The following is a 115,343-nucleotide window of genomic DNA, read 5'->3' as shown; positions in this document are numbered from 1 at the left end:
TAACGAACAAGAATATCTAAATGCACTTGCTCAAATTTTAGGTAACCCTGTTACTAAAAAAACATTTTGTAGCTTAGATATTATGAATGATTCAGATTTAAAAAAAGCCTTCTACGCTAAATTAGATATAAAGGATGAGGCGCGGGAGCAGGAGCCAGATCCTGGGTCAAAGAATGAAAGAGTTTCATTAGCTAAGTTTTACAAGCAAGAAGAATTAGTAGGTTCACGTAACAGTATTATTCCTCTACAAGAAGAATTAAGTATGCATTTGAATCTATGTTTTAATACGTTGCAAAAGAAAGCAAAGGGACATGAAATTAGGCTTGAGGATTATGAATATGTTTTGTCTGAGGTGATTGCTAAAATTAATACTCGTGTTTTGGAAGCTTTTAAAACAGCTTATGAAAATACAAAGCCGCCTTACAAACTTAATTCGCCAGATGGAAATGATGAGTTTTTTAGTAATTTAAATAAAAGATTAGATAAGGAGCGCTTAAATCTAGCTCAAGAAGCCCGGGCGTTGTTAGCCGAGAAATTAAAATCTCGGCTTAAGTTATTTGATAAACTAAACGCTTTTCAGAAAGCTTTAGAGTCTCTTACTGACCATGACTTTACGAGTACTCCGGCAACGGAGTGTGACTATTTACATACTGATATTCAAAATGAAACAGTAGCTAGAATTAATGCTACTGGACACACTGCGCATGATAAGAAGACTGGCCCAGCTAATCAGGCTTTGCGCTTAATTAATCGTAATCATCTTAGCTCGGCTGAAAATGGAGATACGCCAATTGTTACACCTTATTTTAGTTTTACCCAAGAAGCACGCGTACCTTCTCTGGCTGTATTTAGTGAAGAACGCACCACGGCAATTAATGATGTAAAGAGCAAGTTAAGACATGGTTATCAGTTATTAACCGCTAAAAATCCACAAATTAATGGGCCTATTATTTATAATCTTCTAACTTCTTTATATACAGAAGCTTATGATAAAACCATTGAAAGTAATAATAAACAAAGACAAAGTGCTGAGTATATTTTACTAGGTGCCCATGGCTTTAATCGAGAGCAAATTTTAGCAGGTAGACCAGAACAATTAGTTTATGTCCAAAATATTCCAGTAAATCAGCATACCAGAAAACTTGATTATCATGATTCTGATGATGTGACTGCAGAAGCAGCACTTATGACGGATTTATCTTTATTAACGACTTTTAACCAATATAGTGCTTTATTTCCCTTAGAAGTAGCTATGGAAATAAGTGAGTTTTGTGAAAGCGCACAAGCATCCTATGTTCGATTTTTATCTAAAAATAAAGAAGGCTATTTTAAAGATTCTATTGAAGGTAAGAATTTAATAAAGCAACTTGATAACAAGAAAGCTTTTTGGGCCATGTTTGTCAAATTGCAGCCTGCCGACTTAAGCATGGAAAGTCTAGCACTACATACGTTATTTAAACTAATGATTTCAAATGATTACCATGATCCACAATTTGGTATGTTGGCTCAAACGCTTTCTGTTTTTCTGGAACCTATCTCGGAAGCAGGTTGTAAGAGTGCTAATGAGCGTTATCAAGGCGTATCTGGCCGCGTGGATATATTAAAAAGTACTAGCGAAAAGAAAGAGCTTAATCTTGATCAACAAGCTTTACAAAATTCTTTACGAGCTTATGCTTCAAGTCAAGCAACAGCAAGTGACGTCCAGAAACATTTAGATATTGTTTATAATAAATATAATTTATATGGTGTGGCTAAATCATTAGGTTTTGAAGATCAAGGGGCTGCAGCAAAAGTTAAAGCGGCCAGAAATCGATTTTTCGATAAAGGTTATATTTTTGATCCATTCGATACAAATGTTGCAGAAACTGCCTATTTGACTCGACTACAACAAGGTTGTGCAGGAGATATGCAGTCACATAAGGCTAAGTTAGCGGAAAAGTTTAGAAGTTTATTTGCATCAGAAGAGCTTGCTAGCAGACCTATTTTCAATTAAAATCTTTTGATTAAAAGCCTTTCCGGTCCAGGGAAAGGCTTTTGTAAAACTAGATTAATATCTTTTTTATTCAGAATAGTCTTTCTTACTGCGGCTACCTCCTTTCTTATCTGTTTGACTTAAACTTTTGTGGCCGCGTGATTGCGTTGAGTGACGATGATCCGCTTGCTGACCACCCCTTTTTCCAGCTGCACTTAAAGATTCATGTCCGCGAGTTTCAGCTGCTTTTTTACCGCCCTGAGTTGTTCCAGTCATATTAATTCTCCTTAAGTTTTACTAATTAAAATTCACCTGATGTCAAAATTATTTTGACATTTATTGCAAACATCAATTGTTAATAATTAACTTAACATAAATGACATGTATGTCAACACCTTAATTAAATTTTTTAATTAACGGTGGCAAAAAATAAAAGACATATTATGTATTATAAATGGTGATAAGTTTTTGACAGGGCTTAAATAATAGAGCTAGTTGTAATAAATCAGGATAAGCGAGCTTTTAATGGCGTAAACTTAAGTTTTTCCTTCTCCCAGTACCGGGAGAAGGTGCTCACAGAACGGATGAGGGTAGATAAAAAGGCAAAACCTTATTAGATCATCCCTCATCCGGTGCTTTGCACCACCTTCTCCCCGCAGGGGAGAAGGGAAAACTTGTTCTGACAGCTAGGCCTAAGATCTAATCTACATAAAACTTAAGTTGCCGCCATTAGGTGTTCTCTTACAGCTATTTAGATTTTAAAATAATCTCTGCATTAAAGAGGTTTAATTCGAGTCGTCGTTACATTTTCAGGTCTCTCGTCAACCACTGTTACGTAATGATAGGGCGGTGGCGTTACCACAACTTCTCGATAATCAATGACTTCTGAATTATAGAAACCACAGGCAGTGAGAAAAATTATTGGCAGTAGAGCTATCCATTTCATGGGGTTATCTCCATTAATTCCTTTTATAAATTGTAGTTTAGCTGGAGTATGTCAGCAATGAGTATTTCGCTTGTAAGAAGATATAATTTCCTTTTCTGTAATCGCAAATGTTAAATTTACTTGTCAGGGCTAAACTCCATTCACTATACTGGCAACCCGAGCTAGCTAATAATAGTAATTCATTTAAATTATGGTAAAACAGGTATAGCTATTATCTATAGTAATCGTTCACAAAGTATTTTCGAAACAGCGTGAATGTTTAATGGTGTTAACTTAAGAATTAGTCATTTCCGTGCAGGCAGGAATCTATCTTACTACTTGCATTAGGCCTACATAAAATTGATTCAGGCCTATGCGAGAATAACAGAGATGTTCTTAGTAGACGCCATTAGGTGAGCATTACCATTTATTAGCTTAAGGACGTAAAAGATTGATTTTTTCAAAACTGATTTATGTACACAAAGTTTTTTAACCAAGTGTAGGAAAATAACTAAGGAATTTTTTGGAAAAATTAAACTACAGGGTGTAAACATGTTAGATAGAGCAAGTGTAGTTAATGAGCAGTTTATTCAACGTGTTAAGGAAGGCAGTTTTCCTAGTGCAAAAAGTAAAACTACGCTGCTTGCAGCAGGCCTAGATAAAAAAATAGCTGTTGACTTATTTGATTCACAAATTAAATCACGTTTATTAGATATCATCGCTCGTGAACTTAAAGAAAAAGGTTTATCTTTTTATACTATTGGCAGCAGTGGCCATGAAGGAAATGCAGCAGTTGCTTATGCTTTCCGCCATACGGATATGGCTTTCTTGCATTATCGCAGTGGTGCTTTTTATCTCCAGCGTGCCAAGCAGCTTGCTAGTTGTGATGGTGTACATGATATTCTTCTGTCACTGGTTGCCTCAGCTCATGATCCTATTTCAGGCGGACGCCATAAGGTATTTGGCAGTGTTGCATTGACTATCCCGCCACAAACCTCAACCATCGCTTCACACTTGCCAAAAGCCCTAGGTACAGCGGTATCTATTACTCGTGCAAAGGAATTAAAGATAAATAGTAAGCTTTTAGCTGATTCAGTTATCTTATGCTCTTTTGGGGATGCATCTACTAATCATGCTTCTGCGCAGACTACCTTGAATGCTTGTGCTTGGCTTGCATCGCAAAATTATCCTCTTCCTCTTGTTTTTATCTGTGAAGATAATGGTATTGGTATTTCAGTACCTACACCGCCTAATTGGATTGAGCTTTCAATTAAGCAGAGGCCAGGATTAAATTATATCGCTTGTGATGGACTAAATATCGCTGATGTTTACTTAAAATCGCTACAAGCAGCGCACCTAGCGCGAGTTAAAAAGCAACCTGTATTTTTACATTTTAAATGTGCACGGTTATTAGGCCATGCAGGCTCTGATATTGAGTCGCAATATTTAAATCAAGCCACAATTGAAGCTACTGAAGCACAAGATCCTTTATTACATACCGCAAGAATGCTTTATGAAGAAGGCTTAATGAGCTTGGAATCAATAATAGAGCTTTACCAAACTAACCGCTCCCTAATTGAAGCTAAGGCATTGGAAGTAATTCGTTTACCTAAGTTAAACAGTGCTGCGGAAATTATGGCCTCTCTTCTACCAAGAAAGAATAATCATGGTGTTTATTTGCCTGCCTCTGAATCAAAGCGCAAAGAAGTGTTTGGTGGTGCTTATAATCAATTAGCTATGAAGCGTAATTTATCACAACATATTAACTTTGCCCTTACTGATTTGATGTTGCAATATTCTAATATGCTTATCTTTGGTGAGGATGTAGGAAAAAAAGGTGGTGTTTATCGCGTTACTGCTGATTTACAAAAGCGCTTTGGTCAGCGGCGCGTATTTGATACGCTCTTAGACGAGACAACTATTTTAGGTAGCGCCATTGGTTTTGCCCATAATGGTTTTCTACCTGTTCCTGAAATTCAGTTTTTAGCTTATTTACATAACGCTGAAGATCAATTACGTGGTGAAGCCGCTACCTTGTCTTTTTTTTCGTCAGGACAATATCAAAATCCTATGGTTATTCGAATTGCCTCTTTAGCTTATCAAAAAGGTTTTGGCGGGCATTTTCATAATGATAATTCTATTGCTGTTTTAAGGGATTTACCAGGCGTCCTTGTTGCTTGCCCTTCAAATGGTCCTGATGCTGCCAAGTTATTACGTACGTGTTTACGCCTAGCTCATGAAGAAGGGCGAGTGGTAGTTTTTTTAGAACCTATTGCTTTATATATGACTAAGGACTTACATAAACCAGGTGATAATGGTTGGTTATTTGACTACCCGCCAACAAACGAAACAATAGAATTAGGTGAAGTAGGCGTCATAGGTGAAGGAGATACGGTGATCTTTACTTATGGAAATGGCTTTTATTTATCCCTGCAGGCAGCTAAGCTTTTAGAAGAAGAACATAATATTGCTGTGAAAGTAATTGATTTGCGGTGGTTAAATCCCTTGCCTGCAGAGGCTATTCTCCGTGAAGCAGCTAATGCAAAAAAGGTCCTCATTGTTGATGAGGGACGAAGAAGTGCTTCTATAAGTGAAGGATTAATTACTTTATTAGTTGAGCAGGCAGCACCTAATCTAATAATAAAGCGGCTAACAGGCGAAGATTGTTTTATTCCATTAGGCAATGCTTGGCAGTACTTATTACCCAGTCGCGATTCTATTATCGCGTCAATCTTAGCATTACACTCGGCGAAAGGAGAGAAAAAGCGTGGACGATCTGTTGTTTCTTGATGAGCAGTTACAAGATGATGAGCGATTAATTAGAGAAAGTGTTACTCGCTTTGTAAGTAACGATGTAATACCTTTAATGGCTGATGCTTTTGAAAAAGGAGAGTTTCCTCGTGAACTTATTCAAAAGTCAGCCGATTTAGGCCTATTGGGCTTAACCTTACCAGCAGAATATGGTGGGGCTGGCGCTTCCTATGTTGCTTATGGCTTAGTTTGTCAAGAATTAGAGCGTGGTGATAGTGGTCTGCGTAGTTTTGTCTCTGTGCAAAGCTCATTGTGTATGTATCCTATTTTTCGCTATGGTAATGAGGAACAAAAGAAACGTTTTCTGCCTGCTATGGCTAGTGGTGAGATCATTGGCTGTTTTGGTTTAACAGAACCTGATTCAGGCTCTGATCCAGGTAGCATGCGTACTTACGCGAAAAAAGTTTCCGGCGGTTGGCGGTTAAATGGCGCTAAAATGTGGATTACCAATGCACCTATTGCCGATATTGCTATTGTTTGGGCAAAAACGGATGAGGGGATTCGTGGCTTTATTGTTGAGCAAAATGCTAAAGGATTTACCCGTCCTGAAATTAAGCATAAGATGTCTTTGCGGGCTTCTATCACCGGTGAGCTTGTTTTTGAAGACGTGTTTGTCCCTGACGAAAATCTATTGGCTGGAACCCACAAAGGTTTAGGCGCAGCTTTAAGTTGTTTAAGTCAAGCTCGCTATGGTATTGCCTGGGGTGCTATGGGTGCTGCTATGGCTTGCTTTGATATAACACGTGACTATTTATTAGAACGCAAACAATTTGATAAGCCACTTGCCTCTTTTCAGCTAGTACAGGCTGAATTAGCTCAAATGTATAGCGAAATTGTTAAAGCCCAATGTTTAAATCTGCAAATTGGTCGCTTAAAAGATGAAGGACGAGAAACACCTGTCATGATTTCTCTAGCTAAACGCAATGGTTGCCGGGAAGCCCTAAATATTGCTCGTAAATGCCGCAATCTTTTAGGTGGTAATGGAATTAGTTTAGAATATCATGTAATTCGTCATATGCTCAATTTAGAGTCTGTCTTTACTTATGAAGGTACCGATAATGTTCACACCTTAGTATTAGGCCGTCACATCACGGGTATTAATGCTTTTGGTTAATGCTACGCCGGACTAGTTTAAACTAATCCGGTCATTACTCTATTAAGTTGAATTTAAAGAGATTTTGCTTTTTCTGTCTAATGAGGCGTTAGAGAAACCATTAATTAAGCTATTGTATTAAATTTTATCAATTTCCTTATAAAAGCGATATAATTATACTATTAGTATTTTATTTGGTTATAGATATGGCAAAGATTGAAAAGAACGATAAAACAAGTAGTACACAGGCAGGAAAAGCATTTAAAAAAAGGTATAAAGATAATAAAAATAATAAAGATGATAAGGAAGCACTGATGCCCAATCTGCATTTAGATAAATTGACAGTTGATCCACTAAGGCCTATGGAGGGCGCAGCTGAATTGGCAGAAAAAGTAAAAAATGATCTTGCTCTTGCCGGGACCAGCAATGAGTTGAACCAAAATCAATTTCGTGGTGCAGAAATGGGTAATTTGTTAGGTGATGGCGTTCCTGGTTATGAAACCACGGGCGAGGAGCATCCCATTGATGAAGTTGAGAACCAAATTGAAGCACAAAATCCACGTAGTAAATAACTTAAGTGGATTGTGATAATAATGCTAAATTAACCTTGCAAAAACCTAATAAACACCACTCTGTCGGTTTATTAATCAGGAGAAAATACCAATTATATTGCCATTTATTATTCAATTCGAATTAAATAAAATCAAATTCTGGTAATTTTTCTGTTAAGTTGTTCATTTGGTAATTAAAATGATACATAATGCCCATCCTGTTTAAAATTAATCAAAGGTATTATGAAAAAGCGTTATCTAATTGCCTTAAGTTCTTTTTTCTTTATTCAATCAGCAAGTTTTGCAACTAACGTACCGTCAACATTATTTAGCCCCTATGCTGACCTAACTATTAACACCCATTGGGATTCGCAATACCAAGATATGGAACCAACGGATTTAGCAACTATTGCGTTAAATCAAGGAATTCGTAGTTATCACTTAGCATTTATTACCGATAGTGGTGTTTGTAAACCGGCCTGGGGCGGACAGGAATCTTACAGTGTTGCTAATCAATGGGGAAAACATTTAACTGATAAATTAGCACAAAATAATATTGCTGTTGCTGTGTCTTTTGGTGGTGCAAATGGAACAGATATCTCATCCCATTGTAGTCCTGAACAATTAATTACTTTATTTAATAATACGGTCGATATTTATCATGCGAACACACTAGATTTTGATATCGAAAATGGTACCGCTAATGTATCTAAATTGATGCAAGCGCTTCAGGTATTTCATCAAAAAAATCCTGCTATTGAATTGAGCTTTACGTTACCCGTTATGCCTGAAGGGCTTACACCGCAAGGTAAATCAATAGTAGAGGCAGCAAAAAATGCGGGTTTAAAGTTTCATGTCAATATCATGGCTATGGATTATGGCCCAGCTTATTCAGGTGACATGGGTGAGTATGCAATTCAGGCGGCTACGGCCTTAAAAGATTATTTAAAAACACTTTATCCTAATTATTCTGAAGCAGAGCTTTGGCGCTTAGTTGAAGTAACTCCAATGATAGGTGTTAATGATGTTAATGTTGAGCAGTTTACTCTCCAAAACGCGGATAGACTATCGCAATTTGCCAAAGAAAAAGGGCTAAGTATGATAGCGATGTGGTCTATTACTCGGGATAAACCATGTGCCGATAAATGGGCAAGCCCAACCTGTAGTGGTAATAATTTACAATTAGCTGAATTTGAATTTAGTAAACACTTACAATAACCTCCCTGTTAGGGTAAGTTAGTCATTTACTAAGCAATAGCTTGTTATTCCCTAAGAAACAAGCTATTCTTCACATCCGAGTCGGGGCGTAGCGCAGCCTGGTAGCGTACTAGCATGGGGTGCTAGTGGTCGAAGGTTCAAATCCTTCCGTCCCGACCAAAAAAATGATTTTAAAATCAGCAAGTTAAATAATAATATCAAAACATTTTTATTCTGCAAATTCTTTTTAAGTACACATTTAGGTACACTTTTTAAAAATAAAATAATAATTTACAAAACTTAATGTTTTCCAGTGAAATTTTAAGTGCTAATTTCATAGGGATGTTTGATTAATTGAAAAGCAAAAAAAAGCAGACCTAAAGTCTGCCTGTTTAATATATTGGAGATGTTAGGAAGCGTCTTTCTCACCATTTAAAATAGTTTGCTCAATCCATTGTTCTACTTCATCGCTATGCCAAGCAAGCGTTGTTCCATTAAGCTTGACTGGGCGCGGAAATCTATCGGTAAGCCACCAGCGGCGCAATGTTACTCTGTTTCTACCGATCATTCTTTCAAGGTCAGGTATGAATAATACTTTTTGAGAAATTTGCTTTTGTACTCCATCAATCACGTTGATCTCCTTTGCATCAGGTTTTGTTCGGTCTATGGTATGATTTTGATCTTTGAACCTAGCGTTAATAAATGTTTTAAGCATAAGATTGCTTCCAATAAAATTTCTTTTATTAACCATAAAGAGAGCTTTGTTTCTGGTTTTCGTTTATTTCAAGGACAATCTGATATAACTTCATAAGTTCAATTTCAGTTTTAAAACTGTTTGGTAAGGAATTGTGACAATAGATCATTCGAATATTATCGAGGGATGAATATGATAACTGTGCTATGTGTTTCAAAGTGTAGTGAGTTGAGTCTAAGATATACTGAATCATTCCTTTATAAATACTTAACTTTGAATGACATTCCATGGGTTAATCTCCTTCTTACTGCAACATATGTTAAGGCTGCACGCTTTAACTGAATATAATTCCTTCTAAAACTACAAATAATCTACGTAAAATTGACGTAAATTATGGTAATATCTTTTTTTACATTAGTGTAACTTGTTACATTGATGTAAATTATTACATAAATGTAACTAAGTCAAGGCATGTCTACTACTATTTTGAATGAATCGAGCCAATTGTTATTGGCAAAGACACTTAACGAATTAATTAGGCGTGATAAAAAATGCTCACCCGCTGCACTCGCGCGTAATTTAGGCATCCCAACCAATAAAATCACCAGAATTTTGAATGGTGATGTGACCGATCCGAAAGCCAGTACTTTAGTTCAAATTGCACATTACTTTAATATCAGTATTGAACAATTACTTGGTCTAGAACCCATCGTTCGACTAGGAGAATATGAACAGCAAGAAGTAACAAGACCTTTACCTGTTTTTGACTTTAGTAAGATAGCGCAATCAAAATCACCGCAGGAATGGTATCGATGGGTGGAGAATGATGTCGATGGGGAGTATTATGCTCTTTCGATTGATACTGATTTATATGAGCCAACATTCCCTAAAAACTCCTTACTCATTATAAATCAAGATATCATGCCAGATGATCGTTCATACATTGTTGTAAAGAAGAAAGATAGCTCACATTACTCAATTAAAAAATATGTTGTAGAAGGGAATGAGCGCTATTTGTATCCCATCAACCCCAAATTACCTGTAGAAATTTATGATGATAATTTATACACTGTTGTCGGCGTGATCCTCGAGATACACCAAAAATTGCGTTCTAAAAAATAAGTTGTAAGTTGTAAGGATGTAACTATGGAAAAATGGAGTCCCAAAAGCAAATTTCTACGCCTTGTCTATCAACAAATTGTTGTGCGATTCGCAGGACAAGTCAGAGAGCCGTATTTAATACGCATTGATAGGATTTTTACTCATCCAAATACGAATGAATTATCCATTGCATTTCACATTGCGAATAAGCGTGTTAATCAGGAGATGTCTGTAGCCGAGTTCGTAAAGTCAGATATGATTTATCTTATTGATCCGCGAATTGTCTTCGATATAGGACAACAATTTGGGGCACATGCAGAACAGCTCACCATTTTGGAAAAGAAGCAACTTAAATTAAAAACAAAATGTTTTATTGGCTTAAAGCGAGTATTTGTTGATGAATAGCCAATTGATGAGTAAATCAAAAACGCCGCTTCAATTTAAGCTGTTTCATACATTGATAGGATTAACAGTTTTCTTCTCCTTAATTACTGTCCCAGCCGAAGCACAAGTTATCAATTTATTTGGAATACCAGTAGCATCAGAACTTTTGTGGTGGCCTGTTGTATTTTTTTTATTTCAGCTTATATACAACATTTATGGTTTTGCCTATCTGCGCCATACAGTGTATTTGGTAGTTTTATTTCACGCTATTTATACTTTATTTTTAAAATTTGCTATTTGGTTGCCTGCATCTTCGTTCTGGCAAATGCAAGACATTTATATACAGGTGCTTGGTAGGGATTTATTCTACTTCATTGAGAGCTCGATGTTTTTATGGACAGCTGCTTTTTTGCCCATTTGCTTTTTTAGCACCTCAAATGAAAAAGCAGCCTGCTATGTGTTTTTAGCTTCTCTTATGATATTTTCGCTGCTAAATATGTTATGGCTTAGCCCTAAAGATACAGTCAGTGCGACTCAACTTATTATTCCACTATTGATTTATTGCTTTCTCAGTATTTTTTCACATTTTTTGCTGAGTGTTATTGTGAATATTGAAAAAATGAACTGCGAGAAAGGCATTAATAAGCAATTGTTTAAATTCCAGCTGCCAGATTCAGATAACAAAAATAATAATATTTTTAAATATCACCATATCTTATTTTGCTCCAGCATCGTATTTTTTATTGCATCAAAAACCATGGCGGCCAAATTCATCTCCATTGGTTTCTTGACAATTAATGTAGGGGGTATTGTATTTTCATTGGCTTATCTCGTTGCTGATATGATGACGGATGTCTATGGGATTGAACGTACTAAGCAAATGGTTCTATTCATTATATTTTGCAATTTACTTTTTGTGTTCGTTGTTTGGATCACTAACCTGTTAGCTATCGGAGAAAATGAATCATTTAAATTAATTTTACATAACCAAGCACGAATGTTTATTGCTTCGGCTACAGCGTTTTTCTTAGGAATGACAATTAACTCGACTGTAATTTCAATTATAAAATTAAGACAACGAAGGCGCGGTATTTCGCTAAAAAAAGAATTCATCATCACTGTTTGGACAAGAATAGCTACATCTTCAGCTTTTGGGATCATGATTGATGTAAGTCTATTTTCCTTAGTAGCTTTTTATGGCATTGTACCAGCCGATAAGCTGGCAAGTGTGATTATATTCGAGGATGCATATAAAATATCTTATGAAATCGCGTTGGCTCCAATCTCAATTCTTTTGATCTATTTCCTCAAGGTGAAAGAAAAAGTGGATATTTATGATGAATTAACCAACCTAAATCCATTTAGAATTGATACCAATTACAAGATTAGCGCCAATAAGTTTGATGAAAATTATATTCAAGTAAAGAGAAGTAATGATGGATAAACATATTTATGATTTTATGACAGAAACAATAAAGGTAGCATCAGAAAATCCTATTGCTCCATATGGAGCAATTATTGTTTATGATGACAAAGAAATTCTCTTAAAATCAGTTAATAGTGCGCATCATCATCCTTTGATGCATGGTGAATTGTCGGTTATACATACGCTATTTAATAATGGTTTTGATGGTGATGTTAATAAGCTGAGCTTATATACAACTGCAGAGCCTTGCCCTATGTGTGCTGCTGCTATTTACTGGGCGATGATTCCAAAAGTAGTTTATGGTTCTTCGATTGCATTTTTGCATGATCTGTTTGGCCGGCAGATTCAGGTTGGGGCTGAGGAAGTTTTGTCTAAAACACCCGATTTTTATAGTTGTCACTTAATTGCTGGGGTGATGGAAGAAGAATGTAATAAGTTATTTGCAAAGGCGAAGCGATTGAAAAATATATAAGGCTAATCATGGGGAAGACGGAATTGAATCTAAAAGTTCACATATGGCTTCCTTTTTCCAAACAACACCTATATCAGAGTCGTCACTAATACGCCCCGAATAAATTCCTAGTAATTGATGCCCTGACCAGGCAAGTGCAGTATGTTCATTTTTCATTTTAACATTTTCGCCTTGACGATAAAAAACCACAGGCGAACCAGATTGTCCTCTTCTTGTTCTTGCATCAATATAAAACTGCGGCTTGCCTTCAATATCTATATCAAAATCACTGGCTAAAAATCCAGTTATCCATACCCCAAAATTATTCATAGTTCTTTTTCCAAAAGGAAAGCCTATTATATTTAAGCGAGTACCTGGTTTTAACGCAATATCGATTCCACAGCTATCTAGATCATAAGAGGGAGAAACATCTATAAGATTGTTATTAATATCAACTTTAAAAGCAACCATATCAGCAGAATCCTTTAAATTAGGGTGTTCGTACCAGGCTGGTTCACTATCGTTTAGCAAGGAATAATCCACACAAATATTTCCACCTACTTTCCCATTTAAATTGAAATAAACCTGCATTTTGTTAGGGAAAGCAGCAGTTGTTTTATCCAGTAACTCCCCTGTATTTTGATTTCTTCCAGTTACATTATGTCTATTAGTTAATAAAAAATATTTATTGTTTCTTTTAGCCACAAAAGAGGTGGCTTTTGCAAGCAGGGTATCATTGAAAAATAATTCGATATACAGGGAGGCCGCTGATAAAAGCTCTATATTAATAATTTTAGGCATCATCATATTCCAGAGAATTAACGCATTGTATTCGCATAAGTTTATTTAGAGATTATGTCCAAGGAAAAACAGTATAAACATACAAAATGCTGTTAGCATTATCGCTGATGTTAACAATGTAAATATACTGGATTTCCGTGTCTGTAGTTTTAGAGCGCGAGCCTCAGCCAGTGAACTCGAGATCATTTCTCTCATAGTAAGAATAGATTCGCTGATAGCTTCCTGTGATAACTTAGACATAGCCGCTTTACTACCAGCCAATGCCGCATTGAGGATTTTTTCAGCTTTTTCCTTGGCGTCATCCCTCCATTGAGAGGAAATGCCTTCCATTTCCTCTTTGAACTGGGCTAGCATTTCTTGTTGGGCTTTTCGATTTTCCTTAAGCAGCCTCTCGTTCATAGTTTGCAGAATGAGTATCGGATCATCTTTACCCAAAACCACACCATGTTTGAGCGCAATGACTTGAATGGTTTCATCAATTTTATCTGACATTAGATCACCATGGCGTCATCAATCTGGTTAAATAGCTGATCTCGTATAAGCTTTAATCGCTGTCTAGTCATAATATTTCGTTCAGAAGAATCGATTGCTTCATTAAATGTAATTTTTTGCTGAAGCATGTTTGAAAGATCTAGTCCGAAAGTTTCTTCCTTTAAGCTAGGGATATTGATTATCGCCGCTATTCTGTCTTTTGTTTCTTTATATACTCTCATCTGCTCAAAAGATTTCCCTTCATTCTCAATTTTGCCCCAATAGGGATTTAGCCATACAACGAAGCGAATATCTTGTGGAAATTGGGTTACCAGTTGAGAAAACCCATGTGTTGTATCCAGTAGCGCTTGGCCACCAGTGATAACAGTATGGATTATGAGTTCATGTCCTAGTTCTTTTAGCAAGGTGGGCACCTGATTGGCGAGTAAGTAATGCGATAGAGGAACAAATGAACTGGCACCATTATCAATAATCACATCATTTTGCGTGTTTGCAATTTTTTCAATTAAAGCGTCAAAGTGACGTGGGTTTATTTCATCACCTTCCATAATATCCAGGCGTTCGACGTTAAGTGATTTAAAGCCATGAAAAGTTGCATTAATGGGATCAGTATCAAAACAAAGGGGGAAGTGCTCTTTGTATATTTTATATTGAGCAGTAGTTGCTGAGACAAAGGATTTGCCTACACCACCTTTGCCTTGCATCGTAATATGTATTTTTGCCATTACAAGAGTTCCTCAGGGTTAGGTATTGGATTAAAAGTAAAACCTTTGATCTCATGTGTTGTTTTACTTTTGCTCTGTTTCTCATCCCTGGTGTTTTCCTGCTCTGACCTAATTAACTTAAGTACATAATGTCTAAATGCTTTATAACCGAATGAAATTTGACCCTCATCAGATAAAGTTTCCCAAACAGCTTTCATCGAACATCCTTTATCAAGGGCTTCCCGAATGTCATTTTTCAGTGCGATAAATTCAATCTTAGCACTGGCTCGCTTATTCTTTTTTTCTGATTGATGTTGAATTACCCGTTCAGAAAGTGGTCTTTTCATTCTTCGTTAACGTCAAATTTTTATTATTTAAAAAGTCTAAATCATAATTTGGATTGGAACAAGAATAAAAAGAATATCTTGGAATTATTAAGAACTTATTAGAATATAATAGAAATTTATTTGGTTTATAATGGAATAATTTGGATTTATTTGGTATTTTCTAATGAAAAATTCTATAAAAATCGTTGCAAGCTCCAAAAAATTCCTGATATTATTCTTAAAAGTGATCTTGAAAAGCAGGGCAAGATAGGTGAAGTTAGCTAACCAGCAAGCTGGCTAACAAACTCCACAAGCCTTATTCGCACCTTCGGTGCTCAACGGAAATCCTGCACTTTAAGCTAAAAATTTGATACCCAAAGGATTGCATAACCACTTTATTAAGAGGTCAGCATCCTTATGGACAATACGCTTAAAACACCTACCAGAAAAAATGGCCGTCATCTTCGTGTTCCAGTTCTTTCCAGCGAAGAAATTCAAATTAAATCTAATGCAGCCACTGCAGGACTTTCTATTGCTGAATACTTAAGACGAATTAGCTTAGGCTATCAAATCTATAGTGCCATTGATAAAGATTATATGTTGGAGTTGTCTAAAATTAATGCCGATCTAGGAAGACTTGGGGGTTTGCTAAAATTATGGCTTAGTCATGACAAACGCGTTGCACATTTTGATCGTAAAAAAATAAGAACATTGTTAAACCGCATCCAAATGACTCAGGAAGTACTGTTGGAAGTGGTTAAGAAGCTATGATTATTCGACACATCCCGATGAAGGCAGCAAGACTGAGTAGTTTTTCTAGCCTTGTCCAATACCTTTGTGATGAACAAAACAAAATGGAGCGTGTGGGTAGTATAAGTATATCAAACTGTAATAGTGATGAACCCATTTGGGCTGTTCAAGAAGTATTAGTAACACAAGCTAAAAACCAGCGAGCTAAAAATGATAAAACTTATCATATGTTGATATCCTTTGCGCCAGGTGAAATGCTTTCCAACAATGCTTTACAGACTATAGAAGAGCAAGTGGTGTCATCTATAGGATTTAGAGAACATCAAAGAATTAGCGTTGTTCATCACGATACAGACAATCTTCATATCCATATTGCCATAAATAAAATTCATCCCACAACCTTTAATATGATTGAGCCTTTTAGAGCTTATAAGGCATTTGCTGAAATTGGCTCTAAGTTAGAAATTGAATTCGGTCTTAAAGTAACTAACCACCAAACCTGCAAAAGCCGCTCAGAAAATCTTGCCGATGACATGGAGCAACATTCAGGCATTGGAAGCTTGATTAACTGGATGAAGCAGCATTGCAAAGAAAAAATTGAGGTGGCTAATAGCTGGATAGAGATTCACAACATACTTACAGAACATGGCTTGGTAATACATAGCAGAGCTAACGGATTTGTTTTTTGTAACAACCGAGGTCTTACAGTTAAAGCAAGCTCGATTTCCAGAAATTTTTCTAAAAAAAATCTTGAAGCTAAGTTGGGTACATTTGTCCCGTCGCCATTAAAAAATACTACCTCTGCATCTACTGTATATCATTATGAGCCATTGAATAAAAGTGTGCTTGGCTCTGAACTTTATACACGATATCAGCATGAAAAAGCACATAACAAAATCTTTCTTTCAAAACAACTCAAACAGCTACGCGAGGCTAAAATCCTACTCATTGAAAAAGCCAAAAAAAGAGGAAGAATTAAGCGAGCTGCTTTGAAATTAATGAAACTTGCCAGGATGAACAAAAAATACCTTTATCAACAAATTAGCAAAACGCTTATAAATGATATTACTCAAATACAGAGAAATTACGCAGAAGCGCGTAGCCACCTAATAGATAAGCACCAAAATAAAATATGGGCTGATTGGTTACGCTATAAAGCACAAGCAGGTAATCAAGACGCCTTAACAGCCTTACGTTATCATAATCGAAAAAATAAAAATGATTATACATTATCAGGAGCTGAAGCATTTTTTTCCTCTACGAATATTGAGCAAGTTGACTCTGTTACCAAAGAAGGAACTCAGATTTACAAAATAGATAAGGGGATAGTCAGAGATAGTGGAAAAGAAATAAAAATTTATAAAGGCGCTTCAATCACTATATTGAAAAAAGCTATTGAAATGGCAAAAGAGAAATACGGTAACTGTATCCAAGTGAATGGCTCGCCACTTTTTAAAAAAGTTATTCTTGAGATCACTGTCAAACATAATATCTCAATCACGTTTGGTGACCCAGATATGCAAACCCAACTTATAAAAATGACTTCACAGGAGAAGCACGATGAACGAACACAACGATTTAATGATGGAAGAAGAACTTCAAGAAGCAATAAGATTATTGGAGCAACCCATAGAGAAAGAAGACAGCAAAATTCCAGAGCGAAGCCCAACGTTATCAGCCTTAGAAAAGGCCCGCCAGCCGAAGGTCAGAACAGCTTGCGAGACTTGTCCGAACTCAATGTGGTTCAGCTCGCCAGAAGAAGTAAAGTGTTACTGCAGAATAATGCACATGATAAGCTGGAGCGGCAAAGATTCCAATCTGATAACAATGTGCGACGGAAAGTTTTTGGAATAAAGAACAACTATAAGAAATAAAACTACATATATAAATTGATAGGTATGAATATTTGCAATCGAAGCACAACTAATTAATTTACTCTATATTTAACTTAATGATATCTATGGATTTGGAGTTATTTATGGAAATTAAGATAACTGGAGCTGACGAACTGCAAGCAAAATTTGACGAATTACGAGCAAAATATAAGGAACTTGATAACAAAATTATACCTATTGACGAATTATTTCCTGATAGTTTCATTCAACAACATACAACTGCATTAAGTCTAAGTGAATTTTTTAAACAAAGTGGCTTTATAATTAATTCAAAAGAAGATTTTTTAGCAATTCCTGACGATAAATGGGAAAAGTACATTACTGAAAACACTAAGTTTGAATCGTGGATTGAGATGCAAAGAGTTGCACAAGAAGCATGGCTGAAAAAATGGCTAAAAGATAATAAAATGGTTTAATAAAAGCAAAAGAAAAGACCTAGCCCTTTATTTGTTTAAAGTTTTAATCAATTCTTTATTAGTAACTTTATCCGAAGGTTAGATGATAATACTTGGATTAATGATTAATAGGTTTTAAAGTTAAATTTATCCTAAGTAAAATTCACAAATTGATGTTAAAAGCATTAAGTGAAGAGCATAACTTACTTTATATAAACTATACTTACTATTTTCAAGCCCTCAGCAATAACAATTTAACAACAAGGATGTAAAATAAAATGTCAATATTTATTTTAAAAGCTAAGGATTCTAACATATCAAAACCCATTATTATTTGGGCCGATAATATAGAGAATGCGCGAATAAATGCTGAAATAGCACCACATACTTTGCAGGCACGGTCCTCAAAGAAAACTATATTAAATGAAAATGATTGGGAAGTATTTAAAAATCCAAATATCTCTACCTGCGATCAGTTAAAAGAAGATGAGTATAAGATTATATCAAACAATCTCCTATCACTTTCTATTCGCTACCGAAATAAAATCTATAATTTACAAAAAAACAAAAGTGAAGAGCTATAAATGGAGCTATCTATAAATCTGAAATAATAAAAATGAGCAGTATAGGTTTAGACAATCGCAACACATTGTTCATGTGGTGCAAAAATTGTTAAAATAATAAAACCATTAACAGCACTTGCTGTCTCTATTGCTTTCTCCTTACCTGGACTAATCTCCTGTGTCAGCTTTTTTCCTCAACGTAGGCTTTACCCATATAGGTGTAATCACTCCTTTAATTTGCCTTAGATGAACAGGGCCATAATATCGACCGTCAAAAGACCATTCGCTTTGGCTGGTCATCGTCATAATCTCATCTTCTTTCAGCTGATAATTTACAGTGCGCCATTGAGGCAATGTGCGATGCATGCCATCGATTAGCTTTGGCTTTGAAAGGGGAATAATTTTTTGATTTATAAATACACCTTCAGTACTAATGGTTACTTTATCACCTGCAATTCCCACTACTTTTTTCATTAGATATCCATAACTGCCAGGGCAGAGCCCATAATTAATATAATGTCTTTCAAGTCCTTGTTTGAATGCTAGTCGGTCATCGGGGCAAAATATGACGAAGGAATTTTTGAGACTGGTCAGATTTGTAATCCGATAAAGCCCAACTGGGATAGAGTTGGTAAGATTTAATCTAAATCCCATAGCCATTAAAATAAGCGCTACAAAGATAAAATTTATTAAAAATATAGCAATGATACTTGGCAATCTTCTCATAATCTGATTACCTCATCATCGTTTAAAGAAATGCGTAAAATATTCGAGTGCTTAGGTGCTTCAATGGAAGCTCGGGCGATGAAGACAGGATCTTTGAAATAAAGTGGCTGTTTGCCATAAATAGCAGGAAAGCCCGCTGCATAAATGACCATATCACCCGCTTCAACAATCAATCCATCGGCATCCTTTTTAGGCCCAGGCATACGCAGACACTCATCAACTGTTAAAAGCGGTCGAGATACCTCCTGAACAGTTTTGGACATTTGCGTTAAGAATGTTGCAAATCGTTTGCCGCTGGTAGTGATATGTTCTTTAACAATAGTCGTTTGGCCAGTTAATTTGGAGAGGTGCTCTGCCGTTTCTATCCTGTTAGGAGGATAAGCATTTTGAATATGACAGTTAGATGTAATTGTTTCATCAGGTCCATAACCATTCTCACGGCTTTTAAGCTGATTAATATCCTGGCAAATTAAATAGAACTTTAAGCCATAACCGGCAACAAAAGCCAAGGATTCCTGAAGAATATCGAGCTTTCCAAGGCTTGGAAATTCATCAATCATACAAAGCAGCCGATGCTTATAATTTTTTTTAGCTCTAATATAAGAAAACCCATTATTATCAGGCACGCGCTCAAATTCCATTTTATCAGCCAGAAGCCGTACTACCATGTTGATCATCACTCGAACCAGCGGCTGTAGTCTTACCTTGTCATTAGGCTGAGTTACAATATAAAGACTTACCGGACTTTCATAATTCATTAGATCCCTAATGCAAAAATCCGAGGCCGATACATTATAAGCCACCACAGGATCACGGTATAAAGCCAGATAAGATTTTAAAGTTGATAAAACGGAGCCAGCCTCTTCTTCAGGCCGGTCTATCATATCGCGGGCAGAAGCACTGATGACAGGATGCGTTTTACCCTCAATATGCGGATATTGTGTCATTTCAATTAGCAAATCAGCAATATTGATATTAGGGTCAACCAGCATTTGATCGATATTAGGGAATGTAGCGGGTTCGCCCTGATTTTTCAGTTTGTAAATTGCATGCAAAATAAAACCAACTAAAAGCGCTTGCGAGGTCTTCTGCCAATGAGTTACAAGTCCTTTACCGTCAGGATCAATTACAAGCGTTGCAAGATTTTGTACATCACCCACTTCGGATTCTGTGCCAACTCTGATTTCATCAAGTGGATTCCAACGAGCGCCGCCTTTTAGTATTGCGGGTTCAAAACGAACGACTTTATTAAAGGCATACTTTTGTCGCCAGCCAGCAGTCATTGCCCAAAGCTCACCTTTTAAATCTGTAATGATGCAAGAGTGTTTCCAGGATAAAAGCGTGGGAATAACAAGTCCTACTCCTTTACCTGAACGTGTCGGTGCATACGTTAAAACATGCTCAGGACCATTATGGCGCAAATAATGAACCTCTCCCTGCTCATCTTCAAAAGCCCCAACATAGACGCCTTCATCATGTCCAATTAGGCTAGCATTTTTTAAATCCTCTATATTGGCCCACCTAGCTGATCCATGTAGGTACTCGCTAATATTTTCTTTTTTAAAATACTTACTAACCAACACAATCATTAACAATACACAGCCACTCATGACCATCATGCCAAAGGCTGCATTAAAATAATTAGGATAATATTGATGAAACTTCATATTCCACCAAAACACCTGCCAAGGCATATAAACATGAGACAATGAAAAACCCAAGCCATTAGCATAATGAAACTGATGCGCTATAAATTGAGTGCCTATTTGCATGCTAATTAAAAGTGAGCTTAAGACTAAGTAGGCAAGAGAGATGTTTGTTCTGCTATGATTTTTTTTTCCTACTTGAGGGCCAATGGCTTTATTGGGCTGGCTTGGACTCATTGTTTACCTCCCGATGCCTTTCGATTAACAAACTGAGTAACTTCGTCTGAGGTTTCATCACCTCGGCTAAAGCTTCCTTCTGGAGCACCCATCGATACGACAGTTTGCGAGCCTGTCTCTTGAGATTCAGATGCTAATTTGTGAGCCTTACTTTGGTTTGCATCAGCTATCTTTCCGCCAGCCGTATCAGCGATTCTATTTGTAAATGACGCTTTTATGCTGCCACTTTTCTCGCGGGCAACATCCATAGCACCAGATGCCAAATGTGAGCCAAAAGAACCAGCAAATTTGGATGCTTGGCCAATAGCTTCTGCTAAGCCACCAGTTTTTGAACTTGAATTAATTCTGGCAACAGAACCTGTATCGCCTGAGCTAAGTGTTTGACCTGCAGCCTTAAAAGCGGCATTAAGCGCATATAATCCACCAGCACTTTGCATCATGGCAGCACTTGTTGCTCCTGTCATAGCAGCGCCAGCAATACTAGCAGCGCCCATTGCGCCTCCAATACCAATACCGCTGCCACCCGAGCCACCACCTAATATAATGCCTGATAGAGCCGGTGGAATTTTATTAACGAGAACCAGCAGAAGTACGGCAACCACCAGCATGACAAACATTTCTTTCAGCATGATATTGGATGACATTGCCGCATAGTATTGATCTACAAAGGACTTTCCGATGCCAATAATCAAAATCATGGCAAATGCCTGTAATGCAATACCTAATACTGTTTTGTAGTAGTTAATCGCAATATCTTGCGTCCAGCGTCCGCCGCCAAAACCTAATAAAATGATGCCGCCATACGTTAAAATCCAGGCCGTAATTAGAATAATGAGCATATTAATACTGACTAATGCCAATATAATCAAAATAAGTCCCGCAACAATCAATCCCACAGTAGTAGCGGCTGGAGACCAGATTGATGAGCTGTCAATTGCTTTTGAGACAATATCAAAACCCACATCCACAATATCCGAAGGCGAGACATGTTCATTCATACCAGAGGCTTTTGCCGCAAGCTGGCGCATGGAATCTATGATAGCTGTTGCAAGTGCAGGCCCATTATCTAAAATCCAATAGAAAAATCCGATTACCATAAAAAAACGTATGGTTTCTGCCATAAATTCTTGAATATCTGCTTTACGCAACGCCATAAGACCATAAGTCCATACCATACTAATTAAGGCCAGCGACCAAAAAAGATAACGGGCATAGCTCAAAATAGTTTGGCTCCACATAGAAGATGTATTAGCAAAACGATATAAAATGTTATCCAGCAAATCTCTACTATCCATACGGCTTTCTGCATGGCAGCATGCTGAGAAGGCGATTAAACAGAATAGAATTAAATAAAGGGTTGTCTTTTTATACATGGTATTACCACTTCTTTCCTGAGCTTTTAGAATAATTTCCACCTCTGAAACACGCATCTCCGATTGCTTGGAGCTCTTCTTTTGTACGGTCTTCTCTGCTGCTATCACAGGTTAATGAGGCTAGATTCTCTACCTTACTTCTTGATTTAGTATCAGCCGTGTCACAGCTTGAAAGTAAACAAATTAATATCACAAGAGGTATGCTTAAAATTTTCATTTTTTGTCCTTAAGGTTGTAGTGAATTACCATTTTTTACTTGAACTTTTATGGTAAGTACCCGCCCTAAATTGCGTATCCCCTGCAGCCTGTATAGCTTCTTTATTTGTGCTAGCGGCATCTTTTACTGCCTGGGCATTTTGTTGCGCCAATAGTAGGCCTCTTATTTGAAGTAATTGATGAGATTGGTTGCTGGCTAATTGAGAAGCTGCCTGGAGTGCTTGTTTCTGGCCAACGGCACTTTGTGCTTGAGATTGTAAAATACGTAGTTTTGCTGAATCCGTTTTTAAGCTTTGTTGTTGCTTATCAATACCTTTGAGCATGGCATCATTGGCACGCTTTTCGGCAACAGATGCTGTTAATCTACTTTGATTAATTTTCCTAAGCTCTTCAGGTGAACACGGACCATTACCATTGAAGCAAGACGTTTTTTGATAATATTCTTGGCTTTGAAAACGATCTAGGTAACCTTGCAGGCTGCCTGCTTCCTGCTTGTAATAATCAATTGTATTAGTCGACTCCAACAGATTGTTAATGACAGAGTTAGCATTGTCCCATTGAAAGGAGGTCAGTGATTTGGTGTTTTCCAGCATATTTTGGTATTGCTGAAGCTGATTTTTGTATTGATCAACTTGGGTTTTATACTCTTTAATCTGATTCAAAATCATCTTTCCATTTTGAATCCAATTAGCAACATCGAATACGGGTGCTCCGCTTGCAAAGACATTTAACGTCCAGAGATAAATAAACATGATTTTAAACTTCATTACATTCCCCTGTATTAATAAACAAATTGTCTATACGGTTCTTTAAAGGTTAAATCTTTTACGACAATGATATTGAAGCGGTAACCTGGACGAATGTTGAGGGTGGGGGATACATTTAGGTTTTTTGAAACCATCTGTGATGTTACTTCACCTAGTTGTTGTCCTAATGCCTGACTCAAGACACTACCTACTGTAGGCTGGTTATAACCAAACTGGTTAGGCTGGTTTATATTTTGGCTGTAGGTAATACCTGCAACAATGCCAGACATTAAAAGTGCTGAGCCATAAACTCTTGCATAATGATGATTAACTTGATCACGAAAGCCGGCGAATCCTGCACTATCAGCGCCAGGCATGGAGCCAATATCTAATGCTTTACCATCAGGAAATACCAATCGCTGCCAAGCCACTAATATTGAATTTTGGCCAAAATTTACGTCGCTAGAATAAATGCCAACTATTTTAGTACCTTGTGGAATTAAAAGATATTTACCTGAAGCGGTGTCATAAACGTTTTGGGAAACCTGACCGATAATTTGTCCTGGTAATTCAGAGGTAATGCCACTGATCATTATGCCTGGGATTACGCTACCCGCTCTAAGTTCATATCGACTACCTGGGTTTTCAAGCTTTGAATTTAAATGCCAGCGCGTCTCATTTTCTCTCCCACCCAATGTTTCTGGCATAGGTTTATTATTTCTTCCTTGTAAGGATAGAAGTTGCTCTTTAAATGCAAGCGATGTATCAGCATCGAAGGTGATGCCAGGATTACGTATAGCTCTTTTTATATTTTCCCTATTATTAAGCCGTGTGTTATCCACCATAACAGATGTTTTTGCTTTGACTGCTTCTTCAAATGCTTGTGTTTTTTCCTGGCGAATACGCTCTATTTCAGCATCCGGCACATCTTGATTAACTATCTCTTGCTTTCGAGGTAAGTTTTCTTGTCCAGGTACGGGCAGATAAACCTCTTGATTGGTGGCTGTTACTTGATCTTGTGGCGGCATCACAGCAACTTTGTGATTTCCTATTACATCATAAGCCAAATTCATGGTGCTTTTTTTAAGATCTTTCACCTTTGCCATCTGAATTGGATGATCTTGTGCCATTGCTCTTTTATTGGCAACGAGTGCTATCAACACGACAAAAATAGTCAAAATGCCTACAGCAATGAACAGTGGAATATTGTTTACGCGCTTTACACCGACTGGCTTAAGCTTTTGCGGTGAGTAGTCCTTTGATAGCAATTTAGTATTTTGATCCATCAATTTTACTCCTTATGAGACCATGCGCTGACAGGAAGAAGTTTTTTGTTTGTTTGAGCATAAACTCTACTGAGAGCCTGTGAACCAATATAAAGGCTGGTTCGATAAAGGTTGCGTGGCTCAATTTCATCAATAACATAGAAAAAATTGGTCTTTTGCTTAGGACAATTATTTTCAATCACGCCATAACCTTTCTTTCGCATTTCGTAAATTAAGCTGATGCCAAAGGCATCCCTTAATTTTTGATTAATGCAAAACGTATGTTGAGCAGGTGGATAGACATGTCTTAATTGAGATACCGCATCTTGTGCTAGATAAGCATCCCGGCTTTGGGAGGCCTGTGTAAAATTCCCATAACGTATGCCAGTACAACTTGACAGCATCATAGCAAGCCATAAAATACTTAATTCCCTCATTATTAGCACCTCGTAATTGTAATTTTTTCTTGTGCTCTTCCACTTCCGACAACTAATATGGCCTTATCAAAAATGCTATCAACGATGTAACGGCAACCTTGCAGACGATAATTCACCATGACGGTTTCTGACTTTTGGAATAGGCCATGGCTTCTTAAAACCAGTAGGGCAGGCGCTTCGCTTTGAGCTATAGCTCTAGGCATCTCAATAATAGTTTTTACTCCATTGTTATAAACTCGAACTGGCTTAAATCGTGCATTGCCATAAATTCGGTAGTTAAAGTTAAGATCACCAAGGTACTCATTGGTTTCTGGCAAGGTATTCTCTTTGCGTCTTTCTGCCTGAATTTGCTGAATTAAACGCCATTTCGCTTTTGCATCGTCAGGATAAATAAAAGATACGTAAGGCATAAATTCAGAGCGGTCTGACTTTAGTCTAAAATGATAGGTTCTTCTGTCTGTGCTCACCACCAATGAGGAATCAAGATCAACATCTTTAGGCTTAATGAGTAGATGAATTTGTTGATTGACACCTGCGCCTGTAATAGATGGCTCGATGATGAAACGTGGATCGCCCACATTAATATCATTCAGCTGCTCTCCTGGTTGCAAAGCAATATCGCAAACCTGCAAAGGTGCACAGACCACTCTGATTTGTCCTGAGCCATAAATAAAACTTACAGAGCCATCGGCAGAAGCGAAAGGTTTACTGGTTTTATTTCCCTTTTGCCAACGTTTCGCAATGTCTAAAGCCTGTTTTTCTTGGCTTGAGAGCTTGGAGTCATTATCAGAAAAATAACGATTCGCTAGCTCCTTATTATCTAGAGCAAAACCAGCCAAGGGCATCAGTAAGCAAAATGAGAGTATTATTTTTTTCATCTGTTTTCTCCATGCTTTAATTCATATGACCAGTTAAAATCACGAACGTAAATTAAGTGAGGGTTCTTCAAAATAGACTCATTAGAAACATCATTAAGTTCGTTATCTTGATACATCGTTAGCATGGCTTTCATCATGTAAGGCTTTTCTTTAAGCGTTCCGTCACGGTTTCTCACCGTTTCAACCCAAGCAACCTGCCAGGTTTCATCAGACTCCTGGAGCACTGAACGAATTTCAATACTGACAATCTCATGTCTCGCTCTTTCAAAAGGATTAGATTGTTGTTTATCGTTGTAAAAATCCTGAACTTTGGCGAGTGCTGCATCATTAGAGTTTAAATAGGAGTAAACTTGAAAGATTGCTTTCTTTTGCAGTGCGCTATCAACACTAACCATGCGGATGCTTTCAATGAAGTGGGCCGCTGCTGCTCGATAGTCATCTATACTGACCTGTCCAACTCTATCCGCACGAGTGACTGACAAGGTATTGCCATTGGCATCCTGCTGAAAAACTAAGGGAATAAATTTGGATTGGCTACCAATGGATATTAGTCCGCCAACAGCGGCTATGGTCACTAAGAGGCTACTTAAACCCACTAGTTGCCAAACCTGTAGCGATTTCATCAAGCCTGCCGTATGAACGTTCCATGCTCTTTTAGCGTTGAGATAGGGATTATCAGTTAACGCTTCGTTCTTGCCTTGAGGTTTTGGAGTATTAGTCAGTTGTTTTATTTTTTTCATGCTGCTTCTCCGTACTGTTTCATCTGGACTCCCTTTTCTGAGAGCCAGTAGGATACCCATTCGTCACCATATTTCGATTCGAGCTGCTTCATACGTTCAATAGAGTCAGGATCAGTCGCCCCTACAAAAGCGAGTGCCATAGGGCCTAAAGCAAGTTGATAAAGCCGTTGTCCTTTTTCGCTGACATAATAGTAATCACGCTTAGGTTGAGCCGATGCAATAATGTCAATTTGACGTGGATTTAAGCCCATGCGTTCATAAATCACACGCGTTTCAGGATCGCTTGCATACAAATTGGGTAGAAAGATTTTGGTAGCTGTTGATTCAACAATAATATCTAAAATGCCAGAACTCGCTGCATGTGATAAATGTTGTGTTGCCATAAAAACCACACAATTTTTCTTAGCCATGGAATCAAGCCACTCAGCAATCTTGTTTTTAAAGACAGGGTGCGCGAGCATCAGCCATGCCTCATCCAGTAAGATGAGTGTTGGACGCCCATCGAGTGACGTTTCAATACGCCGAAACAAATAAAGCAACACAGGAAGGGCGAATTTTTCGCCCAAACTCATTAAGTGCTCAATCTCGAAAGTCATAAATGAAGACAAGCTCAAGCCATCACGTTCAGCATCTAATAAATGACCCATCAAGCCATCAATCGTATACTGCTTCAGGGCCTCTCGAATGGATTCATCCTGAATGGTCATAACAAATTCTGATAACGTTTTAGAGCCACTTTGATGCATGCTGATAATGGCGTGAGCGATTTCATTGCGCTGAATAGGTGTGGTATCTAAACCATTTAATGTCAAAATTGTATCAATCCACTCCATAGCCCAAGCTCTGTCTGCCTGGGTATCTAAAAACTGTAAAGGAGCAAAGGAAAGGTGCGAATCTTTATCAGCAATCGTGTAATGCTCACCGCCTGTTGCTTTGCAAGTTGGATACATAGACAGACCCTTATCAAAAGAATAAATACGGGCATCTTTGTAACGTCGCCAGGATAAGGCAATTAAGCCAAGATGTGTGGATTTACCAGAGCGGGTTGGGCCAAACATAATGCCATGACCTAAATCTCTTACATGAAGATTTAGGCGAAACGGCGCATTACCGCTGGTGACACAATGCATTAAAGGCGGTGATGACGGTGGAAAAAGGGGGCATGGTGCACTATTTTCACCTGTCCAGATGCTAGAGGTGGGTAATAAATCCGCTAAATTCATGGTGTTAATCAAAGGCCGCCTGATATTTTCGACACCATGGCCAGGTAGGCTGCCTATAAAGGCATCCATGGTATTAATGGTTTCTGTTCGTGCTGTAAAGCCCAGCGCATTAATGTTTTTCTCAATAAAGAGCGCCGCTCTTTCAACTTGTGCCCGATCCTCATCCATTAATACAACCACTGAGGTGTAATATCCTTGGCCCACCAGCCCTGAATTAGTTTCAGCAATGGCTGCCTGCGCATCTTTCACCATGTCCATCGCATCTTCATCAATAATGCCTGAATTGGTATTAAAGAGTTGATCGAAAAAGCCTCTAACTTTTTGTTTCCATTTTTTGCGAAATTTAGTGTAGTGCGCTATTGCTTCATGCGCATCCATAAAGATAAAGCGAGAATTCCAGCGATATTCAACAGGTAGTTGAGTTAGCGCTGTTAAAATACCCGGATAAGACTCCATAGGAAAACCTTCAATCGCCACGCATTGAATAAATTTTCGACCAAGCTTTGGGATAATGCCTGTAATTAATTCTTGCCCTCCTATCATGGCATCGAGATAGATAGGATTTTTAGATAAATTAACGGGATGATTTAGTCCCGTAGTGCAGAATTGTAAATATCTTAAAAAATGGTCTTGCACAACAACGTTACCTTCATTATCAACAAACTTTTCAGCTTTAAGTCTTTCCAAATGAAGGGCTGAACTCATGCGTGATTCAAAATTTCGGCAGGCCTGCTTAAACTCTTCAATGAGCTGATTCGTTTTTGCTTTCTGACTTAAATGCTCACCTGAATCATCAAACATCAACTCAACAAAACGCTTTTGTGCCAGTACTGGCGGATACCATGTTAACGTGATAACAAAATAGCCTTCATATAAGGTCCCTACACCTTCAAATAGTTGCCTTCTTTCTTCATCAACTGCCATTGATATGGTATCGGGAAAGTAAGAATAGCCACGCTCACTGTAACCAGGAGCAGCCCGTCTGATTGCATCCATATGAATCATCCAGCCATTGCCCATGGCAGACAACGCTTGATTGATGCGAAAGGCCATTATTTCACGTGCTTTATCCGTTATATTGGCAATATCCTCACCTTGATAAAGCCAAGCCGCCATAAATGAACCGTTTTTACCGATAATAACGCCATCATCGACAACTGAGGCATAATTAAGCAAATCAACTAGTCCCGCTGTATGGCTTCGATACTTTTTGATAGAGGATTTACGGCTTTTCCTACGAACTTCCCAAAACAACGTACCTAACAGGACAAGTCCCACGATGCTGATTAAAAAAGTAATCAATTCAATCATGCATAACCTCGTTTATTGTTTCTAAAAGGGGTTGAACGAGCAGGATAATAAGATTGATAACGTCTTTGTCTTAAATAAATCGCTCTCATATATGGATCCGATTTAGCCATGATTCTTAAGCCCTTCAATGATGCAAACCATAGTAGAATACCCACAACCGCTGCTAGCCAGTCTTGGGCCGCAAAGACTAAAATGGCCGATAGTAACCCTGAGAACATAACCAACTCGCGGTCTCCGCCCATAAACAAGCTGGGACGGTTGCCGCATCTATGTATAGGGATAGTACGAAGAGTCATACTCTCAACTCCATTACAATCTCCTCAGCAGAAGGCTTTGAAATTTCTGCCCCTTTGCCAGTAATGGCTGTTAGCGTGTTTTCTGCAGCAACTAAGAATGAAAGCACCAACACAAAAAAAACTAAGGAGCGCATAAAGCCATTCATCTCGCCACCAAAAATAAGTGTGGCGCCAGCAGCGACCAACCCAATAATCGCAGCGGAAAAAGCAAAAGGGCCTGTCACTGATTTTTGTATTTTGGTTAGCCATGAGTCGAAGGGAAGGCCACCACCTGCATTGGTTGCGCATGCAGGATGATTCATTAGCAATAGCAATAAAAAGATTGTTCCTAGCAACCATAGGCTCTTAGAATTGAAGTTAATTACCTGATTCATTCATTCTCCTTAAACAAGTTTTTCAATGTTGTAATGACCATTTTTGTAGCCATTTATGGATATGATTTCTTCTACTCGGCGTCCTATGGGGGTCCTGGCGATATACACTACACAATGAACCGCTTCAGCAATTAAAGGTTCGATTTCAGCGGGCGCTGCAGGATTTCGAGTGATAAGAGATTTCAAGCGATAAAGTCCGGAAAGCGCGCTATTAGCATGCAAGGTAGCAGCGCCACCTTCATGGCCAGTATTCCATGCATCAAGTAAATCAAGCGCTTCACTACCTCGAACTTCACCAATGAGAATTCGATCTGGCCGCATTCTAAGTGTGGTTTTCAAAAGTTGGGTCATACTGACATTCAAAGTAGTGTGGTATTGAACAAAATTCTTAGCGTTACATTGAATCTCGCCTGTATCCTCAATAATAAAAACGCGCTCATTGGGAAAATTAATAACCATTTCATTGATAATGGCGTTTACTAATGTGGTTTTACCCGAACCAGTGCCGCCAACAATTAAAATGTTTTGATGTGCAACGACTGCTTCCTTAAGTAATGCATGTTGCGCTTTTGTCATAATTGCCGATTGTACATAGTCATCTAAGCTAAAAACCGCTATAGCTTTTTTACGAATCGCAAAGGTCGGTTTTGAAACCACTGGTGGTAATTGTCCTGCAAAGCGAGAGCCATCCAGCGGTAGCTCTCCTTCCAAAATTGGATTAAAACGTGTTACTTCTTTACCATGAAACCCTGCAATTGTTTTAATGATGGATTCTGCACGAGCTTCACTAACACTACCTATGCAGCGCATCGTCTCGCCAAGTCGTTCCTGCCAAAGCCTACCATCAGCATTCAGCATGATTTCAACAGTTTTGGGATCATTTAATGCTTGTTCAATCACATCTCCTAAATCGCGCCTTAGCTTTTCACGAGCTCTGTCTTTAACTGTTATTCCTTGTTCTTCTGATGCTTTCATAAGCTTATTTCCTAAATCTTATAGCTAATCATTGATGGCTTTCAGCCGCTCTGCCATGTTTGAATTTGCTGATTAAACGCTCAACAATGCTTTCTTTATTTGGAAGGTGATCATTGAACCAATTATCCTTCTGCCGCTCCCGATAAATCCGCCTTTGAATTTCATCACGGTGAACTGGAATTGACTGAGGTGCATCAAAAGCGAGTCTAACCTCACCGTTACGATATCCAACCACCGTACAGTAGACATCTTCACTAATCACAACTGACTCTCCGATTTTTCTTGTTAAAATCAACATGCTCTTTCTCCTTTCGTTATAAATGGGCACAAGGCTTCATTTCTCTTTAATCTTGAGCCGCAGAACAATTGAAATTTTTATCGTTAGCGAGTTTGAGATTGGCCAAACGTGCACTCGCTAATTTGCGCATAAAAATTTGTTTGCCATCGACATCAACATGAGGGGGAGCTTGAATACCTACTACGACGTTGCCGTCATGCTCAAACAAAATTTTGATTTTGATTTGACCTTTATTAATTAAAATTTGCTCGCCAACGCGACGGGTTAAAATGATCATGTGCTTTCTCCTATAGTTTCATGTTTAACTGTTGTTTTATTTTTGCGAGATTAAATGCCGCCACTTCTAAATTACGCGGGTGCTCTTTTTCTACCCGCCTAATAAAGTTATGTCTGCGTTTAATATCACGGCATATATCAACAAACTGAGGTAAAGTGGGTGGAAATTCGCGATTAGTACGACACTCTTTAATTGCAAGCTCAAAAATCCTGTCATCAATTTCGCAGAGTGCTTCTTGCCACTGTTGCTTCATAAATTTAATAAAATTTTCCTCTTTTAATTGGCTCCGCCAGAGTTGCCCATAAAACGCGCCAAATTGTAAAAACAAATTATCAATACGTTTCGCGTTCATTGGCACGCCTTGCGAAGCTGATAACATTGCTGGCTTCGTCTTCGCCGTTTTTTCCAGATTCATTTTCACTGCCGGAACCGCAGCTGCTCCAGAGCGGGTCGTAAGCGGTAGGTTGTGTATGACTTGTTTCATAATTTGCATTGTTAATGTCCTGGGAATATTGTGTTAACTCATCAGCCCAGCATTGCTGTGTCAGCCAATTTGCTGGGTTTTTCCAATTTGGTACCCAAAGGCCTTGCGCTTTTTGTTGTTGGATAAAATTAACTTGTGCTTGCAGCGCTAAAAGGATTTGTTCGATTAAAGTGCTTGAAGGGTTTAGTTCTTGAAAAACTTGCCATGCTTGTTGCTGAGATTTTTTGACAGGATAAAGTTCCCAAAATTTTTCGAATTGCTTAAATAAAAAAATATAATAATTATTATATTGAGGTATGGCGGCTTTTATAGTTTTTGGTGTGGCGGGATAAATGGTTTTATTGCCGAAAACCCTTATATTTTCTGTGTTGTCTTGATTAGTAGGGGTGGCGACTTTCTGTGGTGGCTTTATGGCGGCTTTATTTTGGACAAAATAATCCGTTGAAGCTAATGGACATTTTAAAATGAGTTGCATACCATCAGATTGAACTTCAATTAAGCCTGCACGAACTAAACCATAAACAGCACGACGTACTTGATCGCGCGAAAAGCTTTGGCTTTTAATACCTTGATGCGGCTCAATGTAAAGCTGTTCAGATATAGATTGATGGCTAATTCGCCGCTTGATACCTGTTATTCCTGTTTTCACATCCATATACGGCCTTATTCCTCTAAGATAAGTCAATTGCTGGATATGAGTTAAGCCACTCATTGCCGCCAGCTCATTACTATTTATGACAAAATCTAACATCGTCCCTATCCCTGTTAATCCTCGTTTTTATTTTCATAGTGTGATATATTTATTAAATAAAACTTAATTATCACAAATTGTGAATAAAGAGCTTCACTATATATCACAATTTGTGATATATCAATAGGTAAACTAGATTTTTGAGGTAAATTTGACTGTACCTAACATCAAAAAAGAAATTGGCAGGCGTATCCTCGAAGCCAGGAAATCAAAAGGCTTAACTCTAAAAGAGCTTGGTGAACTTGCAGGTGGCCTTAAGCAAACACGCCTAACCAATTGGGAGCAGGGTATTCGTGCTCCTGGGCCAGAAGAAATAAAGCAACTAGCACTGGCGCTGGATATTTCGCCAGCTTTTTTAATGTGCTTGTCAGATGAAGTACGAGTAAAAAAGGCTAAGAGTCCTACCCATTTAATCCCACTTTTGGATCCTCGCCAGGCTTGTGAATCGAAATTACATATCAACGCAATTCGTGAGCAAGGCACAAATGCTAATGCCGTATTTATTTCTATTAGTGCTGCATTAGTACCAGAATTAAGTAATGAGGCGTTTGCAGTGAAAATGTCAGATGAAAGTATGACTCCTGAGATTCGAGTGAATGATGTTCTTGTCATAGATCCTTTGGAGTTTTTTAAGCCTGGAGATTATGTTGGTGTTAAAATTAAAGAGCGGCAGGAGATTATCATTTGCAAGTATAAAAAATTGTCTTACACCACGTCGGAATTTGAGCTTTTGACTTTAAATGATGATTGGCCAAATATTAAAGTAGTTGATGATATAGAAATAGTTATCGTTGGCAAAGTTATTCAAAAAATCTGCACATATTAATTACTGACGCATAAACCTATTATTAGTTTGAATAAACTGATTTTGATAATACAATCGCGGATACCGCCGGATATGATGATTATTGATTGCGGATTCCAAGGTTTGAAAAATGAAAGCCAGCGCCCTAAATGAACACAGAATTTTTGATTCTAATCTTCTTGATAACATCACCTATATATTAAATAAGAAATTTACTGCAGAGGTTAAGATAATTTCCACTCAATTTTTAAGTGAGCCTGAGCGTAGAAATTGCGTAGTAAGACTATTTTTATCAAGCCAAGCGAAAGAAATTCCTAAAAGTATTATTTTAAAGCAACCTCTAAGAGGAGACACGGATGCTGATGATGAAGAAGCATATGCACGATTTGCACGGAATAGGCAGGTCTTGAGTTTGCCTCTGAGATTAAGCAAAAAAGCCATAATGTCCCAAAATTTTATGGTGGAAATAAAGAGCATCGCTTTATTCTGATTGAAGACTTAGGAATTCAGCATGGTAGTTGCCAAGCTTAAAGAAGATAGTTAAGTTATTATTCGTAAATATAAGCAACTTTCGACATCAAAAACATAACCAGAATTTGAATTAATTGCATCTAAAGATAATTATTAATTCTGATATAAAAGCGATATCCTAGGCACTGTAATTAGTTTGCAAAGAATAATTAATAGATGATTTTAACTTTAGATAGATTAATAGACGCCTCTAGTTAACTAAATTGATTCATTAAAGATAATCGGCTATTTCTATTACGTGTACTAAACGTTGACATACTTATTTATTTTTATTGGCTACGCAATGCTAATATCTACTTTACTTGAAATTCAAGATTTCTAAAGAAATAAAAAGTCAAAAAAATAGCTCATTTGAAATAATTCAAGATCACAGCATTTTCCTTAAGGAAAATTATCCTAAATTTGACAAAATACCCCACGGGTATATGCCTATAGGCGTATATAGGAGAAATTTCATGTCAAGCCATCCAGAGCACCGTAACGAAGTATCACGCATCAATCGCGCCATTAATGAGAGGTAAAATAGGCTTAATATAGGCTGTATCATTTAACCAATTCAGTATACACTAAAAGGGTATGCAATGGATAGATTTTAAGGCAAAGGATGCGCTATTTTTCACAGTTAATAATTTTAATTGCGGTTAACTTTTTTCTTTCGAAAGCACTTGCCTCTACCCCTTTGACTTTTAAAGAAGCTTTGGCAACTGCTTATTGTAATAATCCTGAGCTACAAGCAGAAATAAATAAAGCCAATGCAATGCGCGGTTCATTTATCCAAAGTGGTCTCTACCCAAATCCGCAAGTAGCGCTAACCGCGGAAAACTTTGGCGGCTCTGGCAAATACTCAGGCTATGAAGCGGCAGAAACAACCCTTGCTATCACTCAGCCTATTCCTTTAGGCAATCGATTATTTTATTTAAAAAATGCAGCTTATGTTGATTATCTGGCTTCACTTGCCCAGATAAGCGTGCAGCAAGCAGCTCTTTATCGTGCGGTCGGGATTGCTTATGTGGATGCATTTTATGCAGGCCAATGGCATAAGGTCACCCAAAAATTAGCCAACCTTAACCAAGGGATTGTGGCTGCTATTGAAAAGCGAGTTAATGCAGGCGCAGGCTCTCAATTAGATTTACGATTGGCACAAATTCGGTTAGGGGACGCTAAAATCCAAGAAAATAGAGCCGCACGCGAAGCATTATTGCAACGAGCGAAACTCGCACGCTTATTAGGGGATAGGTTAAAAGTAAATAGGCCGCTAGTCGATAAAGGTTTGCCTAGCGTCTCACTAAATTGGTCAGGATTGCTAAAAAAACTATCCCAAAGTCCCCAGCTCAGGCAAATCCAACTGCAGTTGCAAGCTAAACGTGCCAGCATTTCTGCAGTTAAAAAGTCAGTTTGGCCCGATTTAAATGTTCAATTAGGCGCTCGTCACTTTGCAGATGATGATAGTTTGGCTGCAGTCGCTGCAGTGGCTGCACCAATACCTGTCTATGATCGCAATCAAGGAAGAATTTTGACCGCTGAGGCGCAATATAGCCAAGTTGCTTATGAGTTTCAAGGTATGAAATTAACCATAAGACAAAGTGTATATACGGCTTTTTTGCAAGCCAAGCAGAGTCGTTATGAGGCTAATTTAGTGACTAGCTCCTTATTGCCTTTGGCACGTAACGCAATAAATCTAGCTCAAGAAGGATTTAAAATGGGACGCTATACCTACATTGAACTGTCCACAGCCCTTAATATGCTTTATGAGGAAGAGCGGCATTATCAACAAGCCCATGCTGATTATCATAAGGCCTTAATTGAGCTCACCGCCCTCTTAGGGCTAAATTCTGTTAAGGAGAGCAAGTGAAGTCTATAAAGTTAATCCTTCGAAACCTTACGCTTTTAATTCTTTTACTAGGATTAAGTCCTTCATCTTTATGGGCAGATGAAACGTCTCATGGTGATGAAGAACGTGGTCATCAGGAAAGTATAGAAAAAGGCCCTCAGGGCGGAAGATTATTTAAAGAAGGGAGTGTGGCACTTGAGCTTTTAATGTTTGAACGCGGCATGCCACCTCATTTTCGTGTCTATCTCTATAAAAATGGCGAGCTTATTAAACCTAATACAGCGCAATTAGCTATTCAGTTAACTCGCTTTAATGATAAAAAAGAAGACATAACCTTTACTGCTATTGAAAACTTTTTACAAAGCAATCAGGCGATTCGTGAGCCTCATTCCTTTGATGTTGTGATTGAATTAGTCTTACAAAATAAGCGCTATACTTGGCGTTATGAAACTTATGAGGGCCGAATTAAAGTTGCAGCAGGTATTCTTAAGGCTACCGATATTGAAACAGCCATTGCCCAAAGCCAAACGATTAAGACGAAACTAAATGTGGTAGGAAAGATTGTGCCTAATCGCGACACTCTGGCGCCTATTTATGCGCGTTATGTGGGTATTATTAAGTCAATGACTAAAAATCTGGGTGATGAGGTTAGAAAGGGTGATGCTTTAGTTGTTATTGAAAGTAATGAAAGTTTGCAAAATTACACAATTAACGCACCCATTACAGGTACTATTGTACAAAAATCTGCAACGACTGGGGAGCTTGCCCAAAATACCAAACCTATTTATGAGGTGGCCAATTTAGCGAATGTATGGGCAGATTTTACCTTATATCGAAAAGAGGCGCCTTTGGTCAAGCAAGGCATGGAAGTAGACGTGACAGGCGATGAAGGAAAACCCAAAACAATAACTACCGTTTCATATATTGCGCCTTTAGGCATTGAAGACAGTCAAACTACCTTAGCACGGGCAGTGCTTCCTAATGAAAATCGCATTTGGATACCTGGCATGTATATTAATGGTGCCATTACCATTAAGGAGACGATAGCGCCTGTTGCTGTTTTACTGTCTGCTGTTCAGCGCATCAATCAAAAAGAAGTTATCTTTATTCAACAAGGGGATTATTTTGAAGCTACACCTGTTATTTTAGGCCAAAAAGATGAGCAATGGGTCGAGGTTATTTCAGGGCTAGATAAAGGGGAGCGCTACGTGAGTAAAAATAGCTTCTTTATGAAAGCCGAGCTTGGCAAAGACGGCGCAAGTCATGAACATTAAGGGTAGCTGATGCTTCAGAAAATAATCCGTTTTTCCTTAAAACATCGTTGGTTTATCCTTTTATTTACCTTAATGATTGCCATTTTAGGTGTTTATAATTATCAGCGATTGCCTATTGATGCCGTGCCTGATATTACTAATGTGCAAGTACAAATTAATACCCAGGCATCGGGCTATTCTCCTTTTGAGGTAGAGCAACGTATTACTTTTCCTATTGAGCTTGCCATGAGTGGGTTACCAAATCTTAATTACACCCGCTCTTTATCACGGTATGGATTATCGCAAGTGACGGTAGTATTTAAAGATGGTACTGATATTTATTTTGCACGCCAGCTTATTAATGAGCGCTTGCAAGCCGTTAAAGATAAATTACCCCCAGAAACTGAAACCACTTTAGGCCCAATTTCAACCGGCCTTGGCGAAATCTTTATGTATACGGTGACCAATAAGCTTAATACCCCGGCAAGCCAACGTTATAATCCGACTGAGCTTCGCACCATTCAAGATTGGATTATTAAGCCGCAATTACGCAATGTCGAAGGGGTTGCTGAAGTGAATACGATTGGTGGCTATGAAAAGCAATTTCATATCACGCCTAATCCCATGAAACTTGTACGTTACCGATTAAGTTTGAATGATGTAGTTCAGGCACTTCAGCGCAATAACGCTAATGTTGGCGCTGGCTACATTGAAACAAATGGCGAGCAAAATTTAATTCGTGTTCCGGGACAAGTTCAAAATATTGCTGATATTGAAAATATTGTTATTGCAAGTTTTGAAGGAACACCTGTTCGAATTCGTGATGTTGCAGAGGTAGCCTTAGGTAAAGAGTTACGTACAGGTGCTGCTACCGAAAATGGTAGAGAAGTCGTTTTGGGTACAGTGTTTATGCTGATAGGTGAAAACAGTCGGACGGTTTCAGAGCGCGTAGCACTTAAAATGAAGGACATTAATAAAACGCTCCCTGAAGGCGTTGAAGCTGTAACCGTGTATAATCGCACCTTGCTAGTCAATGCGACCATTGATACCGTTAAGAAAAACTTACTTGAAGGTGCTCTACTTGTTTGTGTAATTTTATTTTTGTTTTTAGGTAACATTCGAGCCGCTCTTATTACCGCCATGGTCATCCCTCTGTCCATGTTATTAACCATTACGGGCATGGTAACGAATCAAATAAGTGCCAATTTAATGAGCTTAGGCGCGCTTGATTTCGGTTTAATTGTTGATGGCGCTGTCATTATTGTTGAGAACTGCATTAAACATCTAGGCGAACAGCAACATGCGCTACAGAAAGTCTTAAATTTAGAAGAGCGGTTAAAAGTGATTGCTCATGCAACAACGGAAGTCATTCGACCTAGTATCTTTGGCGTGTTTATTATCACTGTTGTGTATTTACCTATTCTCACCTTAACCGGTGTTGAGGGAAAAATGTTTTTACCGATGGCTGAAACTGTCATTATTGCGCTTCTTGCCTCCATGCTTTTTGCTTTGACTTTTGTACCAGCGGCAGTTGCTATTTTCTTAGGAGGTCGGGTGCAAGAAAAAGAAAACTGGTTGGTATATTACTTGTCACTTGGTTATGCCAAAGTACTGCGCCGTTGTTTTCATGCAAGAAACTTAGTGATAAGTCTTGCTGCTTTATTGGTTGCTATCAGTCTCTTCATTGCCTTTCGCCTAGGCGGGGAATTTATCCCAAGTTTGGATGAAGGCGATATTGCGATGCATGCTATGCGCATTCCCGGAACCAGTTTAACCCAAGCCATTACTATGCAGCACCTTGTTGAAGAGCGCATAAGCCAATTTCCAGAAGTAAAGCGGGTTTTTTCCAAATTAGGTACGGCCGAAGTAGCAACTGACCCCATGCCTCCTAACGTAGCGGATACCTTTATTATTTTAAAACCTCGCAAGGACTGGGCTGACCCTAAAAAAAATAAACAAGCATTGGTGCAAGACATTGAGCACGCTGTAAAAGAACTTCCGGGTAATAATTATGAATTTACTCAACCCATCCAAATGCGCTTTAATGAACTCATTTCAGGTGTTCGTAGTGATGTGGCGGTAAAAGTATTTGGTGATGACATGACTACTTTGCTTTTAATTGCTAATAACATCAACGTTCAATTAAAACAGGTACCAGGTGCTGCCGATGTCAAAGTAGAGCAAGTCAGTGGTTTGCCGCTTCTAACCGTTAAGATTAATCGTGATGCCTTGGCGCGTTATGGGTTGCAAATTGCAACGGTTCAAGATGCGATTGTCATCGCTACTGGCGGTAAAAAAGGCGGTGATCTTTTTGAAGGTGATAGACGATTTGATTTAATTGTCCGCCTACCAGAGTCATTGCGCACCAATCCTAATGTACTTCGCCAAATATATGTTCCTTTGCCCTTGTCAAAAGATGGCGAGCAACATTTTATTCCCCTTAGTGAAGTGGCCTCCTTCGTTCAAAGCGAGAGCCCGAATCAAATTAGTCGTGAAAGTGGCAAACGGCGCGTGGTTGTCAGTGCCAACGTGCGTAATCGGGATTTAAGTTCGTTTGTGAATGAAGCAAAACGGCGTGTTGAGCAAAATGTTAAATTGCCCAGCGGCTATTGGATTAGCTGGGGCGGCCAATTTGAGCAGCTGCAATCGGCAGCTGCACGATTAAAAATCGTAGTTCCCATTACACTGCTAGGTATTTTCTTATTATTGTTTATGAGTTTTGGCAATGTAAAAAATGCCCTACTCGTGTTTACCGGTATTCCGCTGGCCTTAACGGGTGGCGTTTTTGCTCTATGGTTGCGCGGAATTCCTTTATCGATTTCTGCGGGCGTGGGATTTATCGCCTTGTCAGGTGTTGCGGTATTAAATGGCCTTGTCATGATTACTTTTATCAACACATTACGTGAACAGAAAGGTGTTTATTTAAAAGATGCCGTCTTACAAGGTTCGCTTGCTCGTCTGCGTCCGGTGCTAATGACAGCGCTTGTGGCCTCATTAGGTTTTATTCCTATGGCGCTTGCCACAGGTACAGGCTCTGAAGTGCAAAGGCCATTAGCTACTGTCGTCATAGGAGGGATTATTTCATCGACTTTCTTGACGTTGCTTGTGTTACCAGGCCTATATTATGTGTTTCATAACCGGCGAAAAAAATTAAAATCTACGCCTAATGTTAAGTAATCTTGGCTCTTTATTGCTGGTATTGTAAAACCTCCAGGGTTTTGATTTGACAAATTATCAAAGTTAACTATATTTTAGTTAAATACTTGTTTAATTGTTTAACTATTATGTTAACCCAAGACCAAATCATAACATTAAGCGACATTTTGCATTTAATGGGTGAGGCAAATCGTCTAAAACTTCTTCTAGCATGTCTTAATAACCCACAAACAGTCTCAGCGCTTGCAGAAAAATTACACCTATCAGTGCCCTTAGCTAGTCATCACTTAAGTCTTTTGCGTTCAGCTCGCCTCCTAAGAGCGAGGCGCCAAGGGAAACATATTTATTACAGCATTTTTGATGAGCACGTAAAGTGTATTTTAGATGATTTGCTAAAGCATTTTACTGAAGAAGGGGAGGTTTAATATGAGCTTTTTAAAACGAATCTTTAATAATTATATGAACAGTCATCATGGGGAAAATAACAATCATGGTGGGTATAGTTCCAATCACCATGGCTCCCGAAGAGGGGGGCATCACAGCAATAGACAGGATACCCCTTATTACTCTAATAAAGAAGCACTCAGAAAATGTCCTTACTGTCAGGCTACTATGGATAACCAGTCTAAATTTTGCGGGCAATGCGGGAAAGACTCAATCAGTGCGGCATGTCGATGTGGCGCATTAATTATACCTGGGTCTAAGTTTTGTGGTCAATGTGGGGCTTCATTATGATTTCTTTAACTAAAACCACTTTCTTCGTTGCAGGGCTTGATTGCCCTTCAGAAGAAAAACTCATTAGAAAGCAATTCCAGGATATGCCAGAAGTTGAATATTTGGATTTTAATTTTATCACTGAAGAAGTAACGATTCATCATCGATTATCAGTGATTAATGAGTTACAACGACGGATAGAAGCTTTAGGGATGGATGTACGCCCTAAGACTAATTCTGTTGGTAAGCAAGACTCTAACGAAAGAATTATAGATTCATCTTGGACGCGACTTATTACTGCGGGTGTTTTTGCATTGTGCTCCGAGTTGATTACTTACTTCTTGTCGAATGACTGGTTTATTTTAAGTGTGATTGCAGCACTCATTGCAATTGGTTTAAGTGGGCTTACTTTATTTAAAAAAGGTCTTATCGCTTTACGCACAAAAGCAATGAATATTAATAGCCTAATGTTAATTGCCGTAACTGGAGCTTTTTTTATTGGCGCCTGGCCAGAGGCTGCTATGGTTACTGTTTTATTTGCCTTAGCGGAGCGTATTGAACGGTATTCTTTAGATAAGGCACGGCTTGCCATAAGAAGTCTCATGCAAATTGCTCCAGAAAAAGCATTAGTTAAACAAGAAAATGGGGCATGGGAACTCCAAATGGTTGAGCAAGTTAATGTAGGCTCCATTGTGAAGATAAAGCCTGGCGAGCGTATTCCGTTAGATGGTGAAGTTATCTTGGGTCAAAGTACGGTTAACCAAGCACCGGTTACGGGTGAGTCTATGCCAATAACCAAGCAAATAGGAGATGAAGTATTTGCCGGAACTTTGAATGAACACGGTAGTTTTGAAATTAAGGTTACTAAAGTATCGGGAGATACCTTACTTGCAAAAATAGGCAAAGCGATTGAACAAGCACAATCGGAACGCGCGCCTACAGAGCGCTTTGTCGATCAATTTTCCAGATATTACACACCGATTATGGTATTGGTTGCGGTCATTGTTGCCTTTGTCCCACCACTTGCACTGGGATATCCGTTTTATGATTGGATTTATAAGGCATTGACCTTGTTAGTCATTGCATGTCCTTGCGCTTTAGTTATTTCAACTCCGATAACCATTGTCAGTGGCCTAGCTTCGGCAGCAAAAAAAGGGTTACTTATTAAGGGAGGTAATTATTTAGAAAACGGTTATAAACTAAAAATGATTGCATTAGATAAAACGGGAACCTTAACGGAAGGTAAGCCTAAGGTAACTAATTTTATCGCTTATGACTCAAGTTACGATGAAGAGCATCTACTATTACTAACCGCAAGTCTTGATAGTCACTCAGAACACCCTGTTGCGCATGCATTAATGAATTATTGGAAAGAGAGACAGCCTGAGTCTCCTTTAATGAAGGTTGATGAATTTACCGCGCTTCCTGGGCGAGGTGTAAAAGGACGAATCAATCAGGAATTATATTATGTAGGCAATCATCAGTTGGCAGAAGATAATCAGGTATGTAACGCCATAGTAGAGCAACTGCTTAAGCAACTGGAAGAGGAAGGGAAAACAACTGTTATCTTAAGCAATTCCATTAAAGTTTTAGCAATATTTGCGGTAGCAGATACTTTACGCACTACGAGCAAAAATGCCATTGAGCAGTTGCACCAACAGGGAATTAAAACCACCATGTTGACTGGTGACAACGCAATTACAGCTCAAGCTATTGCCAAATTAGTCGGTATTGATGAAGTAAAAGCCAATGTTTTACCTACAGATAAAATGGATGCCATAGAGAGTTTATTACAACAATATAAAACAGTAGGTATGGTAGGTGATGGCATCAATGATGCGCCTGCGCTTGCTAAAGCTTCAATAAGTTTTGCCATGGGAAAAGGAACCGATACCGCTCTTGAGACAGCAGACGTAGCGCTTATGAATGATGACTTGGCAAGATTGCCTTTATATATTGATCTAAGTCATAAGACCGTTCGAATTCTTCGTCAAAATATTAGCTTATCTATTGCGATAAAGGGAGTGTTTTTTGTTTTGGCGCTAGGAGGAATAGCCACGTTGTGGATGGCGGTCTTTGCAGATATGGGAGCCAGTCTAATTGTTGTAGCCAATGGGCTTCGTTTACTGCGCTATCCTGCCACTAATGAGGAGGCCTAATGACAGTAAATTTTTGGATGATAAGCGGCTTTATTGGGCTATTGATTCTTATTTTTATCATTATTTTTTTTATTAAAGAAAAAAAATCATTACCATGGATGGGCTTTTTAATTATATTTCTGATTTTTGCTGCCGTTTTCTTACATGGCATATCGGGTGCCTTATAAAATTAAACGCTTTTAACAGGAGTAAGCATGGATTATCTGCATTGGATAAATACTGATCCCAGTTATTTTTGCGCATGGATTCGTTGTATTATTTTATTTTGTTTAAGTGTTTTGTTATTTCGATTTACCAATCATCGATTTAATATAAGCACGCCTTTAGATTTTTTAATTATTGCTATAGCAGGAGGCCTAATCAGCAGGGGTATCGCGGGGACAAATTCTTTATGGTTAACGGTCGAAGCGTTGCTAACTTTAGTGGTCCTCCATTTCATTTTATCCAAACTTTGTTTTTTCTTTAACAAATTAGGGTTTCTATTTAAAGGATCCTCTCACTATCTCATCAAAGACGGCGTGATGGATTATAAAAGTCTGCGCCGCTTTAGCATTAGTGAAAATGATCTTTTGGCACAATTACGCCAAAGATTGAATACTGAAGATTTTTCTTTAGTAGAACTTGCCATTCTAGAACGGACAGGAAATATATCTTTTATCTTAAAAAAGAACAAATAATATAGCCTTTATTTGACGTAAATTGATGAAGTGAAGGCTAATATTTTGTCTGCTGAAAAAATGCAAGCTATTAACCGCCTATTAGAGCAATATAAAACAGTGGGTATGGTTGTTGATGGGATTAATGATGCGCCCGCCTTGGGTAAGGCGTCTATTAGCTTTGCCATGGGCAAAGGAACGGACACAGCGTTAGAGACAGCAGATGTGGCGTTAATATGAATGATAATTTAATGTTGCTGCCCTACTATATAGACTTAAGCCGTCAAACTGCCCGCATTTTACGGCAAAATATTAGCTTATCTATTGTCATTAAAATTATTTTTTTGGTTTAGCACTTGGCGGTTTTGCTACACTTTGGATGGCTGTTTTTGCCGATATGGGGGCAAGTTTAATTGTGGTTGCTAATGGTTTGCGCTTATTAAATTTATCTAATCCCGTTAAGGTAATTACTTAATGAAAAAAACTATATTACCGATATTGATTATGGTATGGTGGATATAATCAAATCACCCTTGGATAAGGAGTTATCAATGAGTCATCTAATGTACAGAGCAATTTTCTTTTTAATGAGTTTATTATTTTTAAGTTTAAATCTCATGGCTTGCAATCAGACTGCTAAGCAAGAGCCTAAGTCAGAGCTTTATACAGGTGATTTTGGCGGCGATGGTGGGCATATACATCAAAATAAATAAAGAATAAGTCGAGCCTTAAAAAGAATTAAAATTGGTATTGGCTATGTTATATTGAATTTAGCAACTCTATCTATGTGTTTATCCAATTAAGTCGATATTACTAGAAATTAAGAGCAGTAAATACTATAAGTTTCTTTGTTTGACAGTAAGGATTTACCCTCATGTCCTTTCAACAAAGGACTGAAGTAAATACAGTCAATGAATTTTTAGTAGGTAATAGCCTTGAAGCAGGCATGTTATCAAGAGGACCCTAGATTAAGATAAGCTTTTGAAAAAAATTACTCTAGCTCATCTGGGGTATTTTGTCTTTAAAATAGATAAATCAAATATAAAATACAGAGCCTAAATAATGGATAAAGATGACAACAACTGGGATAGGATTGCTTTTTTATTTGAAGGGGGTGGTGCTTTAGGGGCATTTCAAGTCGGTGTTTATGAAGCACTATGGAAGGCTGGCTATTTAGTTAACTGGGTCAGTGGAATTTCTATTGGGGCTATTAATGCGGCTATTGTAGCCGGCAATAAGACAGAGCAACGCCTGCCAAAATTGAAAGAATTCTGGCAAAGAGTCATTACGCCCAGTTATTTAAATTGGTGGCCTTTATTGTTTAATCCAATGCATCTGAGTGAATTAAATGATGTTTGGCAAGCTCAAACCTCTCTGTTTTGGGGGCAGCCAGGATTTTTTTCTCCAAAGCCAATTAACCCTCTTTTTTTATATCAAGAGACGCCAGACAACGTGAGCTTTTATGATACGTCGTTGTTGAAAGAGACGCTTAGGGAGTTAATTGATTTTGATATTCTTAATAATGGTGAGGTGCGTCTAACTTTATCGGCGGTCCAGTTAAGCACCGGTCAACAGGTGCAATTTGATTCAGCAAAGCAGTACATTGGAATTGAACATATTATGGCTAGCGGTGCACTACCCCCAGGTTTTCCAGCAGTAAAGATTGATAAGGAGTATTATTGGGATGGTGCTTTAGTGAATAACAGCTCGCTTGAAATAATATTAAATGACCTCCCCAATATAAATACCCTTTGTTTTATGATGCAGCTTTTTGACCCCGATGGAGCCTTGCCGAATTCACTAGATAAAGTACTGTTAAAACAGAAAGAGATTATTTATACCAGCAATTACCAGCATACCTTAAATAATTTTTGCGAAAATCAGGACTTACGCCATACACTCAAAGAAATTTACAATCTTTTACCAGCCTATCAAAAAAAGAAGCCTCAGTATAAACATATTCCTTTAATGGGAAATACGACAAAAATGACTCTTGTAAAGTTTCACCGCCATGCGCAGAAGAGCGACCGCTCATCTAAGGACTATAATTTTACTAAAGCAGCTGTTAAAGCAAACATAAATATGGGTTATAAGCAAGCCTCTCGTGCTCTTAAAGAGTCAGTGTGGAAGCAGTCCGTCACGAACAATGTTAGTGTGGTTTTATATGATGTGTTTGCTCATAAAACTGAGCAAAGAATAGTTATGCATGGTAAAGAAACACATAAATCCCTTTAAACAAAAAGCGTAATTTATTCGCCTTGTTAGGAAAAATAATGAATCAAGCTGCTCATCAAGATTTAAAGGGACCTTCAAAGGAGCGCTCACTTTGGCTTGCCCTTTTATTAACAGGCGGGTTTTTAATTGCTGAAGTGGTTGGTGGAATTATTACAGGGAGCCTTGCCTTACTATCTGATGCAGCGCATATGTTAACGGATGTAACAGCCCTTATAATTGCATTAATTGCTATACGAGTAAGCCGCCGTCCAGCAGATACTCGTCGTACCTTTGGTTATTATCGTTTTGAAATTTTAGCGGCCACATTTAATGCAGGCTTGCTTTTTTTAGTGGCACTCTATATTTTATTTGAGGCTTATCAACGGTTAAAGCAACCGCCAGAAATTTCCTCGTTAGGCATGTTAATTATAGCCTTCATTGGTTTAATCGTTAATTTAATTTCAATGTATCTTTTATCTCGGAATAAGGATGAAAGCCTAAATCTTAAAAGCGCCTATCTTGAAGTCTGGAGTGATATGTTAGGCTCTTTGGGCGTTATCATAGCAGCACTTTTCATCCGCTTTTTGGGATGGAGTTGGATAGATTCTGCTATTGCTGTTTTAATTGGCTTATGGGTTTTGCCGCGCACTTGGCTGCTCTTAAAAGAGACGGTTAATATTCTCTTAGAAGGCGTGCCAGAAGGGATTGATTTAGAAAAAATTAAAATTCAAATGACGCAAGTAGAAGATGTGATAGAAATACATGACTTACATATTTGGGCTATTACAAGTAATAAAATTAGCCTCACAGCACATGTTGTTATTGCTTCAAATGCTAAAGAAGAATTGGTAAGAGCCAATGTTCAGAAAATGTTATTAACCCAATTTAATATTCAACATACAACGTTACAAACCGAATATAAAAAAACCTCTGATAGGGACGAATCTTGTGGCTTTGCTACTTACCCAAATAATAAGGAAAAATTCTAAAATTATTTTACTATTCGCTCACTGATATTATAAAAAAGTTAGGCTGAAAAATCTATATTCTATCTTGGTGAGTTAACTTTAAAGGCATGTCTTAAGCTTAAGCGGTTTTTTCTTTTGCTAATTGGATTAGATTACAAAAATTGTTAAACCAATTGCGGGCAATGTATCAACTACTTGCTTCTCATTAAGGACTTTTTATCGTGTTATTACCTAATACTTTAAAGAGTATGGTATTGACCATGCTCGCTTTCAATGTAGCGTCTGCTGAGACAAACGCCTTGCCCACTCAAACAATCTCCCCTTCTCAACTGCTTATTAAAAAATATCAAGTCCAAGTCAATGGGAAGCGTGTGGATTTGTTTCGTATTGAGCAACCGGATGGCACGTGGGGTTATCGAGGTATGAAAGGCGGGATGTTTGACGTCGTTGTTAAAAATCAAACCGATAAACCAACGGTGCTTCATTGGCATGGGTTAATCGTGCCTAATAATCAAGACGGGGTGCCTTATGTCACTCAGCCACCCATTCCTGCCGGTGGTGAGTATCATTATCGCTTTAAGCTTAAGCAAGCCGGAACTTATTGGATGCATTCGCATCATGACTTACAAGTGCAGCAATTTTTATCCGCACCGTTGATTATTGCTGACCCGAGCGATGTGCCGTCTAGCAAAGAAGTCACAGTGTTTATTGGAGATTTTAGTTTTAAAAAACCTGAGGTTATTTTTGCTGAGTTAAAAAAAGGAAACATGCCTGGTATGCAACATGGTAATGGGATGTCTGGCATGCCGATGAAAAAACAAACAGCGACTGATTTAAATGATGTGGCGTATGACGCGTTTTTAACCAATTATCGGACGTTAAAAAATCCTGAGGTCATCCAAGTTAAGCCAGGCGATAAGGTACGTTTGCGTTTTATCGCAGGCGCTGCCATGACTAATTTTTTTATAAACACGGGCCTTCTAGCAGGAGTTGCAATTGCGATTGACGGTGAAGCGATTAAGCCTGTGAAAGGCAATCAGTTTCAGCTGGCCGTAGGCCAACGTCTTGATGTCATAGTTACCATTCCAGCAGGCGAAAATGCTTATCCTATCTTGGCACAAGGAGAGGGTACGAATTTGCAAACAGGCCTTATTTTAGCAACGCCCAAGGCTAAAGTTCCTATGCTTAATGAACGAGCTGCATTCACAGCAGGGGCGCTTAACTATGACCAAGAATTTCAGTTTAAAGCGGCAACGCCTTTAGCAAAAAAAGCGCCTGGCCAAACGTTAATAGTTAATTTAGAAGGCGACATGATGCACTATGTTTGGACAATCAATAATCAGGTGTGGCCTAAGATTAATCCATTAAAGGTGAGTGACAATAAACGAGTGGAAATGGTATTTAATAACAAGACGATGATGGCCCATCCGATGCATCTGCATGGTCACGTGTTTGAAGTCACTGAAATTGATGGTAAAAAAATTGATGGCGGATTGCTGCATGATACCGTTTTAGTACGACCTAACTCCACAGTTAAAGTACAATTTGATACCGATAATCCAGGCAATTGGATGCTCCATTGTCATATGCTCTATCATCAGGAAAGTGGCATGATGACGATTATGAGTTATCCGGGCGTTAAGGCACCCGCTTTAACCATGCAACACGCGACACATTAAAGATATAAATGGATTTAAATAAAAGGAGAGTCAATTAAAATGAGAAGAATTACTTATGGCGCTATACCTGTTGTATTGCTGGCACTAGTAGGTTGCAGTAACAATGCAGCACTACTACCTGAAGCACACCTTGTCACTGTTGCTCAATCGCGTACAGCAATTAAACAGTGTAAAAATTTAGGCAAAATAATGGCTTCTGATGTGAATGGGGTCAGTCAAGCCTATCAGTCGCATGAGCATTTATATCAAGATGAAGTGAACATATTGAAAAATAAAACAGCGCAATTAGGCGGTAATACGGTGGTTATTATTAGTGACAAAGCAACGTACAATGGTAATCCCAAAACACATTTAGTAGACACCCATACCTTAGAAGGCATTGCTTATCAATGCAGACGATAAAAAAAGATAGCACCGTTTTTTGCTTAAAAATACGTTTGTTTCCTGCTGTTAAATGGACACATTAGCCTTAAATTTTTTTATCAGGGATTTAACACGCCATTGTCATCAATACAGTGGCGGTTAACCTCAATTAAGACGCTATCGGTTTCGATGTTTTTATCCCGTGTTTGCTGTGGTCCATCTCGTGATGTTTGCTGAATTCATACTTCAGGGAATGGAGGGTTCTACGCACAATCGCCTACCGAGTGATGCTATAATTTATTTATTTTCCAGAAGAAAGTCTAAATGGTACGTATACGAGCGTTGTCTCCAACCTTAGCCGCTTTAGGCGCTGCTGTGTTTTTTGGTGGCAGCACCCCCTTTGCTAAAGAGCTGGTTGGGCAAATCTCGCCTTTGTTACTGGCTGGCTTGTTGTATGCTGGTAGTGGTATTGGGTTAACGCTAGTACGCTTTATTAAAGACCGCGGTTGGCAAACTTCGGGGTTAGTCAAAGACGATTGGATTTGGTTGTTGGGTGCTATTGGTTTTGGCGGCATTTTAGGCCCTATCTTATTAATGGTTGGCTTACAGCAAACGAGTTCTGCAACAGCCTCTTTATTATTAAACCTTGAAGCTGTACTCACCGCCTTATTAGCCTGGCTTGTTTTTAAAGAAAATACAGCCCCACGAATTATACTTGGCATTTTTTTGATTGTGGTAGGTGGCGTCTTATTGTCATGGCCTCAAGGTCAAGCAACAGCCTATAATCTATTTGGGCCAGTTGCTATTGCAGGGGCTTGTCTATGTTGGGCGATTGACAATAACCTCACACGCAAAGTATCTGCGGGCGACCCTTTGTTCATTGCAGGAAGCAAAGGCCTTGTCTCAGGTATCGTGAGTATAAGCTTGGCGCTTTCCTTTGGATTAACATTGCCTGCCTTCTTAACAACCGTTTATGCCTTACTGGTTGGATTTATTGGTTATAGTGCAAGCCTTGTTTTATTTGTTCTTGCTTTACGAGGCTTAGGCACTGCCAGAACAGGTGCATATTTTTCGACAGCCCCTTTTATTGGTGCGGCAATTGCCATTTTATTTTTTCATGAAAATACATTTATGACATTTTGGATTGCATCTGGATTAATGGGGATTGGTGTGTGGCTACATCTCACCGAACATCATGAGCATGAACATACGCATGAGCCACTAGCGCATAGTCACAGTCATACTCATGACGAACACCACCAACATTCACATGCTTTTCTCTGGGATGGCAAGGAGCCCCATACACATAACCATCATCATGAGGCGATAAAGCATTCACACCCTCATTATCCTGATGTGCATCACAGACATGATCATAAATAATTTTTACACCTATTTTCTTGTCAATTTAGAATAGATATATAAGAAAAACACTTTCGTCTTTAACCTTTTTTCACATGGTATAAATACGCCATTGTCGCCTTAAGACTAGAATATGCCATAAAATAACAAAGGTGGGTCGAGCCTTATTATATATCAAATTTCTATTGCTTCACATTGAGTCGGAATATGCAATATCCTAATAAACGCGAATATTAAAATTATTGAATCGAATAAATGGATCAATATACCGTTGGATACCGTTGGATACCGTTGGATACCGTTGGATACGGATCGCAGCTTATTTATTGATTAATAACCATTTTGTTAATCTAGCTTGGCCTCGGGTGGTAACTATCCCTTTTGTCTTTAAATGATTTAAGTTCTCACGAATGGTGCTTTCAGCAAGCAACACTGGTAACTGTTCCCTAATTTCTTTTAGAGACATCTCTTCTGCATTCTTTAATAGAGAGATAATTTCCCTTTGACGTTGAGTTAAATTAATTGTTGGTTCTGAAGAGAGGCCTGTATTCATTGCTTCCTTAAAATTGAAAGTAACTGAAAAACCATGAGAACTATCAGTAAATTCAGGTTCGGGAGTATTATTTTTTCTACAGTACTCTATCATTCGCGTAGTACCTGTTCCCCATTTTTCTATCCAGCCTCTTTTATAAAATACATCTGCAATTAATTCATTGCGTGGATATGAATTATGTGGTTCTTTAAGTTGTTCTATTTTGATTTCAGGAAGCAAACCGCCTGGATTCCATAGTTCTAAGCGATCATCGTAAATTGCAAAACTGGTTGTTGCTGCACGAACACTATAATCTTTATGACAGATAGCATTGATTAACGCTTCTCTTAGCGCTAATTGTGGAACCGCAGGTTCATCTATTCTTTGTAGCTTTCCTGGCACAAAATAGCTTGCGATAGGTAAATGGCGGTTAGCGAAATGGTGGGCAAGGGTGATGAGTTGAAAAGCATTTCCTCTTTCCCATTGATTATCAATAAAGCCCTCTACTTTAGTGCGCCCTCTAAATCGAGCCATTTTTATTTCGCAGCGTGAAAATATTTTTTCTGGATTTTTTGCGAATAAGACTACTGCTGCATTAGTAAGCTTCCCATCTTTGATTAATTTAAAATTATCTAAAATCTGTTCGATGCTATAGTTAATTGCTGTAGGACTAATACGGTTTTTGCTAATTCCTTCTTTAATGGTGATTATAATCTCTTGATGATCTAGATCATCAACTTGGAATTCGTCAGTTAAATGTTCTTCCCAATCATGATTGAGATAATTTCGTTTAATAATCATTTGCTCAAGTCGGTGCTGAGTCATTCTTGATGTAGTTGAGGTTGTGCGTTCAAATGGGCGACCATCGTAAGTATAAGGAACGTGTTTTCCTTCAGGGACGTCTAATACGATTATTTGTTTATCATTATTTAAGTGAATATAATGAATATCGATAAATACAGTTGGCTCGATTTTTCTGATTTCACGTGCTATCTCTTGTTTGGTATTATCAGATACATTTTGTCCAATCAGTTCCCCGTTATTTTTAACTCCAAATATGATAAATCCACCTTTTAAATTTAAAAAAGCACATGCTGTTTCAAATGCGGATTTAAGTTGGCTGGTAGAGATTTTGAATTCTAAATGATCTGATTCGCCCTTCTTAACAAGTTGTCTCAGTTGATCAATATTCATAGAGTACATCCTTTTCAATAATGGATGTATAATAACTTTTGTCTTCGGCATAGACTAGTTTTTCAATGTATTTTGCCCATTTATCCAGGGCTTCTTTACGTTCTGGCAGCATTTCATTTTTATTATAAGTTGCCATAATTTTAGGCATTTTATGTCCTAAACATTTTTCAATAACAACGGGATCAATGCGTAGGGTTTCTCCAAGCTGAGTAGCAAAGGTTCTTCGAAGGTCATGAGCTGTCCATTTATTAATACCAATTCTTTCTTGTAGGCGGATTACAGCTTTCGGTAGGGCGCGGTCAGAAAGCGGGCTTTGACCGTCTGTGCCACTTAGGACACAATTACCCATGCTGCAATTGTATAATTCCATAAAAAGTGATTTAGCCATGTTTGTTAAATGAACTCGCATAGTTATGCCAGTTTTGGTGTTGGTAGCAGGGATGGTCCATAATGAGTTTTCAAAGTCAAACTCATTCCAATTGGCTACTCTTAGTTCGCCAGTGCGAACACCTGTTAACAGTAATATCTTGAGAGCATTTTTGATTTGTAATGAGACGCTGTGTTTGCCATTATCTAAGAATTTCCAAAGTTGTTTGATTTCTTCTAATGTTAAAAATCGCTCCCGAGGTCTTTCGACACCGCCTATATCTCTTGCACGAATATGAATCGCTGGATTGCTCTTAAGTTCACCTCTGCTGACAGCGTAGTTGAAGGCCTGCTTGATAGCACTTAACACTTTATTCGCATGGACATTTGAGCCTCGGGCAACAATTTTATCTAATGCTTTTGTGATATCTTTGGCTTCTATTTCATCGATGTATTTTTCTCCTAGAAGGGGAATAATATCGGCATTAATGAGCTGGCGGATTTGCAGGGGTTGTTTCCTATGTTTGAAGACATAATTGCTATACCAGCGATTCACTAGTTCTTTAACAGTATCTTTATCTTCTTCTATTTTGGGTGTAAGAACTTGTTTAGGATTGATAGATTGGCGCTTTAATTCTTTTAATTCAAGAAATTTTCTCTTAGCATCTGCCAAACTCATACTAGGATAGTGGCCTAAACTGACTTTTTCAGTTTTATCGTTTATCTTATATCGATAGATCCATGTCTTTGTTCCTGCAGGAGAGACCTTAATACCAAACCCTTGACCCTCATATTCTTCATACTGCTTATTTGGCCGAGGTTTTAAGTTTTTAATATAAGTATTGGTAAAGTTACTCACAACAAGAATCCGTTTTAGGTACACTTTTAGGTACACTTTTTTGTGTTATCGAATGATATTCGATGTTATCATTTGATACAAGGAAAATACGAAAATAGACTGTTTATATGGGGTTTTTCAGATAAAAAATACCAAAATGTAATTTCAATTATATTTGATATCAAGAGCATGGGGTGCTAGTGGTCGAAGGTTCAAATCCTTCCGTCCCGACCAATAGAATTAGATAGGTCTTCCAAACTCAGGTCTTTCCCATTTGGGGCAACTTTTTGGGTCTTCCCTATTTACGGGGGCATTAATCAAGAACACAAGACTTTAACTCTCAACCTATAATTTTCAAAATTTCTAAAGCCATAAGCACGGCGCTGAATGAGCTAGAGTAGCCTGGATGTAGGCGCAGCCGTAATCCAGGATATAGGGCTTTGAGCATCCCGGATTTCGTGTCACTTCATCCGGGCTACGCTGGCTGGGATAGTTTACTTCCGATATTTGCCAATAGTTTTATTAATACAAAGCAATCCTGTGATTTTAACATGGTATTATTCTCTAAATGACATAAATAAAGCATATCGCGGATGTTCTTTTGTTTACGAGCAGAAGAACAGGGGAATAGCAAAAGCGATAGGCAGCGAGATGAAATAATGCAAGCAGCAAACTATAGGAAAAATCTACAATTAAAGGAATAGCAGAGCACTATAGTTGAATGAAATATTACTATACAATTGAACTGATATTTAGCTATTTAGTATCGCCTGTTGAAATATAAGTGGTATATAATTAATGATTTTATAATATGGAAAATCATTATGAATTTTTTCTATCTATTCAAACCATCTCCCCCCAATGTTTCATTTACCTCGCTTATTCCACCAAAAGGTAAGACCTATCTACATACTTTAGATGAATTGGAATTTGAGTATAATCTGACTGATGGGCAAATGGCTCAACTATTTGAGAAATATGTAGAGGTAGGCGAAGAAGGGTTGAAAGGAAAAAGAGTTGCATTTTATGATGACAAGTTAATTGCTATTGCTACGCGAGAAAAAACATTATTATTGAGCATATTAGCTTATTTGAAGGAACCTTCTTCAGAGAAAAGAAATAATAATCACGTTACTATAATTCATCAATTGCCTAAGACGCTTATAAATGATTTAAAGCAAGCACTTGATGCGCAACAAGGTGAAAAACCTGAATCCAAGTTCTGCTGTATCATTTAGTAACTTCTTAACCTTCCACACTATTTGCTAATAGTATGGAAGTAAGCTAGTTCTTTAACAGTTTTAAGCGCAATTACCCCACTTTGGGACTCCCATAAATCTTTCTCGTCCTTTTTGAGCTGTATCATGACAACCTTATTTATTAGTATCAGCTGGTGTAGCCTGGACGTAGGCGCAGCCGTAATCCAGGATATTGGGCTTCGAGCATCCCGGATTTCGTTTCACTTCATCCGGGCTACGCTTGCTGATTTGCGATGGCCTTTTTGTAGAAAATATATGTTGAATAATTCCGAAATGTTTTGCACTTGCTTTATTTCACCTTCACGCTGTGCTTTTAATCCTTCTGCAATAGCAGGATCTAATGCTTTTATACCATACCTGAGTATTATAGACGCCTGGATGAAAAGAAATTAGTATGGATAAGTTCAAATCTCATCCTCTAACAGTGATGGAGATCAGTTTATGAAGTTAAAAAAGCTAATACAGGAAGACTGGGAAATATGGAGGTCATTTCGATTAGAAGCACTAAAGAATGAGCCTGAGAGTTTCGGATCCTCTTACGAAGAGGAAGTGCTTATGTCTGACGCTGATTTTCAACATATGTTAGATAAGAGCTATGTCTTGGGTGCCTTTGTTGATGATGTCTTGGTGTCTTGTGTTGGGTTCTATATGCTTAGTTCACTTAAGATGAAACACCGTGGCGTGCTTTGGGGTATGTATACTTGTCCAGATTACAGGAGAAAAGGTATTGCAACAGCATTAATGCAGACTTTGATACAGTATGCTAAATCCCATGCCACTCAATTGCACCTAACCTGTGTAATAAGTAATTTTGGAGCCTGCTCATTTTATCAACAACATGGATTTAGGATTTATGGTATCGAACCTAAAGCGCTTAAAATTAATGATACCTTATATGATGAATATTTAATGATACTGGATTTCAATGAGGAACCAATGAAAAAACTAGGTACCTATCAGGATCTTTGTACTGAAGTATATGAGTTAAGTAAACCTAATGCACCACAAGATGAATACTCATTCTACCGAAGCTATGTTCTAGAGGCTAAAGGCCCCATTTTAGAACCTATGTGCGGCACAGGACGATTTTTATTGCCTTTGAATGAAGAAGGATTTGATATTCATGGATTTGATGCAAGTCAGTCCATGTTAGAGCGACTGCATACAAAGGCAAATGGCAAAAATCTTAATCCCAAAGTCTGGCATGGTTTTATTGAAGATTTAAATCAAGCCGATAAATATTCTTTAATTTTTATACCTAGTGGTTCATTTGGTCTCATTACAGAAAAAGCAGATATCCAAAGAGCTTTAAAAACTATTTATGAGCATATAGAAGACAAAGGGTTTTTTGTATTTGAAGTAGAAACACGCCATGCAGTTCCTAAAGAATTAGGTATATGGAGAGGCACAAAATGGCCAAAAGAAGATGGCACAATCATTCTATTCAGTCAATTAGCTATGCTCAGTGAGGATGTTTGTTGCTCTATCGGTAAATACGAACTAATTGCTAACAACCATGTCATTCAAACAGAGGTTGAAGAATATAGAATTCGCATTTATCAAGAGCCTTCTTGGTTGCTTAACCTACTTACTAAGGTGGGTTTTAGTGAGGTACGAATGGTTAAATCGTTTGACCGACACGCATCGCCTAGTGAAACAGATAAAAGCATTGTTTTTGAATGCAGAAAATAATTAAGGTAATAAATGAAAACACAAGAAATACCCAAAGAGTATCAGCATATCTCGCCAGCAGGTGCTGAGGTTCGATTACTAATGAATAATCATTTAGGTGGAATAGCTCACTGTACTTTAAAGGCAGGAACGATTTCTAAAGCAGTTCGTCATAAAACGGTATCTGAATTTTGGCATGTTCTTTCAGGAGAAGGTGCTATTTGGCGGAAGTTAAATAACGAAGAGAGCATTACTTCTTTAGTCCCTGGAGTCAGTATTGATATTCCCTTGGGAACACATTTTCAATACAGAAGTGATACAGTTGATTTGGTATTTATTTGCGTTACTATGCCACCCTGGTCCGGCAGTGATGAAGCAAGTTATGTAAAGCATGCTGCCTGGCCTCCTACAGTGGAATAGAATTCAATGACTTTAAATATCCCAAAGCTAACTCATCTGCATTCAGCTATCGTAGCCTGGATGTAGGCGCAGACGTAATCCAGAATATTGGGCTCCGAGCATCCCGGATTTCGTTTCACTTCATCCGGGCTACACTTGTTACTGTTTTATCCGTATAATTTGAACTAATTGTTTTAGTGTAAAATTATGCCTACTCTAACTTTAAAAGATAAAATAAAATTAGCACAAGATTTTTTAAAACGAGATCCAAAAAATCTTGAGGCCATAGGTAGAGGCGAAGCGCCTTATATTAGTTATGAAGGACTTACTCTATTGGTGGCTGATTTATGTTATAAAAAAAAATCCGATCAACGCTATAATACAAATAATACCATTGTGGTTTGGGATGAGAAAAAACAAGCTGTAAATCGGCCTTATCAATTTACTCATCTTGAGTCTTTATTAGATGGCATTAATAGATTAGATGAGCATGAAGATTTAAAAATTATTGCGGGAATGTCGTTTGCTTCTTTAGGTCATGCAGTTTCAATATATTGTCGCCGTTCTGGTGGTCTTCTAAAATGTTTTATTTATGATTCGACAAGAGGATTAACCTTTAAATCAACTAGTTCTCATGAGTTAATCATTGCTCTTAGAGCCTTGGCAAAACGCCTAGGGCTAGATTATAAAATTATCATCAATAGTACTATCTTAGAAAAAGATCATCATACCTGTGCTGTATTTTCCTTTTTGAGTCTTCGTTATTTTATGAAGCATGGTGTGGCATTATTTGATAGTATAGATGTTGCTGAAAAACAATTTCCATATGATGGCCTTTTCGCAGAAGCGCCTGATGAGCGTGTGGTTTTTCTCAAAGCAGATCAATTGCCAGAACAATTATTAAAATGGGGGCAATATGAAACTTTGGATGAATTTATAAGATATCATCAATTAAAAGTACAGAGAATACGTGAAGTATATGGCATGCCTGCTGAAGATATTTGTATTAAAGAAAAGCTTCAATATGATAACCCTGACCTATTTGCTTTAGGCAAAGATAACCCTAAAAGCTCTACTATTGTTAGCGCTAAGAAACAATATACTTTGGCGCACTATAGGGAGGCATCTCGAGGCACAGTCTATGATCCTCAAACAGGTAAAGTAAAAAAAGAAAATGCGCTTATGGCAACCATTACAAAGGAACAAGTATTGCTTATAAAAATTGTTGATATCTTAAACCAAGAGGGAGCAATTACTCAATCTCTAGAAATTGATGAGGGTAAGTTGTCCACTTTATTAGTCCGAGCCCAGAAGGTCTTATCTGTTCAATCTAGGGCTCATAGTTTTAGTTTTTTTCCTGAAGTTAAGTCGAAGGTGTTAAAAATTGAGAATCAACTAGGTGGACTTAAGCCCTGAGGTACTAGTGTGTTTAGGAGTATGTTAACCCATAGCAAGTCACTATTAGATTACTATATGAGTCAATTTTCTTACTGCCAAAGCTAATTCATCTGCATTCAGTCTCTCTTACTTGTTGAGTTTTTATAATTTAATCCCAATTTAAATCCCCACTTAAATATAAAATCAACCATACGATGGGGTAGTAGATTTAAAAAGCGTATTACATTGATGTTTCTTCCTATGTAATAAGTGGATTTAATTTTTCTTTTTAGAATAAGTTGATGAAATAATTTAGCGACCTGTATTGGATTGGTAGACTTAGATAAGTCGGCATCAATCGTTTTTAAGCCAAATGAAGCTACCTTTGCATAAAAGGGAAAATCCGTTTTGAAACTTAATTCCTTGGCACCCTCCCAAATAGGCGTCTTAATGGAGCCTGGGTGTATAATGGCGAATTGCACTTGATAATAGGTAGGATGATGTGCCATTTCTCGGCGTAATGAAGTAATCAAATAATCAATAGCTAATTTAGAAATAGGATAAATACCCATAAAAGGAATGGTTGTAGTTGCCGACCCTGAGCCCATGGCAATAATTTTTCCCTGAGTCGCTAAAAAGGGAAGTACCGTTTTAATTAACTTCGTTGTGCCAAAAAAATTTATTTTAAAAATTTGTTCAAAGGTATCTTCGTTGATTTCGAGCATCGGACCCCAGGTAGAAACTCCGGCATTTGCAATTAACGTATCAATAGTGTAATTATTTCGCAAAAGATAATCTTCAAGCTTTTTAAAATCCTGATGATTGCCATAATCTAAAACAAAGTATTGAACTTGAGAATATTGCTTAGCTGTCTCGGCTTCATATTGTGTTTTTAAACCAGCTAAAATTTTAATTCCTGGGTCATTACCAAACTCTTCTAAAAAAGATTGACCAATACCGCTACTTGTTCCAGTAATAAGAACAGTTTTCATAAATGGTTTCCTAGGTATTGAATAATTTTATCAATTTGCGTGTTATCATAAGCAGGAATTTCAAAAATTTGCACATGAGAATAATTGCATTTTATAAAATTGAGCATTTTCTGATAATTTTTCTCTAACTGGCGGAGGCCAGATAAGTTTTCATGCAATTCTTTATTGCTTTGACTTTCTTCTGCTCGTCTATCAATGTTAGCTAAAACTGTTTCCACTTCTGGATGAATATAAATAATGCCATCGGGCATTTTCGTTTGATAGCGAAATTGCAGTTCAACAGTAAGTCTTATCCAGTCTAATTTAAAAAGCTTAAGAATTTCCTCTGAAAAATTCCAAATGGAAGATTGAGACTTCGTTCGCTGCTTATGCAGTTCAAACCACCGCAAAATAAAATCCCAAGGCACTTGGCGAGCTTGCAATTTTGATAATAACTGAGCAGAAAGGGTACTAGTATCGTTTTCTTTCACGTGTTGGCGATAAAGTTCTCCATAAACTAAAGAATCAAGTACTGGATGACGTTGGGATAAAATGATGGCTGGTTGCCAGTTATTAATAAAAAATTGTTCAATAACCCCAAATAAGGTCGCTTGTAAGTATAGTGCAACACCTTTGAGTTCAAAAGACTGTAGTTCATCACAAAGGGAAGAAAAAATTTCTAATTTTGCCGAGAGATCTTTAAAAGGAGAGTCCCAACTCTCATGGTAATTGGGGGCGTTAATAAAGGTAGTACTAGGTTGAGTAATCTTAGTTGTTGCCATTAGCCGATGAACTAGCGCAGTTTTACCTGAGCCATCAATACCTAAAATAGTATAGTGTTTACTCATAAAGCCTCACAAACTTGAATAGTTTGAGGATGAAGATCAAAAAACGCTTCGCGCACAGGTTCCATAATTTCTCCATCCATCTCCAATAAAAAGGGTGTCAATGATGAAACTTTTATAGAATTAATAGAATGAAAACCTGAGTTTTTATCATTAAGGAAGGCCCCTTTGTGGAGTTTAATAAACAGGGAAAATAACTGGCCAATATTTATTTTTTTGGTAAAAACAAAATCAAGTAAACGATCGTTGCGCTGTACTGGTGTACCAAAGTTCATGCCACCGGATACATTCGGTGTTTTGAGAATTCCCATGTTTGACATAATTTCATCAAAGACTATTGTTTCGCCCTCAGAGGTAATTAATTCTAAAAAAAATTGCTGATGAGAGATATTTTTTAATAAAAGAAGCAGCGTACAGAAATTAGCAACATTAAAATTAATTTTTTTAAAATGTTGGACTATGGGGTTGGTATTGAAGATGTAATTTCCCTGTGCTGTTAGTCCAATACTGGCATTGACTAGAAACAAAGTTTCTTTTGATTCTCCTGTTTCGTTAATCATACGACATCTCCCCACATCATAAGCAGTGCTTTGAGTAGACATTCGCAAGCTATGTCCTTTTAAGAGCTTATGATAAGGTTTGTGAAAGTCATTGCTACTGCCTAAATTAATGGCCCCAAGCTTTATTCTTTTGCGCTGCGGCTCAGAAAAAATTTGAAAGATTTTGTTTATGAGCGTGTGAAGTGAACCATCTCCGCCCGCACTCACTAATTGGATGTGTGCCGTTTCTGAGGTTTGTAATGTAGCAATCTCTTTAAGTTGTTGGGTGAGTTCAGCAATTCCCGCCGTGAAAATAGGCCGATAGTTAATGGCTTGTTCTTGCAAAATTAGCTCTACCTGACGCCACTTCTTGAGTGCAGCTTGACCTGCCGACGTGGTATTGATAAAAATATAAATCATAACAACTTTTCCTTTTGAATATCTTCAAAAACAATGCACGCCAGATCCTCGATACTTAAATTAGTATCTAATGTTTTCCAGTTGGGCTGTTTAATTTTATCCCATTCCTGTAAGGCATTTTTTTGAAAACTAAGAAAGCCTTTTTTTCTATCCTCTGCATTGCCGCTTTCATAAGCTGAAATCACTTCCTTTCTTTTAAGTAAAGTCGCTGGAGAAATATCTAAATAGTAAACGAGGTCTGGTTTTGGGAAAATTTTTACTATAGCATCTAGGTCACTGCGAGGTGCACCGTGCAACAATTCAGTGATATAGTATTTATACCAATAGCTATTGATGATTAATAACTGCGGATTTTCTTTTTGTGCCACATGAATAGCTTGGGCCATCCCATGTAATAGAAAAAGTGATCTTGCCTGGCTTGACAAGGCCTGAAGATATTTTGGAATATTCTGCTTGCTTACAGGAGCAATAAAAAGATTTTTGTCTAAAATATCCCAAATAGTGGCCACCTCAACTTTATATCCCTGGAGTTGCAGTAACTTTTCAAGCGCGTTGCAGAGTGTCGTTTTACCTGCTCCGTCGACACCAGCAATGACAATTGTTTTCATGTAAAGCTAGCCTTATTTTGTAGATAATGGATAAGAGCTTGGTAATTTCCGCGGGCAGTCAGTCTTGAATCATTAAGATTAGCAATCACATGTTGATTTTTTGCTGTAGATAATAAAAACGTATTCATACCCACACAAGCTGCTGGTAAATCTTTTATGGGATCATTGCCAATCATAAGACATTCGTGAGGTTGTAATTGAAATTTAGATACTAGTTCTTGGTAATACTCAACTCTAGGTTTAGTTCTTGTCATATTTTCTGCATGGGTAACGCCATTAAAATAATTTAAATCAAGCCCACCTGCTTCGAGGCGAGTTTTAATTGCTGAGATTGGAAATACCGGATTAGTCGCAAGAATGAGACGATAATTGTTTTTTTTTGCCCAAAGCAAGATTTCTTTGTTTTGCGGAATAGGGTAAAAAAAATGTTTTAAACGAGGGAAATCTTTGCTAAAGATTTGACGAACTAAGCGTTCAATGGTTGCCTTGTTCTTGCTCCTTGAACAGTCAACTAAATGGTTAATGAAAACATCAAAGTTTGTAAGCGATGTGGTATTGTTCAATAATTTTTGCACAGCCTGATGGAAAATTCCCTGAAAGCGGATCATGCTAATTTCAGGAAAGAAACGATAGAGGGTCATAGCTAATAAAGGAAAAGAAAAAATACGATGCATTTCCACTAATGTTCCATCTAGATCAAAACAAAGGGTAGTAATTTTATGGCGTTCCAAGTTAAGTGCCTCCTTCCACATAAACTTGCCCGGTATTGCCATTAACTGTAATGATTTGATCGTCATTAAGTAATTTATCAATGCCAGGAATGCAAAGAACAGCGGGAATTTGGTATTCTCTAGCTGAAACAATGCCATGCGATAAAATACTACCTGTAGAGGTTACAAGCCCTGTTGCTAAAGAATACAAGGGTGTAAAAACTGGGTTAGGACTTTGGGTAACAATAATGTCACCGAGATTAATTTTTTTAGCATCTTCAATAGATTTAATAATTTTGACTTTGCCCTTAACTAGCCCCGGAGAGCCACTTTCACCGCAAAACAAAGTTCCGTTAGCGTGCTTTGTAAAGGTGGCATTGATATTTTCCTGTTCAATGTAATCACCCAAGTAAGAACTAACCGGTATTTGATTGAGATTGGTTTGAAATTGTTTTTTTCTTTTTCTAGCCATAAAATGAAGTGCAATAGGCTTCTCATTTTGAAAGACCTCTTTTATTTCTTCTTCTGTTAAAAAATAAATTTCATCAATCTCTTTGATTTTATTTTCGGCTACGAGGCGGTGAGCGATTTCATGATAGAATGCTCGGGTGGCTTTAAATACTCGCGAGCAATAGAAATGATGTTCTTCATCAATTCTCATGAATTCTCGGATGAAGTGATTAAGATTTTTTAAAAATGTCATCGCCACAGGATTAAGACGTAATGAAGCAAACAGTTGTTCACAAAATTGGTTATGTTCCTTGAGTCTGCTCTGCATACTTTCTTCTAGTGCGCTTTCAGAATTCATGACTGATGTCCTAATAAAAGGCATCAACCTGATAGGATCTTCTTCCCAAGTGGGTTCACGAATGTCCCAATTACTCGTGAGATGGCCATTTTTTTGCAAAAAATCTAAAAAATAGGCTTTCTCTTTTAAAAGTGTAAGAGCCTCTTGCAGCTGATTGGTTTGCAACAAATTCAATAGATTGCTGTCTTGTTTGATCGTTTGAAATAATTTTTTAAATTGAATATTCATTTCAAGCGTTCTATTTTTTTCTAAACTTTTAGAAAATTGCAATAATAAAAAATCCGCTGGTTCGTTGGGAAATAGAGCTTTGCTCATGGTGTTAACCATCCAAACACAGGCCGTCTTGATGACGTAAATAGCTAAATCTGGCCCCATATAAAGAATTGCAATTTTTTCTAAGCGGTCGCGGTATTGATAGGTCTTTTTTTTATCTTGGATATCTATTGTATGTTGATATGCTTCATCAAAGTCTTGAATATATTTGGGAAGCTCTTGATCCCAACGTTTAATAATGTCTTTAGCATGCCGAAAAATATAACCAGAAAATAATCCCATAAGCAAAAAAAGCTTAGACGAAATTTTATGGCTAGAGCTAAAAAAATTACTTATCCAAAGCAAAGGAAGCGCCATGCATGATTTGATGAGTGCCTTCATTAAAAAAGGAATGTATTTTAGCTGATGCCAATAATTGGTTTTAATATTGTCCGGAAACTTGAAAAAAGAATCGTTGGCATAAACGTAATCGTTGATAACTTTGGCTACTTCATTAGTGCTAGTGGCTTGTAATCCAAAGCGTTTCTTTAGCGTATCTAAATTGACTTGAAAGACACTATATAAAATTGACCAACCTAAAGGAGATATTGCCTCAGGATATCTTTCTTCTGTTAGCATTCTAGACCAACGAATAGGATTTAAAGCACAACTAAAATCAATGTTTGGAATAGGACGCATTTGAAAAAATATCAAATGGCCATTTTTTATTCCCCATTCTAAATCCAAAGCTAAATTAAAATTACGTTGCAGTTTGAGCCCACTATTAATCAGTTGTTGAAGTGGTTTTGTAAGATGCATAAACTCTTTAGATAGCTCTATTTTTCCTTCATTAACAAAAACGGAGTGACCACTTTCAGAACCACTCATTAAGGTATCGCCATACCCTTTTTTAAAGGAAATGACGCCTTGTTGGTAGTTGCCTTTGGGTAAGGGATTGCACGTAAAATAAGTCCCAGACCAATCGACTGCTATTTGCTCTTGGATTAAGAGTGCTGGCAGTAACGCTTGCAAGGGAATACCTTGTTCTAGCGTATAAAAAATAGCCCTTTCGGAAAAAGCTTGCGCGAAAATTTCTTTAATTTTATCTTTAAGTTGTTCTAGAGAGTCTAAATGCAGACATGATTCAAAAATCCCAGCATAGGCATTTTTTAGCCCATCTTCAATACTCATAGAAGAACGAAGTGCCCAACTGTGTTGATTTAGCCTCGTTAAATAAATATGCTCCAGTTCGTTAGGTAAAATAATATTCAAATTATCAATTTCATTGCGTAAATCAAGACTGCAACGCGAAATCGCTTCCTGGTCACAAGTAATGGCTAGAGCAAGTAATTTGGTATAAGAAGGTAGTTGTTGAGGGTCAAATAAGTAGTTTTGAAAATAATCTGTAGTTAGTACATAGGTTGTCGGAATCGGGAGTTTTTGCTTTAATAATTGCCATAAACCCAGTCCTTTGCCGCCAATAATCTTTTGAAATTTTGTATCAAGATTAATGTCAATTTTACACCAAGGGTTCATTCAAGCCTCTCTTTCAATTGATTAATTTGCTCAACGCTTAGACCTAAATCATCACAAAAATCTTGAAAACTCTTTTTCTTTATTCCCAAAAGATTGCGAATTCCGGATTTAATTAAAGAATAAATAAGATAACAGTGCAGTAAAAAATAAGTTTTTGTCCCTAGCTCAGCACTTAAGTGTCGACTTATCTGCAGTGGTACTAATAAACGTAAAAAAGGAGAATAAGTTGGGCGAAAAGTAAGCTTTTGAATTTGGTCTACAGGAGGGTAAAAAATTAATTTCCAAATTCTAAAAAAGTGGGAATGTTTTTCAGCAAAACTACTTGTGGCTTTAAATTGGATAAATTCTTTTTCAATAGCGCTTACGTAAGTTGTCCGAGATCTTAATAAAAAAGAGCGAGAAGAAATTTTATTGGCAAGTGCTTTTGATATTCTAATAAGATATTCATGTTTTAATTTTTCTAAAACCTTAGCTATAGCGCTCAACGGATAGAATGTCTGAACTATCGCAAGGGATTCATAAACTTTTTGCGCACTATGAGACTCTTTTACATTTCTATAAAATAAATCCCAATCTATATTATTGGATTGAATAAGATTATAAAAATCGGCTATTTCTTTAATGCCAGATTTATAAAGTGAAAGATGAATACAAAGATGAAGCAAATTATCTTCAGGAGCTAAATGATAGCATTCAACATCGTAAAAATTTAAGGGCTTTGCTCTTTTCCACATTGCTTCATAGTTTAATTGAATAAAAGAATGTGTGGAAATTAGGCCCCAGTGTGTGCCAATCATGCAATGTAAATTAGGGCTAAAAAAAGGCGGAAAGTGGTGAGAGTATGCTATTTGATCTTGCGCTGAGTCGCCTAGGAGAGCACTCACACAAAAATAATTAAGTTGTTTAAAAACGTCCAACACACGCCTAGCATCCTTCTCAAGAATTAAAATATCAATATCATTCATTTTTTTATAAAAAGGATTTTTATAAACGCTTTCTGCAAAGAAAATTCCTTTAAGCAATGCAACTTTGATATTTTTCTTGGCAAATTCCTGAAGCAAAATTTTACCCGTTTCAATTCTTAACTGATTGGCTTTAGCGATATCGTTGGCATAACCTTGCATTTGCTTGACTAATGATGTGGGGCAGAAAGGTAGCAGCTGATGGGTACGTAAATTATTTAAAACTAAAGGAACTGTTTCATTAAGCTCGGCCAATTGATATAAAAGCTCCCAGTTGAAATCGGATTGATGACAAATTTCTTGCAGCTCTTTTAATTCTTTAGCATCAATTTTAACTAAGCTAAGTAAAATAATCGCTTTATCAACAGTGTTGTTTGCAGGCAAATGCATAGGAGAATCCTGTAGGTTAAGGAGAAGGAATAATTCCTCTTCGCCTGGCCATCCTAACCAGTTTATCGATGGCATAATCCAGCTCATGCTGTTCAAAAGTTGCCATCATGCTTAGGCGGAGCCTTTGCTTATTTTTGGGAACAGAGGGGTATTCAATGCCATTAATAAAAACCCCTTCATCATGTAATTCAGCAACAATCTCTTTAACGGAGTGTGGCTGGGCAATAAAAATGGGAATAATAGCTGATTCTGTATGCGCATTAAGCCCCGCGTCGCAGAGCTTTTGTGTCATATAGCGAGCATTATAGTGAAGCTTTTTAACACGATCTGGATTTTGTTCAATAAATTCAATCGCGGCTAATACGGCAGCTACTGAATAAGGAGGTAAACTAGCAGAAAAAAGATTGGAGCGTGCATTGACTCGTAGAAAATCGACCAGATGTTTTTTACCTGCAACATATCCACCTGTCACACAGTAAACTTTAGAAAAAGTTCCCATGTATAAGTCAATCTTACCAGTTAATCCAAAATGTTCTTGAGTACCGTGACCATGCTCGCCCATGACACCAGAGCCGTGTGCATCATCAATGCATAGTAAAGCAGCATAATCATCGCAAATTTTTCTAAACTCATCGAGCGGGGCGATATCTCCGTCCATAGAATAAACTCCCTCCACGCAAACGATGATTGTTGAGCGTGGATGAGTTTGGCGAATGGTTTTCAAACGTTTTTGCAGCGCAATAGGATCATTATGCAGAAAAGGCATGGAATTAAATTGCTTAGTTTTTAAGCTGTCATAAAGTGACCCATGACTTTGTAAATCGTAGATTAGCCAATCGTCTTTTCCTAGTAAAGCATTGGGCCACCCCACATTCGTTGAGTAACCAGAAGAAAATAAAATGGCTGCTTCCGCCCCTTTAATGCTAGCAATTTTATTTTGCAGTTCAATATGTAATGAGGTATTACCATTTAAAAGCTGCGGGCCGCCGCACCCAATACCAAATTTTTTAACTGCAGCAATGGCTTTATTAATAATGTATGGTTCTTGGGCTAAGTCTAAATAGTTATTCGATCCAAACATTAATACGGTTTCTTCTTTACCAGTACGTGGATTGCGTACAAGCGTATTTTTGCCGATATTGCCGCAAATTTCTCGCATGAGAAATCCTGTTTTAATACAGGTCTCTTGAAGTTTGTAAGAAAAAGCATGAGCCTTTTCATCAAGTGAATCAAACTTTATTTGCAGAAAATCTGAGACATTAAAATTTTCTAGGTTTCTTACGTCGTCAGCTTCTTCATTGTTTAAATTTTGGCTCTTCATTCTTAATTACATTCTTTAGAGAGTTAACCATTATAGAATATAAATTGCTTATCTGAAACAAATAATGTGCAGTATGTCAAACTAAAATTAAAATTTTTCCTTTATCTCCCATGTTTGTGCTTACAAAAAGATTATCATTTTGACTCAACCCAAAAAACCTAAAGCCAAGCTAGATGAGGGGAAATTTGCTTAATTTTAAACCATATGGTGCTCTAGGGGTCCTACCTGTACGCGTTAAGCAAAAAGCAGGGAAAGTTTTGCAAAGCGGGGTCTTGCGACTAAAGCTTTAGCAGCACGGAAAGAGAGCAAGGCTAGCAAAATCCCAGCGATACCATCTAGCAAAAAATGCTGTTTGGTTGTGAGAGTAGAAGCTAGAATTAAGCAAAGATTTACAAAAAAGAACAAGCGCTGAGAAGGTACTTCTTCTCTGATTATAAGATAAAAAATAGTCGAATACCCTACATGCAAGGATGGAAAGGTGTTAATAGGCGAATCCACAAGATAGACCCAGGTTAAGAGTTGGCTTGATAGACCTCCACCAGGGATAACTGAGGGTCGCGGATAGGCCATCGGAACTAACCAAAAAAACGCAAAAGCAATGAACCCTGTGCATAGGGTAGCAAGGAGCGCGGTGACTAAAATTTCTGGTCTGCGAGCTTTCTCAATGATATATGGAATGGGTAAATAGAGACCAATTAGGTAAATCCATACAGTCCAGGGCCAAAAAGGGATAGCTTTGTCCACCTGTAACTGGACAAGGGGTTCTCTTGGAACGATAGAGGCATAAGAAATAAAATAATAACCAATAATTAAAACAGTAAGCCCGCCACCAACTAGGAACCATTTCTTTTGTCTGAAAGACAGGGCACAAATCCATCTCTTCATAATTTCAGGCTCCATAATATAATTGCACCTAAGTAGGCACAGAAAATTTGATCCTCGAATGGGATACAGGTGCATTTTTGTATTTTTTTATTATGCAAAATCGAGGGAACAGGTTTTCTTGTTAAAAACATGGGCATGGTTTCTATACATGCGCATGCTTAAAATAAAGGCAGATAATAACAAATGCAAATGAAATTGTAATCCTGCCAATTTAAAGTTTATTTAAAAAGCGAATTCTAAATAAGAATTACTTAAAATCAAGGAAGGCTATGATCTGTAAAGCCTCTGCCTATATCCGCGTTCATAACTTTTAAGCTGGCTGATATCCTGGCAATCGATTAAAAATAACTAACTAGTTCGTAAGCCACCACTGCCTACCAATCTCAAAAAATTTCGTTTTCTTATTGAATTTTCTGTAATTTTTCGCTCATCTTTTGACATAAATGGTAGATACAAATAGTAATTATGATTAGAATCGCGCAAATTTTTAAATAAGTAGAGGTAATAGTTATGAAAGGTATTTTGTATCAACGTGGATGTGAGGCTCGAGATGACTATCAAGATTTTGAAAGAGCGGTTCGTTATTTTGAAGAAGCCAATTCTTTTGAAAGTCTATTTGCTTTAGCCGAGTTATATCAGTATGGTGCAAATTCTCCTTTTACCTCCAGATCAATTGCAAAAGATTTAGAAAAAAGTGCTGAATATTTTTTAAAAGCTTATAAAATCAATGAAGCTAACTTTGTCATTAGAGTAAATAGATATTCTTTTGACCATTTTAGTATTCTTCCTATCTCTCTTGAAAAATCAGATGAATTATTGGCACAAGCTAATCAACTAAATCCAGAAGCGTTATATCGTTTAGCACTTTTTTACAAAAAAGAAATGAGTTGCGCAGTAGAAGAGCGTGTTATTGAGGCTAATTCTGAACAACTTGCTCAATGTATCAAGGCTTGCTTGCAGGTATCAGCCAATCAATACCATCCACATGCAGCTTATTTATTAGTACAAGACTACTCTCAAATGTTTTCACCTGAGGAAAAACTTAAATATTGTCGTATTGCTGCAGATCCTGATTTGGCAATGAAACCACTTTTTTCTAGTTTTGCTTCTCAAATTCTGTATCGAGGAAACAGGCCAATTAATACCACTATTGAACTGCAAAAGCCAGATGAATTCCCACTTGAGCTACGAAGAAATAAATCTATCTCTTCAGGAACTATTAAAGGCTTAACTGCTCAAGCAACAAACCATTATACTTCATCAGTATTACCAACAAATCACCGCCCATACAATAAGGCTCAAGCACTTGGGGGTAGTGCGCCTGTTCTAACCCAAGAGGCTCTTAGAGCGCTACGATTGTTGCGATTTAATGCTCCTAAAGTTTCAGAAGCCTCATCAGAAAAAATAGATTCTACACCCACATCACAATTCAACCGATAGCCTAAATTAGTTGCAATGATACTATTAATGGTACCATTGCAATTTAAGGATTTCCGTTGCGACTAGCTTATGAAGATTTTTATAATTTATGAAGTGCAATTAATTCAAAGTGAGTTTAGCAAAACTTAAAATTCCTCAGTAAATGTAGTTTTGATGATGGCTTGGCGCTATAACTTAGTTTTTCTTCGTTTTGATTAGGCTATTTGTTATTATTGTCGATTAAAATAAATAGATTTCTTCCAAAACTGCTATTACTAGCCAATTTTAAATGAACAGGCTTGATCCTGTCTTGGCAATATCAGCTTTTGGAGAAGTTGAACAAATTAAGGGAGTCTACTAATGTCTAAACCATGTACAATTATCGTTATCTTTGAAGCGAAAGCAGGTAAAGAAGATGAGTTGGCTTCGGCTTTAAGAGCAGTTGTAGAGCCCAGCCGTTCAGAAGATATTTGTTTGGAATATAAATTACATCAAAGTGATGATAACCCAGCACAATTTGTAATGTATGAGCAATGGGTAAGCAAAGATAAACTTCAAGAGCATTTTGATAAGCCGTATATTATTGAATTGCGTAAAAAATTTGAAACGTTATTAGCAAAGCCCTCTCAAATGATTTTTGCAACCGAATTAATATAAGATAGTTATTCAAACTAATAAAAGTCTTCTTCGGGCGTGCTTTTCTTTTAAGCTAGGCTTTACTTTATTGTAGCTAGGCTACTTTCTTTAATTTAAGAGTGGAAAAAATCCTTAATGAGTAAGCTAAATAAAATGAAAGTCTATGAAGTATATGATGAAATCATTGATTGGTTTGATAACGCGCGCACTAAAAGTCTTATGGAATCTGAATATCTTAATTTAATCGTAAATACCATTCCCTCAAAAGGTAGCATTTTGGATTTGGGTTGTGGGACTGGAGAGCCTATTGCAGAGTTTTTGATTGACAAGGGATTTAAAGTGACAGGGGTAGATGGTAGCCAAAAAATGATTAAGCTATGTAGTAAGCGTTTTCCAAGCGAACGCTGGATAGTTGCAGATATGCGTGACCTAAATTTACCGCAACAATTCGATGCAATAATTGCGTGGCATAGTTTTTTTCACCTTGACCCTAGCAGCCAGCGTAATATGTTCAAACTATTTGCGTCGCATCTTAAGCCAGATGGTGTGCTAGCTTTTACCTCTGGAGTGGAAGAGGGTGAAGTCTGGAGTGATAATGGCGGTCAACAGCTTTATCACGCATCCTTATCTACCCAAGAATACGATAGTCTTCTTAAAAATTTCTCATTTAAAGTGTTAGTCCATAAAGTATCCGACCCTAAGTGTGGTGAAGCTACAGTTTGGGTGGCACAAAAGATTTAAGAAACTAAATTTGGGATTAAATATTTATTCCTTTATCAACGGAGTAACTATAGGGAGTTTTTTTCAATGAAGTCTCACCAAGTAAGTTTTGCATGAGCGCTTTGAATTTTTTAATCTTTTTTGGGATAACTTTAGATAAGCCCGATGTTTACCTACGATTCAGGCATTCTATACCGTAGGTGTTAATAGCGCTGTAGCATATCTTTTTTAAAAAAGCCTCGCCAAGGAGAGATTGCAAAGTAAGCATTTATGTTGCTAATTTAAGTTTTTAGGTTAATGCTATTATTTGAGCATTGACTCTATAAGTCCGTAATCCTAGTTTCACTGCTGTCAGGCTATCTATTAAATTAAACTCTAAACAAGAATTAAATAGATTTTTGCCAGAATTTTTCCTAATTACAATGTCCTTACTGTGGTTTTAATAAATTTGTCTTATGTCACTTCTGCAGTAGTAACTATTATCTTTAAACCTAAGATAAACAGGTTGCCAATTATAAATTTTAAGCATTTTAGTTAAAGAATTATGTAAACATAAAAAATTGTTAAAAATTTTTTATATTTTTCAAAAAGTTAACTTAAATAAAATAAGCCTAGCCTACTAATTTACTATTTCTTTCTCTAAGTTTGTAAATCGTAATTTAGCAGAATAAATTTTTAATTTTATCAATTATCTAACTTCTATACCATTTTTCTATCATACTTAATAATTAATTAATTAATATTGTTTATAATATAAACAAGTTGTGAAATAAATTGCATGTTATAAATCACTCTTCATTGTGCTTTGTAGATAGTAAATCCTTCATTGATTATCTGATAAGTGCACTTGAGGTAAGGAATATGCCACTAAATACAGGACGTGAAGGTATAACTAACAGTTGAAAGTTTATTAGTGAGAAAAGCCATGCTAGAAAAAGAAGAGATGCAGAGATGCCATTAGCAAGTAAGTTTTTAAAGTATGTAAGACAGGGTAAGTATTTTCGCGCCCTAGAATTTATAAGCGAGGTTACAGAAAAATATCAAGCAGTTTTTGATAAAGAGCATAAAGTACTGACAGAATTAGCCATGCTAAATAAAGAAAAACTGCCAACACGCCCAGTCATAGGAGCAGGTGAGCTAAGAGCACTACTAGAATATGAACTTTGTCTAGTTGAGCTCACTCAGGATGATTTAGATAAGCTCAAATTTTTAAATAGTTATCTTGCTGATCAAGTTGGGCTGGGTCACTTAAGACTTAGTGCGTATACGCTTTTTGAAACGGCTATAAGAGTAAAAAAAATACAAGATGATGGAGAAAAAACAGACCTTAAAGGTGTTCTTTCACGCTTAGAAAACCAATTGACATCTATAAAAGCTATTAAGAGTTTTTCAGCAGAAATTCCTGACACTTCAGAAAGTTCTGAACTTTCTAAGCTTTTAGAGCAAGCTAATAATAATATGACTAAAGAGGACCTAAAATTTAAGGATGAGCCTCTAGAAGTACCGGAGGTTAAAAATCATATTAAAGAAATGGAGCCGTCAACATTTAAAAGTTTTAAGATGAGCCTTGTAAAATATGGTGATAAAACAAAGGTAGATATATCAAAGGAATTACAAGAGTTAAAAGCTATACGATTCGGCCCGGACTTTACACCAAAAATTGGTCCAAGCTTTGCACAAGAATGTGTAGATCACTTAAGAAAAGGCGAATACTATCAAGCTGCCCAGTTTATAGCTGTCTTAATGTCCAGATATGAAAAGATTTTTAAATCGGCTGGCAAACCGATCGCTGCTGATGAATTAATTCAATTAATAACTTATGAATTATCACAGACGGATCTTAATGAAGAGGATCTAGAGAATCTTAATGGCTTACTGGGTTATATCGATCTGAATCAAGCCTTAGTAGTAGGCGGAGGCCCGTTAGTATTTTATTTATCTACACTACGTTATAGTATGCTCCCTGTTATCAGTCTTAAGAAGAGGGCAATAGCGGAGTCCCGAGTTGCAGAGACAAAGGAAATTGTTGATTCAACCTCTATTACATCTTATGCCGATTATAAAGCTTTTAACAAGGATGATTCTGATTTTTCGAAGGCTGTGAGTAAGGCAGGGGTTAAATATGGAGTAGCTTTGCCTCCTGTAGAGAGAACTGCTGAATCAACAGGCTTGGCACATCCATACATAACACAAATGAGCGATGAAGTTTTTGATAATTTTAGACAAGATTTTAAATTACTTGAAAAAGAAATAAGAAAGGTGAAAGGGGCAACTTATCGGATTGATATGGATAGCCCAATAATACAATCTGAGCTAATAAGACGAAAAAAATATAAGGAGTTAGCAGAAGTAGTTAGAAGTCGAATTGCTGTAGCTCGAGGTGAATTACCTGACAATGTAGATAAAAAATCAGTAAGAAAAAGTATAAAAGATGAATTGGTAAAAGAGTACTTAGCAAATGTAATTATATGGGAAGGTATACAAGAAGGTAAGAATATCCAGCAAATAGCAGCTTTGCTTACAGAAGCTATAGAAAAGGCCTATGATGATAAACCGACTAAATTTCAATCCGAAGTAAAAGGCTTAAATATAAATGATTATATAAGAAAAAGGATAGTAGAAATAAGTCCATGGGAAGCTATGGAAAGTACAAAAGACGCTAAGGAGATAGAAGAGGAAGTAGAAAATTTTATAAGTAAGTTCTATCCTGATCAAGAAGTTTCAGAGGTAGTAAAGCAAGCAACAGGTTTAACTATAAGCGATTATATAAGAACAGAAATAATAAAGGAAAGTATAAAGGATGCAGTAAAAAAGGGTATAAAAGATGCTCAGAAGATAGAAGAAGAATTCACAAAAATGATACAACAGGCATATTCTGAAAGTTCTGTTTTAGAAGTTGTAATGAAAGCGATAGAGGAGAAGTCAGTAAGAAATAATATAAAGGATAACTTGGGGAAAGAAAATCTAGTAAACATACTTATATCGAGTGCTAGAACCCAAAAGACCGCTCAGGAAATAGAAAATTTAGTAAAAGAAACTGTACAACAAGTTTATCCTGAGAACCCTACAATTTCTAAAGTAGCAGGCTTAGATTTAAAGGACTTTATAAGAAAAAGGATAGTAGAAAAAGATATATGGGAAGTTATAGAAATAAGAGAGTTAAAGGACGCTCAGCAGATAGAAGAAGAATTCACAAAAATGATACAACAGGCATATCCTGAAAGTTTGGTTTCAGAAGTTGTAGTGAAAGCAACAGGTTTAACTATAAGTGACTATATAAGATCAAAAATAATAGAGAAAAGTATAAATGATGCAATAAAACGGGGTATAAAAGATGCTCAGCAGATAGAAGAAGAATTCACAAAAATGATACAACAGGCATATCCTGAAAGTTTGGTTTCAGAAGTTGTAGTGAAAGCAACAGGTTTGACTATAAGTGACTATATAAGATCAAAAATAATAGAGAAAAGTATAAATGATGCAATAAAACGGGGTATAAAAGATGCTCAGCGGATAGAGAAGATAGTTAGAGACACTCTAGGTAAGGCTTATCCTGATATAGCGGCTCAAGATCTAAAAGGCTTAGTCCAAGATGCTTTAAATCGCGCCTACCCTAGCAACTTCCCTGCAGTTAAAGCAGCTGCAGCTAAAGTAGCTGTCGTTATACTTCCCGCTGTAATAGGTGCCATTATAGGTACATTATTAATGCCTGGTGTTGGTACTGTCATTGGTGGCTTAATTGGTGGCGGCGGTGGCGCTGCATTAGGCTTAAGTGGGGTTGGCTTTTATGAGTTATATAGAAAAAATGCGGCTCTGGGTACACTGGTTACTACAGCTGGTAGTGCAGGCTTAGGCGCTGCAGTTGGGGCGATTATAGGTACATTGGTTTTTCCTGGTGTAGGTACTGCCATTGGTGCAGCGCTTGGCGCAGGCGCCGGAGCCGCCGTGAGTCTTACCGGCACAGGCTTATATAACTTATGGAATAAAAATCGTGCGGCAGGAACAGTCTTAACTACGTTAGGTAGCGCAGGTTTAGGTGCAGGGATTGGCGCACTTCTTGGTACATTAGTCTTTCCAGGTATAGGAACGGTTATTGGTGCAGCCCTGGGTGCTGGAGTTGGCGCTTCAGTAAGCTTAGTAGGCACTGGTATTTATAATGCTATAAAGACCAATCAGATATTTGGCATAGCCCTCACAAGCCTAGGTACAGCAGGCTTAGGAGCCGGCGTAGGCGCCTTATTGGGTAGCCTTGTCTTTCCAGGAATTGGCACTGTCATTGGCGCAGCTATTGGCGCAGGGGTTGGTGCAGTTCTCCCTGGACTTGCTGCTCTAGCAATTAAATTTTGGCAATTTATTGCTAATAAGCCAGCAAAGAAAGAAGATAAAACCGAACCAGATATAAAAAAGATAGAAAATAAGAATGTAGAACACTCTAAAGATAACGATCCTTTTGCCCCTGCCAATCTTAATGTTATAGGTTCAGTTTTACCTCCGCCGAATAGGGTAGTTAGTGTTGAGTCTATGCATGTCGTTCCTCCTGATACCTCTCCTTCTAGGCCGATAGAGGTAGATGAACCAGTAGGAACGGGAGTAATGAATCATACTAACGACGATAAACAGGAAATACCATCTCCTCAGTCCAATTCTTATAATGGGTCTGTAATATCGTTAGTGCAGGGGCTTCAGGCTAAGGCTACACTTGGTGAACAAGAGTTTAAGGACGATTATAATCCTAGCCAAGATGATTCAACAACATATAAACGATTTTTTGTGTCTCAACCAAAGCCAAATTCAACTGACAACGACCAGCCAAAAGAGAAAAAAAGTAGTCGTAATATGCTACTTTAGATTGGTACTAAACAAAGATGTTTTGCTTTAAGCTTAACAGCTACACAAATAATAAAGTAAGCTTAACCTGGGTGAAGGCCGTCAAGGCTAATACCTAGGTTTCACTTTTTTCACCTAAGCTACTTTTATTAACAAGAATACCACTGACTTTTTGACCGCTCAGCTAATTCTAAATTAATTTAATCAGAATAAAGCTCTATTGCTTACTAAAATTAACCTGAGATGAAAGTATTATAAATGACAAAATGAATCTTATTACAAAGTTATTTTGTCTAAATTATGTAATCCTTTTTTTAGGATTTTAAGCTGGTATTGGTCCATTCTTAGCAATTTATTTAAGCTTAATTTCTCTAAGTAGCTTTCCCTAATTGGAGTTCGTATTTGTTCAATAAATTTAAATTTTTAAAATCTAATACAAATTATTTTTATGCACTATAGTTATAAAAATACTTAAAAGCCTAGCATGGCAGTTCCAGTAAAAGGGAATAGTTATGGATGAGTTAATTATAAAAAAGGAAGTCTCAACTTCAATTCCTTCAAAATATGGCTCTTTTGAGCTCTCATTATTTACCACTAATCAAGATAATAAAGAGCATCTTGCTTTGACATTCGGTACTGTACAAAATGCTGATAATATTTTAGTTAGAATTCATTCAGAATGTATGACGGGTGATATCTTAGGATCATTGCGTTGTGATTGTGGTGAGCAGCTGCAAATGAGTATGAGTCAGATTGCGCTAGAAGGGTTTGGCATTATTATTTATTTACGCCAAGAAGGGCGAGGAATTGGCTTAATTGAAAAATTGCGTACTTACAATTTGCAGGACTTAGGAAAAGATACAGTCGATGCTAATTTAGCCTTAGGGCATAAAGAAGATGGCCGCTCTTATGAGGTTGCAGCCCATATTCTCAAAGAGCTACAAGTTAAATCTATACGGCTGCTTACCAATAATCCACAAAAGGTAGAAGCTTTAATTCAGTCTAATTTAAATGTAATTGCCAGAGTTCCTATCAAAGGCACTATTCATTCTCATAATGCTTTTTATTTATTGACCAAAAATAAAAAAATGCAGCATATTTTTGAAGAGCATGATTTAAAAGAATTAACCGATAAATATTCATCTTTAGTTAAGAATAATAAACCTTTAGTGACCTTAGCTTATGCGCAAAGTTTGGACGGCTCTATTTCTTATCGTCAAAAAAAGCGTCTTATGTTAAGTTCAGAAGAGTCTCTGGTAATGACGCATAAATTACGTGCTGAAAATGATGCCATATTAGTCGGTATAGGGACTATTCTAGCTGATGATCCACTTTTAACCGTTAGGCATTGTAAAGGTAACAATCCGCAGGTGGTTATTTTAGATAGTAAATTGCGAACTCCACTGACAGCACGCATTTTAAAAAATACAATGCCGCCCATTATATTTACAACTATTGCCGCTAGTTCTGAAAAAATAAAAGAACTAATCAAGAAAGGTGCGAAAGTTATTTTAATTAAAGCAACCAATGAAGGAAAAGTTGATCTAAATTTAGCTTTAAAAGAATTATTTAGTTTAGGTATTAAAACACTTATGGTTGAAGGTGGAAGAGGAGTTATAACGAGCTTTATTAATGAAAACCAGGTTGATAAAGTTATTATTACAGTCGCTCCTATTTTTGTCGGTGGAATTTCAGTGCTGTCAGAAGAGATGCAGGAAAATTTCGGCTTCCCTAAATTAAAAAATATACTGCAATATAAATTAGGTAAAGACATTATTATTATGGCTGACATAGCAAGGAGTTGATAGTGATTTGAGAACAGCGCTGTTATCTCTGCGTAGACCAGAATCTATTTTATGTAGGCACGGTACCAGTATTGGGATGGATTTCCGCCTGCGCGGAAATGACACTGTTTTAAGTTAGCCCTGTCATTCCCGCGTAGGCGGGAATCTATTTTTATGTAAGCACAGTGCCAGTATTGGGATGGATTTCCGCCTACGCGGAAATGACAATAATGATTAGGTAGCGCTATTTAAAACAGTGCTGTCATTCCCGCGTAGGCGGGAATCTATTTTTATGTAAGCACGGTACCAGTATTGGGATGGATTTCCGCCTGCGCGGAAATGACAATAATGATTAAGTAGCGCTATTTAGAACAGTGCTGTCATTCCCGCGTAGGCGGGAATCTATTTTTATGTAGGCACAGTGCCAGTATTGGGATGGATTTCCGCCTACGCGGAAATGACACTGTTTTAAGTAGCACTATGGGGAAGAATAGCCCTGTCATCCGCCTGCGTGGAAATGACAATAATGATTAGGTAGCGCTATTTAGAACAGTGCTGTCATTCCCGCGTAGGCGGGAATCTATTTTTATGTAGGCACGGTACCAGTATTGGGATGGATTTCCGCCTGCGTGGAAATGACAATAATGATTAGGTAGCGCTATTTAGAACAGTGCTGTCATTCCCGCGTAGGCGGGAATCTATTTTTATGTAGGCACGGTACCAGTATTGGGATGGATTTCCGCCTGCGCGGAAATGACAATAATGATTAGGTAACGCTATTTAGAACAGTGCTGTCATTCCCGCGTAGGCGGGAATCTATTTTTATGTAGGCACAGTGCCAGCATTGGGATGGATTTCCGCCTGCGCGGAAATGACAAAATTTAAGTTAACGTTGTGATATAAATGCTTACAGGAGTTGTCAGTGAAAAATTACGTCTTATATTTTGCAAAAGAAAATCAAGCTGCCATTCTAGCAGAGCCAATTCCAGAGCCTAAAGGCGATGAGGTACTGATTAAAAATCTTATGTCGGGAATAAGTGCTGGCACTGAAATGCTTTTTTATCGCGGATTAATGCCCAAAGATCTCTGTCTAGATGCTACTATTCCTTCACTGCAACATAAACTAACTTATCCTTTTAAATATGGTTATTGCTCAGTTGGTAGAGTGATTGCTACAGGTAATGAGAAATTAAATTATTTACTAGAGCGCCTGGTATTTGTATTTAACCCTCATGAAAGTTATTTCTGTGTCAAAGAGCAACAAATTATCTTATTACCAGAATTTATTTCGCCTCAAGATGCTTTATTTATTCCAAATATGGAAACGGCAATAAATCTTGTTTTAGATGGTTCCCCATTAATAGGGGAAAATGTGCTTGTTTTAGGCCTTGGCATTGTTGGGCTTCTAACTACTGCGCTTTTGCAGCAATTTCCGCTATCTACTCTTATCGGCTCTGACTTATACACTAAACGGCAAGAGTTAGGGCAAGCATTAGGAGCCCATGCTACTTTCAATGCAACTCACCCTGAATTTCTTGTGGAATTGAAAAATTATTTAAGTAATCTAAAAAATAGTGATATTGATTTAATTTATGAGCTAACTGGTAATCCAGATGCACTTAATGCTGCTATTGCTCTGGCTCCTTATGAAGGGCGTATTGTACTAGGCTCATGGTATGGAGATAAGCCTTGTAATATCGATTTAGGTGGTCATTTTCATCGCAATCGAATCAAAGTTATTGCCAGTCAGGTGAGTTCTATTGCATCTAGGCTACAAGGAAGGTGGACTAAAGCTAGACGATTTGACATGGTTTTTAAAATGCTTGCAAAGATTAAACCGGCACGTTTTATTTCGCACACTTTCCCCATTACTGAAGCTAACAAAGCTTATCAGTTACTTGCTACCAACCCAGAAGAGACATTATTAGTCGCTTTAAATTATGAGGAATAACATGCATAGCTTAATGTTAAGAAAAAATTTCATTGCCCAACATTTTTTAATTGGAAAAGATTTTGGCCGTGAAAATGACAAACATTCTCACCATTATTGTTTTGAGCTTGAAATTGAGAGGCCAGAACTTGATGCATATAATTATATCATCGATATTGTCGAGGTTAAAAATTATATTGATCAAATAATTGCTGAATTTCAAGATAAAACTTTAAATGAACTTCCTGAATTTATAAATCAAAATCCAAGCCTTGAACTATTTTCTAAAATTCTTTGGCATAAATTTCATGATAATCTTTTTCTACCCACTAACTGCCAAATTACCATTAGGTTGTGGGAGGATGACATTGCCCAAGCTAGTTATAGAGAATATTAATAGATTAAAAATGAAAAATATTTTTTAACTCCGCTACTTACTTCCAGTAACTTGTTTACGGGATCTAGTGACTATAGGAGAGACTCTTACTGGATCCCGTGGACAAGCCACGGGACGTAGGTTTTGGAGGCAATTTTTTTAATCTTCTGCCTACATTCCGCAACTTGTTCGCGGGGTTTAGTAGTTATGGGGAATCTTACTAGATCCCATGAACAAGCCACGTGACGTAGGTTTTGGAGGCAATTTTTTTAATCTTCTGCCTACATTCTGCAACTTGTTCGCGGGGTTTAGTAGTTGTGGGGAATCTTACTACGTCCCGTGACAAGCCACGGGACGTAGGTAGGGATGGGAGGCAATTTTTATAATCCTCTGCCTACGTCCCGCGACTTGTTCGCGGGATCCAGTAACTGGAGGTAGGACCTCATTGGAGCCGGTGGGCAAGGTACGGGAGGTAGGTCTTTTGAAAATATTTTTCAACAAGTTTGCAATTTTTTTCCTATGCAAAGCAACATAGAGAATATTAAATGCGAGTAGGATTAATTATTTATGGTTCTATTAATACCGTTACTGGTGGATTTATATATGATTATAAGTTAGTCGAGTATTTGCGTTCACAAGGTGTTTTAGTCAAAATTTTCTCACAGCAAGAAAAAAACTTCTTTGGTTTACTTGGTAATAATTTTTCTAAAAAATTATTACAAGACGTTATTGATTTCTCCCCTGATATTCTTTTAGAAGATGAGCTGAATTGTATTTCATTATTCTTGTTTAATAAAAAATTTAAAAAAATAACTAATATTCCAATTATAAGTATTGTTCATCTTTTGCAATCAAACACTAAGCAAAAATTTTTAATAAAAGCGTTAATTAAAAAGATTGAATATCTTTATCTTAAATCGGTAACGGGCTTTATTTTTAATAGCCTTGCTACAGAAAAAACAGTTGTAGATCTCATTGGTAAAAATAATAATTCATTAGTTGTTTACCCAGGTAAAGACAGACTTCAACTTAATATTTCTAAAGAAGAAATTCTACTCAAATTTAAAGATAACAAATTAATGATCATTTTTGTAGGTAACGTACTTTATAATAAAGGTTTGCATATTCTCTTAAAAGCTTTAGCAAAAATAGATAGTAATCTTTGGCAATTATCTGTTATAGGCAAGTTAAATGTTGATTTAAAATATGTAAAAAAAATATTTAACATGATCACACAGCTAAGGCTTGAAAATAACGTAAAATTTTTTGGCTTACTTGACATCGAAAATTTAAAAACACAACTTCTCCTACATCATGTACTTATTGTTCCTTCTTATTATGAGAGCTACGGCATTGTTTATACAGAAGCAATGGGTGCAGGCCTTCCGGTCATTGCCTGTAAAGTTGGCGGCGTGCCTGAAATTATAGATGACCATACCAATGGTTTTTTAATTACACCAGGTAATAGCTCAATCCTTCAGGATAAAATCCTTAAGTTACTTCAGGATCAAAGATTACTTAAAGAAATGAGCCTTGCTTCTCTTGCTACTTATCAATGTATGCCATCTTGGACTGAAACAATGGCCAAGATGTATACGTTTTTACAGCAAAATTTTATTGAAGTAGCCAAAAATTAAGATGCAATGAGATATTCATCTAAATTTGATTAAATACTATTTTGTTCAAACTTTACTATATAAACATTGATGCATAAAAGGTAAATAATCCCGTGAGTTAGCCTTATTGAGTTTTTAAATTAAATCATTATATCTGGCAAATAGGTGCTGCGGAATTAATTGGTTTGCTTTCAAGGATAGTTTTAGCAGGTTTAAAAAATACCATAGTATTTTTAGCCAAGGTTAAAATATAGGTGGCAGTATTAGCTTCTTTTACGAGTTTGGATAGGTCATGATGAATTATACTGTTGTCATAGCGCCATTTCTTGAGTTGTTCCTGTTGACTTATATGAAGTTGATTATATAAAGGCGCGTGTTGGTTAAGTAAAAAATTAACAATATCATAACGGTCAATTTTTGCTGCTTGTAACGCCGCATCATTATTCATTACAAGTATTGCTTGAAATTTATCAGGCGCTTGCTTAGCAAAGTAATCTAGCATCGGTAAATGTCCGCTTTTTATTATCCTTAGAAATTTGCTACTAGTGGCTGCAATCATATTTTGCAATTTATCAGGTGCTTGCTCTGCTAAATATTTTATTACCAATAAATCGCCTTTTACTGCTATTTTTAAAAATTCATCGTTATTAAGTGCGGCAATCATTTCTTGTAATTTATCAAGCATTTGTTCAGCGAAATAATTTAATATTGCTAAATGGCCATTTATAGCTGCCTGACGAAACGCTTCATAATTTTTTGCAGTGATCATAGTTTTTAACTTATCAATCATTTGCTGAGCAAAATAATGTAGTATTATTAAATGGCCATTCATTGCTGCCCAGCGAAATGCTTTATAATCTTTTGCAGCGATCATATCTTTAAGCTTATTAGGCATTTGCTGAGCAAAATAAATTAGTATTGCTAAATGTCCTTTTTTTGCTGCCAAGCTAAACGCGTCATAATTATTTGCTGTAACCAGAGATTGAAATCTAACTGGTGCAAGCGTTGCTAAATATTTTATTGCTAATAAATGACCCCCTATTACTGCTTCGTTAAATTCTTCCGTACTAAGCGCTGCAATCATAGCTTGCAGCTTATCTGGTGCCTGCTTTGCTAAATATTTTAATATAGCTACATGCCCATTTGTGAAGGCAATTCGAAAGGCATAATAATGTCTTTTTGCAATCATGATTTGTAGTTTTTTTGGAGCTTGGTCTGCTAAAAATTTTAGTACCTCTAGCCGACCATTAGCTGCTGCCCAGCGAAAGGCATAATAATCCATTGCTTTAATCATGGCCGAAATTTTATTTGGCATTTTTTCTGCTAAGAACCTTAGCACTTCTACATGCCCATTCTCAGCAGCTTCTCTAAAAGCATAATAATGTCTTTCTTTTACCATTGCTTTCAATTGGTGCTTAACCCGAATGTTAAATAGGCTGTTAGCAGGAATTGCAAATAACTGCTTTAAACCCTCAAGATGATTAATTGAACAAAGGAAGGTTACAAAGTTAACTTTAAGTACAGGAAATATATGACTAGAAAGAAACTGGTAATAATCTAAAATGAGGAGCTGCCGTAATTCATCTTTAATAAGAAACCTAAAAGGATTGGCTAAAAAATGATTTAAACGAGGGTATTGAGCTAATGTCCTTTGATTTAGATAATGCATAAAAATTAATTTTTTTTTGCATTTTATATTAAGTTGTTAATAAATCAATCAATATTAGCTTTGACACGACATAATCAATGTGTATTAAACTGTGTTTAAGTCCATTAGTAAAAGTAGCCTAAGTAGAGATCTGCACTTCCCTTAGGTCTCACTTAGGCTAGCTGTCGAAACTGAAAAAAATCAGCCGAATTTGATACTAAAAAAGCTTTATGTTCAGCTTCTAGCTTAAATTTAATATCAAGTTCTCCTTATGTGGTTATTTCGATTCAAAAATTACTGACATATAGCCCTCGCTACCATCTCCGGAATGCATTTTTGCAGTAACGATAGCTCCACTTGCACTCTTAGAAGTACTATATAAAGTACCTTTACTGGAGGTTTTCTTAGCAAAATCAGTCGTTGACTGTTCTGGTGTCGCAGAGACAAGACAGCGATTAGGTCCACCGAATAAACCACTAAGTGGAATTTCCCAGCCAACATAGACTGAATCTGGGAAGGGTGGGCATGCAACGAAATTATAAGAACCTAAACTGCCGATAAGAGCCATATCTCTTTTACTGGCAGAAAAAAGTCCTACCCAATAATTCGCTTCACGACCTTCCGGTAAATCTATGATAGTTCGTTTATTAAGGGCATTGCGTTGTTTTTCATCCAAAGGATCTACGAACTGGACTGTTTGTTTGCCATTGATAGTGGTAATACCTTGCATGATTAAATCATGGTCGGTCATATTAACGAGCACAGTGTAAACAACTGCTTTTTTCTCCATCATCCATAAAATGATTTCAGCAATAATTGCCACTACAACGGTCGCAACAAATGCTTTTGTGGCATTTAATGTCACGGCTCGTATACCCTGTATAGCAGATGAAAGACTAGTATATCCTGCCATACGAGCTACTTTATAGGCATTATAAGCTCTCTTAAGCCAAGCAAATACGCCAATTGAAAGGCTAATTTCTGCAAAAATGCCATCGCCGCTGCTCAATTCTAGTGATTGCATGACGCGAAGGCGGAAAGTAACCATTTTTTCAAGTTCTTCACCACTGGCGTTTTTCCATTCTTTTGCTTCTTTTTCATTAATTCCCCAGGCGGGCATTACCTGAACATCGTCCCCCATGGCGAGCTTGAAATCGTCAATATCTTCATCCTTAACACCTAAATCAGATTTGAGCTTTGTAAGATATTCGTGTGCTTTCTTCTTAGCTTCTGCCATTCCATCTGGACCTTTAGCGGCGTATGCTAACCAATCTATGCCCCGCACTTCTTTCTCATGGCGAAAAATATCATTAATAAGTTCAGCCTGAGACATATTGGTAAATTTTTTGATTAGCTCTTTGATCTTAGGATCTTCAATTAATGTTGCCATAATTAATATCCCTATAAAATTGATGCAATTGTATAATCCATTCGGCATTTAATAAGCTTCTTATTATGCAATTTAATAAAGCGATACTGGCCAAATGACCGTTTGCAAATTATATTAAACTTGCAAAATCATAGACTTAGGCACAAATAAAGCTGTATTAATTAAACTGCTTAATAGCGAGCAATTTAATATTAGCTCCTGCTGTATGTGTTTTGCAGCCCAAAAGCACTGCCTAACTTATTTTAATACCTTAATCGAAGCTTAAATAATATCGAACTTAGGTTAATTACATCGTCTAGAAACTTCTGTGCAATAATCTCTGGAGTCAGTAAATTAACTTAAAGCGTTTAAGTATCGCCTTTAAGCTATGCGTTCATTTACTTTTGGCATCGACCAAAGCAATAACTTAGAGGATTCGTGCCTCATCATAATTATAGCTAATCGGCAAGATAGGTGTATTTTAAAGCTCGGCTTGAGTTTATTTTGTTTTACTTAACTATATTAGACCTCTTGCATAACCTATTTAGTTTACGCGATTGCTGTGTTGCAAGGGTTTCTCCGGTGCTCATTTACGCCATGTAAACTCCGCTCCTCAAAACCCTTGCGCCTTGCACTCACGCAAAATAAATAGGTTATGCAAGAGGTCTATTGATTATTATTTTAATTTACAAAATACAGGTCCGTTATCTAATTGAAGTTCATTTCCGCCGGAATCAGTCATAAATTGCCCTTTAAATTCTGTATTATTGTTGCCTGCTTGGGCTGAAATAAAGATTCGCGGTCGTGTTTTTTCTTCTTGATCCATGGCTACCACCAGTAAATTTCCTTCCCGCATCACGAAAACTGCTGTATCTACAGGATACGGAAAATCTATCTTAGGCAAGTTTCCTGTTTTATGGGGAATAGGTAATATAAGGTTGTCTTTTAATCCTTTCAGCGTGCAAACCATCATTTTTTGTGCAGCAAAAGCAGTTGTAATTTGCAATAAAGAGAAAATTATAAACAAGCATTGTTTCATAAAAAATCCTTATTCTAAGCAAACATTTATTGCTACGATAAATACCAAGTAAAGGTCTTAAGTCAGTTCTAGTAAATTAATTTAACAGAAATCAGTTTTTTACAATATAGGTGTTTCTATCAAAAAATGTTGGCAGCACTGCATTTTATTGGTTTGACAGGTTGTTGTTCAATTACTCGTGCAAGTGGATAGTCATTTACTTTCCAAATACCGCTAAAATTCTTGTTATCATTATTACTATATATCCGATCGGGCTTTCCTGTTTCACCACCATTATGTTGTTCATAGCCATGATATAAATGAAGCGTTTGTATAAAGCTATTTTTGTCTATCATTGAAAATCGTTTAATTTGGTTTCTATCTATACCTTTTTGTAAATCTTCAAATCTATAGCCATGATATTCACTACAATAAGAATCAAGAACGATAAGACTAGATTTGTCTGGGGGATTCCATAATACGATAGCATGATCATGTGGTGAATTAAGCTCACTTAAAACACCATTAGAATCAACTTTAGCTCGTTGTACTTGTACATAAGCCCATTTGACATCAAAACCAACATGTTTTAATGCGAGTGCAAATAATAAATTAGTTGCGCGACAATCCGCAGTTTTTGCTATAAGATATTCACTAAGAGGTGCTGCTTTGTCTTCAATTCCTGAGAAAAATGTACAGTGTTGTTGCTGTAATGCGTATTTCTGATTGATTTTTTCGCGAGTTGGATTTTTATAATCACGTCCCATAAAATTTTTATCCGTTGGAAATAAATTTAAAGTCTGTGATACCAGCAATTGTATTTTACTAATTACAGCAAGATCAGAAGTATTTTCTTCTCGAATTGCTTCACATATGTTTAAAAAATTTTTTATAACTGTTGAATTGCTATCTATTCGACAACTTGGGAATCCAATTTGGCTAATAGGAACATATTTAGTGCTACCTTCAACAATAGTATTAGAAAGAGGCAAAATGGCAGCCTCCCACACATTATTTTTTTTTAAAGATTGTTGACTATATTCAGTTATTGTCGTAGGTAACGCCATATTAATAACCCTATTAATTTATAAATAAATAGTCGTTTAGTATAATATGTAATCATTAAGGATTTATTAAGCTCACAAACGGTCAGTTTAAAACTAAAGTACTGCAGATTATTTATTTCCATAGAACGATAGTAAATTAGGCAATTTATGTAGATTTGTACCTGAAGCATACGTGGAGTGCGTTATTCGTTGAAATAAAGCATTAAGTAGCAGCTATGAGAGAAATTTTAGCAAACGCCCATCTATCATTAGAAAGCAGCTATCAGATTTTAAGCTTATTGCTGCCTGTAAGTTTATTAATGAAGTCAGCTCCCATGAGCTGAGAAGGGGTCTTGTAACCACTTTCTTCGGGATGTTCTAGTAAATGTAAAACAACTGCTAAGCTACCTTCGACGGTAAGCGCATAGCCATTGGCTGTAGTAATGGTTGCAGTTTTGCTCTCACCTTTAGCATTTTTTACTTCGCCCCAAACATAGGTAACCCCATTTAATGCTTCAGCATTAGGACCTTGCTGTTGGGCGGCTTTCTTTTTTAAAAAATTTTGTATAGGCTTTAATCCTAATAGCCAGCGTAGATAATTAACTCTTTTTAACATAGAAACTCTTTTTGCAGGCATTGGGATATACACTTCAATGTTAGGAATACCAGTTGTGTAATAAGCTGTACTTATATCGCCCCAGGGAATAGTCGTTGCGAGCTTTTCACCACGACCGAAATTAATTCTGCGGGTTTTCCAAGCTAAAGGTAACGTTTTTATTTTTCCATCAATACGAACTTTTCCGCCTTGTGCTAAACCTTCTACAGCCGTTTTTGCCGTTCCAGGTGATAAACTTGAGTTACTATCAAATCCTAATACTAAATAATGTGCATCTGGCAAGGCTTTCTTTAATTGCGCCGCCAAACAATCAGTTGGGATAACATCGAATCCCACACCTGGGCAGAGTATAATATTGGCAGCTTTTGCTAATAAATTTTGTTGATAAGCATATTCAAAGACGGAGATTTCGCCTGTAATATCAAGATAGTGAGTACCTGTCTGAATACAGGCTTTAATCATAGGTTGGCTAGTAGCGGAAAAGGGACCTGCACAATTTAAAACTAATTGCATATTGTTAAGTTGCCTTTTGACTTCCTGCTCATCAAGCAAATCAAAAACCTCGCTAGGCAGGTTTAATTCTTTTGCTAAAGAATTAATTTTACTAGCGTTACGTCCAGCAATGACTGGATTAAGGCCACGTGCTTTCGCTTCTCTAGCTATTAATTCGCCAGTATAACCATTTGCACCATAAATCATCCAATTATTCATCGATTTATTCCCTAAATAGTCAACTACTCTTAGTGTATGCCCATTAGCTATAACATTATTTTGCTGGTAATTAAGCCTGATTTATAGGCAGCGTAAAATGAACAGCGGCACCTTGATTTTCAATATTTTCAAGCCAAATAATACCTTGATGAGCATCAATAATTTGTTTACAAATTGCTAGCCCTAAACCTAGGCCATGCTCGGCAACAATTTTTTTACCGCGATAAAATTTTTTAAAAAGCTTCTTTTTTTCATCTGGAGTAATACCTAGACCATAATCTATTACACTTACTGTAACATTTTCTTCATTTATTTGAACGGTAATCTGAATTTTTGAATTATAGGGAGAAAATTTAATCGCATTATCTAATAAATGAAGTAATACTTCTTGAATTAGCTTTTTGTCTAAGGAAATTAAAGGTAATTTATCAGGAAGATTTACTTCGATAGGTCTTTTCTCAAAATTTTTGGTAGCTATTGGAATAACATTATTAATAAGTTGTTTTAAGGAGGCTGGCTCTTTTTTAAGCTTTATCGCTTCAGCTTCTAACTGGATAACTTGATAAAGGTTATTATTTAGCCGATTAAGCTTGTTGATCTCATAATCAATATTATCTGCAATAAGTTTATCTTTTACCTCTTTTATATTTTTTAATTCATAAATTGTCTGGATTACTCGTTTTAAAGGAAAACACAAATCATGAAAAATAGAGGCTAATAACGTCGTTCGAGCCCGGTCTGTTTCTATTTCTAATTCTTGTTTTATTGTTCTTTCTGATACTCTTTTTACTTCTAGTGCTAAAGCAAATTGATTGATACAAGCTTCTAGAAATGTTTTTTGTTCGGGGGCGAATAATTGCTCGGGTTTTATACGTATCACACCTTGAATTTGTGATGAGCCTATTAAAGGTAAATAAAGTGCATCAGCCGACGCTAGGGTATCGGTATCTAGTCCTGCAGGTAGCTGCATATCAAAAACCCATTGAGCAATACTAAATTCTTTGTTATTTAAACTTAAATTAGGAGGAAAACTAGTTCTAATTTCTAGCTTTTTATCTTTACTATTGGAAAGCAGAACAATGATTTGACTATTAAAAATCTGTGCTATTTGCTTAACGCCAATCGCTAATATGTTATCAAGTCCATGTGCTGTAGTTAGTTTTTTACTGAAAGTATACAAAGCTGTTGTTCGATGCTGTAGAAACCTGGCTGACTCTGCTTGGCGACGAATTAAAATAGTTAAATGACTGATAATGTATGCAATTACAAGCATCATTATCAAAGTACTAATATTTTCAATATCAGCCACTGTTAAACTATAGACAGGCGAAATAAAGAAAAAATTATAAGCAAGGACACTTAAAACAGACGCTAAAATGGAAGGTCCTATTCTGCCGTTAAGTGCTATTAACGTCACACCAAGTAAATAAAACATAATTAGATTATTTGAACCGATAAATTTATAAAGAAAGACGTTTAATAGAGTAATGCAGCTAACAAGACCAATACTAATACCATAGCCTTTCCAAGGTGTTGGTTGTGCTTGCCGTTTTTTAGGCAAAATTTCCTTAGAAGGCTTTTTGGTCATGATATAAACATCAATTTTTTCACTGTAACGAACAATTTCATCAGCTAAGTTTCGACGAAACCAATCGCGCCAACGTCTAACTATGTGTTTCCAAATCATAATTTGGGTAACATTTTGCTCATGAGCAAACTCGATAATTTCTTTAACAATATCAAAACCACTTAAAACATGAGTTTCAGCACCCAGGCGCTCTGCTAATCTTAAATTTTGAATTGCTCTTCGGCGTGCATCTTCTACAGATTGATTGGGTGTATCGATATATACTGCAAGCCATTCTGCTTGTAAGTTGGAAGCTAGGCGCTTGGCGGTACGAATAAGCTCTAGCGTTTCAGGTTTTGGCCCAACGCAAACGAGTATTTTATCTTTTACCGGCCAGATTTCTTTAATCCCTTCACCTTGTCGATACCATAATACTTCAGCACCAACGTGCTCTGCAGTTACGCGAAGTGCTAATTCCCGTAAAGCAATTAAATTACCCAGTCGAAAGAAACTCTCTTGCGCTAACTCAGCTTGTTTAGGAAAGTAGATTTTTCCTTCTTGTAGACGAATAAGTAAATCTTCAGGCGGTAAATCAATAAGCTCAATAAAAGTTGCTTGCTCAATCATCGAATCAGGAACCGTTTCATGAATAGACGCTTTAATAATTTGAGCGACATCATCTTTTAAGCTTTCAATATGTTGCACATTCAAAGTAGTATAAACATCGATTCCGCGGTCAAGTAGTTCTTTAATATCCTGCCACCGTTTATCATGTCTTAAACCAGGTATATTAGTATGGGCCATTTCATCAACTAAAATTAAGCCTGGATGACGCTGTAAGGCTTTATCGAGATCAAATTCTTGGTAATCTTTTTCACGATAAGGGACAGTTTGTCTGGGTAAAATTTCAAATTTTTTTAATAGTTTTTCAATTTCTTTGCGGCCATGGGATTCTACAATTCCAACAAGAACATCAAGGCCCTGGCTACGCTTTTCAAGTGCATCATGCAACATTTCATAGGTCTTACCGACCCCAGGCGCGGCTCCCAAATATATTTTGAGTTTACCCGTACTTTCTTTGCGCTCTTTTTCAATAGCGTGTTGCAGTAATTTATCAGGGCTTAAGCGTTGCTTGACCATGAGTATCTCTTAAGTTATCTAAAGCGAGGTTTAATTCCAAAACATTAACACGTGTTTCTCCTAAAAATCCTAAAGTAGGGTATTGAATGTGTTGCTTTATTAAATTTTGTATCGTTTCTAGCGGAAGGTTGCGAGCTTTGGCAATACGAGCCGCTTGAAAATAGGCTGCATGGGGGCTAATATCGGGGTCAAGTCCACTTCCTGATGCAGTTACTAGATCCACCGGTATCAATGGGCCACTTTGTGTCTGTGTGACAAAATTAATACGTTCTCTTACTTGTGCTAGAAAATGTGGATTAGTAGGTCCTAGATTTGACCCGCTGGAAGCTGCCCCATTATAAGGATAAGGCATTGTTGCCGAGGGTCGACCCCAGAAGTAAGTAGGATGTGAAAAAAATTGTCCAATTAAGTGTGAGCCAATCAAAGTATCATTTTGCTTAATTAAACTGCCATTAGCTTTTACTGGAAAAAGTAGTTGGGCAACTGCTGTAACTACAAGAGGATAAATTAAACCAGTTAAAATCAAAAATATTAAAAGGAATATAGAGGCTATTTTTAATTGCGCTGCGACTTCTTTTAACATAATAAGTCCTTTTAAATGAATTAAACTAATCCTAAGCCAAATAGGATTAAATCAATTAGCTTAATACCGATAAAGGGCACAATTAAGCCACCTAAACCATAAATAAATACATTACTACGTAGTAATTTTGCAGCTTCTGCATGACGGTATTTAACACCACGTAAAGCCAGAGGAATTAAGAAAATAATAATAATTGCATTAAAGATAACAGCCGATAAAATAGCACTAGCAGGCGTCGCTAAGTGCATCACATTTAAGCTATTTAATACCGGGTAGGTGCTAGTAAAGGCAGCTGGAAGAATAGCAAAATATTTGGCGATATCATTGGCTATACTAAAGGTAGTTAAAGAGCCTCGTGTCATTAAGAGTTGTTTGCCAATTTCAACTACTTCAATTAATTTGGTAGGATTTGAATCTAAATCAATTAGGTTTCCTGCTTCTTTTGCAGCTTGTGTGCCCGTATTCATAGCAACAGCAACATCGGCTTGTGCTAAAGCTGGAGCATCATTGGTTCCATCACCGGTCATTGCAACTAAATGACCTTGGGTTTGCAATTTGCGAATTAATTTTAATTTATCTTCAGGTTTGGCATTGGCTAAAAAGTCATCAATGCCAGCTTCTGCAGCAATTGCTGCAGCGGTTAGGGGATTATCACCGGTTACCATAATGGTTTTAATACCCATTCGCCTAAGTTCTGCAAATCGCTCTCGAATGCCGCCTTTCACAATGTCTTTGAGGTAAATAACGCCTAATACCTTTTTCTCCTCTGCAACAACGAGTGCTGTACCACCTTTACGAGAGATTTGTTCTACGTGATGTTGAATATCTTCAGGAAAATGGCCGCCAATTTCATTAATATATTCCTCAATTGCTTGTGCAGCCCCTTTTCTAATTTGCCGACCCGGTAAATTAGCGCCACTCATGCGAGTTTCTGCGGTGAAAGGGATAAATGTTGCGCCTAATTTATGAATATTACGTTCTCTAAGACCATATTTTTCTTTTGCTAAAATGACGATACTTCGACCTTCAGGAGTTTCATCAGCTAGTGAGGCCAGTTGCGCTGCATCTGCTAAGGTTTGAGCTGAAATACCTGCTGCGGGTATAAATTCAATAGCTTCTCGATTACCTAAAGTAATGGTCCCTGTTTTATCTAATAGCAGAACATCAACATCGCCTGCAGCTTCTACAGCATGTCCTGACATGGCAATGACATTAGCTTGAATCATTCTATCCATGCCAGCAATACCAATCGCTGAAAGTAAACCTCCGATGGTAGTTGGTGCAAGGCATACAAATAAGGCCACTAGTACGGTAATTGTAATAACTTTGCCTAATCCTGCACTGGTAACGCTATAAATTGAAAAAGGAAGAAGGGTGGCACACACTAACAAAAAAATAATAGTAAGCCCTGCTAATAAAATAGTAAGGGCCAGTTCATTAGGTGTTTTTTGCCTCTTTGCGCCTTCTACTAAGGAAATCATTTTATCTAAGAAAGTTTCCCCAGGATTAGAAGTGATACGAATGATCAACCAATCAGAAAGAATTTGAGTGCCACCCGTAACAGCACTTCTATCGCCGCCACTTTCACGAATAACAGGTGCACTTTCACCAGTAATAGCACTTTCATTGACTGATGCAATCCCTTCAATGACTTCTCCATCACTTGGGATAAAGTCTCCTGCTTCAACTAAAACAATATCGTTACTTCGCAAAAGAGCAGATTGGACTAAAGTAAATGAAGAATCTCTAGAGGGTTTTGCTAATTTTTTAGCTTGAATTTCACGTCTCGCCTTTTTTAAAGCTTGTGCTTGTGCCTTACCGCGTCCTTCCGCCATACTCTCAGCGAAATTGGCAAAAAGTAAGGTAAACCAAAGCCAACAGGTAATGGCTAGAATAAATCCAGCTGGTGCTTCGCCCTCGCCAACTAAAGCTCTAATAAAAAGAGCAGTTGTCATTAAAGAGCCAACATACACGGTAAACATGACGGGATTTTTTATTTGGTGTTTTGGCGTTAATTTTAAAAAAGAGTTACCTATAGCAATTTTAATAACCTTAGTGTCCCAGAGCGAAGACTGATGTGATTTAGTGCCCATATTGTCCCCAAAGATTTAGGTGCTCAACGATAGGCCCTAAGGCTAGGGCTGGGAGAAACGATAAAGCACCGACTAAAATAGTTATGCCAATAAGAAGCAGAATAAAAATAGGGGTGTGGGTGGCTAATGTGCCTGCATTTTGGGGAAGAATTTTTTTGCGTGCCAAGGAGCCTGCAATAGCAATGACCGGAATTGCTATCCAATAGCGCGACATAAGCATAACAAAGCCACCTAAAAGATTATAAAATGATATATTGCTATTAAGTCCTGCAAAGGCACTGCCATTGTTATTGCCCATGGAGGTAAATGCATAAAGAATCTCACTAAAACCATGCATTTTAGGATTACCGATAGCGCTTACACCTGCTGGTGTAACGCAGGCTATAGCTGTAGAAATAAGTACAAGCATCGGCATAACTAAGACTGCGATAGAGGCCATCTTCATTTCAAAAGGTTCTATTTTTTTACCTAAATATTCAGGTGTTCGGCCCACCATGAGACCGGCTACAAAAACGGCAATAATAACTAACATTAACATGCCGTATAAACCGGAACCTACCCCGCCAAAAACAACTTCACCTAACTGCATCATCCATAAAGGCGCAAGCCCCCCTAAGGGAGTATAAGAGTCATGCATTGAGTTGACTGAGCCGCTAGAGCTAGCTGTGGTAGCGACAGCCCAAAGAGCTGAATTTATTATACCAAAGCGAGTTTCTTTGCCTTCCATATTGCCACCAGGATAGGCAAAAGGAATTGCCGTTGGGTTGACACCCATAGCCGTTAGGGCGGGATTTCCTTTATGTTCTGCAACAACGCCTAAGGCAATAAAGGGAATAATAAGAAGGTACATAGCAGTAAGAATAGCCCATCCTTGTCGTGTATCTTTCACTATAACGCCGAAAGTATAACAAAGTGCAGCAGGAATAAGTAAAATGGCTAACATTTCTAAAAAATTAGTTAAGGGTGTTGGATTTTCAAAAGGATGTGCGGAGTTAGTGTTGAAAAAGCCGCCACCATTTGTCCCTAGCTGCTTAATAGCAATTTGAGAGGCAACTGGCCCCATGGGAATAATTTGCTCGGTGATTAAGTTAGGAGCTGCTGTTGTATTATTGAGTGGCTGCGCATAATTTAAGGGCTGTAAAAGTTTAACTTTTTCATTAGGTTTAAAAGTTTGAATTACGCCCTGTGAAACTAAAATTAAAGCAAAAATAAACGATAGTGGTAGCAGAATATAAAGTGTTCCACGTGTAGTATCTACCCAAAAATTACCAAGACTTGTATTTTCACGTTGCGAAATACCACGACTAAAAGCAATTAATAAAGACATTCCAGTTGCTGCAGAAAGAAAATTTTGGGTGGTAAGTGCTAATATTTGAGTTAAATAACTCATAGTAGTTTCACCACTATAAGATTGCCAATTAGTATTGGTGGTAAAACTTACAGCCGTGTTAAAAGCAAGTTCTGGCGAAATAGCCGTCAAATGTTGTGGGTTTAAAGGAAGATAGGCTTGTAAGCGTTGAATAATATAGACAGCTATTAAACCAATAAAATTAAAAACAAGCATAGACAATAAATAACGTTGCCAGTCCATACTTTGACTAGTATTAATCCGACAGAGGCGATATAAAATCGATTCAATAGGGCGCCCAAGTCGATTAATCCACAGTGATTTGCCTTCATAAATGTTTGCCATATATAGCCCTAAGGGCTTAACAAGAAGCAAAAGCATAAAAAGATAAAAAAGGATTTGGTATAAACCAATTTCGGTGATCATAGAGTCCTTTCCATGAATATAGCGGCACCCACTAAGCTTTATACTAAGTTGCAAGCTCATTAGCTTAAGTCATGTACGTCTATGTACATACTATAGCTTTACGCACTTCTGCTTTGTTTAAAACTTAGTGAATGACACTCTACGAATTAAAAGATTTCTGGTTTAAATAAAACAACCAATAAATAAATAAGTAACATAAAGGTAATTATTCCACAAATGAAATAAGTAATCATTTCTGTCCCCAGGATAAAGAAGCAAAGAATTTTATTAGGCCTAGGCATAGTGCAAAAAAAAGGATTATTGCAATCACAATAACGCCATCCATAGCATTTTCCTTACGTACTAGAAATTTTTTATTGTTTTTTACTATTAGTGTAACTGTTCTAATTCATAGTAACTAACTTAGTATAAAGTATTTAGTGTAGAAAAGTTAACTCTTCTTACATTGCCAATCTGAGGCTTTTTGTAAATAGTGAATTTCACCATCTGGATCAAGCTTTTTCTTTTTAACGGCCTCCTCAATCGTGTAATCGCTGTATAGATCACGATGTTTTCTTAATATTTCTCTTTCTGGTGTACAATTTCCTGTGGAACACCCAGGTTTTGGTTTAGAAACATTAAAGAAGCTATACTCTTTGTGATAATCAATTTTGTCTGAAGAAAAAGACGCTCTAACTTTGACCTCATAGCCATAATCAAGCGCTTCAACATTTTTTATTGACCCATCAGGCCGTCTACTCACATCTATAATGCGGGGATCCCAAGCATCGACCTCCCAGAGTGAGGGATGTTTTTCATCAGCCAATTGAATAAAGATTTCTACATAAACATGATCGACTTTTTTAGAGCGGATAATACTCATTTTTGCTATAGCATTGTCATTGTTATTGTTATTGTTATTGTTACTATTATTGAAATTGTTAATTTCTTTGCCGATTTCTACTAAAAGGTAGTCAGCTAATTCATTGCAATTACCTAAACCTATATGCTCAATAGCATCATGTAAAAAGACTGGATCTTTATTACCTTTTAATGCAGGTCGAGCTTTAGCGTAAAAATAATCATTTTCTTTAATTTCCCAATGAAATTTTTGATAACCACTTTTTTGATTATTAATAGTAATTTTACTTCTAGTATTAAAAATGGCTTGGGTACATATCTTTACAAATTGTTTGCGCGTTAGATCAGGCATGATAATAAAATTAATTTTCAAAACTTTATTATAACTGTTCAATATTAGGACAATATTAAGGATTTATATAAATTTAGTTTAAGGATTGTGCTAAATAAAAAAGCTAAAATAGTTAAAAACTCTTTTTCTAGACCTGCGCCTGGGGCCTTATCCACGAGCTTCAGTGATTTAACTGGCGCGCTCAATCCCGCGCGAGACGTAGGAAGTAAAAAGGATAGTTTTATTGTTTGTCCGTTATAAAAAGCTTAAAGTAATAGGGCTCGCTATCTTAGGGATTTATAATCTTGTTAGAAAAGTTTGAAGATTCTAGGGGAGCCTTTAATGGTTTAAAAAATAAAATTCTAGGTTTGTCGCCAAATTTTTTAAATTCTTGAGGCTCTTGGTGTTTAAGTGTTTTTTGTAAAATTTTTTTTGAGCCTTCGTTTAGTGGATGAACAGTGGCAACAATTTCTTTTATGTTATTTTGCAACGTTTGCTTAGTTTCTGCATTAAAATGCTTAATATATTTTTTCCCTAAAATAGCGATTTCTGTGCCATAGCCTTTACCACCAAATTGTTTATCAATTATGTAGCCAATTTCAGCGGCATTACGATGTCCAGTACCAATATGAGCAAAGTCATCTAGTGCTTGACTAACTGATAAACTGCCTAAAAAAGTTTTCGTTTGTTTATCATATACAGCAAAAACACCAAAAGTCTCTTTTCTGTTCCAGCAGGCTATTGCACTTAATACAAATTCTTCTACTGCTTTTTCGCTCCAAACATTACCTTCACCAAATAATTTAGTATTTTCTAGACTACCTAAAAGAAGCTTATATTGGGTAATTAAATAGGACTGATTGCCTTGATTAAGTGATTTAAGTTCCAAACGCTCTGAGGAAATAGTTACTCCATTGTTATTAATATTAATAGTAACAGGCCCTATCCTTTTTGACTGATAAGTAGCGATGGTCATGATTTTTTATTCTTTAGTCCATAGAATTATAGTTATAACATAACTTATGATTTATTTAAGCTTGATTTAAAAATGTTTTTTACGGTGCTCAAAGACTATATTCCTAAGCCAGCGGAGTTATTTTGACTTAATCTAGGGTTTAAGGTTTCTTCTAAGAAGGCAATATCTTGAACTTTTTCGCTACCTTCAGGTAGAAGAGCTTGAACTAGGACAATTTTATCAGCAGGCACAAAGACTGCTTCTAATTGCCTATAAGTACAACCACCTTCAGCAACTACTTCGCCCGAAATTGCACTAGATTTGCAATCTAGGTTAACTTTTTCCACTTTAAAAGCGAAAACAATGGGAAAAGGTTGAACTATCAACTGTTGTTTATCTTCACTCAGAGAGTCAAAATCAGCAATTTGATTTTTTAAATTTTGAATTTGTAATTCTAACTGTTGTATGGATTCTATGAATTGTTCATATTGTTTTTCTGAAATTGAACTTTCTGCTTGGTTTGTTTCGTTTAAATGACTAAGATTTGCTTCTAATTTAGCTAGCTTATTTTGAGCTCCGACTTTGGTCCACGGGGCTTCTACCATTTTTTTGGACCAATTTAAGGCATTTACAGCTCTTGCAAAATCACACCCTGAAATAGCATTTCGATTGATAGAATTTTTTGAAAAAACGTTTCCTAATTCACCAGCATATATTGCAAAGCCCTTTAACATTAATTCGCGGGTAGGCAGTAATAGTCGCTTTTCACCACGCTCATATAATTCAGCTAAATAAATTAAGCTACAAGATGTTGAACCAGTGAAAAAATTAACTTTTGGATATTGTTTACGTAACAGTGGGTTCTCGCCACGGGGCGCAAGTGTACTTAGATCTATGAATAATTTACCACGCATAATTCTCTATTTTTAAAGCAGTTTGTATATATTATAATTAATTTGGGCGCCTTATGCTGATTTTGCTCAAAAAAGGGCGATATTACCTCAATCAATTATTTTCAATTATTAGATAGATTTTTATTATGTCATTCTCATGCCAGTGGGAAGCTATTGTTATCTAGGCAGCGTGCGAGTAATAAGATGAATCTCTGCCTACGCCGAGATGATAGAATGCTTAAGTTAAGTTGACAGGGTTATTTGAGCGTTTACACTTAGTTCATAAGTTTAGAGACCGCTGCCATGATTAATAAAGAAAAATGGGATAATTTGAAAATTTGGATGGAGAAACTAGCTATTTATGATAGCGAGCTTACAGAAAAATTTATTATAGGCAGCGGCAGGGGCGGTCAAAATCTACATAAAACGGCTTCAACAGTTTACTTAAAGCATCTCTCTTCAGGTATTGAAATAAAGTGTCAAGAAACACGAAGTCGTGAAGATAATCGTTATTTTGCTAGAGTCAGGCTTTGTGAAAAATTAGCTGCAGTCTTGTCTGAAGAAAAATCAAAAAAGCAACAAGCAATTGAAAAAATAAAACGGCAAAAAAAACGACGCTCAAGACGATTAAAGCAAAAAATAATGGACGATAAATCTAAACAAAGCCAATTAAAAGATCGCCGAAAAAAACCTACAGTTTATGAATGAAAATCTTTTCATAAAGCAATACAGTTAAGATTAATTATAAATGCGTCATAAAAGGGTTTAGTAAGCGCTTAAATTTTTTAGCAAGCTTAATTCATCCTTCATACTAAAAATAGGATAAACCAGATGAACTTTAAAAATTATTTTCTAGTAGGTGGTGCAGGTTTTATTGGCTCTCATTTTATTGACACATTACTAAGTATGGATACAACTAATAAAGTAACAATTTACGATAATTTTTCTTCTGGCAAAGTGTGGCATTATCAACAGCACAATAAAGATGCCCGTTTCATAGTTATTAAAGGTGATGTTAAAGAAACAAGTAAACTTAATGAAGCCATAAAAGGACATGACGTTGTTATGCATTTTGCCGCTAATCCTGATATTGCCCGGGCTATTTCACAGCCAAGTATTGACTTCACGGAAGGAACTTATCTTACCTATCAGATTTTAGAAGCAGCTCGCTTAGCTCAAATTAAGCGAATTATTTATACTTCAGGTAGCGGTGTTTATGGAGAGGTTGATATAGAAAGCACAGAAGATCAAGCTGGTATGTACCCTATTTCAACCTATGGAGCTAGTAAGCTTGCAAGTGAAGCGTTTATTTGTAGTTATTGCCACATGTTTGATTTAACTGCGTGCGTTTTTCGTTTTGCAAATGTTGTCGGGCCTCGTCAAACTCATGGTGTAGGGTATGATTTTATAAACAAATTAAATGCTGATCCGACTACACTTGAGATTTTAGGAGATGGTTTACAAAGCAAATCTTATATTCATATTCACGATGTAATTTCTGCCGTTTTATTGGTTCATAGTCAGATGACACAAAAATATGAAGTATATAATGTAGCTACAGGCGATTATATTAGTGTCCGTGACATCGCTAACATTATCATAGAGTGTATGAATATAGAAAAACCAGTCGATTTCAAATTTACTGGAGGTGATAGAGGTTGGAAAGGTGATGTACCAACAGTACGTTTAAATACTAACAAAATTCAATCTATAGGCTGGCGTTGCAAACAAAATTCTGCGGAGGCTATCCGCTCATCAGCCTTAGCAATGATTAGGAACTTACAAGAGAAATTACGGTAAGGGACTCCAATAAGCTAAGCCAAAACTAAATCCTACATAGATACTAATGACTCCTGTAATGATAAAAATAATTCTTACAAATTTAAAATATATTGAATGAGAAGCATAATCTTCGTATAACCAAAGGGTAATAATAGCAAGAAAAATCCAATAAGGGATAAAATCTACTTGATATCGTTGAATAGCAAAGGGAAGGAGAAGCAAAAATAAAGCGTTAATGAGGGGGACAAAAAAAGTAAAAGATAAGAACCACAATAAAGGAGTTTCCTGACTTTTTTCTCTAAAGTAGATTAACAGTAATTTAGGTAAAGCAAAAACTAAAAGAATAAATGGCGTGGTAATTAATACGCCGGCAATGGCTTCAAGATAATAATCATTATCAATATGATACCAACAGTTATGCCAAATCAACCTTATATAAGGAAAAAGATCAACTATTTTAAACGGTTGCAGAAAATAAAAATAAAAACTATAAACAAGATTGCGGGGAATTTTACTTAGATCAACTAATTCCCCATGTAAGGCCTGTATATTATTACAAGACAGTTGCCAAAAATGACCGAAGTCCCAAATAGAGCCGAAGCGCAGATAATTATACAATGCTAACATAAAGCCAACTGCAATAGCTGGAATAAATAAAGCTGTAATAAGAGTAAGAACTGGCTTATTAGCATGCTTTAATAAATAAAGTAAAAGCGCGCATAAAAGAAAAAAACAGATGATAACAAAATGCGGTCGTCCGGCTACACAAAGTGATAAACACAAACTAAATAAGACAATATCTTTTGTTTTGTTCTGGTGGGTTATTTTATAAAGAAAAAATAAAGCAAGGCTCATAAAACAAAATGCAGAGGCAATTGCTATTTCATAAACAAGAGGCCTGGATAATAAAAACGGTGCCCCGTTGGTAAACCCAAGTAAGGCACCCATGAAACCTAATTGCAGTTCTGAAATATGAGAAAAATATTGTTCTTTTATCTTCATAACTAGAAAAAAGTTAACCATAAATCCTATGGCTAAAAAGAAAAAAGCAGCTAGATCATCTGAAGGGTAAAAGCCTGTTAATAATTTAAACGGCAAATGAAATATTATAATTGGAAGTGGCCCAAAATAAATATAGTATTTACTGTTATACAACGATGCATCAGGCAGCCTAAGCTTATAATTTTTTATAGAATCATAAGGATCAGGCAAATGAAGTAATTCTTGAGAGGGTTGTACTAATAAATCTAGGTGTCCTGAAAGAAAACTTTGAGCTAAATATTGATATAAAGTATGAGGTACAGAATCAACGGAAAGATGAAAGGTTGGATAAAAAGCATATACTAAAAGTATATATATGATTAATGCCCCACGACAAAATAATTTGTCTGCCATTTAACCTATCTCGCTTAAGCTAACTTGATTCATGAAAGTACGACCTTTGTTCCTTCAAAATCAAAACTAAATCGTACTTCTTCTAGGCCTGCCTGTCGCATTACTTGGCGTAATTTATTACGATCATTAGCATAAAACATTAAAAAACCACCACCACCGGCGCCAACAAGTTTACCGCCAACTGCGCCATTTTTTACTCCTAATTCATACCATTTATCAATCTGAGTATCACTCATATTGTTTGAGCGTTGTTTTTTATACTCCCAATGCTCGTTCATAAGCTCCCCAAAACGCCTACCATCACCTTGTTCTAAAGCTTCTTTAATACGATAACCTAATTGCTTAATAAAATGTAAATTGGTTAACATCTTATCGTCTTTTTTCTGCGTCTTATCATTTTGATTTTTTAGGATATTACCGGCGTTTCTTGAATAGCCGGTAAAAAATAATAAGAGATTATCTTCCAAATCAAAAAGCATATCTTGTGAGATGTTTAATGAGGTTGCTGTTACTTTGTCATTTTTATGAAAGTTAAAACAAGTTAAGCCACCAAAAGCCGCTATATACTGGTCTTGTTTTCCTATTGGCTCATCTAACTGTTCTATTTCTATATGACAAGCTAGCTCTGCTAATTCTTGCGGGTATATTAATTTGTGATTATGCGCATATAAAGCTGCTAGTAGGGCTGTTGTAAAGCTGCCAGAGGAGCCTAAACCAGTACCAGCAGGAATATCAGCAAGAGAGGTCAGCTCAATTTGATTAGTATATAAATTGGGTAAACGTAAAATTTCTCGAAAAATTTTATGCCTTATCTCCTCAACAGAATGAACATATTCTAATTCAGAATATTTAAGGTAAATTCCTTTGCTAAAAGGTTTAAGGACAGTCACATAAACATATTTATTGATTGCTGCAGCAATTAAAAACCCTTCATGCTCTCGATAATAAGATGGCAAATCTGTTCCACCACCACCAAGCGTAATTCGCAGTGGACTACGTGCAATAATCATAAACGTCCCTAATGAGATAACTTTATTCTAGCTGCTATAGCATCCATATAAAATTTTTTCACCGTATCTAATGAGTAATCATCCAAGCTATAACCAATTAAGTGCAGTTTTTTTAGTATATCTTGGGAGACTGTAATAACATGGCAGCCAATTTTATCAGCCTGAAAGATATTAAATAGTTCACGAGTGCTCGCCCAAATTAATTCTGTTTGCGGATTAGTTTTAATGATTTTTAATGCTTCTATCATGACAGGAAGCGGATCTTGTCCTGTATCAGCAATACGTCCAGCAAAGACAGAAATATAACTAGGTACTTCAGGTGAAAGAGCTGGAATAATATGGCGTACTTGTTCTAAAGTCATAATGGCAGTGACATTTACTTTAATTTGTTGTGCTGTCAATTTTTTAATTAAGGCATAACTGGTTTCACGACGGGTATTTATGATTGGGATTTTTACATAAACATTTTTTCCCCACGAAGAAATTGTTAACGCTTGTTGCTCCATCTCATTAAAATCATCTGCAATGACTTCAAAAGAAATAGGTCTATTCGGAATAAAGGTAAGAATTTCTTCTGCAAAGGCTTGATAATCTACTATTCCTTCTTGACGCATAAGAGTTGGATTAGTTGTCCATCCTTTTATATAAGGTTGCTTATATAACTCTAAAAAATTGGCCTTATCAGTTCCATCAGAAAATATTTTTACTTTCAGCTTTTCAATTTTTTCATTCATTATTTGTGCTCACAAAGAGTTCCTTTCTAAGTAAACAACTTATGTTTAGGTTTTAGCTGTTAATTTTGGATGTGATGCTATTAAATGCCAAAGAATCGCTTGAAACGCTTCGGCATGCGGTGTTATTGTTTGCTCATTTACAGTTGGAATAACAATGCATACATTAGCTATTTGAGCCGTATAACCTCCATTTCTTCCAACAATCCCAACTATTTTAGCTTCTATTGATTTTGCATATTGTAGAGCGACTACAATATTTGGGCTAATATTTTTGGTTAAATCCCCGCCTCCTACTGAAAATACAAACAGCATATCTTTGTCAGATAGCTTACTAATTTTTAACCACTCAACAAAAGTTGTTTCCCAGCCACTATCGTTTATCCTTGCAGTGAGCTCTGCAATATTATCCGTAGGTGTATAAGCTTCAATTCCAACAATTTTCCGGAAATCATTTACAGCATGAGAACAATTGGCCGCACTGCCTCCAACACCAAGAAAGAATAATCGTCCTGCCGATTTTTTAAGGTTAACAAGCAAATCAACTATTTGCTCAATTGGATTAATATCTAGCTGATTAATAATGTTTATTACTTCATTTAAATATTGTTCGGTATAGACCATCTTCTTCTTCCGTAAAGATACTTTTCCACTTCATCCAATGAAAGTCTGATAAGATAAAGTCTAGTGAAACTATATAATTTTAATGTAAGTTTTTTTTTAAGTAATTGCAAAAAAATTTATAGCTATTAGGGATTAAATTTATTATAAATCAAATTATAAAATCATAAAGTTAAACCCAGTTTTACTGTCGAGTGCATTCTAACCTTGATGATTCGCTTTAATGTCCACCAAATAGTACCCCAAGTATTTAATTTACTGTACCCAATCCTTTCTTGATAGTCGATAAAGATAGTATGAACTTTATAACCAGATATAATGGGTTTTAAAAGAAGCTCAACAGGTAGGGCCTCGCCTTTAGCGTCAAATTGTAAATTATCTAACATTGTTTTACGGTATGCACGCATGCCGCTATGAAGATCAGTAAACCGCTGAAAAAATAGCAAGCTTGCAAACCAAGCAAACGTTAGATTACCTAAGTAATTAAGCCAGGGCATAGCTTGTGGCTTTTTTTGCAATCGTGATGTATTTACTAAATCATAACCTTCGTTAAGAATAAGTGCAGCAAGTTCAGGAATTTTCTGGGCAGGATAAGTATTATCACAGTCTAAAGTAATAATAACTTGGCGATTTGCCTCGCGTAATGCACGTTCCATAGCTGGGCCATAACCACACGCGGGAAATTGACGAATGACTGTGGCACCACATGCTTTAGCAATCGATGGTGTTTCATCTTGGCTCGAATCAACAATAATAATTTCAGCTTCTGGTACGATTTTTTTAATATCTTGAATAACTCCTGCCACAGCTTTTTCTTCATTTTTAGTGATCATGGCAACAGTAATATATTTTCCGATAGGATCAGTGTTAGCATTCATTGAGTTTTTCTCCGCTATCTTGCTAGCTACTAGAATAATACAAAAAATTAATGATGAACTTTTTTCGTTGCTTCTTTCAAATGAGGATAAGTACTTTTATAAATTTAAAATAAAAGTTATATCTACTGTAAATCAGCCCTAGTTAATTTATTTAAAGCATTTTTTAAATACAGAGATTTTATTTGTAGATAATCTCTCTTATCATTATTTAAGCACGCAGCAAGTTTAAGGGCGCTTTCCACTGCCATATCAACATTAATATATTCAAAATAACTAAAACGGCCTAGTAAGTATATCCCATGAGAAGCAAACCACGACCGTACTTTACTAGCATGTTCTTCATAACCTACATCATAGACTACGTAAGCATGTGGTATCCGATCGATTTTAGCAAAGACTATAGTATCGTCATCGGGTAGCAAGTTACGCTTTTGTAATCCCCGCTTTACGTGAGTTACAATTTCTGCATCTGACTTATTCCAAAGTGTTGAGTCTTTAGTGCAGGTAATTTCTGCTTGCAAACTCCAGTGCCCTTTCGGCCCATTAGCAGAAGAAAAAGTACAAGGATAGCTTATGCGATTGACCCAAAATTCAGCTTCTGGAAAATAAACCGCCGTATATTGATTTGGATCAATACCTTCTACAGCAAAAGAAATGACAAACATTGGGTTAATAATTAACTTTTCTACTGCAAATTTAATATCATCAGGTATGGCAATAGTTACCTTTGTAATTAATTCATCTATTGGCATTGTGCTGATGACTTGTTCATATTCTCTCACATGGCCTTGACTATCATGTAATTTGATTTTGCCATTTATAAATTCAATTTTATCGACAGTAAATTGATAAGTAACAGGTAAGTCTTTTTTCCAAGCCTCACAAATTGCCTGGTAACCGCCAACTTTAGGATAAGAATAATAAAGTTGATGCAAATAGCCTTCTGTTTTATAGCCCAAAGAAGATTTCAATATATCTTCAGGAGGTGGCGTTGGAATGCGATCTGCCATAGACATGGAAAGTTTTTCTACTGGAATATTCCATATCTTTTCATTATAGGGAAACAAATAGCGCGAGCAAATTCCCTCCCCAAAGGTTTTTAAAAACCACTCGCGCATATTGTTTGGATTGGCATATTTTTCTTTATAAGGATTAAAAATAAAATGACGGATGCAGTCATAATTATCTTCTAAAGGCAGTGAGCCTAAGTCATTTTCAAAAGGGTATTTGAGTAATCGATCTTTGTATGAAATTTTATTATTGCGGCGACATTGGGCTATATTATCTCCTAGGGTGGCAATAATAAAATTTAAAATATCCTGATCGCGAGAAAATAAAATATGTGGGCCATAGTCAAAAGTAAATCCGTCAATAAAAAATGAGGAAGCATGTCCGCCAACATGACTTTTACTTTCTAAAATATCAGGCGTATTTTTTAAAAAAAGGCTAACAGCTAAACCTGATGGGCCAGCACCAATGACAGCAAGATGAGAAGTAGTGGTTGTGCGATTATCATTATTTATTATAGATTGAGCCATCCAAAAATCCTACTTCCCTGAATAAATATAGGAATTTTAATTGATATCATTATATTTATTATTCTGCAAACACTATCAAAAACTAGTGTTAAATAAAGTAAGGAATTTTCTATGAGCTTGCCGGTTGCCCTTTTAGTTGGAGGACTTGCGACGCGCTTGCTGCCATTAACCAAAAAAACGCCCAAATCGTTGGTAAAGGTAGCAGGCGAATACTTTATTAATTATCAGCTTCGTTATTTACGTCAACAAGGCATATCAGAAGTTGTGCTTTGTTTAGGCCATTTAGGAGAACAGATTGAAGCGGTGGTAGGAGATGGTTCAACTTACGAGTTAACTGTACACTACTCTTGGGACGGAGAGGCCCCTCTTGGTACTGGAGGTGCAATAAAGCAAGCTTTACCCTATTTAGGCGAGACATTTTTTATCCTCTATGGTGATTCTTATCTACCTATTGACTTTGCAGAGGTCGAGCGAGCTTTTTTTAAAAGCAATAGACCTGCTCTCATGACTGTTTTTAAAAACATGAATCAAGGAGATAAAAGTAATGTCTTATTCAATGAGAATACCGTTATTGAGTATAATAAAAATCAGCCTTTGCCTGAGATGAATTATATCGATTATGGCTTAAGTATTTTGTCAGCATCACTTTTAAATTCTTTACCTAAAGGCAAAGCATTTGATTTAGCAGATTTATTTCATGAGCTTTCACTTCGTGGTGAATTAGCAGGTCATGAGGTATTTGAACCGTTTTATGAAATAGGCTCTATAACTGGATTAAATGAAACAGCAAAATACCTTAAAAATTCTTTAAAACTCAATTAAGTAACTTCACAAGCTTATTAGAAATTTTACATTTTTTAGTAAATATAAAAGAAATTAAGTTGCTCACTTAATTAAATTTACAACTATTTTAAAAGTAATTAATGCTCAAAATATTATTTAATTTAGCTTATTAATTTATATTATTAATCCGAGTAAATGAATTTTTTTATGTAATTCCTATGGGCAGAATTCCTTTCTCTTTCTAGCAAGAAAATTCTAAATTTAAGCAAAAAAGTTAAACAAAATGAAATGAATTAAGTTGACTGCCATGTCTTCCTAATGCACACTGTGGCTCTAATTAGATTTAACAAGGAGAATAAAAATGCGATCTAAATACACACGAGGTGAGTTTACTAAAAATATTAAAATGCCTGATTTAAAGAGACTAGGAAATCTTAAAATTGATAAAGATTTTAAAGCTGAACGCGTTATTGTTCCTAGCTTTAATTTTTTTACTGATAAAGTTCGTTCATTTACTACTACTGTTAATGCTAATTCATTTTTTGTACCTTATAAGGGTCCTAGGGATGTTGCAAAAGCAGTTGCTGCACCTTTTTATGCCCCGTTTGTGTGGGGAGTCCTTAGTGTTGCCGCTGCTGCTGTGACTATAGCAAGTGCAATTGCAAGTTTAGGATTTTTATTGATGTCTGGTGGTGCGGCTATTGCCCGTAAGAAAGAAGCTTCTGCTGATTATTTATCTCGCTCAACTCAACTTGCTATTGTAGCCGGGGCTTCTATTATAACAACTATAGGATTAGCAGCTATGACTGCTATTTCAGGCCCAGAAAATTTAGTAAAATTAGCTACGCGTACTGGTAAAACTATTAAGGATGCTATTGCTGCACCCAAAGAAGAAGAGCCAACCATTGCTTTTGCTCCTATCTAAAAACTACATTAGTTATAACTAGATTGCGTGATGTAGCAATCTAGTTATATACGAGTAGCTTTCATAAAATATGCTACAGAACATCTTCTAATAATAATTGTTTAAAATTGCTAATGGTTTTATCAGCTTTTAGAAGTTTAGTATGTTTATAACTGGTAAGTAAACCGATAACGCGCATTCCAGCTTCTTTAGCGGCTTGAATACCATGAGGGGTGTCCTCAATAACTAGGCAGTGTTCCGGTTTAATATTAATTCGTTCTGCTGTTAATAGATAACCTTCAGGGGAAGGTTTCCCTTGACTAACGTTTTCTGTAGTAACAATTGTATCGAAATAAGTACTTAATTTACCTTCGGCTATTTTAGTTAAAGCTGATTCTATTTCATTTCTAGTAGAGCCACTACAAATAGCTAATTTCTTAACTTTGGTTGCTATACTCATTAAAAAATTTTGAAAGCCCTCTATTACTGGTAGAGTTTGTGCTTGAGTAATAATATCAATATAAACTTTAGACTTCTTATGAGCTAGCAGTTTAATTTCATCTTTAGATATTGGATAATTCATACGCTGCATTAATTTTGGAAACATCTCTTTATCTGCAAGGCCAAGGTATTGCTCTTGATATTCTTTATAACTTAAAGTTAAATTAAGAGGTTTTAATACTTGGCAACAAGCTTCATAATGAAGTGGCTCACTATCAAGGACAACGCCATCAAAATCAAAAATAATTGCCTCTATCATCTTAAGTTACCTCAATAATTGGTCTTTTCAAAAAACAGCTCATTATCAGGTTGCATCCTAACATAGGATAATGGCTAGGTGTATTTTTTTAAAACTATTGACTCTCACGTGGCGTGATAGTTTAAAATTTGCATTAAGGGGGTGATTATATGAAATATTATCAGATTAAAGACATTAGCCAAATGACATCCCTAAGTATACGCACCCTACAATACTATGATGAAATTGGCTTATTGCAGCCTGCAAAACGGTCTGCTTCAGGCTATCGCCTTTATTCTGAAAATAATCTGTTAATTTTACAGCAAATTATTACCTTAAAATACTTAGGATTTTCTTTAACTGAGATAAAAAAATTTATCGATAATCCAAAGTTTGATTTAACGGGTTCTCTTAAAATGCAAGCCCAAGAATTAGGAGAAAAAGCCGCTAAACTTAAGGAAGCTGCATCATTACTAACCTATATTGCCAGTCAAGTAGAAATGAAAAGGTCTATAAACTGGCAAAGTACCGCAAAAATTATTGAAATATTGGAGTTAAAAATGAGTGATGAAGTTCTTAAACAATACCAAGCGATTAGCACAGAATCGGAGCTAGGTAAAAAGTCAGATTATGATCTAACTTACAATCCTGATAGACTTTATCCCATTCCAAGAGCTGGCAAAAGGCAAGAAATTGGCCTTGATCCTAACCGTCTACCTTTTTTTGGTTTTGACTGTTGGAACCATTATGAAGTTTCTTGGCTTAATGCCAAAGGCAAGCCTATGGTTGGCATAGCTGCAATTATTTATGATTGTCACTCACCAAAATTGATTGAATCTAAATCATTAAAACTTTACTTTAATTCGTTTAATAATACCAAAATTGAAACAAAAACAGCCTTAGAAAATATAGTAAAAAAAGATCTAGCGGCACAGGTTGGTGCAGATGTTTTAGTTAATATCTATTCTTTAGAGGAGGCAAGACAGTTTCAAGTTATTGAAACATTTGGGGGAGAGTCCTTGGATAACCTTGATATTGAATGCTCTGTTTATCAAGTTAAGCCTTCTTTTTTATCAATAGTTGAAGAAGAAGGAATAGTAGAGGAGACTCTTTATTCTAATTTATTAAAATCCAATTGTTTAGTTACCAATCAACCTGATTGGGGTAGTGTACAAATTGCCTATACGGGTAAAAAAATTAATCGTGAAGGCTTATTAAGATATTTAGTTTCTTTTAGAAATCATAATGAATTTCATGAGCAATGTATTGAACGAATTTTCGTTGATATTATGACCTACTGTAAACCCGAAAAGTTGACTGTTTACGGCCGTTACACACGACGGGGTGGTCTAGATATTAATCCTTATCGGTCAACAGAAAAACCATCAATTGAGCAAAAAAATAAAAGACTTATTCGGCAATAACTAATTAGAATTAATTATTATTAACAATAACTCCACATTAAAATGATTGCTGTACTGCAAAGGGTTTCGCCGGTGCTCATTTACGCCATGTAAACTCCGCTGCTTAAAACCCTTGCACCTTACACTCACGCAAAATAAATACGTTATGCAAGAGGTCTATTGGTTTTGGCAAAGAAGGGCTCTACTTCACTAATTTTTTATATATTCATCTGTAGCGTCTTTACCCCACCGTTTACGTAAAACTTCTAAGCCTTGTTCATAACGAGCCATGATTAGCCTAGCTTTGACCTGCGCTATTAATCTGCTCGCGGTGGACGATTATTATAAGCAGCAACTCTCGCTCCCCATTCTAATAAATTTTTATTACAGTCGTCTTTGTCTAAAAATACTTCAATAAAACATAGCGTATCGGCTTGTTTTGCTTCTTTTATGACATCTAACAACTCTTGATGAGTATGTGCTCTGAAGGCACGTGCTTTGCCGTTATCTCCATTAAAAACATCAATTAAAGTTGCGTAATGCCAATTATTAATAACATTATATAGACCATCATGAATTTGCACTTCAATGGTGTAGGAAGCATTGTTCATCAAAAATATAATAGGTTTATAACCATAACGCACAAGTGTTGATATTTCCTGGGCACTCATTTGAAAAGACCCATCACCTATAAGCGCAATTACCCGTTTTTTATTATGTAGTGCGGCCTGCATTCCCAATAAAGCTCCCACGGACCATCCTATTGAGCCATATTGCATTTGTATTTCGAATTGGCAATCCTCGGGTAAATTAAGACGCATACCGTTAAACCAGGAATCTCCTGTTTCGGCTAAAACAGCATAATCACTACTTAACAGTTTTTGAATTTGGCCAAAGAGGAAGCGGGTAGTTAAGGGTGAATTCAAATCATCTGGCTCCGTATACAAAGGCGCCGAACCTTCAATGCGTTTATAGGCTTTTAAAGAGGTATCATTGTATTTTAATTTATCTTGTAAACCGCGCAAAAATTCATTCATATATACTTCTGTATACACCGTGCCCGCAATAGACACGCTTCCGTCAGCAATCATAATTAGCTTTTTGGGTTGTATATTACATACGTGCCCAACGGTAGTATAATCATTAAAATTAGGCCCTACAAAGAAATACAAGTCACTAGATTCAACAATTTCACTGCAACCAGGTGAGCTCACTGGACCCCAATAAATGCCAATGTAATTAGGGTGTTGTTCTGAAACAAATCCTTTTGCATCTGGCATTGCAGCTAGAGCATAACCGCAAGCTTGACTTAATGATTCAATCATTGCAGTGGCTTCACAACAACGGGATTTGCTACCTGCTATAAGTACGGGTTTAACTGCTGCATTTAATTTCTCAACCGCATGTGCAATAGCTGCTTCTAAAGAAGAGGTATCACTTAACCGTTTAACATTAAGGGCTCGTTTTGTTGGTGGTGAAACAGCTAAGTTTGAGATATTACAAGCAATTTCAATATAAACAGGTTTTCTTTGCTCCAAAGCGATGGCAATTGCCGTATCTATTTGCATGGGCGCATCGCTAGGCTTATGAATAAAAATACTATGCGCTGTGATTTTTGCAAATATTTCTCGGACATAACTGTAATTTTCAGTTGCTAACGTATGATGTAAAATCTCAGCATCCTGAACCGAGTTAGTATTAGGACCTCCGGAGATAACTATAATCGGCAAATTTTCGGCATAAGCTCCAGCAACAGCATTGACTGCGCTTAACCCACCTACACTATAGGTTAAAACTAGTGCAGCTACGCCTGTTACTCGAGCGTAACCATCTGCAGCGTAGCCCGCATTAAGCTCATTACAGCAATTGATCATGTTTAGTGAGGTATTTTTTAAAAGCTCATCTAATAACCCTAAATTGTAGTCTCCAGGAATTGCAAAATAGTCTTTAATTCCTAGGTCTTGAAGACGTTGGGCGAGATAGGTTCCTACAGTAGTCATAAGAAAATCCCCGGCTTTTGGTAGTATTGATAGTGTTATAGTTGATTATAGCTAAATCCAATAAAATAGTTGCAATTATTAATTTAGTAGATTTCAGAGGTTATCTATGGGGTTTAGAGATGCAGAAGGTTTAATTTTTATACTAGAATAAACAATATATTTTATTAAATAGAGTTAATCTGTATGAAATGGTATATAGAGGCCCTACAATCCGTTCTTGATAAAGTCAATCCTCAACATAGGCCAGCAGCAGAAAAATTTTTAAGTAGCAGTTTTGATTTTTTTACTAAAGTTGTTACTGCTAAAAATGAAAAAGTGAGGCAGAGAGAAGAAAAAGCTAGGCAAGAGCTACATACGGGAATACAAAGACTAGTAGCACAAGAAAAAGTAGAAGCACTATCAAGAAAGAAAGTGCAAGATGGAGAGCGAGATGAACCAAAAGATGCACCAGAAGAAAAAAAAGAAGTAGAACTAGACGAGATCAAAGCACAAAAAGCCAAGGAGAATCTACCAGAAGAAAAAAAAGAAGCAGAATTAGAGGATAATAAGGCGCAAAGAGCCAAGAAGAATGTACGAGAAGAAATAGAATTAGACCAGAACAGAGCGAAGAAAGCCAAGAAGAATGCACCAGAAGAAAAAGAAGAAATGCTAGATTTAGAATTAGAATTTTATTTAGGCATTATTGAAAAAGCAAATAAGAAATTTGAAAATATAGATAATATAGATTTTTCTGCTTTTGCTAAGTACATGCTACCACTAATGATTGTTTATGCTAAAGCAGCTCAAGATAATATGCCTATTCGGAATATAGATTTTATTAATATATTTGCCTTAATGCCTAAAAATTATTCTAAACAATCTTTTATCAATGTGATGAATCAATTGGAAGAGGTAACGCTAAGAGATTTGCACTATAAACTCGGTATTGATGATCCATTGTATGTTAAAAATATATTAGTCAATATTAAGAAACTGCCTAAAGAAGTAGATGACTATATCATTCTTTTAAATGAGCGCTTGCAAAATGGGGAAGAAGATGAGCTTACCCATCCTGAAGAAGACCCTACATTTCTTTATAAGGAAGATACAGAATTAGCAGAAATTATTAAGCAATCAAAAAATAAAGGAATATCTGCTATAGAAAGTTTAAGTAATATAGTTATGCATTGTGTTATGCGCTCTATTGAAGAAGATAAGCGAAGCTCTCCTCCTTCCTTTTTTCCACGACATAGTGCAAAAGATAAAATATTAGCAGCTAAAAATTTCATTCAAGCATTAAAAGATAGCCAATGTTCTATTTCTCAAGAAGATAAAGACATCTTAGCAACAGATGCAAATCTTTTAACGACCCTTAGGAATGTGTTGGAAGATGACAATTACAGTTTTGAGTTAGAGGAGGAATTAAATATTGATTGGAAGATTGAGTCATTCGGTGATTTGATTGAGGTTTTAACAAGAGCGCCTGAAAATACTCCCGAGGCCCATACATGATGTAATATAAAGTAAATAAAAAAGCTTAAAATTTAGGTATAGTTCATGTGGCCAGCGGTAAGTAGGTTTACTAATCAATTTATACTGTAAAACTTAAGTTTTTCTCTAAATTTGCTATCTCTGTTTTATCAACTGGTAAATTAATTTCCCAACGGCGATGCATTTTAAGTGGGCGAGTATCTGTACAATAATTCTGTAACGCTTCTACTGAAATATAAGAAATGTTAAATTCCTCTACTAGTTTTTTATAAGCCTCTTTATAGTCTGGTATTATTTCTTTGGTATAATGTTCACCGCATTGTTTAGCAAATTCAAATTTGTTTGTAGTGACATTCCATAATAAGGACTTACGGCCCTCATTAGTGATTAACCCTACTAATGTCTTTTCATCGCGAATGGGTAAAATGTCTGGATAGCGTTCAAGTCCTAGTAAATTAGCTTTTAAGTGTTTTTCATCTGCCGCCTGCAAATCACTCTGAATTAAAGTTGTCCATTTATCGGTTTTTTTAGCAAGTATAAATAGATTCTCTTCTTTATATAGTTTTAATTGATCAGGGTATTGGTTAATAACTTCTTGAGAATCTTTAATTAATATAGGTTGCCTTGGCGCGCTTGATCCGAGACCTGGGTCAAGTAAAAATTCTTCGTGCGCAATTGTAGCGACTAAACACATATGAGTTGCCGGCAATTTTAATACATTGGAATCATTAACCGGGGCTCCATTTAATACACGCGCGGCACAAGGCCTAACTGTAAAACCGAGTTGAGTTAAGGCATCAGCTAAAAGTTGGGCTGATTGAAAGCAATAGCCACCTTGATTAGCCAGGAGTAATTTATCATAGCTAAAAAAATTTAAAGATTTTCTTTGCAGAAGATGTTGTTTTGCAATAGCTCTTAGTTCAAAATTCTCATAAGGAAAACATTTAAGATGGGAAAAATAAATCTCACTTAGAAAGTTAAATTGCTCGGTGGATGATAAATTCTTAAGTGGTTTTGCCGTGATATTTATTTTTTTAAGATAGCGTTCTAAATTAATCATCTTATCTGCCTAAACATTAGGTGGATAAATAGCATAATATCATTATTCACTAACAAACGCTTTATGCCAAGTAAAGAAAATAAATACCCTAAACGGATAATAAAATATTCTTATTAAAGGGGACTTAAGATTGTCATGACCGAAACTACGGATAGTTTAAATAAAGATATTTTTAACTATAAATGTTGGTTTATTACTGCTATTTTAATAGTAGGGTACACTTATATGCATGTACAACTAACCGGCCTCTATGATGGAGTTCCTTTAGAAAGCTGGTTGAATTTTACAGCACCGCTACCTTTCGGCCAACGTCAACTTGTGCCATTTCTAGCTAGATGTTTATATAAATCTACTACGTTAAAGCCTTATGAAATTTTTTTTATTTTAGAATTTATTTTTGTGGTTTTTACTTTTTTTGCTTTACAAACATTACTGCAATTAGAATTTGGTGAGCAATTAGCGCTTTTATTAACTTGGCTTTTTTTTCTTCTATTGCCCTTGTGTACTATTATTAATTACCGTTTTGTCATCGATGGACAAGCAGCTATATTTTGGCCCTATGATACACCATCTTTATTTTTTATCATTTTAAGTTTTTATCTCACCTTAAAAGAGAAATGGCTTTGGCTGGCAGTATGTATTTTCTTTGCAACATTAAATCGTGAAAGTAGTATTTTATTAGTGCTATTAATTCCAGCTTTATATTTGCGCTCATTAAAGAATTTCTATAAGTTAATATTACCCTTCTTGCTTAGTTTATCTGCTTATATTTTAGCTCG

At 36.7% G+C, this 115,343-nt stretch carries 105 protein-coding genes, 1 tRNA gene and 3 pseudogenes (2 of these 109 only partly in view); 51 read left to right on the top strand and 58 right to left on the bottom strand.

Annotation, left to right across the window (positions count from 1 at the left end; all coding sequences use genetic code 11):
- On the top strand, positions 1-1,993 hold the 3' portion of the coding sequence (locus ACNVED_RS13375; RefSeq protein WP_419419486.1) for a hypothetical protein. The gene continues 2,738 nt to the left of window position 1, outside the view; the window shows 1,993 of its 4,731 coding nt (coding positions 2,739-4,731); the start codon falls outside the window, past its left edge; the stop codon is at positions 1,991-1,993.
- A gap of 66 nt (positions 1,994-2,059) precedes the next feature.
- On the opposite strand, the gene ACNVED_RS13370 is transcribed toward ACNVED_RS13375, so the two are convergent.
- Positions 2,060-2,248 (bottom strand): hypothetical protein, encoded by a 189-nt coding sequence (locus ACNVED_RS13370; RefSeq protein ID WP_419419485.1) that lies wholly within the window; start codon positions 2,246-2,248, stop codon positions 2,060-2,062.
- A gap of 499 nt (positions 2,249-2,747) precedes the next feature.
- Entirely contained in the window at positions 2,748-2,918 is a 171-nt protein-coding gene (locus tag ACNVED_RS13365; RefSeq protein ID WP_419419484.1) for a hypothetical protein, read from the bottom strand.
- A 531-nt stretch (positions 2,919-3,449) separates the two neighbouring features.
- Here ACNVED_RS13365 and ACNVED_RS13360 point away from each other — a divergent pair.
- From ACNVED_RS13360 to ACNVED_RS13340, 5 genes are all read left to right on the top strand, one after another.
- Positions 3,450-5,687 (top strand): thiamine pyrophosphate-dependent enzyme, encoded by a 2,238-nt coding sequence (locus tag ACNVED_RS13360; RefSeq protein ID WP_419419483.1) that lies wholly within the window; start codon positions 3,450-3,452, stop codon positions 5,685-5,687.
- A complete protein-coding gene (locus tag ACNVED_RS13355) occupies positions 5,665-6,822 on the top strand; it encodes an acyl-CoA dehydrogenase family protein (protein ID WP_419419482.1) in 1,158 nt (385 codons plus the stop codon). The genes ACNVED_RS13360 and ACNVED_RS13355 overlap by 23 nt, the downstream gene beginning before the upstream one ends.
- Positions 6,823-7,007: 185 nt before the next feature.
- Positions 7,008-7,373 carry a hypothetical protein gene (locus tag ACNVED_RS13350; protein WP_419419481.1) on the top strand — a complete coding sequence of 122 codons (366 nt, stop codon included), beginning with the start codon at positions 7,008-7,010 and terminating at the stop codon, positions 7,371-7,373.
- 222 nt (positions 7,374-7,595) lie between these two features.
- Positions 7,596-8,570 carry a chitinase gene (locus ACNVED_RS13345; RefSeq protein WP_419419480.1) on the top strand — a complete coding sequence of 325 codons (975 nt, stop codon included), beginning with the start codon at positions 7,596-7,598 and terminating at the stop codon, positions 8,568-8,570.
- Between the two features lie 82 nt (positions 8,571-8,652).
- A tRNA-Pro gene (locus ACNVED_RS13340) sits at positions 8,653-8,729 on the top strand.
- 229 nt (positions 8,730-8,958) lie between these two features.
- Here ACNVED_RS13340 and ACNVED_RS13335 read toward each other — a convergent pair.
- Complete coding sequence (locus ACNVED_RS13335) at positions 8,959-9,117, bottom strand: helix-turn-helix transcriptional regulator (protein WP_419421199.1); 159 nt, start codon at positions 9,115-9,117, stop codon at positions 8,959-8,961.
- Positions 9,118-9,714: 597 nt separating this feature from the next.
- Here ACNVED_RS13335 and ACNVED_RS13330 point away from each other — a divergent pair.
- From ACNVED_RS13330 to ACNVED_RS13315, 4 genes are read left to right on the top strand one after another with little or no spacing between them, the layout of a single operon-like run.
- On the top strand, positions 9,715-10,365 hold the full coding sequence (locus ACNVED_RS13330; protein WP_419419479.1) for a helix-turn-helix domain-containing protein: 651 nt from the start codon (positions 9,715-9,717) through the stop codon (positions 10,363-10,365).
- 24 nt (positions 10,366-10,389) lie between these two features.
- Entirely contained in the window at positions 10,390-10,749 is a 360-nt protein-coding gene (locus ACNVED_RS13325) for a hypothetical protein (RefSeq protein ID WP_419419478.1), read from the top strand.
- The gene (locus ACNVED_RS13320; RefSeq protein WP_419419477.1) at positions 10,742-12,172 is read left to right on the top strand and encodes a VUT family protein; all 1,431 of its coding nucleotides are present in this window, start codon (positions 10,742-10,744) and stop codon (positions 12,170-12,172) included. Before ACNVED_RS13325 ends, ACNVED_RS13320 begins: the two co-directional genes overlap by 8 nt.
- The gene (locus ACNVED_RS13315) at positions 12,162-12,626 is read left to right on the top strand and encodes a nucleoside deaminase (protein ID WP_419419476.1); all 465 of its coding nucleotides are present in this window, start codon (positions 12,162-12,164) and stop codon (positions 12,624-12,626) included. Before ACNVED_RS13320 ends, ACNVED_RS13315 begins: the two co-directional genes overlap by 11 nt.
- 6 nt (positions 12,627-12,632) lie before the next feature.
- On the opposite strand, the gene ACNVED_RS13310 is transcribed toward ACNVED_RS13315, so the two are convergent.
- The 4 genes from ACNVED_RS13310 to ACNVED_RS13295 are packed head-to-tail and all read right to left on the bottom strand — an operon-like array spanning position 12,633 to position 14,949.
- Positions 12,633-13,406 carry a trypsin-like serine peptidase gene (locus ACNVED_RS13310; RefSeq protein WP_419419475.1) on the bottom strand — a complete coding sequence of 258 codons (774 nt, stop codon included), beginning with the start codon at positions 13,404-13,406 and terminating at the stop codon, positions 12,633-12,635.
- Positions 13,407-13,451: 45 nt separating this feature from the next.
- On the bottom strand, positions 13,452-13,898 hold the full coding sequence (locus ACNVED_RS13305; RefSeq protein WP_419419474.1) for a conjugal transfer protein TraM: 447 nt from the start codon (positions 13,896-13,898) through the stop codon (positions 13,452-13,454).
- Positions 13,898-14,623, bottom strand: a complete 726-nt coding sequence (locus ACNVED_RS13300) for a conjugal transfer protein TraL (protein WP_419419473.1) — start codon at positions 14,621-14,623, stop codon at positions 13,898-13,900. The genes ACNVED_RS13305 and ACNVED_RS13300 overlap by 1 nt, the downstream gene beginning before the upstream one ends.
- Positions 14,623-14,949 (bottom strand): TraK family protein, encoded by a 327-nt coding sequence (locus ACNVED_RS13295; RefSeq protein ID WP_419419472.1) that lies wholly within the window; start codon positions 14,947-14,949, stop codon positions 14,623-14,625. Before ACNVED_RS13295 ends, ACNVED_RS13300 begins: the two co-directional genes overlap by 1 nt.
- Before the next feature lie 396 nt (positions 14,950-15,345).
- Here ACNVED_RS13295 and traJ point away from each other — a divergent pair, with 396 nt between their 5' ends.
- The 4 genes from traJ (at position 15,346) to ACNVED_RS13275 (ending at position 18,552) form a co-directional block, all read left to right on the top strand.
- Positions 15,346-15,699: a conjugal transfer transcriptional regulator TraJ gene (gene traJ / locus ACNVED_RS13290; protein WP_419419471.1), complete on the top strand. Its 354-nt coding sequence runs from the start codon at positions 15,346-15,348 to the stop codon at positions 15,697-15,699.
- Complete coding sequence (traI, locus tag ACNVED_RS13285; protein ID WP_419419470.1) at positions 15,696-17,552, top strand: TraI/MobA(P) family conjugative relaxase; 1,857 nt, start codon at positions 15,696-15,698, stop codon at positions 17,550-17,552. Before traJ ends, traI begins: the two co-directional genes overlap by 4 nt.
- A gap of 104 nt (positions 17,553-17,656) precedes the next feature.
- Positions 17,657-17,989 (top strand): hypothetical protein, encoded by a 333-nt coding sequence (locus ACNVED_RS13280; RefSeq protein WP_419419469.1) that lies wholly within the window; start codon positions 17,657-17,659, stop codon positions 17,987-17,989.
- Positions 17,990-18,246: 257 nt separating this feature from the next.
- Entirely contained in the window at positions 18,247-18,552 is a 306-nt protein-coding gene (locus ACNVED_RS13275; protein WP_419419468.1) for a hypothetical protein, read from the top strand.
- Positions 18,553-18,699: 147 nt separating this feature from the next.
- Here the strand turns inward: ACNVED_RS13275 and traF are convergent, their stop codons facing one another.
- From traF to ACNVED_RS13190, 17 genes are read right to left on the bottom strand one after another with little or no spacing between them, the layout of a single operon-like run.
- Complete coding sequence (gene traF / locus ACNVED_RS13270) at positions 18,700-19,257, bottom strand: conjugative transfer signal peptidase TraF (protein ID WP_419419467.1); 558 nt, start codon at positions 19,255-19,257, stop codon at positions 18,700-18,702.
- Positions 19,254-21,140 carry a type IV secretory system conjugative DNA transfer family protein gene (locus tag ACNVED_RS13265; RefSeq protein WP_419419466.1) on the bottom strand — a complete coding sequence of 629 codons (1,887 nt, stop codon included), beginning with the start codon at positions 21,138-21,140 and terminating at the stop codon, positions 19,254-19,256. Before ACNVED_RS13265 ends, traF begins: the two co-directional genes overlap by 4 nt.
- Positions 21,137-22,513: a P-type conjugative transfer protein TrbL gene (gene trbL / locus ACNVED_RS13260; protein WP_419421198.1), complete on the bottom strand. Its 1,377-nt coding sequence runs from the start codon at positions 22,511-22,513 to the stop codon at positions 21,137-21,139. The genes ACNVED_RS13265 and trbL overlap by 4 nt, the downstream gene beginning before the upstream one ends.
- Positions 22,514-22,517: 4 nt before the next feature.
- On the bottom strand, positions 22,518-22,730 hold the full coding sequence (locus tag ACNVED_RS13255) for a hypothetical protein (protein WP_419419465.1): 213 nt from the start codon (positions 22,728-22,730) through the stop codon (positions 22,518-22,520).
- A gap of 25 nt (positions 22,731-22,755) precedes the next feature.
- Positions 22,756-23,496: a P-type conjugative transfer protein TrbJ gene (gene trbJ / locus ACNVED_RS13250; RefSeq protein WP_419419464.1), complete on the bottom strand. Its 741-nt coding sequence runs from the start codon at positions 23,494-23,496 to the stop codon at positions 22,756-22,758.
- A 14-nt stretch (positions 23,497-23,510) separates the two neighbouring features.
- Positions 23,511-24,761, bottom strand: coding sequence for a TrbI/VirB10 family protein (locus tag ACNVED_RS13245; RefSeq protein WP_419419463.1), 1,251 nt, complete (start codon positions 24,759-24,761; stop codon positions 23,511-23,513).
- A 5-nt stretch (positions 24,762-24,766) separates the two neighbouring features.
- On the bottom strand, positions 24,767-25,177 hold the full coding sequence (locus ACNVED_RS13240; RefSeq protein WP_419419462.1) for a conjugal transfer protein TrbH: 411 nt from the start codon (positions 25,175-25,177) through the stop codon (positions 24,767-24,769).
- Between the two features lie 2 nt (positions 25,178-25,179).
- On the bottom strand, positions 25,180-26,055 hold the full coding sequence (trbG, locus tag ACNVED_RS13235) for a P-type conjugative transfer protein TrbG (protein ID WP_419419461.1): 876 nt from the start codon (positions 26,053-26,055) through the stop codon (positions 25,180-25,182).
- Complete coding sequence (locus ACNVED_RS13230; protein ID WP_419419460.1) at positions 26,052-26,795, bottom strand: conjugal transfer protein TrbF; 744 nt, start codon at positions 26,793-26,795, stop codon at positions 26,052-26,054. The genes trbG and ACNVED_RS13230 overlap by 4 nt, the downstream gene beginning before the upstream one ends.
- Positions 26,792-29,329, bottom strand: a complete 2,538-nt coding sequence (locus ACNVED_RS13225; RefSeq protein WP_419419459.1) for a conjugal transfer protein TrbE — start codon at positions 29,327-29,329, stop codon at positions 26,792-26,794. Before ACNVED_RS13225 ends, ACNVED_RS13230 begins: the two co-directional genes overlap by 4 nt.
- A complete protein-coding gene (locus ACNVED_RS13220) occupies positions 29,326-29,625 on the bottom strand; it encodes a conjugal transfer protein TrbD (RefSeq protein ID WP_419419458.1) in 300 nt (99 codons plus the stop codon). The genes ACNVED_RS13225 and ACNVED_RS13220 overlap by 4 nt, the downstream gene beginning before the upstream one ends.
- Positions 29,622-29,999: a TrbC/VirB2 family protein gene (locus tag ACNVED_RS13215; RefSeq protein WP_419419457.1), complete on the bottom strand. Its 378-nt coding sequence runs from the start codon at positions 29,997-29,999 to the stop codon at positions 29,622-29,624. The genes ACNVED_RS13220 and ACNVED_RS13215 overlap by 4 nt, the downstream gene beginning before the upstream one ends.
- Positions 30,000-30,008: 9 nt before the next feature.
- The gene (gene trbB, locus ACNVED_RS13210; RefSeq protein WP_419419456.1) at positions 30,009-30,974 is read right to left on the bottom strand and encodes a P-type conjugative transfer ATPase TrbB; all 966 of its coding nucleotides are present in this window, start codon (positions 30,972-30,974) and stop codon (positions 30,009-30,011) included.
- A gap of 28 nt (positions 30,975-31,002) precedes the next feature.
- Entirely contained in the window at positions 31,003-31,272 is a 270-nt protein-coding gene (csrA, locus tag ACNVED_RS13205; RefSeq protein ID WP_419419455.1) for a carbon storage regulator CsrA, read from the bottom strand.
- Positions 31,273-31,318: 46 nt separating this feature from the next.
- A complete protein-coding gene (locus tag ACNVED_RS13200) occupies positions 31,319-31,549 on the bottom strand; it encodes a carbon storage regulator (RefSeq protein ID WP_419419454.1) in 231 nt (76 codons plus the stop codon).
- Positions 31,550-31,559: 10 nt separating this feature from the next.
- The gene (locus tag ACNVED_RS13195; RefSeq protein WP_419419453.1) at positions 31,560-31,901 is read right to left on the bottom strand and encodes a Vir protein; all 342 of its coding nucleotides are present in this window, start codon (positions 31,899-31,901) and stop codon (positions 31,560-31,562) included.
- Positions 31,882-32,784, bottom strand: a complete 903-nt coding sequence (locus tag ACNVED_RS13190; protein WP_419419452.1) for a hypothetical protein — start codon at positions 32,782-32,784, stop codon at positions 31,882-31,884. The genes ACNVED_RS13195 and ACNVED_RS13190 overlap by 20 nt, the downstream gene beginning before the upstream one ends.
- 151 nt (positions 32,785-32,935) lie before the next feature.
- Between ACNVED_RS13190 and ACNVED_RS13185 the strand changes: the two genes are divergently transcribed.
- From ACNVED_RS13185 to ACNVED_RS13105, 17 genes and pseudogenes are all read left to right on the top strand, one after another.
- Positions 32,936-33,610: a helix-turn-helix domain-containing protein gene (locus ACNVED_RS13185; protein WP_419419451.1), complete on the top strand. Its 675-nt coding sequence runs from the start codon at positions 32,936-32,938 to the stop codon at positions 33,608-33,610.
- 109 nt (positions 33,611-33,719) lie between these two features.
- The gene (locus tag ACNVED_RS13180) at positions 33,720-34,079 is read left to right on the top strand and encodes a hypothetical protein (RefSeq protein WP_419419450.1); all 360 of its coding nucleotides are present in this window, start codon (positions 33,720-33,722) and stop codon (positions 34,077-34,079) included.
- Positions 34,080-34,724: 645 nt separating this feature from the next.
- Positions 34,725-35,972 (top strand): TolC family protein, encoded by a 1,248-nt coding sequence (locus ACNVED_RS13175; protein ID WP_419419449.1) that lies wholly within the window; start codon positions 34,725-34,727, stop codon positions 35,970-35,972.
- Positions 35,969-37,225 carry an efflux RND transporter periplasmic adaptor subunit gene (locus ACNVED_RS13170; RefSeq protein ID WP_419419448.1) on the top strand — a complete coding sequence of 419 codons (1,257 nt, stop codon included), beginning with the start codon at positions 35,969-35,971 and terminating at the stop codon, positions 37,223-37,225. The genes ACNVED_RS13175 and ACNVED_RS13170 overlap by 4 nt, the downstream gene beginning before the upstream one ends.
- A gap of 9 nt (positions 37,226-37,234) precedes the next feature.
- Positions 37,235-40,381 carry a CusA/CzcA family heavy metal efflux RND transporter gene (locus ACNVED_RS13165; RefSeq protein ID WP_419419447.1) on the top strand — a complete coding sequence of 1,049 codons (3,147 nt, stop codon included), beginning with the start codon at positions 37,235-37,237 and terminating at the stop codon, positions 40,379-40,381.
- A 107-nt stretch (positions 40,382-40,488) separates the two neighbouring features.
- Entirely contained in the window at positions 40,489-40,785 is a 297-nt protein-coding gene (locus ACNVED_RS13160) for an ArsR/SmtB family transcription factor (RefSeq protein WP_419419446.1), read from the top strand.
- A gap of 1 nt (position 40,786) precedes the next feature.
- Positions 40,787-41,095 carry a zinc ribbon domain-containing protein gene (locus ACNVED_RS13155; RefSeq protein WP_419419445.1) on the top strand — a complete coding sequence of 103 codons (309 nt, stop codon included), beginning with the start codon at positions 40,787-40,789 and terminating at the stop codon, positions 41,093-41,095.
- A complete protein-coding gene (locus ACNVED_RS13150) occupies positions 41,089-43,233 on the top strand; it encodes a heavy metal translocating P-type ATPase (protein ID WP_419421197.1) in 2,145 nt (714 codons plus the stop codon). The genes ACNVED_RS13155 and ACNVED_RS13150 overlap by 7 nt, the downstream gene beginning before the upstream one ends.
- Positions 43,233-43,400, top strand: coding sequence for a hypothetical protein (locus ACNVED_RS13145; protein ID WP_419419444.1), 168 nt, complete (start codon positions 43,233-43,235; stop codon positions 43,398-43,400). Before ACNVED_RS13150 ends, ACNVED_RS13145 begins: the two co-directional genes overlap by 1 nt.
- A gap of 27 nt (positions 43,401-43,427) precedes the next feature.
- On the top strand, positions 43,428-43,910 hold the full coding sequence (locus ACNVED_RS13140) for a DUF421 domain-containing protein (RefSeq protein WP_419419443.1): 483 nt from the start codon (positions 43,428-43,430) through the stop codon (positions 43,908-43,910).
- Positions 43,911-43,931: 21 nt separating this feature from the next.
- Positions 43,932-44,364: pseudogene (locus ACNVED_RS13135) on the top strand (cation-transporting P-type ATPase); the annotation flags it as partial.
- Positions 44,365-44,440: 76 nt separating this feature from the next.
- Complete coding sequence (locus tag ACNVED_RS13130) at positions 44,441-44,602, top strand: hypothetical protein (protein WP_419419442.1); 162 nt, start codon at positions 44,441-44,443, stop codon at positions 44,600-44,602.
- A 349-nt stretch (positions 44,603-44,951) separates the two neighbouring features.
- Positions 44,952-46,124 (top strand): patatin-like phospholipase family protein, encoded by a 1,173-nt coding sequence (locus ACNVED_RS13125; protein WP_419419441.1) that lies wholly within the window; start codon positions 44,952-44,954, stop codon positions 46,122-46,124.
- 38 nt (positions 46,125-46,162) lie between these two features.
- Positions 46,163-47,092, top strand: coding sequence for a cation diffusion facilitator family transporter (locus ACNVED_RS13120; RefSeq protein ID WP_419419440.1), 930 nt, complete (start codon positions 46,163-46,165; stop codon positions 47,090-47,092).
- 200 nt (positions 47,093-47,292) lie between these two features.
- Positions 47,293-48,750, top strand: coding sequence for a multicopper oxidase family protein (locus tag ACNVED_RS13115; protein WP_419419439.1), 1,458 nt, complete (start codon positions 47,293-47,295; stop codon positions 48,748-48,750).
- Between the two features lie 39 nt (positions 48,751-48,789).
- A complete protein-coding gene (locus ACNVED_RS13110) occupies positions 48,790-49,152 on the top strand; it encodes a DUF4156 domain-containing protein (protein WP_419419438.1) in 363 nt (120 codons plus the stop codon).
- Between the two features lie 285 nt (positions 49,153-49,437).
- Complete coding sequence (locus ACNVED_RS13105; RefSeq protein ID WP_419419437.1) at positions 49,438-50,496, top strand: EamA family transporter; 1,059 nt, start codon at positions 49,438-49,440, stop codon at positions 50,494-50,496.
- 298 nt (positions 50,497-50,794) lie between these two features.
- On the opposite strand, the gene ACNVED_RS13100 is transcribed toward ACNVED_RS13105, so the two are convergent.
- The 3 genes and pseudogenes from ACNVED_RS13100 to ACNVED_RS13090 all read right to left on the bottom strand — a co-directional run.
- Positions 50,795-52,201 (bottom strand): ATP-binding protein, encoded by a 1,407-nt coding sequence (locus tag ACNVED_RS13100; RefSeq protein WP_419419436.1) that lies wholly within the window; start codon positions 52,199-52,201, stop codon positions 50,795-50,797.
- Entirely contained in the window at positions 52,191-53,426 is a 1,236-nt protein-coding gene (locus ACNVED_RS13095; RefSeq protein WP_419419435.1) for a tyrosine-type recombinase/integrase, read from the bottom strand. Before ACNVED_RS13095 ends, ACNVED_RS13100 begins: the two co-directional genes overlap by 11 nt.
- 296 nt (positions 53,427-53,722) lie before the next feature.
- Positions 53,723-53,797, bottom strand: a pseudogene (locus tag ACNVED_RS13090) (transposase); the annotation flags it as partial.
- 432 nt (positions 53,798-54,229) lie between these two features.
- Between ACNVED_RS13090 and ACNVED_RS13085 the strand changes: the two are divergent.
- The 4 genes from ACNVED_RS13085 to ACNVED_RS13070 all read left to right on the top strand — a co-directional run bounded on the left by ACNVED_RS13085 (position 54,230) and on the right by ACNVED_RS13070 (position 58,150).
- Positions 54,230-54,643 carry a hypothetical protein gene (locus ACNVED_RS13085; protein ID WP_419419434.1) on the top strand — a complete coding sequence of 138 codons (414 nt, stop codon included), beginning with the start codon at positions 54,230-54,232 and terminating at the stop codon, positions 54,641-54,643.
- Positions 54,644-55,105: 462 nt separating this feature from the next.
- A complete protein-coding gene (locus ACNVED_RS13080) occupies positions 55,106-56,356 on the top strand; it encodes a GNAT family N-acetyltransferase (RefSeq protein ID WP_419419433.1) in 1,251 nt (416 codons plus the stop codon).
- A 12-nt stretch (positions 56,357-56,368) separates the two neighbouring features.
- A complete protein-coding gene (locus ACNVED_RS13075) occupies positions 56,369-56,755 on the top strand; it encodes a cupin (protein WP_419419432.1) in 387 nt (128 codons plus the stop codon).
- A 186-nt stretch (positions 56,756-56,941) separates the two neighbouring features.
- On the top strand, positions 56,942-58,150 hold the full coding sequence (locus ACNVED_RS13070; RefSeq protein WP_419419431.1) for a hypothetical protein: 1,209 nt from the start codon (positions 56,942-56,944) through the stop codon (positions 58,148-58,150).
- 98 nt (positions 58,151-58,248) lie between these two features.
- On the opposite strand, the gene ACNVED_RS13065 is transcribed toward ACNVED_RS13070, so the two are convergent.
- From ACNVED_RS13065 to ACNVED_RS13025, 9 genes are all read right to left on the bottom strand, one after another.
- Positions 58,249-59,103 carry an SDR family NAD(P)-dependent oxidoreductase gene (locus ACNVED_RS13065; protein ID WP_419419430.1) on the bottom strand — a complete coding sequence of 285 codons (855 nt, stop codon included), beginning with the start codon at positions 59,101-59,103 and terminating at the stop codon, positions 58,249-58,251.
- Complete coding sequence (locus tag ACNVED_RS13060) at positions 59,100-59,930, bottom strand: hypothetical protein (protein WP_419419429.1); 831 nt, start codon at positions 59,928-59,930, stop codon at positions 59,100-59,102. The genes ACNVED_RS13065 and ACNVED_RS13060 overlap by 4 nt, the downstream gene beginning before the upstream one ends.
- On the bottom strand, positions 59,927-60,886 hold the full coding sequence (locus ACNVED_RS13055; RefSeq protein WP_419419428.1) for a diacylglycerol/lipid kinase family protein: 960 nt from the start codon (positions 60,884-60,886) through the stop codon (positions 59,927-59,929). The genes ACNVED_RS13060 and ACNVED_RS13055 overlap by 4 nt, the downstream gene beginning before the upstream one ends.
- Positions 60,883-61,494 carry a hypothetical protein gene (locus tag ACNVED_RS13050; protein ID WP_419419427.1) on the bottom strand — a complete coding sequence of 204 codons (612 nt, stop codon included), beginning with the start codon at positions 61,492-61,494 and terminating at the stop codon, positions 60,883-60,885. Before ACNVED_RS13050 ends, ACNVED_RS13055 begins: the two co-directional genes overlap by 4 nt.
- Positions 61,491-62,225, bottom strand: a complete 735-nt coding sequence (locus ACNVED_RS13045) for an HAD family hydrolase (protein ID WP_419419426.1) — start codon at positions 62,223-62,225, stop codon at positions 61,491-61,493. Before ACNVED_RS13045 ends, ACNVED_RS13050 begins: the two co-directional genes overlap by 4 nt.
- 1 nt (position 62,226) lies before the next feature.
- Entirely contained in the window at positions 62,227-64,800 is a 2,574-nt protein-coding gene (locus tag ACNVED_RS13040) for a PEP/pyruvate-binding domain-containing protein (protein WP_419419425.1), read from the bottom strand.
- Entirely contained in the window at positions 64,797-66,227 is a 1,431-nt protein-coding gene (locus ACNVED_RS13035; protein ID WP_419419424.1) for a nucleotidyltransferase family protein, read from the bottom strand. The genes ACNVED_RS13040 and ACNVED_RS13035 overlap by 4 nt, the downstream gene beginning before the upstream one ends.
- Complete coding sequence (locus ACNVED_RS13030) at positions 66,169-67,473, bottom strand: aminotransferase class I/II-fold pyridoxal phosphate-dependent enzyme (protein WP_419419423.1); 1,305 nt, start codon at positions 67,471-67,473, stop codon at positions 66,169-66,171. Before ACNVED_RS13030 ends, ACNVED_RS13035 begins: the two co-directional genes overlap by 59 nt.
- Before the next feature lie 234 nt (positions 67,474-67,707).
- Positions 67,708-68,358: a phosphatase PAP2 family protein gene (locus ACNVED_RS13025; protein WP_419419422.1), complete on the bottom strand. Its 651-nt coding sequence runs from the start codon at positions 68,356-68,358 to the stop codon at positions 67,708-67,710.
- A gap of 510 nt (positions 68,359-68,868) precedes the next feature.
- Here ACNVED_RS13025 and ACNVED_RS13020 point away from each other — a divergent pair.
- From ACNVED_RS13020 to ACNVED_RS12985, 8 genes are all read left to right on the top strand, one after another.
- Positions 68,869-69,798, top strand: a complete 930-nt coding sequence (locus ACNVED_RS13020) for a hypothetical protein (RefSeq protein WP_419419421.1) — start codon at positions 68,869-68,871, stop codon at positions 69,796-69,798.
- A 339-nt stretch (positions 69,799-70,137) separates the two neighbouring features.
- A complete protein-coding gene (locus ACNVED_RS13015; RefSeq protein ID WP_419419420.1) occupies positions 70,138-70,434 on the top strand; it encodes a putative quinol monooxygenase in 297 nt (98 codons plus the stop codon).
- Between the two features lie 114 nt (positions 70,435-70,548).
- A complete protein-coding gene (locus ACNVED_RS13010; protein ID WP_419419419.1) occupies positions 70,549-71,154 on the top strand; it encodes a class I SAM-dependent DNA methyltransferase in 606 nt (201 codons plus the stop codon).
- Positions 71,155-72,084: 930 nt separating this feature from the next.
- On the top strand, positions 72,085-75,981 hold the full coding sequence (locus ACNVED_RS13005; protein ID WP_419419418.1) for a hypothetical protein: 3,897 nt from the start codon (positions 72,085-72,087) through the stop codon (positions 75,979-75,981).
- Between the two features lie 491 nt (positions 75,982-76,472).
- Positions 76,473-77,765, top strand: coding sequence for a GTP cyclohydrolase II (gene ribA / locus ACNVED_RS13000; protein WP_419419417.1), 1,293 nt, complete (start codon positions 76,473-76,475; stop codon positions 77,763-77,765).
- 901 nt (positions 77,766-78,666) lie between these two features.
- Entirely contained in the window at positions 78,667-79,695 is a 1,029-nt protein-coding gene (locus ACNVED_RS12995) for a zinc-dependent alcohol dehydrogenase (protein ID WP_419419416.1), read from the top strand.
- A gap of 1 nt (position 79,696) precedes the next feature.
- Entirely contained in the window at positions 79,697-80,071 is a 375-nt protein-coding gene (locus ACNVED_RS12990; protein WP_419419415.1) for a 6-pyruvoyl trahydropterin synthase family protein, read from the top strand.
- Positions 80,072-80,595: 524 nt separating this feature from the next.
- Entirely contained in the window at positions 80,596-81,687 is a 1,092-nt protein-coding gene (locus ACNVED_RS12985; protein ID WP_419419414.1) for a glycosyltransferase family 4 protein, read from the top strand.
- Between the two features lie 127 nt (positions 81,688-81,814).
- Here the strand turns inward: ACNVED_RS12985 and ACNVED_RS12980 are convergent, their stop codons facing one another.
- The 13 genes from ACNVED_RS12980 to ACNVED_RS12920 form a co-directional block, all read right to left on the bottom strand.
- Positions 81,815-83,335, bottom strand: coding sequence for a hypothetical protein (locus ACNVED_RS12980; protein ID WP_419419413.1), 1,521 nt, complete (start codon positions 83,333-83,335; stop codon positions 81,815-81,817).
- Positions 83,336-83,591: 256 nt separating this feature from the next.
- The gene (locus ACNVED_RS12975) at positions 83,592-84,704 is read right to left on the bottom strand and encodes a hypothetical protein (protein ID WP_419419412.1); all 1,113 of its coding nucleotides are present in this window, start codon (positions 84,702-84,704) and stop codon (positions 83,592-83,594) included.
- 655 nt (positions 84,705-85,359) lie between these two features.
- Positions 85,360-85,722 carry a hypothetical protein gene (locus ACNVED_RS12970; RefSeq protein WP_419419411.1) on the bottom strand — a complete coding sequence of 121 codons (363 nt, stop codon included), beginning with the start codon at positions 85,720-85,722 and terminating at the stop codon, positions 85,360-85,362.
- Between the two features lie 119 nt (positions 85,723-85,841).
- Entirely contained in the window at positions 85,842-86,768 is a 927-nt protein-coding gene (locus tag ACNVED_RS12965) for a hypothetical protein (RefSeq protein ID WP_419419410.1), read from the bottom strand.
- A gap of 262 nt (positions 86,769-87,030) precedes the next feature.
- Positions 87,031-88,074 carry a saccharopine dehydrogenase family protein gene (locus ACNVED_RS12960; protein WP_419419409.1) on the bottom strand — a complete coding sequence of 348 codons (1,044 nt, stop codon included), beginning with the start codon at positions 88,072-88,074 and terminating at the stop codon, positions 87,031-87,033.
- A gap of 70 nt (positions 88,075-88,144) precedes the next feature.
- On the bottom strand, positions 88,145-90,781 hold the full coding sequence (locus ACNVED_RS12955) for a DUF4118 domain-containing protein (protein ID WP_419419408.1): 2,637 nt from the start codon (positions 90,779-90,781) through the stop codon (positions 88,145-88,147).
- Positions 90,756-91,364 (bottom strand): potassium-transporting ATPase subunit KdpC, encoded by a 609-nt coding sequence (gene kdpC, locus ACNVED_RS12950; protein ID WP_419419407.1) that lies wholly within the window; start codon positions 91,362-91,364, stop codon positions 90,756-90,758. Before kdpC ends, ACNVED_RS12955 begins: the two co-directional genes overlap by 26 nt.
- Before the next feature lie 20 nt (positions 91,365-91,384).
- Positions 91,385-93,457, bottom strand: a complete 2,073-nt coding sequence (kdpB, locus tag ACNVED_RS12945) for a potassium-transporting ATPase subunit KdpB (protein WP_419419406.1) — start codon at positions 93,455-93,457, stop codon at positions 91,385-91,387.
- Positions 93,447-95,231, bottom strand: coding sequence for a potassium-transporting ATPase subunit KdpA (kdpA, locus tag ACNVED_RS12940; RefSeq protein ID WP_419419405.1), 1,785 nt, complete (start codon positions 95,229-95,231; stop codon positions 93,447-93,449). Before kdpA ends, kdpB begins: the two co-directional genes overlap by 11 nt.
- Before the next feature lie 146 nt (positions 95,232-95,377).
- On the bottom strand, positions 95,378-95,464 hold the full coding sequence (gene kdpF, locus ACNVED_RS12935) for a K(+)-transporting ATPase subunit F (protein ID WP_419421196.1): 87 nt from the start codon (positions 95,462-95,464) through the stop codon (positions 95,378-95,380).
- A gap of 197 nt (positions 95,465-95,661) precedes the next feature.
- Positions 95,662-96,423, bottom strand: coding sequence for a hypothetical protein (locus tag ACNVED_RS12930; RefSeq protein ID WP_419419404.1), 762 nt, complete (start codon positions 96,421-96,423; stop codon positions 95,662-95,664).
- A gap of 268 nt (positions 96,424-96,691) precedes the next feature.
- The gene (locus ACNVED_RS12925; protein ID WP_419419403.1) at positions 96,692-97,378 is read right to left on the bottom strand and encodes a GNAT family N-acetyltransferase; all 687 of its coding nucleotides are present in this window, start codon (positions 97,376-97,378) and stop codon (positions 96,692-96,694) included.
- Positions 97,379-97,473: 95 nt separating this feature from the next.
- Positions 97,474-98,271: a hypothetical protein gene (locus tag ACNVED_RS12920; protein WP_419419402.1), complete on the bottom strand. Its 798-nt coding sequence runs from the start codon at positions 98,269-98,271 to the stop codon at positions 97,474-97,476.
- 282 nt (positions 98,272-98,553) lie between these two features.
- Between ACNVED_RS12920 and ACNVED_RS12915 the strand changes: the two genes are divergently transcribed.
- Together ACNVED_RS12915 and ACNVED_RS12910 are read left to right on the top strand one after the other, a co-directional pair.
- On the top strand, positions 98,554-98,958 hold the full coding sequence (locus ACNVED_RS12915) for a peptide chain release factor family protein (RefSeq protein ID WP_419419401.1): 405 nt from the start codon (positions 98,554-98,556) through the stop codon (positions 98,956-98,958).
- Between the two features lie 123 nt (positions 98,959-99,081).
- The gene (locus tag ACNVED_RS12910; RefSeq protein WP_419419400.1) at positions 99,082-100,050 is read left to right on the top strand and encodes an NAD-dependent epimerase/dehydratase family protein; all 969 of its coding nucleotides are present in this window, start codon (positions 99,082-99,084) and stop codon (positions 100,048-100,050) included.
- On the opposite strand, the gene ACNVED_RS12905 is transcribed toward ACNVED_RS12910, so the two are convergent.
- The 6 genes from ACNVED_RS12905 to ACNVED_RS12880 all read right to left on the bottom strand — a co-directional run bounded on the left by ACNVED_RS12905 (position 100,042) and on the right by ACNVED_RS12880 (position 106,205).
- Positions 100,042-101,427: a hypothetical protein gene (locus ACNVED_RS12905; RefSeq protein ID WP_419419399.1), complete on the bottom strand. Its 1,386-nt coding sequence runs from the start codon at positions 101,425-101,427 to the stop codon at positions 100,042-100,044. The two genes, ACNVED_RS12910 and ACNVED_RS12905, sit on opposite strands and share 9 nt — an antisense overlap.
- A gap of 29 nt (positions 101,428-101,456) precedes the next feature.
- Positions 101,457-102,437 carry a hypothetical protein gene (locus ACNVED_RS12900; protein ID WP_419419398.1) on the bottom strand — a complete coding sequence of 327 codons (981 nt, stop codon included), beginning with the start codon at positions 102,435-102,437 and terminating at the stop codon, positions 101,457-101,459.
- 8 nt (positions 102,438-102,445) lie between these two features.
- Positions 102,446-103,171: a transaldolase gene (locus tag ACNVED_RS12895; protein WP_419419397.1), complete on the bottom strand. Its 726-nt coding sequence runs from the start codon at positions 103,169-103,171 to the stop codon at positions 102,446-102,448.
- 45 nt (positions 103,172-103,216) lie between these two features.
- Positions 103,217-103,792, bottom strand: a complete 576-nt coding sequence (locus ACNVED_RS12890; protein ID WP_419419396.1) for an SIS domain-containing protein — start codon at positions 103,790-103,792, stop codon at positions 103,217-103,219.
- A gap of 161 nt (positions 103,793-103,953) precedes the next feature.
- Positions 103,954-104,667 carry a glycosyltransferase gene (locus ACNVED_RS12885; protein WP_419419395.1) on the bottom strand — a complete coding sequence of 238 codons (714 nt, stop codon included), beginning with the start codon at positions 104,665-104,667 and terminating at the stop codon, positions 103,954-103,956.
- A 122-nt stretch (positions 104,668-104,789) separates the two neighbouring features.
- Positions 104,790-106,205, bottom strand: a complete 1,416-nt coding sequence (locus tag ACNVED_RS12880; protein ID WP_419419394.1) for a protoporphyrinogen/coproporphyrinogen oxidase — start codon at positions 106,203-106,205, stop codon at positions 104,790-104,792.
- 111 nt (positions 106,206-106,316) lie between these two features.
- Between ACNVED_RS12880 and ACNVED_RS12875 the strand changes: the two genes are divergently transcribed.
- On the top strand, positions 106,317-107,027 hold the full coding sequence (locus tag ACNVED_RS12875) for a nucleotidyltransferase family protein (RefSeq protein ID WP_419419393.1): 711 nt from the start codon (positions 106,317-106,319) through the stop codon (positions 107,025-107,027).
- 322 nt (positions 107,028-107,349) lie between these two features.
- Positions 107,350-107,913: a hypothetical protein gene (locus ACNVED_RS12870; protein ID WP_419419392.1), complete on the top strand. Its 564-nt coding sequence runs from the start codon at positions 107,350-107,352 to the stop codon at positions 107,911-107,913.
- 73 nt (positions 107,914-107,986) lie between these two features.
- Here ACNVED_RS12870 and ACNVED_RS12865 read toward each other — a convergent pair whose 3' ends face one another.
- Positions 107,987-108,652 carry an HAD family hydrolase gene (locus tag ACNVED_RS12865; protein ID WP_419419391.1) on the bottom strand — a complete coding sequence of 222 codons (666 nt, stop codon included), beginning with the start codon at positions 108,650-108,652 and terminating at the stop codon, positions 107,987-107,989.
- Between the two features lie 149 nt (positions 108,653-108,801).
- Here ACNVED_RS12865 and ACNVED_RS12860 point away from each other — a divergent pair.
- Both ACNVED_RS12860 and queF read left to right on the top strand, forming a co-directional pair.
- Positions 108,802-108,954, top strand: a pseudogene (locus tag ACNVED_RS12860) (MerR family DNA-binding transcriptional regulator); the annotation flags it as partial.
- A 237-nt stretch (positions 108,955-109,191) separates the two neighbouring features.
- A complete protein-coding gene (queF, locus tag ACNVED_RS12855) occupies positions 109,192-110,055 on the top strand; it encodes an NADPH-dependent 7-cyano-7-deazaguanine reductase QueF (RefSeq protein ID WP_419421195.1) in 864 nt (287 codons plus the stop codon).
- A gap of 296 nt (positions 110,056-110,351) precedes the next feature.
- On the opposite strand, the gene ACNVED_RS12850 is transcribed toward queF, so the two are convergent.
- Positions 110,352-112,034: a thiamine pyrophosphate-binding protein gene (locus tag ACNVED_RS12850; RefSeq protein ID WP_419419390.1), complete on the bottom strand. Its 1,683-nt coding sequence runs from the start codon at positions 112,032-112,034 to the stop codon at positions 110,352-110,354.
- Between the two features lie 183 nt (positions 112,035-112,217).
- Between ACNVED_RS12850 and ACNVED_RS12845 the strand changes: the two genes are divergently transcribed.
- Complete coding sequence (locus ACNVED_RS12845; RefSeq protein ID WP_419419389.1) at positions 112,218-113,525, top strand: hypothetical protein; 1,308 nt, start codon at positions 112,218-112,220, stop codon at positions 113,523-113,525.
- Between the two features lie 79 nt (positions 113,526-113,604).
- Here ACNVED_RS12845 and ACNVED_RS12840 read toward each other — a convergent pair whose 3' ends face one another.
- The gene (locus ACNVED_RS12840) at positions 113,605-114,564 is read right to left on the bottom strand and encodes an arylamine N-acetyltransferase family protein (RefSeq protein ID WP_419419388.1); all 960 of its coding nucleotides are present in this window, start codon (positions 114,562-114,564) and stop codon (positions 113,605-113,607) included.
- 135 nt (positions 114,565-114,699) lie between these two features.
- Here ACNVED_RS12840 and ACNVED_RS12835 point away from each other — a divergent pair, with 135 nt between their 5' ends.
- Positions 114,700-115,343: the 5' portion of a hypothetical protein gene (locus tag ACNVED_RS12835; RefSeq protein ID WP_419419387.1), read on the top strand. The gene runs 478 nt beyond the window's last position; 644 of the gene's 1,122 nt are visible here — the first part of the coding sequence; the start codon lies at positions 114,700-114,702; its stop codon lies off the right edge, out of view.

It is taken from the genome of Legionella sp. D16C41 (genome assembly GCF_048541585.1).
In the GTDB taxonomy this organism is placed as follows: Bacteria; Pseudomonadota; Gammaproteobacteria; order Legionellales; family Legionellaceae; genus Legionella_C.
The sequence above is the reverse complement of the archived record's forward strand: the minus strand, read 5'-3'. Positions and strand labels throughout refer to the sequence as shown.

What these genes read in the sequence shown, in the direction of transcription:
- ACNVED_RS13370 (WP_419419485.1), bottom strand. Translation starts at nt 2,248, where the DNA reads ATGACTGGAACAACTCAGGGCGGTAAAAAAGCAGCTGAAACTCGCGGA.
- ACNVED_RS13365 (WP_419419484.1), bottom strand. Translation starts at nt 2,918, where the DNA reads ATGAAATGGATAGCTCTACTGCCAATAATTTTTCTCACTGCCTGTGGT.
- ACNVED_RS13360 (WP_419419483.1), top strand. Translation starts at nt 3,450, where the DNA reads ATGTTAGATAGAGCAAGTGTAGTTAATGAGCAGTTTATTCAACGTGTT.
- ACNVED_RS13350 (WP_419419481.1), top strand. Translation starts at nt 7,008, where the DNA reads ATGGCAAAGATTGAAAAGAACGATAAAACAAGTAGTACACAGGCAGGA.
- ACNVED_RS13345 (WP_419419480.1), top strand. Translation starts at nt 7,596, where the DNA reads ATGAAAAAGCGTTATCTAATTGCCTTAAGTTCTTTTTTCTTTATTCAA.
- ACNVED_RS13335 (WP_419421199.1), bottom strand. Translation starts at nt 9,117, where the DNA reads ATGATCGGTAGAAACAGAGTAACATTGCGCCGCTGGTGGCTTACCGAT.
- ACNVED_RS13330 (WP_419419479.1), top strand. Translation starts at nt 9,715, where the DNA reads ATGTCTACTACTATTTTGAATGAATCGAGCCAATTGTTATTGGCAAAG.
- ACNVED_RS13325 (WP_419419478.1), top strand. Translation starts at nt 10,390, where the DNA reads ATGGAAAAATGGAGTCCCAAAAGCAAATTTCTACGCCTTGTCTATCAA.
- ACNVED_RS13320 (WP_419419477.1), top strand. Translation starts at nt 10,742, where the DNA reads ATGAATAGCCAATTGATGAGTAAATCAAAAACGCCGCTTCAATTTAAG.
- ACNVED_RS13315 (WP_419419476.1), top strand. Translation starts at nt 12,162, where the DNA reads ATGATGGATAAACATATTTATGATTTTATGACAGAAACAATAAAGGTA.
- ACNVED_RS13310 (WP_419419475.1), bottom strand. Translation starts at nt 13,406, where the DNA reads ATGCCTAAAATTATTAATATAGAGCTTTTATCAGCGGCCTCCCTGTAT.
- ACNVED_RS13305 (WP_419419474.1), bottom strand. Translation starts at nt 13,898, where the DNA reads ATGTCAGATAAAATTGATGAAACCATTCAAGTCATTGCGCTCAAACAT.
- ACNVED_RS13300 (WP_419419473.1), bottom strand. Translation starts at nt 14,623, where the DNA reads ATGGCAAAAATACATATTACGATGCAAGGCAAAGGTGGTGTAGGCAAA.
- ACNVED_RS13295 (WP_419419472.1), bottom strand. Translation starts at nt 14,949, where the DNA reads ATGAAAAGACCACTTTCTGAACGGGTAATTCAACATCAATCAGAAAAA.
- traJ (WP_419419471.1), top strand. Translation starts at nt 15,346, where the DNA reads ATGGACAATACGCTTAAAACACCTACCAGAAAAAATGGCCGTCATCTT.
- traI (WP_419419470.1), top strand. Translation starts at nt 15,696, where the DNA reads ATGATTATTCGACACATCCCGATGAAGGCAGCAAGACTGAGTAGTTTT.
- ACNVED_RS13280 (WP_419419469.1), top strand. Translation starts at nt 17,657, where the DNA reads ATGGAAATTAAGATAACTGGAGCTGACGAACTGCAAGCAAAATTTGAC.
- ACNVED_RS13275 (WP_419419468.1), top strand. Translation starts at nt 18,247, where the DNA reads ATGTCAATATTTATTTTAAAAGCTAAGGATTCTAACATATCAAAACCC.
- traF (WP_419419467.1), bottom strand. Translation starts at nt 19,257, where the DNA reads ATGAGAAGATTGCCAAGTATCATTGCTATATTTTTAATAAATTTTATC.
- ACNVED_RS13265 (WP_419419466.1), bottom strand. Translation starts at nt 21,140, where the DNA reads ATGAGTCCAAGCCAGCCCAATAAAGCCATTGGCCCTCAAGTAGGAAAA.
- trbL (WP_419421198.1), bottom strand. Translation starts at nt 22,513, where the DNA reads ATGTATAAAAAGACAACCCTTTATTTAATTCTATTCTGTTTAATCGCC.
- ACNVED_RS13255 (WP_419419465.1), bottom strand. Translation starts at nt 22,730, where the DNA reads ATGAAAATTTTAAGCATACCTCTTGTGATATTAATTTGTTTACTTTCA.
- trbJ (WP_419419464.1), bottom strand. Translation starts at nt 23,496, where the DNA reads ATGAAGTTTAAAATCATGTTTATTTATCTCTGGACGTTAAATGTCTTT.
- ACNVED_RS13245 (WP_419419463.1), bottom strand. Translation starts at nt 24,761, where the DNA reads ATGGATCAAAATACTAAATTGCTATCAAAGGACTACTCACCGCAAAAG.
- ACNVED_RS13240 (WP_419419462.1), bottom strand. Translation starts at nt 25,177, where the DNA reads ATGAGGGAATTAAGTATTTTATGGCTTGCTATGATGCTGTCAAGTTGT.
- trbG (WP_419419461.1), bottom strand. Translation starts at nt 26,055, where the DNA reads ATGAAAAAAATAATACTCTCATTTTGCTTACTGATGCCCTTGGCTGGT.
- ACNVED_RS13230 (WP_419419460.1), bottom strand. Translation starts at nt 26,795, where the DNA reads ATGAAAAAAATAAAACAACTGACTAATACTCCAAAACCTCAAGGCAAG.
- ACNVED_RS13225 (WP_419419459.1), bottom strand. Translation starts at nt 29,329, where the DNA reads ATGATTGAATTGATTACTTTTTTAATCAGCATCGTGGGACTTGTCCTG.
- ACNVED_RS13220 (WP_419419458.1), bottom strand. Translation starts at nt 29,625, where the DNA reads ATGACTCTTCGTACTATCCCTATACATAGATGCGGCAACCGTCCCAGC.
- ACNVED_RS13215 (WP_419419457.1), bottom strand. Translation starts at nt 29,999, where the DNA reads ATGAATCAGGTAATTAACTTCAATTCTAAGAGCCTATGGTTGCTAGGA.
- trbB (WP_419419456.1), bottom strand. Translation starts at nt 30,974, where the DNA reads ATGAAAGCATCAGAAGAACAAGGAATAACAGTTAAAGACAGAGCTCGT.
- csrA (WP_419419455.1), bottom strand. Translation starts at nt 31,272, where the DNA reads ATGTTGATTTTAACAAGAAAAATCGGAGAGTCAGTTGTGATTAGTGAA.
- ACNVED_RS13200 (WP_419419454.1), bottom strand. Translation starts at nt 31,549, where the DNA reads ATGATCATTTTAACCCGTCGCGTTGGCGAGCAAATTTTAATTAATAAA.
- ACNVED_RS13195 (WP_419419453.1), bottom strand. Translation starts at nt 31,901, where the DNA reads ATGAACGCGAAACGTATTGATAATTTGTTTTTACAATTTGGCGCGTTT.
- ACNVED_RS13190 (WP_419419452.1), bottom strand. Translation starts at nt 32,784, where the DNA reads ATGTTAGATTTTGTCATAAATAGTAATGAGCTGGCGGCAATGAGTGGC.
- ACNVED_RS13180 (WP_419419450.1), top strand. Translation starts at nt 33,720, where the DNA reads ATGAAAGCCAGCGCCCTAAATGAACACAGAATTTTTGATTCTAATCTT.
- ACNVED_RS13175 (WP_419419449.1), top strand. Translation starts at nt 34,725, where the DNA reads ATGCGCTATTTTTCACAGTTAATAATTTTAATTGCGGTTAACTTTTTT.
- ACNVED_RS13165 (WP_419419447.1), top strand. Translation starts at nt 37,235, where the DNA reads ATGCTTCAGAAAATAATCCGTTTTTCCTTAAAACATCGTTGGTTTATC.
- ACNVED_RS13160 (WP_419419446.1), top strand. Translation starts at nt 40,489, where the DNA reads ATGTTAACCCAAGACCAAATCATAACATTAAGCGACATTTTGCATTTA.
- ACNVED_RS13155 (WP_419419445.1), top strand. Translation starts at nt 40,787, where the DNA reads ATGAGCTTTTTAAAACGAATCTTTAATAATTATATGAACAGTCATCAT.
- ACNVED_RS13145 (WP_419419444.1), top strand. Translation starts at nt 43,233, where the DNA reads ATGACAGTAAATTTTTGGATGATAAGCGGCTTTATTGGGCTATTGATT.
- ACNVED_RS13140 (WP_419419443.1), top strand. Translation starts at nt 43,428, where the DNA reads ATGGATTATCTGCATTGGATAAATACTGATCCCAGTTATTTTTGCGCA.
- ACNVED_RS13130 (WP_419419442.1), top strand. Translation starts at nt 44,441, where the DNA reads ATGAGTCATCTAATGTACAGAGCAATTTTCTTTTTAATGAGTTTATTA.
- ACNVED_RS13125 (WP_419419441.1), top strand. Translation starts at nt 44,952, where the DNA reads ATGGATAAAGATGACAACAACTGGGATAGGATTGCTTTTTTATTTGAA.
- ACNVED_RS13120 (WP_419419440.1), top strand. Translation starts at nt 46,163, where the DNA reads ATGAATCAAGCTGCTCATCAAGATTTAAAGGGACCTTCAAAGGAGCGC.
- ACNVED_RS13110 (WP_419419438.1), top strand. Translation starts at nt 48,790, where the DNA reads ATGAGAAGAATTACTTATGGCGCTATACCTGTTGTATTGCTGGCACTA.
- ACNVED_RS13105 (WP_419419437.1), top strand. Translation starts at nt 49,438, where the DNA reads ATGGTACGTATACGAGCGTTGTCTCCAACCTTAGCCGCTTTAGGCGCT.
- ACNVED_RS13100 (WP_419419436.1), bottom strand. Translation starts at nt 52,201, where the DNA reads ATGAATATTGATCAACTGAGACAACTTGTTAAGAAGGGCGAATCAGAT.
- ACNVED_RS13085 (WP_419419434.1), top strand. Translation starts at nt 54,230, where the DNA reads ATGAATTTTTTCTATCTATTCAAACCATCTCCCCCCAATGTTTCATTT.
- ACNVED_RS13080 (WP_419419433.1), top strand. Translation starts at nt 55,106, where the DNA reads ATGAAGTTAAAAAAGCTAATACAGGAAGACTGGGAAATATGGAGGTCA.
- ACNVED_RS13075 (WP_419419432.1), top strand. Translation starts at nt 56,369, where the DNA reads ATGAAAACACAAGAAATACCCAAAGAGTATCAGCATATCTCGCCAGCA.
- ACNVED_RS13070 (WP_419419431.1), top strand. Translation starts at nt 56,942, where the DNA reads ATGCCTACTCTAACTTTAAAAGATAAAATAAAATTAGCACAAGATTTT.
- ACNVED_RS13065 (WP_419419430.1), bottom strand. Translation starts at nt 59,103, where the DNA reads ATGAAAACTGTTCTTATTACTGGAACAAGTAGCGGTATTGGTCAATCT.
- ACNVED_RS13060 (WP_419419429.1), bottom strand. Translation starts at nt 59,930, where the DNA reads ATGAGTAAACACTATACTATTTTAGGTATTGATGGCTCAGGTAAAACT.
- ACNVED_RS13055 (WP_419419428.1), bottom strand. Translation starts at nt 60,886, where the DNA reads ATGATTTATATTTTTATCAATACCACGTCGGCAGGTCAAGCTGCACTC.
- ACNVED_RS13050 (WP_419419427.1), bottom strand. Translation starts at nt 61,494, where the DNA reads ATGAAAACAATTGTCATTGCTGGTGTCGACGGAGCAGGTAAAACGACA.
- ACNVED_RS13040 (WP_419419425.1), bottom strand. Translation starts at nt 64,800, where the DNA reads ATGAACCCTTGGTGTAAAATTGACATTAATCTTGATACAAAATTTCAA.
- ACNVED_RS13035 (WP_419419424.1), bottom strand. Translation starts at nt 66,227, where the DNA reads ATGCCATCGATAAACTGGTTAGGATGGCCAGGCGAAGAGGAATTATTC.
- ACNVED_RS13030 (WP_419419423.1), bottom strand. Translation starts at nt 67,473, where the DNA reads ATGAAGAGCCAAAATTTAAACAATGAAGAAGCTGACGACGTAAGAAAC.
- ACNVED_RS13025 (WP_419419422.1), bottom strand. Translation starts at nt 68,358, where the DNA reads ATGAAGAGATGGATTTGTGCCCTGTCTTTCAGACAAAAGAAATGGTTC.
- ACNVED_RS13020 (WP_419419421.1), top strand. Translation starts at nt 68,869, where the DNA reads ATGAAAGGTATTTTGTATCAACGTGGATGTGAGGCTCGAGATGACTAT.
- ACNVED_RS13015 (WP_419419420.1), top strand. Translation starts at nt 70,138, where the DNA reads ATGTCTAAACCATGTACAATTATCGTTATCTTTGAAGCGAAAGCAGGT.
- ACNVED_RS13010 (WP_419419419.1), top strand. Translation starts at nt 70,549, where the DNA reads ATGAGTAAGCTAAATAAAATGAAAGTCTATGAAGTATATGATGAAATC.
- ACNVED_RS13005 (WP_419419418.1), top strand. Translation starts at nt 72,085, where the DNA reads ATGCCATTAGCAAGTAAGTTTTTAAAGTATGTAAGACAGGGTAAGTAT.
- ribA (WP_419419417.1), top strand. Translation starts at nt 76,473, where the DNA reads ATGGATGAGTTAATTATAAAAAAGGAAGTCTCAACTTCAATTCCTTCA.
- ACNVED_RS12990 (WP_419419415.1), top strand. Translation starts at nt 79,697, where the DNA reads ATGCATAGCTTAATGTTAAGAAAAAATTTCATTGCCCAACATTTTTTA.
- ACNVED_RS12985 (WP_419419414.1), top strand. Translation starts at nt 80,596, where the DNA reads ATGCGAGTAGGATTAATTATTTATGGTTCTATTAATACCGTTACTGGT.
- ACNVED_RS12980 (WP_419419413.1), bottom strand. Translation starts at nt 83,335, where the DNA reads ATGCATTATCTAAATCAAAGGACATTAGCTCAATACCCTCGTTTAAAT.
- ACNVED_RS12975 (WP_419419412.1), bottom strand. Translation starts at nt 84,704, where the DNA reads ATGGCAACATTAATTGAAGATCCTAAGATCAAAGAGCTAATCAAAAAA.
- ACNVED_RS12970 (WP_419419411.1), bottom strand. Translation starts at nt 85,722, where the DNA reads ATGAAACAATGCTTGTTTATAATTTTCTCTTTATTGCAAATTACAACT.
- ACNVED_RS12965 (WP_419419410.1), bottom strand. Translation starts at nt 86,768, where the DNA reads ATGGCGTTACCTACGACAATAACTGAATATAGTCAACAATCTTTAAAA.
- ACNVED_RS12960 (WP_419419409.1), bottom strand. Translation starts at nt 88,074, where the DNA reads ATGAATAATTGGATGATTTATGGTGCAAATGGTTATACTGGCGAATTA.
- ACNVED_RS12955 (WP_419419408.1), bottom strand. Translation starts at nt 90,781, where the DNA reads ATGGTCAAGCAACGCTTAAGCCCTGATAAATTACTGCAACACGCTATT.
- kdpC (WP_419419407.1), bottom strand. Translation starts at nt 91,364, where the DNA reads ATGTTAAAAGAAGTCGCAGCGCAATTAAAAATAGCCTCTATATTCCTT.
- kdpB (WP_419419406.1), bottom strand. Translation starts at nt 93,457, where the DNA reads ATGGGCACTAAATCACATCAGTCTTCGCTCTGGGACACTAAGGTTATT.
- kdpA (WP_419419405.1), bottom strand. Translation starts at nt 95,231, where the DNA reads ATGATCACCGAAATTGGTTTATACCAAATCCTTTTTTATCTTTTTATG.
- kdpF (WP_419421196.1), bottom strand. Translation starts at nt 95,464, where the DNA reads ATGATTACTTATTTCATTTGTGGAATAATTACCTTTATGTTACTTATT.
- ACNVED_RS12930 (WP_419419404.1), bottom strand. Translation starts at nt 96,423, where the DNA reads ATGCCTGATCTAACGCGCAAACAATTTGTAAAGATATGTACCCAAGCC.
- ACNVED_RS12925 (WP_419419403.1), bottom strand. Translation starts at nt 97,378, where the DNA reads ATGACCATCGCTACTTATCAGTCAAAAAGGATAGGGCCTGTTACTATT.
- ACNVED_RS12920 (WP_419419402.1), bottom strand. Translation starts at nt 98,271, where the DNA reads ATGCGTGGTAAATTATTCATAGATCTAAGTACACTTGCGCCCCGTGGC.
- ACNVED_RS12915 (WP_419419401.1), top strand. Translation starts at nt 98,554, where the DNA reads ATGATTAATAAAGAAAAATGGGATAATTTGAAAATTTGGATGGAGAAA.
- ACNVED_RS12910 (WP_419419400.1), top strand. Translation starts at nt 99,082, where the DNA reads ATGAACTTTAAAAATTATTTTCTAGTAGGTGGTGCAGGTTTTATTGGC.
- ACNVED_RS12905 (WP_419419399.1), bottom strand. Translation starts at nt 101,427, where the DNA reads ATGGCAGACAAATTATTTTGTCGTGGGGCATTAATCATATATATACTT.
- ACNVED_RS12900 (WP_419419398.1), bottom strand. Translation starts at nt 102,437, where the DNA reads ATGATTATTGCACGTAGTCCACTGCGAATTACGCTTGGTGGTGGTGGA.
- ACNVED_RS12895 (WP_419419397.1), bottom strand. Translation starts at nt 103,171, where the DNA reads ATGAATGAAAAAATTGAAAAGCTGAAAGTAAAAATATTTTCTGATGGA.
- ACNVED_RS12890 (WP_419419396.1), bottom strand. Translation starts at nt 103,792, where the DNA reads ATGGTCTATACCGAACAATATTTAAATGAAGTAATAAACATTATTAAT.
- ACNVED_RS12885 (WP_419419395.1), bottom strand. Translation starts at nt 104,667, where the DNA reads ATGAATGCTAACACTGATCCTATCGGAAAATATATTACTGTTGCCATG.
- ACNVED_RS12880 (WP_419419394.1), bottom strand. Translation starts at nt 106,205, where the DNA reads ATGGCTCAATCTATAATAAATAATGATAATCGCACAACCACTACTTCT.
- ACNVED_RS12875 (WP_419419393.1), top strand. Translation starts at nt 106,317, where the DNA reads ATGAGCTTGCCGGTTGCCCTTTTAGTTGGAGGACTTGCGACGCGCTTG.
- ACNVED_RS12870 (WP_419419392.1), top strand. Translation starts at nt 107,350, where the DNA reads ATGCGATCTAAATACACACGAGGTGAGTTTACTAAAAATATTAAAATG.
- ACNVED_RS12865 (WP_419419391.1), bottom strand. Translation starts at nt 108,652, where the DNA reads ATGATAGAGGCAATTATTTTTGATTTTGATGGCGTTGTCCTTGATAGT.
- queF (WP_419421195.1), top strand. Translation starts at nt 109,192, where the DNA reads ATGAGTGATGAAGTTCTTAAACAATACCAAGCGATTAGCACAGAATCG.
- ACNVED_RS12850 (WP_419419390.1), bottom strand. Translation starts at nt 112,034, where the DNA reads ATGACTACTGTAGGAACCTATCTCGCCCAACGTCTTCAAGACCTAGGA.
- ACNVED_RS12845 (WP_419419389.1), top strand. Translation starts at nt 112,218, where the DNA reads ATGAAATGGTATATAGAGGCCCTACAATCCGTTCTTGATAAAGTCAAT.
- ACNVED_RS12840 (WP_419419388.1), bottom strand. Translation starts at nt 114,564, where the DNA reads ATGATTAATTTAGAACGCTATCTTAAAAAAATAAATATCACGGCAAAA.